The sequence below is a fragment of the Gluconobacter cerevisiae genome, from assembly GCF_015244675.1.
Classification (GTDB): Bacteria; Pseudomonadota; Alphaproteobacteria; order Acetobacterales; family Acetobacteraceae; genus Gluconobacter; species Gluconobacter cerevisiae.
The window spans coordinates 512,716-620,930 of the sequence record NZ_JABCQO010000001.1; the positions used below are offsets into that span (position 1 = coordinate 512,716).

Annotated in this window: 91 protein-coding genes and 3 tRNA genes (1 of these 94 running past the window's edge); 49 read left to right on the plus strand and 45 right to left on the minus strand. The window is 60.2% G+C overall.

From position 1 onward, the window contains the following. Both dnaK and dnaJ read left to right on the plus strand, forming a co-directional pair. Positions 1-494: the final stretch of a molecular chaperone DnaK gene (dnaK, locus tag HKD21_RS02340; RefSeq protein ID WP_194253968.1), read on the plus strand. 1,411 nt of this gene lie to the left of the window's left edge; only the last 494 of its 1,905 coding nucleotides appear in the window; its start codon lies off the left edge, out of view; the stop codon is at positions 492-494. Positions 495-639: 145 nt separating this feature from the next. Further along, a complete protein-coding gene (dnaJ, locus tag HKD21_RS02345; RefSeq protein WP_194253969.1) occupies positions 640-1,782 on the plus strand; it encodes a molecular chaperone DnaJ in 1,143 nt (380 codons plus the stop codon). A 74-nt stretch (positions 1,783-1,856) separates the two neighbouring features. Here the strand turns inward: dnaJ and aroE are convergent, their stop codons facing one another. After that, complete coding sequence (gene aroE, locus HKD21_RS02350) at positions 1,857-2,711, minus strand: shikimate dehydrogenase (RefSeq protein WP_194253970.1); 855 nt, start codon at positions 2,709-2,711, stop codon at positions 1,857-1,859. Positions 2,712-2,888: 177 nt separating this feature from the next. Further along, positions 2,889-3,494: an FMN-dependent NADH-azoreductase gene (locus tag HKD21_RS02355; RefSeq protein WP_194253971.1), complete on the minus strand. Its 606-nt coding sequence runs from the start codon at positions 3,492-3,494 to the stop codon at positions 2,889-2,891. A gap of 91 nt (positions 3,495-3,585) precedes the next feature. Here HKD21_RS02355 and HKD21_RS02360 point away from each other — a divergent pair, with 91 nt between their 5' ends. Together HKD21_RS02360 and dapB are read left to right on the plus strand one after the other, a co-directional pair. Beyond that, the gene (locus HKD21_RS02360) at positions 3,586-4,023 is read left to right on the plus strand and encodes a winged helix-turn-helix transcriptional regulator (protein ID WP_228120740.1); all 438 of its coding nucleotides are present in this window, start codon (positions 3,586-3,588) and stop codon (positions 4,021-4,023) included. 25 nt (positions 4,024-4,048) lie between these two features. After that, positions 4,049-4,795, plus strand: a complete 747-nt coding sequence (gene dapB, locus HKD21_RS02365) for a 4-hydroxy-tetrahydrodipicolinate reductase (protein WP_194253972.1) — start codon at positions 4,049-4,051, stop codon at positions 4,793-4,795. 63 nt (positions 4,796-4,858) lie between these two features. Here the strand turns inward: dapB and HKD21_RS02370 are convergent, their stop codons facing one another. Then, on the minus strand, positions 4,859-5,647 hold the full coding sequence (locus HKD21_RS02370) for an SDR family NAD(P)-dependent oxidoreductase (RefSeq protein ID WP_194253973.1): 789 nt from the start codon (positions 5,645-5,647) through the stop codon (positions 4,859-4,861). 336 nt (positions 5,648-5,983) lie between these two features. Between HKD21_RS02370 and metK the strand changes: the two genes are divergently transcribed. The 7 genes from metK (at position 5,984) to HKD21_RS02405 (ending at position 12,312) form a co-directional block, all read left to right on the plus strand. Further along, the gene (gene metK / locus HKD21_RS02375) at positions 5,984-7,168 is read left to right on the plus strand and encodes a methionine adenosyltransferase (protein ID WP_194253974.1); all 1,185 of its coding nucleotides are present in this window, start codon (positions 5,984-5,986) and stop codon (positions 7,166-7,168) included. 15 nt (positions 7,169-7,183) lie between these two features. Further along, positions 7,184-7,879: a tRNA (guanine(46)-N(7))-methyltransferase TrmB gene (trmB, locus tag HKD21_RS02380; protein ID WP_194254105.1), complete on the plus strand. Its 696-nt coding sequence runs from the start codon at positions 7,184-7,186 to the stop codon at positions 7,877-7,879. A gap of 38 nt (positions 7,880-7,917) precedes the next feature. Continuing rightward, a complete protein-coding gene (locus tag HKD21_RS02385; protein WP_194253975.1) occupies positions 7,918-9,558 on the plus strand; it encodes an electron transfer flavoprotein-ubiquinone oxidoreductase in 1,641 nt (546 codons plus the stop codon). A gap of 118 nt (positions 9,559-9,676) precedes the next feature. Next, complete coding sequence (locus tag HKD21_RS02390; RefSeq protein WP_062031103.1) at positions 9,677-10,426, plus strand: electron transfer flavoprotein subunit beta/FixA family protein; 750 nt, start codon at positions 9,677-9,679, stop codon at positions 10,424-10,426. Beyond that, positions 10,426-11,331, plus strand: a complete 906-nt coding sequence (locus tag HKD21_RS02395; protein WP_194253976.1) for an FAD-binding protein — start codon at positions 10,426-10,428, stop codon at positions 11,329-11,331. Before HKD21_RS02390 ends, HKD21_RS02395 begins: the two co-directional genes overlap by 1 nt. 136 nt (positions 11,332-11,467) lie before the next feature. Further along, positions 11,468-12,175 carry a signal peptidase I gene (gene lepB, locus HKD21_RS02400; protein ID WP_194253977.1) on the plus strand — a complete coding sequence of 236 codons (708 nt, stop codon included), beginning with the start codon at positions 11,468-11,470 and terminating at the stop codon, positions 12,173-12,175. Between the two features lie 60 nt (positions 12,176-12,235). Further along, a tRNA-Pro gene (locus HKD21_RS02405) sits at positions 12,236-12,312 on the plus strand. Positions 12,313-12,454: 142 nt separating this feature from the next. On the opposite strand, the gene HKD21_RS02410 is transcribed toward HKD21_RS02405, so the two are convergent. Both HKD21_RS02410 and hemH read right to left on the minus strand, forming a co-directional pair. Further along, on the minus strand, positions 12,455-13,765 hold the full coding sequence (locus HKD21_RS02410; protein ID WP_194253978.1) for a glycoside hydrolase family 68 protein: 1,311 nt from the start codon (positions 13,763-13,765) through the stop codon (positions 12,455-12,457). A gap of 391 nt (positions 13,766-14,156) precedes the next feature. Further along, the gene (gene hemH, locus HKD21_RS02415) at positions 14,157-15,188 is read right to left on the minus strand and encodes a ferrochelatase (RefSeq protein ID WP_194253979.1); all 1,032 of its coding nucleotides are present in this window, start codon (positions 15,186-15,188) and stop codon (positions 14,157-14,159) included. Positions 15,189-15,646: 458 nt separating this feature from the next. Here hemH and HKD21_RS02420 point away from each other — a divergent pair, with 458 nt between their 5' ends. After that, positions 15,647-16,069: a host attachment protein gene (locus HKD21_RS02420; protein ID WP_194253980.1), complete on the plus strand. Its 423-nt coding sequence runs from the start codon at positions 15,647-15,649 to the stop codon at positions 16,067-16,069. Positions 16,070-16,080: 11 nt separating this feature from the next. On the opposite strand, the gene HKD21_RS02425 is transcribed toward HKD21_RS02420, so the two are convergent. The 5 genes from HKD21_RS02425 to HKD21_RS02445 form a co-directional block, all read right to left on the minus strand. Beyond that, positions 16,081-17,181, minus strand: a complete 1,101-nt coding sequence (locus HKD21_RS02425; protein WP_194254106.1) for an anhydro-N-acetylmuramic acid kinase — start codon at positions 17,179-17,181, stop codon at positions 16,081-16,083. A gap of 29 nt (positions 17,182-17,210) precedes the next feature. Next, positions 17,211-18,098, minus strand: coding sequence for an N-acetylmuramic acid 6-phosphate etherase (locus HKD21_RS02430; protein WP_194253981.1), 888 nt, complete (start codon positions 18,096-18,098; stop codon positions 17,211-17,213). Beyond that, positions 18,095-19,162, minus strand: coding sequence for an aspartate-semialdehyde dehydrogenase (locus HKD21_RS02435; protein WP_194253982.1), 1,068 nt, complete (start codon positions 19,160-19,162; stop codon positions 18,095-18,097). The genes HKD21_RS02430 and HKD21_RS02435 overlap by 4 nt, the downstream gene beginning before the upstream one ends. Positions 19,163-19,185: 23 nt before the next feature. After that, complete coding sequence (locus HKD21_RS02440) at positions 19,186-19,824, minus strand: 2OG-Fe(II) oxygenase family protein (protein WP_194253983.1); 639 nt, start codon at positions 19,822-19,824, stop codon at positions 19,186-19,188. Positions 19,825-19,904: 80 nt separating this feature from the next. Next, a complete protein-coding gene (locus HKD21_RS02445) occupies positions 19,905-20,228 on the minus strand; it encodes a hypothetical protein (RefSeq protein WP_194253984.1) in 324 nt (107 codons plus the stop codon). A gap of 175 nt (positions 20,229-20,403) precedes the next feature. On the opposite strand from HKD21_RS02445, the gene HKD21_RS02450 reads away from it, so the two are divergent. Both HKD21_RS02450 and HKD21_RS02455 read left to right on the plus strand, forming a co-directional pair. After that, the gene (locus HKD21_RS02450) at positions 20,404-21,366 is read left to right on the plus strand and encodes an alpha/beta hydrolase (RefSeq protein WP_194253985.1); all 963 of its coding nucleotides are present in this window, start codon (positions 20,404-20,406) and stop codon (positions 21,364-21,366) included. Positions 21,367-21,439: 73 nt separating this feature from the next. Next, positions 21,440-24,094, plus strand: a complete 2,655-nt coding sequence (locus HKD21_RS02455; protein ID WP_194253986.1) for a 2-oxoglutarate dehydrogenase E1 component — start codon at positions 21,440-21,442, stop codon at positions 24,092-24,094. 22 nt (positions 24,095-24,116) lie between these two features. Here HKD21_RS02455 and HKD21_RS02460 read toward each other — a convergent pair whose 3' ends face one another. Both HKD21_RS02460 and HKD21_RS02465 read right to left on the minus strand, forming a co-directional pair. Then, positions 24,117-24,278 (minus strand): hypothetical protein, encoded by a 162-nt coding sequence (locus tag HKD21_RS02460; protein ID WP_194254111.1) that lies wholly within the window; start codon positions 24,276-24,278, stop codon positions 24,117-24,119. Positions 24,279-24,389: 111 nt separating this feature from the next. Next, positions 24,390-24,465: transfer RNA gene (locus tag HKD21_RS02465), tRNA-Lys, on the minus strand. Between the two features lie 151 nt (positions 24,466-24,616). Here HKD21_RS02465 and arfB point away from each other — a divergent pair. Both arfB and HKD21_RS02475 read left to right on the plus strand, forming a co-directional pair. Next, entirely contained in the window at positions 24,617-25,039 is a 423-nt protein-coding gene (gene arfB, locus HKD21_RS02470) for an alternative ribosome rescue aminoacyl-tRNA hydrolase ArfB (RefSeq protein ID WP_194253987.1), read from the plus strand. 330 nt (positions 25,040-25,369) lie between these two features. Then, on the plus strand, positions 25,370-28,009 hold the full coding sequence (locus HKD21_RS02475) for a TonB-dependent receptor plug domain-containing protein (protein WP_194253988.1): 2,640 nt from the start codon (positions 25,370-25,372) through the stop codon (positions 28,007-28,009). 57 nt (positions 28,010-28,066) lie between these two features. On the opposite strand, the gene HKD21_RS02480 is transcribed toward HKD21_RS02475, so the two are convergent. The 4 genes from HKD21_RS02480 to gyrA all read right to left on the minus strand — a co-directional run bounded on the left by HKD21_RS02480 (position 28,067) and on the right by gyrA (position 32,251). Then, positions 28,067-28,243 (minus strand): hypothetical protein, encoded by a 177-nt coding sequence (locus HKD21_RS02480; protein WP_194253989.1) that lies wholly within the window; start codon positions 28,241-28,243, stop codon positions 28,067-28,069. A 190-nt stretch (positions 28,244-28,433) separates the two neighbouring features. Then, the gene (locus HKD21_RS02485; protein ID WP_194253990.1) at positions 28,434-28,919 is read right to left on the minus strand and encodes a peptidylprolyl isomerase; all 486 of its coding nucleotides are present in this window, start codon (positions 28,917-28,919) and stop codon (positions 28,434-28,436) included. A gap of 31 nt (positions 28,920-28,950) precedes the next feature. Next, positions 28,951-29,481 carry a pantetheine-phosphate adenylyltransferase gene (gene coaD / locus HKD21_RS02490; protein ID WP_194254107.1) on the minus strand — a complete coding sequence of 177 codons (531 nt, stop codon included), beginning with the start codon at positions 29,479-29,481 and terminating at the stop codon, positions 28,951-28,953. Beyond that, on the minus strand, positions 29,462-32,251 hold the full coding sequence (gene gyrA, locus HKD21_RS02495; RefSeq protein ID WP_407646516.1) for a DNA gyrase subunit A: 2,790 nt from the start codon (positions 32,249-32,251) through the stop codon (positions 29,462-29,464). The genes coaD and gyrA overlap by 20 nt, the downstream gene beginning before the upstream one ends. A 284-nt stretch (positions 32,252-32,535) precedes the next feature. Here gyrA and HKD21_RS02500 point away from each other — a divergent pair, with 284 nt between their 5' ends. Further along, complete coding sequence (locus tag HKD21_RS02500; protein WP_228120742.1) at positions 32,536-35,580, plus strand: Hint domain-containing protein; 3,045 nt, start codon at positions 32,536-32,538, stop codon at positions 35,578-35,580. A gap of 139 nt (positions 35,581-35,719) precedes the next feature. Here the strand turns inward: HKD21_RS02500 and ssb are convergent, their stop codons facing one another. After that, on the minus strand, positions 35,720-36,304 hold the full coding sequence (ssb, locus tag HKD21_RS02505; protein WP_194253992.1) for a single-stranded DNA-binding protein: 585 nt from the start codon (positions 36,302-36,304) through the stop codon (positions 35,720-35,722). A gap of 129 nt (positions 36,305-36,433) precedes the next feature. On the opposite strand from ssb, the gene uvrA reads away from it, so the two are divergent. Then, positions 36,434-39,478, plus strand: coding sequence for an excinuclease ABC subunit UvrA (gene uvrA, locus HKD21_RS02510; protein ID WP_194253993.1), 3,045 nt, complete (start codon positions 36,434-36,436; stop codon positions 39,476-39,478). Positions 39,479-39,508: 30 nt separating this feature from the next. Here the strand turns inward: uvrA and HKD21_RS02515 are convergent, their stop codons facing one another. Together HKD21_RS02515 and trhO are read right to left on the minus strand one after the other, a co-directional pair. Further along, the gene (locus HKD21_RS02515; RefSeq protein WP_194253994.1) at positions 39,509-39,940 is read right to left on the minus strand and encodes a hypothetical protein; all 432 of its coding nucleotides are present in this window, start codon (positions 39,938-39,940) and stop codon (positions 39,509-39,511) included. Positions 39,941-39,986: 46 nt separating this feature from the next. Next, positions 39,987-40,928, minus strand: coding sequence for an oxygen-dependent tRNA uridine(34) hydroxylase TrhO (gene trhO / locus HKD21_RS02520; RefSeq protein ID WP_194253995.1), 942 nt, complete (start codon positions 40,926-40,928; stop codon positions 39,987-39,989). Positions 40,929-41,071: 143 nt separating this feature from the next. Here trhO and guaD point away from each other — a divergent pair, with 143 nt between their 5' ends. Both guaD and HKD21_RS02530 read left to right on the plus strand, forming a co-directional pair. Next, positions 41,072-42,388, plus strand: coding sequence for a guanine deaminase (guaD, locus tag HKD21_RS02525; RefSeq protein WP_194253996.1), 1,317 nt, complete (start codon positions 41,072-41,074; stop codon positions 42,386-42,388). 163 nt (positions 42,389-42,551) lie between these two features. Further along, positions 42,552-43,529, plus strand: a complete 978-nt coding sequence (locus tag HKD21_RS02530; protein ID WP_194253997.1) for a DUF3034 family protein — start codon at positions 42,552-42,554, stop codon at positions 43,527-43,529. Positions 43,530-43,648: 119 nt separating this feature from the next. Here the strand turns inward: HKD21_RS02530 and HKD21_RS02535 are convergent, their stop codons facing one another. The 5 genes from HKD21_RS02535 to HKD21_RS02555 are packed head-to-tail and all read right to left on the minus strand — an operon-like array spanning position 43,649 to position 48,286. Next, positions 43,649-45,052 carry a nucleobase:cation symporter-2 family protein gene (locus HKD21_RS02535; RefSeq protein WP_194253998.1) on the minus strand — a complete coding sequence of 468 codons (1,404 nt, stop codon included), beginning with the start codon at positions 45,050-45,052 and terminating at the stop codon, positions 43,649-43,651. A gap of 9 nt (positions 45,053-45,061) precedes the next feature. Next, positions 45,062-45,394: a hydroxyisourate hydrolase gene (gene uraH, locus HKD21_RS02540; protein ID WP_086649290.1), complete on the minus strand. Its 333-nt coding sequence runs from the start codon at positions 45,392-45,394 to the stop codon at positions 45,062-45,064. Next, positions 45,391-45,915: a 2-oxo-4-hydroxy-4-carboxy-5-ureidoimidazoline decarboxylase gene (uraD, locus tag HKD21_RS02545; RefSeq protein ID WP_194253999.1), complete on the minus strand. Its 525-nt coding sequence runs from the start codon at positions 45,913-45,915 to the stop codon at positions 45,391-45,393. The genes uraH and uraD overlap by 4 nt, the downstream gene beginning before the upstream one ends. Next, complete coding sequence (gene puuE / locus HKD21_RS02550) at positions 45,912-46,811, minus strand: allantoinase PuuE (protein ID WP_194254000.1); 900 nt, start codon at positions 46,809-46,811, stop codon at positions 45,912-45,914. The genes uraD and puuE overlap by 4 nt, the downstream gene beginning before the upstream one ends. Positions 46,812-46,825: 14 nt before the next feature. Further along, positions 46,826-48,286: a SidA/IucD/PvdA family monooxygenase gene (locus tag HKD21_RS02555; RefSeq protein WP_194254001.1), complete on the minus strand. Its 1,461-nt coding sequence runs from the start codon at positions 48,284-48,286 to the stop codon at positions 46,826-46,828. A 174-nt stretch (positions 48,287-48,460) separates the two neighbouring features. Between HKD21_RS02555 and HKD21_RS02560 the strand changes: the two genes are divergently transcribed. From HKD21_RS02560 to HKD21_RS02570, 3 genes are all read left to right on the plus strand, one after another. Next, positions 48,461-49,384 carry a LysR family transcriptional regulator gene (locus HKD21_RS02560; protein ID WP_194254002.1) on the plus strand — a complete coding sequence of 308 codons (924 nt, stop codon included), beginning with the start codon at positions 48,461-48,463 and terminating at the stop codon, positions 49,382-49,384. 193 nt (positions 49,385-49,577) lie between these two features. Then, positions 49,578-51,935 (plus strand): TonB-dependent receptor, encoded by a 2,358-nt coding sequence (locus tag HKD21_RS02565; RefSeq protein WP_194254003.1) that lies wholly within the window; start codon positions 49,578-49,580, stop codon positions 51,933-51,935. 100 nt (positions 51,936-52,035) lie between these two features. Beyond that, positions 52,036-52,566, plus strand: coding sequence for a cupin domain-containing protein (locus tag HKD21_RS02570; protein ID WP_194254004.1), 531 nt, complete (start codon positions 52,036-52,038; stop codon positions 52,564-52,566). Between the two features lie 3 nt (positions 52,567-52,569). Here HKD21_RS02570 and HKD21_RS02575 read toward each other — a convergent pair whose 3' ends face one another. Beyond that, a complete protein-coding gene (locus HKD21_RS02575) occupies positions 52,570-52,956 on the minus strand; it encodes a hypothetical protein (protein WP_194254005.1) in 387 nt (128 codons plus the stop codon). A gap of 36 nt (positions 52,957-52,992) precedes the next feature. After that, positions 52,993-55,089, minus strand: a complete 2,097-nt coding sequence (locus tag HKD21_RS02580; protein WP_228120744.1) for a protein-disulfide reductase DsbD family protein — start codon at positions 55,087-55,089, stop codon at positions 52,993-52,995. Positions 55,090-55,570: 481 nt separating this feature from the next. Between HKD21_RS02580 and HKD21_RS02585 the strand changes: the two genes are divergently transcribed. From HKD21_RS02585 to HKD21_RS02600, 4 genes are all read left to right on the plus strand, one after another. After that, complete coding sequence (locus HKD21_RS02585) at positions 55,571-57,985, plus strand: mechanosensitive ion channel family protein (protein WP_194254007.1); 2,415 nt, start codon at positions 55,571-55,573, stop codon at positions 57,983-57,985. Positions 57,986-58,205: 220 nt separating this feature from the next. Beyond that, entirely contained in the window at positions 58,206-58,514 is a 309-nt protein-coding gene (locus HKD21_RS02590; RefSeq protein WP_194254008.1) for a hypothetical protein, read from the plus strand. Positions 58,515-58,529: 15 nt separating this feature from the next. Further along, positions 58,530-58,754, plus strand: a complete 225-nt coding sequence (locus HKD21_RS02595) for a hypothetical protein (protein WP_194254009.1) — start codon at positions 58,530-58,532, stop codon at positions 58,752-58,754. 2 nt (positions 58,755-58,756) lie between these two features. Continuing rightward, positions 58,757-59,497, plus strand: coding sequence for an RNase A-like domain-containing protein (locus HKD21_RS02600; RefSeq protein WP_194254010.1), 741 nt, complete (start codon positions 58,757-58,759; stop codon positions 59,495-59,497). A gap of 40 nt (positions 59,498-59,537) precedes the next feature. Here the strand turns inward: HKD21_RS02600 and HKD21_RS02605 are convergent, their stop codons facing one another. Both HKD21_RS02605 and HKD21_RS02610 read right to left on the minus strand, forming a co-directional pair. Then, entirely contained in the window at positions 59,538-60,758 is a 1,221-nt protein-coding gene (locus tag HKD21_RS02605) for a YncE family protein (protein WP_194254011.1), read from the minus strand. Then, positions 60,755-61,612 (minus strand): creatininase family protein, encoded by an 858-nt coding sequence (locus tag HKD21_RS02610; RefSeq protein ID WP_194254012.1) that lies wholly within the window; start codon positions 61,610-61,612, stop codon positions 60,755-60,757. Before HKD21_RS02610 ends, HKD21_RS02605 begins: the two co-directional genes overlap by 4 nt. 171 nt (positions 61,613-61,783) lie before the next feature. Here HKD21_RS02610 and HKD21_RS02615 point away from each other — a divergent pair, with 171 nt between their 5' ends. Further along, positions 61,784-62,281: a DUF2721 domain-containing protein gene (locus tag HKD21_RS02615; protein WP_194254013.1), complete on the plus strand. Its 498-nt coding sequence runs from the start codon at positions 61,784-61,786 to the stop codon at positions 62,279-62,281. A 283-nt stretch (positions 62,282-62,564) separates the two neighbouring features. After that, complete coding sequence (locus tag HKD21_RS02620; protein WP_156474507.1) at positions 62,565-62,702, plus strand: hypothetical protein; 138 nt, start codon at positions 62,565-62,567, stop codon at positions 62,700-62,702. A 54-nt stretch (positions 62,703-62,756) separates the two neighbouring features. Here the strand turns inward: HKD21_RS02620 and HKD21_RS02625 are convergent, their stop codons facing one another. Beyond that, positions 62,757-64,004, minus strand: coding sequence for a multidrug effflux MFS transporter (locus tag HKD21_RS02625; protein ID WP_194254014.1), 1,248 nt, complete (start codon positions 64,002-64,004; stop codon positions 62,757-62,759). 147 nt (positions 64,005-64,151) lie between these two features. After that, on the minus strand, positions 64,152-65,180 hold the full coding sequence (pstS, locus tag HKD21_RS02630) for a phosphate ABC transporter substrate-binding protein PstS (protein ID WP_194254015.1): 1,029 nt from the start codon (positions 65,178-65,180) through the stop codon (positions 64,152-64,154). A 332-nt stretch (positions 65,181-65,512) separates the two neighbouring features. On the opposite strand from pstS, the gene HKD21_RS02635 reads away from it, so the two are divergent. From HKD21_RS02635 to HKD21_RS02650, 4 genes are all read left to right on the plus strand, one after another. Next, positions 65,513-67,204 (plus strand): OprO/OprP family phosphate-selective porin, encoded by a 1,692-nt coding sequence (locus tag HKD21_RS02635; RefSeq protein ID WP_194254016.1) that lies wholly within the window; start codon positions 65,513-65,515, stop codon positions 67,202-67,204. A gap of 140 nt (positions 67,205-67,344) precedes the next feature. After that, positions 67,345-67,878 (plus strand): GlcG/HbpS family heme-binding protein, encoded by a 534-nt coding sequence (locus tag HKD21_RS02640; RefSeq protein WP_194254017.1) that lies wholly within the window; start codon positions 67,345-67,347, stop codon positions 67,876-67,878. Between the two features lie 162 nt (positions 67,879-68,040). Next, complete coding sequence (locus HKD21_RS02645; RefSeq protein ID WP_194254018.1) at positions 68,041-69,960, plus strand: AsmA family protein; 1,920 nt, start codon at positions 68,041-68,043, stop codon at positions 69,958-69,960. A 66-nt stretch (positions 69,961-70,026) separates the two neighbouring features. Next, positions 70,027-71,352, plus strand: a complete 1,326-nt coding sequence (locus HKD21_RS02650; RefSeq protein ID WP_194254019.1) for a UDP-glucose dehydrogenase family protein — start codon at positions 70,027-70,029, stop codon at positions 71,350-71,352. Positions 71,353-71,376: 24 nt separating this feature from the next. Here the strand turns inward: HKD21_RS02650 and HKD21_RS02655 are convergent, their stop codons facing one another. The 6 genes from HKD21_RS02655 to pspF form a co-directional block, all read right to left on the minus strand. Continuing rightward, complete coding sequence (locus HKD21_RS02655; RefSeq protein ID WP_228120747.1) at positions 71,377-72,762, minus strand: sugar porter family MFS transporter; 1,386 nt, start codon at positions 72,760-72,762, stop codon at positions 71,377-71,379. 234 nt (positions 72,763-72,996) lie between these two features. Beyond that, positions 72,997-74,877, minus strand: coding sequence for an adenylyl-sulfate kinase (cysC, locus tag HKD21_RS02660; protein ID WP_194254020.1), 1,881 nt, complete (start codon positions 74,875-74,877; stop codon positions 72,997-72,999). A 2-nt stretch (positions 74,878-74,879) separates the two neighbouring features. Next, positions 74,880-75,674, minus strand: a complete 795-nt coding sequence (gene cysD / locus HKD21_RS02665; RefSeq protein WP_194254110.1) for a sulfate adenylyltransferase subunit CysD — start codon at positions 75,672-75,674, stop codon at positions 74,880-74,882. Between the two features lie 77 nt (positions 75,675-75,751). Beyond that, positions 75,752-76,432: a phosphoadenylyl-sulfate reductase gene (locus tag HKD21_RS02670; RefSeq protein WP_194254021.1), complete on the minus strand. Its 681-nt coding sequence runs from the start codon at positions 76,430-76,432 to the stop codon at positions 75,752-75,754. Positions 76,433-76,577: 145 nt separating this feature from the next. Continuing rightward, entirely contained in the window at positions 76,578-77,555 is a 978-nt protein-coding gene (locus tag HKD21_RS02675; RefSeq protein WP_194254022.1) for a methyltransferase domain-containing protein, read from the minus strand. Between the two features lie 257 nt (positions 77,556-77,812). Continuing rightward, the gene (gene pspF, locus HKD21_RS02680; RefSeq protein ID WP_194254023.1) at positions 77,813-78,874 is read right to left on the minus strand and encodes a phage shock protein operon transcriptional activator; all 1,062 of its coding nucleotides are present in this window, start codon (positions 78,872-78,874) and stop codon (positions 77,813-77,815) included. A 113-nt stretch (positions 78,875-78,987) separates the two neighbouring features. Here pspF and pspA point away from each other — a divergent pair, with 113 nt between their 5' ends. The 8 genes from pspA to radA all read left to right on the plus strand — a co-directional run bounded on the left by pspA (position 78,988) and on the right by radA (position 86,017). After that, entirely contained in the window at positions 78,988-79,671 is a 684-nt protein-coding gene (gene pspA, locus HKD21_RS02685; RefSeq protein WP_194254024.1) for a phage shock protein PspA, read from the plus strand. 27 nt (positions 79,672-79,698) lie between these two features. Then, positions 79,699-79,938, plus strand: coding sequence for an envelope stress response membrane protein PspB (pspB, locus tag HKD21_RS02690; RefSeq protein ID WP_194254025.1), 240 nt, complete (start codon positions 79,699-79,701; stop codon positions 79,936-79,938). Continuing rightward, positions 79,935-81,239: a hypothetical protein gene (locus HKD21_RS02695; protein ID WP_194254026.1), complete on the plus strand. Its 1,305-nt coding sequence runs from the start codon at positions 79,935-79,937 to the stop codon at positions 81,237-81,239. Before pspB ends, HKD21_RS02695 begins: the two co-directional genes overlap by 4 nt. Before the next feature lie 2 nt (positions 81,240-81,241). Next, on the plus strand, positions 81,242-82,594 hold the full coding sequence (locus tag HKD21_RS02700; protein WP_194254027.1) for a GIN domain-containing protein: 1,353 nt from the start codon (positions 81,242-81,244) through the stop codon (positions 82,592-82,594). Positions 82,595-82,646: 52 nt separating this feature from the next. Continuing rightward, positions 82,647-83,432 carry an MlaE family ABC transporter permease gene (locus HKD21_RS02705; protein ID WP_062029251.1) on the plus strand — a complete coding sequence of 262 codons (786 nt, stop codon included), beginning with the start codon at positions 82,647-82,649 and terminating at the stop codon, positions 83,430-83,432. Then, positions 83,429-84,241 (plus strand): ABC transporter ATP-binding protein, encoded by an 813-nt coding sequence (locus tag HKD21_RS02710; protein WP_194254028.1) that lies wholly within the window; start codon positions 83,429-83,431, stop codon positions 84,239-84,241. The genes HKD21_RS02705 and HKD21_RS02710 overlap by 4 nt, the downstream gene beginning before the upstream one ends. Further along, entirely contained in the window at positions 84,238-84,444 is a 207-nt protein-coding gene (locus HKD21_RS02715; RefSeq protein ID WP_194254029.1) for a hypothetical protein, read from the plus strand. Before HKD21_RS02710 ends, HKD21_RS02715 begins: the two co-directional genes overlap by 4 nt. A gap of 172 nt (positions 84,445-84,616) precedes the next feature. After that, positions 84,617-86,017 (plus strand): DNA repair protein RadA, encoded by a 1,401-nt coding sequence (gene radA, locus HKD21_RS02720; protein ID WP_099285835.1) that lies wholly within the window; start codon positions 84,617-84,619, stop codon positions 86,015-86,017. Positions 86,018-86,026: 9 nt separating this feature from the next. Here radA and HKD21_RS02725 read toward each other — a convergent pair whose 3' ends face one another. Then, on the minus strand, positions 86,027-87,703 hold the full coding sequence (locus HKD21_RS02725) for an alginate export family protein (protein WP_194254030.1): 1,677 nt from the start codon (positions 87,701-87,703) through the stop codon (positions 86,027-86,029). A 99-nt stretch (positions 87,704-87,802) separates the two neighbouring features. After that, on the minus strand, positions 87,803-88,390 hold the full coding sequence (locus HKD21_RS02730) for an IMPACT family protein (protein WP_194254031.1): 588 nt from the start codon (positions 88,388-88,390) through the stop codon (positions 87,803-87,805). Between the two features lie 80 nt (positions 88,391-88,470). Between HKD21_RS02730 and HKD21_RS02735 the strand changes: the two genes are divergently transcribed. The 4 genes from HKD21_RS02735 (at position 88,471) to HKD21_RS02750 (ending at position 96,119) form a co-directional block, all read left to right on the plus strand. Next, entirely contained in the window at positions 88,471-91,059 is a 2,589-nt protein-coding gene (locus tag HKD21_RS02735; protein ID WP_194254032.1) for an MMPL family transporter, read from the plus strand. 104 nt (positions 91,060-91,163) lie between these two features. After that, positions 91,164-91,697 (plus strand): VOC family protein, encoded by a 534-nt coding sequence (locus HKD21_RS02740; protein WP_194254033.1) that lies wholly within the window; start codon positions 91,164-91,166, stop codon positions 91,695-91,697. Between the two features lie 14 nt (positions 91,698-91,711). Beyond that, entirely contained in the window at positions 91,712-92,227 is a 516-nt protein-coding gene (locus HKD21_RS02745; protein WP_194254034.1) for a cupin domain-containing protein, read from the plus strand. A gap of 703 nt (positions 92,228-92,930) precedes the next feature. Next, the gene (locus tag HKD21_RS02750; RefSeq protein WP_228120749.1) at positions 92,931-96,119 is read left to right on the plus strand and encodes a TonB-dependent receptor domain-containing protein; all 3,189 of its coding nucleotides are present in this window, start codon (positions 92,931-92,933) and stop codon (positions 96,117-96,119) included. 129 nt (positions 96,120-96,248) lie between these two features. Here HKD21_RS02750 and HKD21_RS02755 read toward each other — a convergent pair whose 3' ends face one another. Next, positions 96,249-97,217 (minus strand): nucleoside hydrolase, encoded by a 969-nt coding sequence (locus HKD21_RS02755; protein ID WP_194254036.1) that lies wholly within the window; start codon positions 97,215-97,217, stop codon positions 96,249-96,251. Continuing rightward, positions 97,214-97,465: a DUF3297 family protein gene (locus HKD21_RS02760; RefSeq protein ID WP_194254037.1), complete on the minus strand. Its 252-nt coding sequence runs from the start codon at positions 97,463-97,465 to the stop codon at positions 97,214-97,216. Before HKD21_RS02760 ends, HKD21_RS02755 begins: the two co-directional genes overlap by 4 nt. A 177-nt stretch (positions 97,466-97,642) precedes the next feature. On the opposite strand from HKD21_RS02760, the gene HKD21_RS02765 reads away from it, so the two are divergent. The 3 genes from HKD21_RS02765 to HKD21_RS02775 all read left to right on the plus strand — a co-directional run bounded on the left by HKD21_RS02765 (position 97,643) and on the right by HKD21_RS02775 (position 103,100). Continuing rightward, positions 97,643-98,839, plus strand: coding sequence for a lipase family protein (locus tag HKD21_RS02765; RefSeq protein ID WP_194254038.1), 1,197 nt, complete (start codon positions 97,643-97,645; stop codon positions 98,837-98,839). Between the two features lie 71 nt (positions 98,840-98,910). Then, positions 98,911-99,714, plus strand: a complete 804-nt coding sequence (locus tag HKD21_RS02770) for an SDR family NAD(P)-dependent oxidoreductase (protein ID WP_194254039.1) — start codon at positions 98,911-98,913, stop codon at positions 99,712-99,714. An 80-nt stretch (positions 99,715-99,794) separates the two neighbouring features. Next, positions 99,795-103,100: an efflux RND transporter permease subunit gene (locus HKD21_RS02775; RefSeq protein ID WP_194254040.1), complete on the plus strand. Its 3,306-nt coding sequence runs from the start codon at positions 99,795-99,797 to the stop codon at positions 103,098-103,100. A gap of 93 nt (positions 103,101-103,193) precedes the next feature. On the opposite strand, the gene HKD21_RS02780 is transcribed toward HKD21_RS02775, so the two are convergent. Next, a complete protein-coding gene (locus tag HKD21_RS02780) occupies positions 103,194-104,306 on the minus strand; it encodes an FAD-dependent oxidoreductase (RefSeq protein ID WP_194254041.1) in 1,113 nt (370 codons plus the stop codon). Positions 104,307-104,362: 56 nt separating this feature from the next. Here HKD21_RS02780 and HKD21_RS02785 point away from each other — a divergent pair, with 56 nt between their 5' ends. Next, positions 104,363-104,812, plus strand: a complete 450-nt coding sequence (locus HKD21_RS02785) for a MarR family winged helix-turn-helix transcriptional regulator (protein ID WP_194254042.1) — start codon at positions 104,363-104,365, stop codon at positions 104,810-104,812. A gap of 9 nt (positions 104,813-104,821) precedes the next feature. Here HKD21_RS02785 and HKD21_RS02790 read toward each other — a convergent pair whose 3' ends face one another. From HKD21_RS02790 to HKD21_RS02805, 4 genes are all read right to left on the minus strand, one after another. Then, on the minus strand, positions 104,822-106,075 hold the full coding sequence (locus HKD21_RS02790; protein WP_194254043.1) for an arsenic transporter: 1,254 nt from the start codon (positions 106,073-106,075) through the stop codon (positions 104,822-104,824). Continuing rightward, positions 106,072-107,331 carry an MFS transporter gene (locus tag HKD21_RS02795; RefSeq protein WP_194254044.1) on the minus strand — a complete coding sequence of 420 codons (1,260 nt, stop codon included), beginning with the start codon at positions 107,329-107,331 and terminating at the stop codon, positions 106,072-106,074. The genes HKD21_RS02790 and HKD21_RS02795 overlap by 4 nt, the downstream gene beginning before the upstream one ends. A gap of 141 nt (positions 107,332-107,472) precedes the next feature. Beyond that, positions 107,473-108,030, minus strand: a complete 558-nt coding sequence (locus tag HKD21_RS02800) for a GNAT family N-acetyltransferase (RefSeq protein ID WP_194254045.1) — start codon at positions 108,028-108,030, stop codon at positions 107,473-107,475. A gap of 74 nt (positions 108,031-108,104) precedes the next feature. Continuing rightward, positions 108,105-108,181: transfer RNA gene (locus tag HKD21_RS02805), tRNA-Met, on the minus strand. Between the last annotated feature and the right edge of the window lie 34 nt (positions 108,182-108,215).

The window sequence follows — 108,215 nt, forward strand, 5'->3', positions numbered from 1 at the left end:
TCGACATCGACGCCAACGGCATCGTGAACGTGTCCGCCAAGGACAAGGCCACGAACAAGGAACAGCAGATCAAGATCCAGGCTTCTGGCGGTCTGTCTGACTCCGACATCGACCGCATGGTCAAGGACGCGGAAGCCAATGCTTCTGCCGACAAGGCCAAGCGTGAACTGGTCGAGCTGCGCAACAGCACGGAAGGCCTCATTCACCAGACCGAGAAGTCCATCACCGAAGGTGGCGACAAGGTTCCGGCGGCTGACAAATCCGAAGCTGAAGCAGCCATTGCCGAAGCCCGCGAAGCTCTGGGTGGAGACAATCTCGACGCCCTGAAGGCTGCCAGCGAGAAGCTGACGCAGGCTGCCATGAAGGTTGGTCAGGCTGTCTATCAGGCCGGTCAGGGCGCTGAAGGCGCTGCTGCTCCGGAAGCGGAAAAGAAGGACGACAACGTCGTCGATGCCGACTTCGAAGACCTCGAAGACGACCACAAGAAGCACTGATCGGGTGACTTTCCCGGATGGAGCGCAACGCTCCGTCCGGCCCTGTTTTCCGAGGGCGCCCGTTCCCGCAAGGGGGTGGGCGCCATTCTTGTTTTTCCGGCCCATAACAGGGACCGCCTTCCGGAACGCCCCCTAAGGACCGAACATGGCCATCAAAATCGACTATTACGAATCCCTTGAAGTCTCCCGCACAGCCTCGCCGGACGAGCTGAAAAAAGCCTTCCGCAAGCAGGCCATGCGGTACCATCCCGACCGCAATCCGGGTGACGACGCCGCCGAGCAGAAATTCAAGGAAATCAACGAAGCGTATGATGTTCTGAAGGACGGGCAAAAGCGCGCGGCCTATGACCAGTACGGCCATGATGCCTTCGAAGGTGGCATGGGCGGAATGGGCGGCGGCTTCGGCGGTGGTTTTGCCGGTGCGGGTGGTCTGGGCGATATCTTCGACCAGATGTTCGGAGACATGATGGGTGGCCGTCGGGGTGGTGGACGCCGGACCGGGGCCGATGTCCAGGTTCAGGTCGAAATCACGCTGATGGAAGCCTTCACCGGCGTGAAGAAGAATGTCGAGGTCCGCACCCGCGTGGCCTGCGAGTCCTGTCATGGTTCGGGCTCGGCTGATCCCAAGGCGGGCAGCACCACCTGCCCGACCTGTCACGGTGCGGGCAAGGTCCGGGCGCAGCAGGGCTTTTTCCTCGTCGAACGCCCCTGCCCGACCTGTCATGGTTCGGGCCGGACCGTCGCCAATCCGTGCAAGGTCTGTCACGGCACGGGAACGCAGGCAAAGACCGAAACCATCAGCATCGACATTCCGGCTGGTGTCGAGGATGGCACCCGCATCCGCATGGCGGGCAAGGGCGAGGCCGGTGGCGAAGGCGTGCAGCCGGGCGATCTATATGTGCACGTCTCCGTTCTGTCGCATGACATTTTCCAGCGCGACGGGGCGAACATCTATTGCCGCGTTCCGCTGCGCATGACGCAGGCGGCTCTGGGCACGGAAGTGGAAGTTCCGGTCGTGGATGGCGGCCGTACTAAGGTCCGCATCCCTGCCGGAACACAGACCGGCGAGACGTTCCGTCTGCGCGGCAAGGGCTTCTCGGTCCTGCGCTCCTCAGCCCGTGGGGACATGTATATTCAGGTCTCAGTCGAGACGCCGAGCCATCTGACGAAGCGGCAGCGCGAGCTTCTCGAAGAATTCGAGAAGGAAGCCGGGGACGACCATGCCAAGGGCAGCCCCGAAAGCAGCGGCTTCTTCGCCAAGGTCCGCGACTTCTTCGAGGGTCGCTGATCTTTATCAGGCCTACGAAAAACCCCGGTGCCCTTCCTGAAAGCACCGGGGTTTTTTATGTCAGTTTTTTTAGATCAGGCCGCGCCGAAAATATCCTTCAGGGTCTTTTCCATCACCCCGGCATCCAGCGTTTTGCCCAGCCAGTGCTCCACGCCGATCACGCCCTGATTGACCAGCATTCCAAGCCCGTCCAGCGCGGTGCAGCCTTTGCTTTCTGCCTCGCGCAGCAGGCGCGTTCTGGGCGGGTTCGGGATCACATCAGCGACGATCAGACCCTTACGCAGGGTTTCGACCTTCAGCGGCGGCATGGTTTCGGCATCGCCCAGACCGATGGAGGTCGCATTGATCAGAATGTCCACGTCCTGCGGCACGCTGGCGTCACCGTCCCAGGCCTGAACATCCGCCTTGGCCGACGTGTTGTCCCGGACGAGGGCAGCGATGGTTTCGGCTTTTTTCGGGTCGCGGTTCATGACGGTGATATGGGCGGCGGAGGCCAGACCCAGCTCCACGGCAATGGCGCGCGCGGCCCCGCCCGCACCCAGAAGCAGGACCTTCTTTCCGGACGGGTCCGTGACCTTTTTGAGAGAGGCCAGAAAGCCCTTGCCGTCCGTATTGTCGCCGATCAGACGGCCATCGCGGATGGAGACGCAGTTCACGGCCCCGATGATCCGGGCGGATTCGACCACTTCGTCCAGATGCTCGATCACCTTGACCTTGTGCGGCAGGGAACAGTTAAACCCGACCCACTCCATAGCCTTGGCGCCTGCCACGGCGTCCTTCAGACCCTCGGCCTTGACGTCACAGTTGATGTAGCGCGCATCAATGTTGTGGTGCTGGTAGGCGGCCTCGATCATGGCGACAGTGGGGTTGTCGTCGCAGGGTGTCGAGAACGATCCCGTCAGGATGCTGCGGAAATTCTGCTGGCTCATGAGAGGCTCCTCGGATCTGTGCAGTCTTGCTTGCACACGACATGACGCCCGAGAGCGCAGAACGTCCATTCACATTCCGGAAATCTCGATTTTCCGGAGGCTCCTCAGGACCTTCAAAACACCAGAAATCTGACCGATCATCTGCGAAAGAGACGATCGGCCAGATACCAGCGACTTTTAGAGGGCGCTGGCCTTCTGTTCCGCGTCCGAGAGAATACGGGCACGGTCGGCGCCGCCATTGGTGGCGAGACCTTCGGCTTCAATCACGGTGATGTCCGTAATGCCGATCATGGCGAAGACGGATTTCAGGTAGCTGAGCTGATGCTCGAAAGAAGCTGCGGGCGAGCCTTCGCCATACAGGCCGCCACGTGCCAGAGCGAGCACGACTGTCTTGCCTTTGGCCAGACCTTCAATGCCGGACGGACCATAACGGAAGGTCTGACCCGCCACCATGATGCGGTCGATCCAGGATTTGAGCTGGCTGGGAATCGACAGGTTGTACATCGGCACGCCAATGACGACGATATCCGCAGCCTTGAAATCATTCAGAGCCTTGGCGCTGGCGACCAGTTCGGGGCGAGCCGACACATCCGGCGTCAGTTCCTTGCCGAGCCATGACAGGGCTTCGACGTCGAGATGCGGCAGCGGATCGCTGGCGAGATCAAGGGAAATGACCTCCACGGACGGGTCTTTCTTGCGAAGCTGCGCAACAGCGGCGGCACTGACCTGACGGCTGGCGGAGCTGTCACCGAGAATGCTGGAATCGATGTGAAGAAGTTTCATTTTGATCTTTCCGGTTCCTGATCGTAACCAGCACCAGATAAGGAACCTTTGAACCCCGCCGCAAGAAGGCACATTCCGGAGCCATAGGCACATGGATGTTCGCGTCAGTGACACCACCCATCCCCAGAAGCTGTCCGTAAAGCCGGGGGCGGCACCTCTGGACTGCGCACAGGACAGCGGCGCCTGCGCCGTCATCCGCTCCATCCTTGCCCGCACGACGGACAAATGGAGCATCCTGATCGTCAAATCGCTCGGGCGTGGATCGCACCGCTTCAGCGAACTGCGCCGCGCGATTGACGGGATTTCGCAGCGGATGCTGACGCTCACTTTGCGCAATCTGGAACGTGACGGCCTCGTCCTGCGGACTGTCACGCCCACGACTCCGCCGCGCGTGGATTATGAACTCACGACGCTTGGGGAATCGCTCTGGACACTGACAGAAGCCTTCGGTCAGTGGGCGATGTCGAACCGCCCCGAAATCGAATCCGCCCGAGCCCGCTTCGACGCCCGGCTAGACGCCGATCTCTGATCTTTTCGCACGCAAGGCCCCCATCATGACCCTGATTTCCGCCCCTCGTATCGGTATTGCCGGCATCACGGGCCGACTTGGCACCCTCTGCGCCGAGGAAGCCGGAAGCGCCCTCGCAGGCGGCCTGTCCCGCACGGCAGATGCCTCGCGCAACATCACGACCGACCCTGCCACGCTCGCCAAAAGCTGCGATGTCGTGATTGACGTCAGTCATGCCACGACCGTCCCGGCCCATGCGGCGGCCTTCGCGCAGGCCGGATGTGCGTGGGTTCTGGGAACCACGGGTCTCGATCGTGGCGCACAGGATGCCGTGAACGCGGCGGCGCAGCATATTCCCGTCCTTCAGGCCGCCAATTTCTCTCCGGCGCTGACGCTGTTTCTGGAACTGGCCCGGCAGCTTGGCGCGGGACTGCCGGATTATGATGCGGAAATTCTGGAGGTTCATCACCGCCAGAAGCTGGATGCGCCCTCGGGTACGGCGCTGGCGATCGGAAGGGCCGTGGCGGAAGGACGTGGAGTCGCATTCGAGGATGTGGCCCGGACTGACCAGAACGGTCTGCGCCCGGAAGGGGCGATCGGATTCGCGTCTCTGCGCGGTGGGCAGATCGTGGGCGAACACGACCTCGTCCTGATGGCCGCGGACGAACAGATTACCCTATCGCACCGCGCACTGGACCGGCGAGTCTTCGCCAGAGGCGCCCTACTCGCCGCAAAATGGCTCGCCGGACGCCAAGCCGGACTCTACACAATGGCCGACGCGCTCAAGCACTGATTCCGAATCAGGGTGCAGGGATCAAGATCCCTGCCGGGCCCGGGCAGAGCCCGGACTCCCCAATCAACCACCAGCGATCGGCAGATTCACCCCCGTCATAAAGCTGGAATCATCCCCCAGCAAAAACGCGACCACACCGGGGATTTCGTTGATATCGCCATAACGGCGCATCGGGACGCTCCCGATCATCTGTTCGGACACCACCTTGGGATCGGTGGAGAAATACTGGCTTCCCACCTTGGCCTGAAGCTCGACCTGACGCTCCCACATGAAGCCGGGGCCCATATAACCGGGGCTGATGGCGTTCACGCGGATATTGTAGGGGGCAAGATCCAGCGCCGCCGTTTCGGTCAGGGCGATGATGGCCCCCTTGGACGCGCCATAGGCCGCCATATTCGGCGGACCTTTCACGCCCGCCATGCTGGCGGTGTTCACCACACGACCGTAATTCTGCGCGATCATATGCCGCACGACGGCCTTGAGGACATGAAACGCGCCGGTGACATTGATCGTCAGCACGCGCGCGAAATCCTCGGACGGGTAATCCTGCACCGGGGCAAATGCGCCCTGATATCCGGCATTGTTGAACAGGAAGTCGATCTTCCCGAAATCCCGCACCACGGCCTCCACGGTCTCGGTCACGGCCTCTTCGGACGTGACGTTACAGACATAGGACCGGGCTTCGACGCCCTTTTCCCGTACAGCAACTTCCGCCTTCTCCAGAGCCTCCCGGTTCATGTCCAGCAGGGCGATGGCCGTCCCTTCCCCGGCCAGACGGAGGGCGGTCGCAAGACCGATATTGCCACCCGCGCCGGTGACGAGACAGACTTTACCGCTAAAGTGATTCGACATTTCAAATGCCTCAAATTTCCTGTTTTTCCCGGTATCGACCTCGTGCCGCGTCTTTGACGGGCCATGATGGTCACGGGAGCACAAACGCAGCATGGCCGGTGTCGTTGAAAAATGAAACAGGGGCTGGCGCTCTCTTTTTCGTAATATCTGTCCGGTTTTTTTGTAATTTCAGAGCGGTTTTCGGGACTTTTCCGCAGAAAACTGCGTTCAGACCCGCTGCTACCCCTTGACCCTTGCGTCCAATTCCGCCAAGCCGTCCCCTCCCTGAATGCCACAGACCGCCTGCCAAGGCACACTGTGGCCCTTCTCACCACTCATTCCCTGCGAGGTCCCTGAGTGCGCAATCACGGCGATTTCCTTTTCACATCCGAGTCCGTTTCCGAAGGCCATCCCGACAAGGTGGCGGACCGCATTTCCGATACCGTTCTGGACGCCTATCTTCAGGCCGATCCGGAAGCGCGTGTTGCCTGTGAGACGCTGGTCACCACCAACCGCGTCGTCCTGGCTGGTGAAGTCCGCGGCCCCAAAGAGGTCGAGGACACGCTGATCGACCGCGCCCGTGAAGCGATCAAGGACATCGGCTACGACCAGGAAGGTTTCTCCTGGAAGAAAGCCGAAATCACCTCCTACCTGCACGCACAGTCCGCCGACATCGCCCAGGGCGTCGACAGCGCCGGTGATAAGGACGAAGGTGCTGGCGATCAGGGCATCATGTTCGGCTACGCCACGCGCGAAACCGAGCACCTGATGCCTGCGCCGCTGTTTTATGCGCAGACGATCCTCGAGCGCATCCGCGACTACCGCAAGAGCGGCGACGCCCGTGGCGTTGGCCTTCTGCCGGACGCCAAGAGCCAGGTGACGCTGCGTTATGTCGACGGCAAGCCCGTTGGCGTTACGTCCGTCGTGATTTCCACGCAGCATGTCGAAGGCATGAGCCAGCACACGATCCGCGAGACGCTGCGCGACGTCGTCAACGGCATCCTGCCCGAAGGCTGGAACTGCCCGGAAGACGAGTTCTATGTGAACCCGACCGGCAACTTCGTCATCGGCGGACCGGACGGCGACGCAGGCCTCACGGGCCGCAAGATCATCGTCGACACCTATGGTGGCGCAGCCCCGCATGGTGGCGGCGCGTTCTCCGGCAAGGACCCCACGAAGGTGGACCGTTCGGCAGCCTATGCCGCGCGTTACCTCGCCAAAAATGTCGTTGCTGCCGGTCTGGCCGATCGCTGCACGATCCAGCTCAGCTACGCCATCGGCGTGTCCAAGCCGCTCTCGGTCTATGTTGACCTCGACGGCACGGGCAAGGACGTGGACGAAGCCCGTCTGGGTACGATCCTCAACGACGTTGTGGACCTCTCCCCGCGCGGCATCCGCAAGCATCTGCGCCTGAACCGTCCGATCTATGTTCCGACTTCCGCTTATGGCCATTTCGGTCGTGCGCCGGATCCGGTTCTGGACAACTTCACCTGGGAACAGACCGATCTGGTCACCACGCTGCGTGGCGCCCTCAACCGGTAATCTGGCAGAAAACCCCTGGTCGAGTCTCTCAAACCCCAGCCGGAGCGGCTTTACGGCCGTCAACGCGGCCATCCGCTCCGGGCCCGGCAGCAGCATCTTCTTGAGAAGGCGCTGCCCCGGCTCTCCTTTGCCTCACCGGAAAATCCCGCTGCGGGATTCTCCGATGCGGTGTCGCGCGTCTTTCTCGAAATCGGTTTCGGCGGTGGCGAACATGCCATTGGCCAGTCCGAACTGAACCCGGATGTCGGCTATATCGCCTCCGAGGTTTTCGAGAACGGCCTGTGCTCCCTGCTGTCGCGCCTCGTGCCCGAAGGTGAGGAAGACACGGCCACGCCGCCTCCCCATTTCCGTATCTGGGCCGAAGACGCCCGACTGTTGCTCAAGGACATGCCTGACGCATGCCTCGACCAGGCCTATCTGATGTTCCCGGACCCGTGGCCCAAGGCCCGGCACGCCAAGCGCCGCTTCGTGCATCCGGAAAACATCAAACAGATGCACCGCGTCCTGAAACCCGGCGCCATCTGGCGCGTCGCCAGTGACCATCCTGTCTATCAGGAATGGGTCACGGACGTGATGGGCAAGCAGGACCTGTTTGATGCACCGCCCCCGGCCAAGGAACGTCCGGAAGGCTGGTCGCCCACACGCTACGAGGCCAAAGCCTTCCGCGAAGGGCGCGTGCCGTTCTACTGGACTTTCACGCGCCGTCCCTGAAACCCTTATCTCAGTTATTCAGCGAGTTTCCTGACATCATGACCCAGATCGAACGCGAAGAAATGGAATTCGATGTCGTGGTGGTCGGTGGCGGTCCCGCCGGTCTGTCCGCCGCGATCCGCTTGAAACAGTTGATGCCGGATGCGGGCGTCTGCCTGATCGAAAAAGGCAGCGAGATCGGCGCCCATATCGTTTCGGGCGCCGTCATCGAGCCCCGCACACTCGATGAACTTCTGCCGAACTGGCGCGATCTGGACGCCCCGCTGCGGACGCAGGTGACGGAAGAGCGGATGCTGTTCCTCACCGAAACGCGTTCCTTCGCGGTTCCGTATCTGGACCGCGTGATGCCGCAGATGGCCAATCACGGAAATTACGTCGTCTCGCTCGGCGAAGTCTGCCGCTGGCTCGGCGAGCAGGCCGAGGCTCTGGGCGTTGAAATCTATCCGGGCTTCTCGGGTGCGGAACTGTTCATCGAAAATGACCACGTCTCTGGCGTCATCACGGGTGACATGGGCATCGAACGCAACGGCGAGCACGGACCGAACTTCACGCCCGGCATGATCCTACGCGCGAAGCAGACCATCCTGACCGAAGGCGCGCGCGGCTCCCTGACGGGCCATGCCATGAAGCGTTTCGGCCTGCGCAAGGGCGTGGAGCCGCAGACCTATGGCCTCGGCATCAAGGAAGTCTGGGAAATCCCGGCCGAAAAGCACCGTCCGGGCCTCGTGCAGCACAGCTTCGGCTGGCCGCTCGACGACAATACTTATGGCGGGGCGTGGCTCTATCATTTCGGGGAAAATCTGGTCAGCTTCGGCTTCGTGACCGGCCTCGATTACGCCAACACCTATCTGTCCCCCTTCGAGGAAATGCAGCGCACCAAGCTGCACCCGGCTTTCCGGGAGCATTTCGAAGGCGGCAAGCGTCTGATTTACGGCGCACGTGCCCTGTCGGAAGGCGGGTTTCAGTCCATTCCGCGTCTGACTTTCCCCGGCGGCGTGCTGGCTGGCGATTCGGCAGGCTTCCTGAACGTGCCCAAGATCAAGGGCACGCATACGGCCATGAAGTCCGGCATGATCGCGGCTGAGGCCGTGGCCGAGGCTCTGGAAAAGGACAAGAAGGAAGCCGCCAGCATGACAGCGCGCGTCCAGCAGTCCTGGCTGTGGTCCGAACTGCGCGACGTCCGCAACATCCGTCCGGCTTTTGCAAAATGGGGCATGAAGCTCGGCGCGCTCTATTCCGGGATCGACAGCATGATCCTGCGGGGTCGTGCGCCCTGGACGCTACATCACCCGCACGCCGATAACGAAACACTGCGTCCGGCCTCGGTGTGCACGAAAATCGACTATCCCAAGCCGGACGGGAAGATCACCTTTGATCGCGTCAGTTCGGTCTTCCTGAGCAGCACGAATCACGAGGAGAATCAGCCGGTTCACCTCAAACTCCGCAACGAAACCGTCTGGCAGACCGTCAATCACGACGTGTTCGATTCGCCGGAGAGCCGCTACTGCCCCGCTGGCGTGTATGAACAGGAACAGACGGGCGAAAACGCCTGGCAGCTCCGGATCAACGCCCAGAACTGCGTGCACTGCAAAACCTGCGACATCAAGGACCCGACGCAGAATATCGACTGGTGCACGCCCGAAGGTGGCGGCGGTCCGAATTATCCGGTCGGGATGTAATTTTCTTCCCGCAAAAGGGCCCGCAAAACGGCATGACCAGAGCGGAGTGTGACTTTTCCGGTCAGTCCCGCTACGGTGGCGCCCGTTTTTGTGGCGGCGACAGCAGCGAAAGATGACGATGAAAGTTCTGGTCCCAGTCAAACGGGTGGTCGATTACAACGTCAAGGTACGTGTAGCGGCTGATGGCAGCGGTGTCGAAACGCAGGGCGTGAAAATGTCCATGAATCCGTTCGACGAAATCGCGGTCGAAGAAGCAGTGCGCCTGCGTGAAAAAGGTGCGGCCAAGGAAGTCGTGGTCGTGACCGTCGGCGCACAGGCTGCGCAGGATGTGCTGCGTACGGCCATGGCGATGGGCGCGGACCGCGCCATCCTCGTCCGCACGGACGACACGCTTGAGCCGCGCGCCGTGGCCAACGTGCTCAAAGCAATCGCCACGCGCGAAGAGGCTGGCCTGATCTGCATGGGCAAGCAGGCGATCGACGACGACATGAATGCTACGGGCCAGATTCTGGCCGCGAAGCTCGGCTGGCCGCAGGGCACATTCGCCAGCGCTGTGACGGTTGCCGATGGCCGGATCGAAGTCGCCCGCGAAATCGACGGCGGCACGGAAGTCGTGTCCCTCACGCTCCCGGCTGTGGTAACGGCGGATCTGCGCCTCAACGAGCCGCGCTATGCGTCCCTGCCGAACATCATGAAGGCCCGCAAGAAGCCGCTTGAGACGGTCGAGATCGACAGTCTCGGCGTCGATACGGCGTCGCGCCTGACGGTAGTCTCGGTGGCCGAACCCGCCGAGCGCAAGGAAGGCGTGAAGGTAAACAGCGCGGCCGAATTGGTCGAAAAGCTCAAGACAGAAGCGAAGGTGATCTGATGACCGCTCTTGTTCTGGTTGAAGTCGAAAACGGCGCGGTCCGTCAGGCTTCCCGTTCGGCTGTTGCCGCCGCCTCCCGCTTCGGTGCGGTCGATGCCATCGTGTTCGGAGACGGCGCCCAGGCCGCTGCTGCCCTGCCGGGTGTGACGCGCGTTCTCAGCGTGCCGGGTCTGGTCAACGATCTGGCCGAGCCCGCCGCCGATCTGCTGGCCGCCCGTGCGAAGGACTACAGCCATATCGTGGCCGCTGCCTCCGCCACCGGCAAGAACATCCTGCCGCGTCTGGCGGGCCTACTGGACGTGCAGCCTATCCCCGACGTGGTTGAGATCAAGGACGCCGATACGTTCGTGCGCCCGATCTATGCCGGTAACGCGCTGGCAACGGTTCGCTCCGCCGACAGCATCAAGGTGCTGACGATCCGCGGCTCCAATTTCGATCCGGTGGCTGCCGAAGGTGGCTCTGCTGCGGTCGAAACGGTCGAAGCTCCGGCTAGCGAGAAGTCCGTTTTCGTGAAGGTCGAGCTTTCGGCATCCGACCGTCCGGAACTGGAATCCGCCCGCGTGGTGATTTCCGGCGGCAAGGGTTTGAAGGACGCTGCGAACTTCAAGCTGCTCGAACCCATTGCCGACAAGCTGAACGCCGCTATTGGTGCCTCACGTGCGGCCGTGGATTCCGGTTTTGCTCCGAACGAAATGCAGGTCGGCCAGACCGGCAAGATCGTGGCGCCGGAACTCTACATCGCCGTCGGCCTGTCCGGTGCGATCCAGCATCTGGCTGGCATGAAAGACAGCCGCGTCATCGTGGCCATCAACACCGATCCGGAAGCGCCGATTTTCAAGGTCGCCGATTACGGCATCGTGGGTGATCTGTTCGAGGTCCTCCCGACGCTCGAAAAAGCGCTGTAAGGCACCGTTCGCCTGAAACGACAAAAAAGGGGCGTCCCATGACGGGACGCCCCTTTTTTCATGACGGGACCTGACGCAGGTTTAACTGGTTCTTCGCGCCCCATAAGGCACTCTGTCGGGCACGGAGACCCTCATCATGACCCTGCGCAAGTCCATCCGCGACATCCTGTCCTGCCTGCCCGTCCTTCTGGGCTTCCTGACCATTCACAGCGCTCTCGCCGCCGCTTACATCGTGCCATCGGCCTCCATGGAGCCGACACTGCGGATCGGCGACCAGATCGGCGTCATCGTCCCGTCCTATGGTCTCAGCACGGCCAATCTGCCGTTCGGCGATGCCCTGAAGCCTTCTTCCGAAACGAACAGCCGCCTGTTCGGGCATCTGCCCCATCGCGGAGACGTCGTCGTGTTCCGCGCACCCGCCAACCTGCACCAGACCTGGATCAAGCGCGTGATCGGTCTGCCGGGCGACACGGTGGCCCTGATGCACGGTCGAGTCATCCTGAACGGTGCCGAATTGCCGTGGAAAGACATGGGACCAACCCGCGAGGAAAGCCGAAAGAACGTCTGGCGTGCGGCAGAACGCTATGAAGAAACCTTGCCGGGAAACATCCGCCACAACATTCTCAAAATGTCGCAGGATGGAGACCTGGACAACATTGCCCCTTTCACCATTCCCGCCAACCATCTGTTCGTTATGGGCGACAACCGGGATAACTCCGCCGACTCGCGCGTCAGCGTAGCGGACGGGGGCGTCGGGCTTCTTTCCGTCTGGAACCTTCAGGGGCAGGCCCGCGCCGTCCTGTGGTCATGGCGGGATATCGGCAGAACGGCGCTCGTTCTCTGATTTTTCGCCCTAGCCCTCTTGCAGGAAAGCATTAACCCCTGTAGGAGAAGCGCCGTCGGCCGGAGTGTAGCTCAGCCTGGTAGAGCACTGTGTTCGGGACGCAGGGGCCGGAGGTTCGAATCCTCTCACTCCGACCAGCCGATAATTTTTCCAGAAATCGCTAAAACCGTTTCAGGCCCACAGGCCAGAGCATTTCTGCGCCAGAATTTTGCTCCTGACGCTCAAAACCTATAACGCAAAAAAAATGCCCTCCCCCTTTCGGGAGAGGGCAAAACGGCTTCAGGAACGCTTGTCAAACGCCGAAGAAGTCGGCCAGACGCCCTGAGCAAAAACCTGCCCGTAAGCATGGACTTCCGTCAGATAGGTCCGCTCACCTTCGAGGACGATCTTCACGGTCGGGGCAAGGGTGCCACCGATACGATAGGTCGCCGGGCTCTCCGGATCAGCCGAACCCGGCTCCGGCAGGGTGTCGATGAAAGACTGCACGTAACCGGCAGGATCGACGAAGTGCGAATAGGTTTCGTACGGCGCAGAGGACGGGTTACCGAGCACGAGGCCCGAACCGTTCAGCGGCGCATACGGACCGAAAATGCCGTTCCGCGACACGAAACCATACACACCATCCGGGCCGATGCTGTTGCCAGTGAAGGTGGAGTGGTGGGAGATCGTGAACAGATAGGTCAGACCATCCTGGAACACGACATGGGGACGCTCCGTCTGGTCATTGACGCCAAGCGCCGTGACGAGAGCCGGAAGCATTTCCCATTTGGAGAAGTCGCCCTGCGTGGCGTCCGACTTCAGACGGGCGATGCCAATGGCCGCAGCGCCATACTGGGCATTGGCCGGAACCGTCGTGGCAGGCGGAACTGCGCCCATTTCGTCGGAACCAATGGTAAAGTTCCCACGCATGCCCGGAACATTGCCTTCAAACAGGGCATAGATGTGGTTGTCGCCGGGATTGCGGAAAATATGCGGATCGCGGAAATCCCAGTACTGGTCCTCGACGATATTGGCATAATGCACGCCATCGGCTTCGAACATGTCCGTGCAGACATCGAACCCCTCGAACCACACGCCATTTGCGTCGGCAAGGACACGGCCTGTCGTGTAGGACGGAACGGACTGCGGCGGCGTCTGATTGACCGAGGTGTAGAACAGGTCGATCGTGTTGGCGCTGTTCTCGCGCATGACGGCACAGCCGGACCATTCCCAACTGCGGGAATTCGCGCCTTCCTTGATGACACGACCGCCGAACTTCCAGTCTGCGCCATTACCGGTACGGCTATAATAATAACCGATATAGGAAAAATCGTTACGGCGGTGCCAGCCCTCGGCCGTATCGCCCGTGGCGGCGCGATCGGCGACGAGGGCGAACATGATGTACCAGCCCTTGAAAGTCACGGTTTTGCCGTGGATGTCACGCAGCAGCCAGGTGTCCCACTGCCAAACATCGGAATCGATGACGGGAAATGCATAGTCGATGACCGGCATGGTCGTGGTCGGATCATCGGTACGGATCTTCATCGCATCTGCGATCGTCCAGCGTGAACCCGACTGGACTGCGCTCTGCTTGCTGGAAACAGCGTTCATGAATTTTCCTGTAACTGAAAAAGAAAAGAACCAGACGCACGCCAGCATCCGAGCCCCTGTTTCAGGTCCATATGCTGGAGAAACGTCTGAATAAGGAGATCAAGTCCGATACTGAGCCGTAATGTTATAAATAGAAAAAAAAGTATTTTTTCTAAAATGCTCAACAAAAAAGGCTGCTTCTTGTGGAAGCAGCCTTTTCAAAATTCTTTAACCTGAAATTGTGTTTTTAACCATTGATTAATTACGTTTCATGGCTCAGTGCCACAGTTATAGGAAAAAGCTGCGCGCGATGCAAGCAGAAAATTTCTATTTGCTTTTGCAGGCTCCGATTCACAAAAAAACCCACCCGTCACCGGGTGGGTTTCTAAAAAGGATCAGAAAGTCACAGGGCTCAGCGGCGCTGAAAACCAGCCAGAGCAGAGCGCGAAAGCTCTTCCAGAAGATCAATCGCAGCTTTCGAATCGTTCAGACAGGGCACAAGAGCAAACTCCTCTCCTCCCGCTTCCATGAACTCTTCCCGAAGTTCGTTCCCGATTTCATCCAGCGTTTCAATGCAGTCCGTCATGAAGCCGGGCATGATCACGGCAATCTTCGTGATCCCCTGCGCCGGAAGGGCTTTCACAAAAGGCGCCGTGTAAGGCTGGATCCATTCAAGCGGCCCGAAACGGGACTGGAATGTCAGAGGCATCTGCTCCTCGCTCAACCCAAGAGCAACGCGCAGCCCGGCAATCGTCCGCTCGCATTCGTCGCGGTACGTATCGCCCTTTTCGATGCAGGTTTTGGGAAGACCATGAAACGACGCGACGATCTGCTGCGGTTTGAAAGGGAGTTCTGCCAGCCTGTCCTGAACAGAGGTTTCAAGCGCACGTATAAAAGCAGGGTGATCCGGAAAGGATGGAACTGTCAGGACAGCAGGCTGGCGTCGCAGACGCATGAGCGCACGGAAAAGCTGGTCATTGGCCGTTGCGGTCGTGGTCGCGGAATACTGCGGATAAAGCGCGATGCTGACGATCCGGTCACATCCCTGATCCATCAGGCTTTCAAGCGCTTTTGTAACAGAAGGACGACCGTAGCGCATGCCCCATTCCACTGGCACGCCATCAGCCTTCAGCCGTTCGGCCAGCCCTTCAGCCTGCCTGCGGGTATAGACCCGCAACGGTGAGGCGTTTTCTTCCTTATGCCAGATCCGCGCGTAGTTCGCGCCGCTGGCGAAAGGACGTTTTGTCAGGATGATGCCCTGAAGAATGGGCTGCCAGATCAGAGGAGGACTCTCGATGACGCGACGGTCAGAGAGAAACTCGCTGAGATATCTTCTGACTGAGAAATAGCCTGTATCGTCAGGCGTACCCAGATTGATCAGAAGAACACCCGTCCTGCCTTCTGGCGGAGGGGTAATGCGGGGAGGTTTATGTAAGAAAGCCATGGTGCCCTCTACTGTGGAACCGGGCACGCATTCAGGTAAAGAGGGAAAACGTCTGGAGATACGCGTCCCTTACGGGACGCTATCGTCGGTGCCGTACTTTGGCATAGGAAACATCCGGTTTCCGAATCCCTTGCAGGATAGTATAGGCAAATACCGCAACAGCGGCAGCCATCGGACCAACATACGGCAGAAGAGTATTCGTCAGAGCCATACTTGCCTCCTTTGAGCCTTTGGAAAAGATTTTCCGGTAAGCTCAATTCAGAGATTGAGCATATCTCTTCCGCATTTCAAGAAAAAAATCGGAATTCTTCAAAAAACATTCAAAAAAATGAAATATTCCAGTTTTTCCAATACCTTAGACGAATACGACTCTGCATCACCTTGGCAGCTACAGGCAACCATCCCATCTCAGAGCGGTTACAGATACATCATCCGTTTTGAATTAAGGATTTTCAGACATGGCTACACAGGACCCCGTCATTTACGTTGTGGCTGACGGAGAAAAAGCCCGTTTCCTGCGCCTTGAAGGATCGCAGCTCCGCACTATCGAAACCTTCGACCTGCACAAAGGCTCCAGTGCGGAAAAGGACGTCTCGTCCATCAAGGCTCCGCACGAAAACCCACGTGATCAGCTCAAGGTGCATTTCACCCGCGATCTGGCCGCCCATATCAACAAGGCCGCACAGGACCACAACGTCGAAGGCATTCTCCTTGTCGCTCCGCCGCAGGCTTCGCACGAAATCCGCGAACATCTCGACAAGCCGACCACGAAGAAGCTCTTCAAGACGTTGGTCAAGGATCTGGTCAATACGCCGGATCACGACCTGCTGAAGCATCTTGACCGCCCGGAAACAGGCTGGTCCGAACTCGCTTCGGTCTGATCCCGATCAGATCAAGGGGAGGGCCATCCAACGGTCTTCCCCGCCACGCAGGGTTGCCTCACTCCGGTTGTCTCAGGCCAGGATGAGGGCAGCCCTCGCAGGCAGCGTACGGCCAGAAGCCCGAAACATTGCGCTTCCAGAGCATCGCCATCCCATCCTAAAATATCCACCGAGGCTACGTTCCCAAGCCGCCGGTTCAGCCCATCCATCAGAACCGGATTGTGACGCCCGCCTCCTGCGACAAACCACATTCCCGGTCGCACCGGAAACGCTGTTCGGGCGACGGATTCAACCGTAAAAGCCGCCAGAGTCGCGGAACCGTCTTCCGCAGACAGATCCCGCACCAGCGCCATGGCTTCGGGATGAAAACTCAGCCTGTCGAGCGATTTGGGCATAGAGCGCGCAAAATACGGCATCGCCAGAAGCGTTTCCAGAACATCCTGACAGACCATTCCCGCAGCCGCCAGTGTGCCACCGAAATCACAAGGCTGGCCCGTATGCTGGAGCGCCCAGTCATCCAGAAGCGCGTTTCCGGGCCCGGTATCGCAGGCCCATACGCCCCGCTGCCCGTCCGAATCCTTCGGTCCCAGAAGCGTCACGTTGGCGACACCCCCAATATTGAGAACCGCCACGGGACGCTGTTCCTGCTGAAGCAAAGCGGCGTGAAACACTGGCACGAGCGGCGCGCCTTCACCGCCATTTTCCAGATCCCGCGTCCGGAAATCATGCACGACCGGAACGTTGCACCGTTCCTGAAGGAGCCGGGCGTCCCCAATCTGCCAGCTTCGGCCCAGTTCCGGCTGATGCAGGATGGTCTGACCATGAAACCCGATCACCGCAGGTTCCAGATCCGGTGCCTGCTCCCGCAACAGACGCACCGCCTCCACATGCTGCACGGTCAGATCCCGGGCGATCGCCAGAACGTCGGAATCATCCTCCGCCAGACCCGCCGCACGATCCAGCAGAGCCCGCGTCTTGGCTCGGAGTTCGGGGCTGTAGGGCAGCGTCAAAGACGGTCCGGTACGCCCGATTCGCACACCATCCGTTTCGATCAGAGCGGCATCGACCCCGTCCAGAGACGTCCCGCTCATCAGTCCAAGCGCCCAGACCATTCCGGTCGCGCCCGCGTTGACCGCAGCGTTCAAAGCCCGGCGAGCGCCAGATGCAGATTGCCCTGACACTGCTCCAGAAGCGGCTCGATCTCCACCAGAGCCACACCGTGTCGCAGAAGAACGGCCCGTTTCGTGTTCCCCCGCACGAGCTTCAGAGCCTCACGCGCCTCTTCAGCTGTTCCTCCGGCCAGTTCCATGACCATGCGTTCCGCGCGCACCTGAAGCTTGTCGTTGCTGATGCGCATATCCACCATGCGCCCACGATAGACATGCCCCAGACGCGTCATCAGCGCGGTGGAAAACAGGTTCAGCGTCACTTTCTGCGCTGTCCCGGCGGCCATGCGCGTTGAGCCCGCGAGAACTTCAGCCCCCGTCGGAATGCAGATCCCGAACTCCGCTTCCTTCAGCAAGCGCGACTCCGGGTTGCCACTCACGCCGATCGTCAGGGCTCCGACTTCCCGTCCGAGTTGAACAACCGCACAAGTGTAAGGCGTGTTGCCGCTGGCCGCGACGCCGATCACCACGTCCTGCGCAGTCGGGTGATAATCCATCAGATCAAGCCGCGCCTGATCCTCCCGGTCCTCTGCACCTTCCGCGGCCTGGGTCGTCGCCCCGGCGCCACCTGCCAGCAGCAGAACCAGTTTTTCGGGCGCAACACCAAAGGTAGGCGTCAATTCCACGCCGTCTTGCAAGCCGATGCGACCGGATGTCCCGGCCCCCGCATAGACCAGCCGCCCGCCGGCCTGAAGCCGGGGCACAGCCGCCTCGACGGCACGTTCAATGGACGGCAAGGCTTCCCCAACCCGATCCAGCGCAGCCTTCTGCGACGTCAGAAGCCGGTCCAGAAGAGCATCGAGCGCCAAGCGCTCGATATCCTCATTGACCGCAAGAACCGTTTCCGTACGGGACGCCGTCATTCGGCCTCGTCTTCGTCCGGCACTTCGTTACGGCGGAAAAGCTGCCCGTCCTTCAAAAGCCCCTGCTCCACGATGCTTTCCGCAATCTGAACCGCATTGAGCGCCGCGCCCTTACGCAGGTTGTCGGATACACACCACAGCGCCAGACCGTTCTCGACCGACGGATCAATCCGCAGACGGGACACATACGTTGCATCCTCGCCCACACACTCGATCGGCGTGACGTAGCCGCCATCCTCGCGCTCGTCCCGCAGGATCACGCCCGGTGCCTTGCGCAGCGCCTCGCGGGCCTTCTTCAGATCAACCGGCTTTTCGCACTCGATGCTGATGGCTTCAGAATGGCCAATAAAGACCGGAACGCGCACGCAGGTCGCCAGAACCTTGATATCCGGGTCCATGATCTTACGGGTTTCGACGGCCATCTTCCATTCTTCCTTGGTCGCACCGTCGTCCATGAAACGGTCGATATGGGGAATGACGTTGAAGGCGATCTGCTTGGTGAACTGCGCAACCGTCGGCGGATCGTTGACGAACGTGCCCTTGGTCTGGGCGAACAGCTCGTCCATCCCGTCCTTGCCCGCGCCCGAAACGGCCTGATAGGTCGAGACCACGATCCGCTTGATCCGGAACAGGTCATGCAGCGGCTTGAGCGCCACGAGCATCTGTGCGGTAGAGCAGTTCGGGTTGGCGATGATGCCCCGGCTGGCCTTGCCGATGGCGGCGGCGTTCACTTCCGGCACGATCAGCGGGATGCCCGGCTCCATGCGAAAATGGGACGTGTTATCGATGACGACGCATCCGGCGGCCGCAGCCTTGGGCGCATAAACGGCCGAAACCGAACCGCCCGGCGAGAACAGCGCGATATCCCAGCCTTTGAAATCGAACGTCTCGAGATTCTGAACCTTTAGGACCGTCTTGTCCCCGAAGGAAATCTCACGTCCCGTGGAACGCGGAGACGCAAGAGCCACGACCTCATCGACCGGAAACTCCCGCTCCGCCAGAATTCGCAGCAGTTCACGCCCGACCGCACCCGTGGCGCCAACAACCGCAACCCGATAACCCATGATCTTTTCCCGTTCCCTGAAAATCAGCCCGAAAAGGGCAGACGCTTTAAAAGCGCCGACAGACGGTGCCGCCGCAGTTCGTAGCGGGCCTTGCGTCCCGTCGCCATATAGTTGAGCTGGATCGCATATCGCGTTCCGACAAACTGCCGGTGCCCGTGCCAGGTGGCCGGACCGTTCGGAAACACCAGAAGCGTCCCCTCCGCCGGCGTCACCTCGACGTCGAAATCCTCGAGATCATCAGGCCCGTTCAGCAGCCGCAAACAACCATCGCGTGAGGCCCAGTCCTCGCCGCGCGGATTGAGATACAGCAGGATCGTGACCAGCTTGGCCTCCGAATCCCGATGGATCCGCCCGTCCTTTTCCCGCGTGCGTCCGCGCACCGTCAGCATGGTCGGCGCCTCCGCCAGATCCAGCCCGAATTTCTCTGCCACCAACGCCTTGAGCTTCGGCCCCTGCAATTCTGCAATCATGCCCGCAACACGCGGCGTCAGCTTCAGAGCTTCCGGCGGAAAGGAGCCGCCAGACTTCATATCCGGCAGATCAGAGACAACCGCCTTGAGGTCATCATTGCCAATGAAATGCGGCACCACCACATGCGGAAACGGTTTTTCCGCCACGGGCATGCGCTCGAACGCATCATAATCAAGGGAAATCCTGCTCATGGCGCGGAAGGCTAGACGCGGCCCACGTCTGCGACAAGGCCTATTCCACACATGTGAGATCTGCCTTTTACGAAAGAATATTACCCCCGCAGCGGCTTATGCGCCCTCACCATCCGGCTCGTCGCCAGATAGCGGACATATCCTGCTCCCAGACGGTTCGCACCCCCCGTACACACATGCGGTCCCGGAAGGGACGAGATCCGCCCGTCCCACACGGTATGAAGCAGGCGGGGATCTGTCCGGCATTCCAGCGTCCTGTGATCCACCCCGGACTGTCCGACATCATCCGCCAGAACGGAACGCGCGGACAGATCGTCCCGACGCGGCTCCTGCGCTCCCGCTGACGCACCCGTCAGCACAAGACCACTTCCCGTCAGAACTGCAAGAAACAGCAGAGCACGCATCAGCGAAACTCCCATCCCAACAAGGCCGGCTCAGGACCGGTCAGTCACCAAGACGACTCTCGGGCGTTAAAAGTTGCGGCAGCTTTGTGGCAGAATGAACAGATTTTTGCCTTCAAGCAGGTCGACCACTGAAATTTCCCAGGATTTTCCCCTTCCCAGCCCAAGGCACCGCCCCATGAATACCAGATCTCTCATTCTTCCCGAACTGCTTCCCCTCCTTGAAGAATTCCCAACCATCAATCTTTCCCCTGAAACACTGCCGGCCAGCCGCGAGGAGCTGGAACAGGCTGCCGGTCAAGCTTTCCTTCAGGCCGAAGATTACCCAGTCACGCTCGAACGTCTGTCCATTCCTGGCACAGACAACGCATCCCCGATCAGCCTCCTGAGCGTCCGGCCCCGCAAAGAAGCCACGACCCCGCGTCCGGCGCTTCTGCATATTCATGGTGGCGGCTATCTCTCGGGCCAACCTGAGCTCACCACTCCCCAGCTCTGCCAGTTCGCACAGGATCTGGACTGTGTCGTCTTCTCGCCGGACTACCGCCTTGCCCCCGAACATCCGTTTCCCGCGGGGATCGAGGACGCGTACACGACACTGTGCTGGATCACGCGGAACGCCGAAACCCTCGGGATCGACGCTTCCCGCATCGGCCTAACGGGTGAAAGCGCTGGGGGCGGCCTCGCAGCCGGACTGGCCCTTCTAACCCGCGACCGCGAAGGACCGACGCTGCTGTTCCAGAACCTCGTCTATCCCATGCTTGATGACCGCACGATCACGGGCCAGCCTGACGCCTCTCCCGTGGGGGGCGAGTTCGTGTGGACCCGCGTCAGCAACACCTTTGCGTGGACATGCCTCCTGAATCCCCTCGCTCCCGGCTCGGCGGACGTCTCGCCCTACGCCGCGCCCGCCCGCGCCACCGACCTGTCCGATCTGCCGCCGACCTATCTGTCCGTCGGCGCTCTGGACCTGTTCCTGGACGAAAACCTCGCCTATGCGCAGCGCCTGATCCATCAGGGCGTTTCAGTAGAACTGGAAATCGTGCCCGGCGCCTGCCATATCTTCGACCAGACAGACACCCCGGTCGCCACCCGCTCCATCGCACGCCGTATCGACGCCATGAAACGCGGATTCGGTCTCTGAAGAGTACGCGGCCAAAAGACAGACCCCGGTTCCCATCACGTCACAGGAGCCGGGGACACAGGAGAACGAGTTCATGGGCGACCATCGCGATGACCGGGACGCCATCAACGGCGAAAACACCGTCTATCTGGCGGAGCTGCACGCACGCTGGCAGCATGACCCGTCATCCGTGGACACGGCTTTTGCCGCCCTGTTCGAAACCCTCGGCTCCGACCGCCTGCCCACAGACACCGCCGAACAGACCGACGCCAGCGCCGAGAGCCTGAAATTCGCCTATCGCCTGCGTGGACATTCCATCGCCAAGCTGGACCCACTCGGCTTGGCACCTGTTCCCGACATCCCCGAACTGAACCCGCCCGGTGCCGACCGGGACCTGATCGCCCGCCTGCGTTGTGCCTATTGCGGCACCACGGCCGCCGAGTTCATGCATCTTCAGGACCCCGTCCAGCGCCAGTGGTGGATCGACCGTCTTGAAAACCCTGTTCCCGGCCCGTCTCTGGACCAGAAGCGCCTCCTCCTCGCCCTCACCCGCGCCGAAGCCTTCGAGCAGTTCTGCCAGAAGCGCTTCATGGGCATGCGCCGTTTCGGCCTTGAAGGCGGTGAGAGCGTCATTGTCGCCCTGCGCACCCTCATCGACGCCGCCGCACAGGACGACGTACGTTCCGTTTCGCTCGGCATGCCCCATCGCGGCCGCCTGAACGTGATGGCCAACATCCTGCGCAAGCCGTTTGCAGCTATTTTCAGCGAGTTTGCGGGCGCCTCCTTCAAGCCCGACACCATTCAGGGCTCGGGCGATGTGAAATACCATCTCGGCACCGCCACAACACTCGAACATGCGGGCCACACCGTCCGCATCTCGCTCCTGCCCAACCCGTCGCATCTGGAAGCGGTGGACCCCGTCGTACTCGGCCGTGTCCGCGCCGATCAGGACCGCGAAAAGGACCACGACCGCCAGCACCATCTGGGCATTCTGGTCCACGGCGACGCCGCCTTCGCCGGTCAGGGCGTCGTGTACGAAACCCTGAGCCTGTCTAAGCTGGAAGGTTACCGGACGGGCGGCACAGTTCACGTCATCATCAACAACCAGATCGGCTTCACCACCGTCCAGTCCGACGCCCATTCGGGCATCCACAACACCGACATCGCCAAATCCGTTCAGGCCCCGATCCTGCACGTCAATGGTGACGATCCCGAAGCCGTCTCCCGCTGTGCCTTTCTGGCGCATGAATGGCGCCGCACCTTCCAGTCCGACATCGTGCTGGACGTGGTCTGCTATCGCCGTCACGGCCATAACGAAGCAGACGAACCCGCCTTCACACAGCCAGCGATGGTCCACGCCATCCAGTCCCGCGCCACGACACGCAGCCTCTACGCCCAACACCTGATCCGCACGGGCGTCATGACCGAGGCCGAAGTCGAGGAGATGTGGAACCACTTCCAGAACCGTCTGGAAGAACAGTTCGAGACCTCCAGGACCTATCACCCCGACGGCACGGACTGGCTGGACGGCCCAGAAGATCCGACACGCCTGCAGGACGAGCAGGACCGCATCCAGCCCATGACCGGTGTGCCGCTCCGCCGCCTGCGGGATGTCGGAGACGCCATCGGCACGATCCCTGAAGATTTGGCCGTCCACCCCCGTCTGGCCCGCCAGATCACGGCACGCGGCAAGGCGGTCGCCGATGGCGGTCCACTCGACTGGGCCACGGCGGAAGCCCTCGCTTTCGGAACCCTGTCCATGGACGGCCACCCCGTCCGCCTGTCCGGACAGGACAGCCGTCGCGGCACGTTCAGCCAGCGTCACGCCGTGCTGTTCGATCAAGACACAGGCCGTGAAGACACGCCCCTGACCCATATCGCGCCCCATCAGGCCCCGCTGAACATCTGGAATTCACCGCTTTCCGAATATGCCGTCCTCGGCTTCGAATACGGCTATTCCCTCGGCGATCCGGAAGCTCTGGTCCTATGGGAAGCTCAGTTCGGTGACTTCACCAACGGCGCGCAGATCATCCTCGACCAGTTCATTGCTTCAGGCGAAACCAAATGGCTGCGGACCTCTGGCCTGACCCTGCTTCTGCCGCATGGCTATGAAGGCGGCGGCCCGGAACATTCTTCAGCCCGCCCCGAGCGCATTCTTCAGCTCTGCGCCGAAAACAACATGCGCGTGTGCAACATCACGACACCCGCAAACTATTTCCACGCCCTGCGCCGCCAGATCGCGCGACGCTGCCGCAAACCGCTGGTCGTCTTCACGCCCAAATACCTGCTCCGCAACAAGGACGCGGTGTCCATGCTGGACGAGATGGGCCCACACACCCGCTTTCAGCCCGTCATCGCGGACCCGGCCAAGGAAGAAGGCGCACGCCGCGTCATTCTATGCACTGGAAAGGTCTATTACGATCTGGTCGCCGAACGCGCGCGCCAGAACCGTGACGACGTCGCCATCATCCGCATTGAACAGCTCTATCCCTTCCCGCACCATGCACTCATGGAGCATCTCGCCCGCCACCCGGACGCGGAACAGGTCGTGTGGTGTCAGGAAGAGCCCCTCAATAACGGGGCATGGATTTTCGTAGACCGTCGCATCGAACGCGCCCTGCGCGCCTGCGAGCATCGGGTGCAGCGCCCGGACTATGCAGGCCGCGACAGTGCCGCCTCGCCCGCAACCGGACTACCGGGCGTTCATGCCGCCCAACAGGAAAAACTGGTTCAGGACGCCCTGTCCTGAACCATTCCGAACAGGAAAAACCTCAGGTCGGGCCGCCCTGATAGCCATAGCTGCTGCGGCCCGCGCCGACATTGCCATAACTGTCACCACGAAACTGCCGAGACCCCTGCCCGCCATAATCCGGCCCACACGCCGCCAGCGCCGCCAGAAGTCCAAGCGCTATCCCAATCCGAACTCGCATCATCAGCATTTTCCTTGCGTATCAGCCTGTTGCGACATCATAGGCCGCAAAATCCCGACAGACCACCAGCGGATCGCGGTCGGACGTAGGGACATCTGCTCTTCTCAGGAAAAATGGTGAACCGGCTGGGACTCGAACCCAGGACCATTCGATTAAAAGTCGAATGCTCTACCAACTGAGCTACCGGTTCATCCGCACGCTGGCTACCCCACAACCCATAAGGGCGTCAACCTCACAACCGCGAAAAACAGGTCAGATGCTTCTCCAGACATGGTCTCCCCTCGCAAAAGCGGCTATGGGCGCCACACGCTTCGTCTCTCAGCCCCCAAAGGAAGAAACAGATGCCCATCCAGATTCTTCCCGGCCTCACACTCGAAGACGACGAACTGAAAGTGACCTACATTCTGGCGTCAGGCCCCGGTGGTCAGAACGTCAACAAGGTGGCGACGGCCGCGCAGCTCCGCTTCGACGCCGCGCGTTCTCCCGCCCTGCCAGACCGCATCAGAACCCGCCTGATCGAACTGGCGGGCAGCCGGGCCACACAGAACGGTGAAATCATCATCACCGCCCGTCGCTTCCGGACACAGCAACGCAACCGAGAAGACGCAATCGAGCGGCTGGCAGAACTGATCCGGAAAGCGGCTCATCGCCCAGCGTTCCGCGTCGCCACACGCCCTGGAAAAGCCGCCAAACAACGGCGTCTGGACGGGAAATCCCACCGGGCAGGCATCAAGCGCAACCGAACGGTGCGTCTGGACGACTGATCTCAACAGCCGACACAGCTATCCCAGAACAGAAGCGTTCAAATTCTGCACAACTCAATACGATACGATTAAGTAACATAAAAAAACTACCGTTTGCTTTTTTGAGCAGAAAATAGCGCGGAAAAAATATCTTTCGCTGAACCAATCTCGGACGGAATTTAATTTTCCAAAAAATGACCACATAATTTTTTTGTTGCCTTATTGCAACATGAGGAAAATCTGTCGTTGAAATTATTTTTGCTACTTTATCGTAACGAGTTTTTATCGTTACTCTTCCGAACCCCCCTCTGAACCCAAGGGCGGTGTCTTATGGAGGTAAAAAGAGTAATAATGAAATCCCGGCACCGCATCTCCCTGCTCGTGACAACAGCCTTTTCTGTCATGCCGTGTCTGTCCGCTTTCGCTGCGACGACTACTCATCCTGTCCGTCACCACAGCACCCGGACCGGCAGCAGCACGCACGCAACTGCACATCCCACCAATACTCCAGTCGCGAAGACTGCGACTGCCGCACCACGCAAGAAAAAGACCGACGTCAACTTCGCCGGGGAAGCTGAAACGATCAACGTCACCACCGGCACCCACGCGACAAACCGCAAGGCCCGCGAAAGCACGTCTCCCGTCACCGTGGTCTCTGCTGGGACGCTCCGACGCTCCGGTATGCTCAACCTCTCGGACGCCCTGACCCGGACCTATGCTTCCATCAACGTGGTGGCAATGGGCGCAGATTCCGCAGCCCTGACGTCCTCCATCCAGATGCGCGGCCTCGGCCCGAATGAAGTGCTGGTTCTGGTGGACGGCAAGCGCCGCCACAACACGGCGAACATCACCGCCGATGCAGGCCCGCAGTTCGGCTCCACGGGCGCCGACCTGAACACAATCCCCGCAAACGCCATTGACCATATCGAAGTGCTCGAAGACGGCGCGGCTGCGATGTACGGCTCGGATGCGATTGCCGGTGTGGTGAACATCATCACCAAAAAGCAGGCCCACGGCATGCAGACCTCCGTGCAGACCGGCGCAAACGCCTATAACGGCGACGGCTGGCAGTATAAGGTCGGCGCCGATGGTGGCGTGAAATGGGGCAGCGACGGCTATCTGCATCTCAGCGGCGAGGTTTATCACTCGGATCACATGGTCGTCGGCGCACATGATCATCGTCTGATCGGAAGCTGGCCCACCAACGCCACAACGACGGGATACTATAACGGTATCGTTCCGAACGCGATGAACGTACCGACCAATTCCAACAAGATCATGAGCACGCCGGAGGAAACCCGCGAAAGCCTCGCTATCGACTTCGGCAAGACCATTACCGAAGGCGTCAATTTCTACGGCCTGATCACCTATATGCATCGTCATGGCGAGGCGTATGAAAACTACCGCACGCCCGTCATCGCGCCCACCATGTATCCGGCTGGCTTCTCCCCGCTCGAAACATCGGAAGAGAACGACTATGCAGCCACCCTGGGTCTCAAGGGCGATAATTTTCTGGGCTTCGACTGGGATCTGAGTACCACATACGGCGCTGACGGGAACAAAATCGGCAACAAGAACACCGTCAATACCGGTATGCTCGCCAGCACATGCTCCACGGTTCCGGGTTCGGCTTATTATTCCACCGATGGCTGCGGCTGGTCTCCCAATACGACCCGCGCCGAAACCTATCGCATGGCACAGTGGACCAATAATCTGGACTTCCGCCGCCACTTCAATATTGCCAACGTCGTGCCCATGACGCTGGCTTTCGGTGGCGAACACCGTCTCGAAACCTATGAAATCAAGGCTGGCACCCCACCGTCCTATGAACTGGGCGGCACACAGGGATATGCCGGTCTTGGTCCCAACAGCGCCGGCAACTGGAGCCGTGATATCTGGGCTGCCTATGTCGATGGCGACTTCCACCCGCTCCCGCATTGGGATCTCGATTTCGCGGGCCGCTTCGAGCACTACACGGATGTCGGCAACACGGAAAACGGCAAGGTCTCGACCCGCTATGACGTGAGCAAACGCATCGCGATCCGTGGCACGATCAGCACCGGCTTCCGCGCACCCACACTGGCCGAACAGCACTATAGCGCCATGAACGTGGACCCGACCGGCGCCTCCGGCCTGCTGCCCGTCAACTCAACAGCTGCCCGTATTCTCGGCGCCAGCGCCCTGAAGCCGGAACGCTCCGTCAGCGCCAGTGGCGGCATTGTCCTGGAGCCCGTCAAGAACTTCCATGTCGAAACGGACGTCTATCAGATCAATCTGCGTGACCGCATCGTGGGCGGTGGTACCGTCAACGGTCAGCCAGCCGTCGATGCCATCGAAGCCATGGGATACTCCCTACCCCTGAACAGCATCACGCTCGACAACGTCTCAGCCTACTACATGACCAATGGTGCCAGCACTCGCACGCAGGGCCTCGACATCAAGGCGGACTACACGTTCCGCTTCCACAATGCCGGCAACCTGAACCTCAGCATGGCACTGGACCTGAACCGGACGCGTCTGCACCACAACGCAACAGATACCAACGGCAATGCACTGCTGAACGCACAAAACATCGGCTACATCACAACCGCCTATCCGCGCAGCAAGATCATCCTGAACGCGTTCTATACAGTCGGGAAATGGGACTTCAACGTCCGGCAGACCCGCTACGGCGAGACCACGTCCATGCTGACCTATTATGACTGGACAGACAAAACGCTCGGCTGCCCGAGCGGCGGCAAACTGGCTTATTCCAACAGCTGTTTTGCGCAGTTCAAAAACACGCCACGCTGGCTGACAGATCTCGAAGTCGGGTACCGCTTCAACAGCCACTGGCATCTCGCGATTGGTGCGAACAACATCTTCAACGTCCGCCCCCGCCGCGTACAACCCATCAACAGTTCCCGCGGCGCCCAGATCTACGATCAGTTCTCTCTGCAGGTTCCCATCACCGGCGGCTACTATTACGGCCGTATCAACGCCAGCTTTTGAAATCCATTTTCAGATCGTTCCACAGGAAAGGCGCCCCGTTACAGGGCGCCTTTTTCTTTAGAAAATAGCACGGTCTGGAATACTTGTGGCATCTGGCGTCGTGATTGCAACAGTGTTGGCAAAATGACTGCGCGCATCCCCTCCATTAACCAAACCGCTTGAACAGGCAGATAACGCCAAAGCACAGGATAAGAGCATCATATCCAATACCAGCACTGATTTCCTGATCATCATTTTTATTCTTCCTTTTCTGATCATGATGACCATACGAGCAGAAAAGAGACCCGTGAAATCTTATGTTTCTATCTGTTCATAAGCACGATTTATGAATGCACTCATGAGCGCCGCATCCCGCAAAACCCCTAATAAAAAAAGCCGATGCATCACTGCACCGGCTTTTTCAAAATCCGCTTTTACGCAGGATTCAGGCTTCAACATAGGCCTTGACGATGGTGTCAGGGTCCTTGACCACGCCACCTGCGCCGGAACCACGCTTGAGCTGGTCCACATACTCCATGCCTTCCGTAACCTGACCAACGATCGTGTACTGACCGTTCAGATGCGGGCTGGCTGCGAACATGATGAAGAACTGGCTGTTGGCAGAGTTCGGGGCCATCGTACGGGCCATACCAACCGTGCCACGCTCGAACTTGGCGGCATTCGTAAACTCGGCCTTGAGGTCCGGATAGGAGCTGCCGCTCGTGCCGGTTCCGGTCGGATCGCCACCCTGAGCCATGAAGCCTTCGATCACGCGATGGAACGCCACGCCGTTATAGAAGCCTTCGGTGGCCAGCAGCTTGAGACGCTCGGCAGCCAGAGGCGCCAGATCGGGGCGCAACTCGATGACCACCTTGCCAGTCTTGAGCTCGAAAACCAGCTTGTTGCCGTCAGGCACTGCAGTATCGGACATCTTGGAACCTTCCAGAAATCGTTGAAGGTTCCTATGTCGGCCCTCGGCCCAGTTTCGACAAGACGATATGTGCAACATCTTCGCTGACGAAGGGCGAAATATCCCCTCCCAGCCGTGCGATTTCCTTCACAATGCGGCTGGCCGTACTGCGATGCTCTTCTGAAGAGAGCAGGAAAACCGTCTCGATTTCGGGCGCCAGACGACGCAACGCGCCCGAAAGCTGGCTCTCGTAATCGAAGTCCCCACCAGAACGCAGCCCACGCACAACCGTCCCTGCGCCCGCCTGACGGACAGCATCCACAAGCAGCGTATCGAAGCCAACAACCTCGACCCGCTCCCCATGCGGCAGCTTGTCCACCTCACGCCGCAGAGCCGAGAGCCGCGCCTCCAGATCCAGAAGCGGCTGCTTGCCTTCATTGACCGCCACCCCGACCAGCAGCCGGTCGAACAGCGCGGAGGCCCTGTGGATGATGTCCAGATGCCCGAACGTAACCGGATCGAACGTGCCGGGATAAAACCCGACACGCGGATCCGTCCGCGCCTCAGGCGTCAGGTGCAGCATCGTCACCAGCGGCAGGAGCTTCGGAGACCACAGTCTCGTCGGCATCGCCCTCTTCCGTGTCATCTTCCAGAACCGGGAAGACGCAGATGACGGTTTCGCTGTCATTCAGGCGGAACAGTGTCACGCCACTGGCCTGACGCGCCATGACGCGCACCTGCGAGACCGGCAGACGGATCAGACGCCCCGTATCCGTGACCAACATGACATCCGTACCATCAAGCGTCGGCAGCGTGCCCACCACTTCCTTGCCGCGACGGTTCGCAGAGAAGGTCATGTTGGTAATGCCCTGACCGCCACGGCCCGACACACGGTAATCATAAGCCGAGGAGCGGCGGCCAAAGCCACCATCCGTCACGGTCAGAAGAATTTCTTCCTGCTGTTCCAGCTCCTCGAAGCGCTCCTGCGTCAGATCACCGACGATTTCGACAGTTTCTTCATCACCGGAGACGGCCTCGTCCTCGGCGCCATCTTCCAGAACCGCATTTTCAGCACGGCGCTTGGCATTGGCCATCCGCAGATAAGCTGCGCGTTCCTCGACACTGGCGTCGACGTGATTGAGGATACACAGCGAAATCACTGCATCGCCGTCGCCCAGACGGATGCCGCGCACGCCTGTGCTGCCACGACCGGCGAACACGCGCAGCGTCTCATCCGTAATCTGGAAGCGGATGCAGCGCGCGTTCTTCGTGGCCAGGAACACGTCCTGACCCTCACGGCAGGTCGCCACACCGATGAGGGAATCCCCTTCATCCAGCTTCATGGCAATCAGGCCGGACGCACGGATATTGCGGAAATCGCTCAGACGGTTACGACGCACATTGCCGCTGGCCGTGGCGAAGGCGAGGTGCAGGTCGTCCCACAGTTCCTCATCCTGCGGCAGGGGCAGAACAGCCGTGATGGAATCCGTTCCCAACTCCGGCAGCAGGTTGACCAGCGCACGGCCCTTAGCGGTCGGCGCGGCTTCCGGCAGGTGCCAGACCTTCATCCGGTAGGCCTTGCCGCCCGAAGAGAAGAACATCACCCACTGATGCGTATGAGCGTTGAAACTACGGATAATCACGTCATCGCCACGGCGACCCGAGGCCGTGCGGCCGCGACCACCCCGGTTCTGTGATCGGAAAATCTCCAGCGGCGTGCGCTTGATGAAACCGTCGCGCGTGATAGTCACAACCATCTGCCCCGGCTCGATCAGGCTTTCATCCGTCTGGTCACCCAGTGCATCGGAGATTTCCGTCGCACGCGGTGTTGCAACTTCCGCACGGGCCGCCAGAAGCTCCTCGCGCATGACTTCCATCCGGCGCGGACGGCTCTCGATGATCTGAAGCAGCTCGCCGATCTTGACGGCAACGTCACCCAGTTCGCCCTGGATCTTTTCCCGCTCCAGACCCGTCAGGCGTTGCAGGCGAAGCTCCAGAATGCCACGCGCCTGCGCTTCCGTCAGACGGACCTTGCCATCGATGATGACATTGCCTTCATCATGGATCAGTTCGAGCAGCGGAATGACTTCCGAAGCGTCCCATTCCCGCGCCATCAGCGACTCACGGGCCGTGGCAGCATCGGGAGCCGCACGGATCAGCGCGATGACTTCATCGATATTGGCAACAGCCAGAACAAGACCAACCAGCAGATGCCCGCGATCACGGGCCTTGTTCAGATCGAACCGGGCGCGGCGCAGAATGACTTCTTCGCGGAAGCGCAGGAAGGCTTCCAGAATGTCTTTGAGTCCCATCGTCCGCGGCTTGCCGTCGTCCAGCGCCAGCATGTTGGCGCTGAAAGAGGTCTGAAGCTGCGTGAAGCGGTAGAGCTGGTTCAGCACCACATCCGGTGTCGCATCGCGCTTGAGCTCGATGACAACGCGCATCCCGGAGCGATCGGACTCGTCGCGGATGTCGGAAATACCTTCGATTTCCTTGGCCCGGACCAGATCGGCGATCTTTTCCTGCAACGTGGCCTTGTTCACCTGATACGGAATCTCGGTGATGATGATGGCCTGACGGTCCTTGCGGATTTCCTCGATCTCGGCACGTGCCCGCACCGGAATGGACCCACGACCCGTCTCATAGGCGCGACGGATACCGCTCCGTCCCATGATGATGCTGCCCGTCGGGAAATCCGGCCCCGGGATGATCTGCATCAGCTCATCAAGTTCGATGGCCGGATTGGCAATCATCGCCAGCGTAGCATCAATGACTTCGCCCGGATTATGGGGCGGGATATTGGTCGCCATACCGACGGCAATACCGGCCGCACCATTGACGAGCAGATTCGGGAAAACCGCAGGCAGAACCTTCGGCTCGTTCTCGCTCTCGTCATAGTTAGGCTGAAAATCAACGGTATCGCGGTCAATATCGTCCAGCAGGAAGGACGACGCCTTGGCCAGACGCGCCTCGGTATAACGCATGGCAGCCGGGCTATCGCCATCGACCGATCCGAAATTACCCTGACCATCGATCAGCTTGACGCGCATCGACCAGTGCTGCGCCATCCGGACCATGGCGTCATAGATCGAGCTGTCACCATGCGGATGGTATTTACCCATCACATCACCGACAGCACGTGCGGATTTGCGATAGGGCTTGTCAGCCGTAAAGCCACTTTCACGCATGGCATAGAGGATACGGCGATGAACCGGCTTCAGGCCGTCCCGCACATCCGGCAGAGCGCGCGATACGATCACGGACATCGCATAAGCCAGATAGGAGGAGCGCATTTCCTCCTCGATCGTCACAGGAAGACGGCCGGAAGAGGGCAGATCAGTCGGCTCGGTCAGCTCGGTCAAGACAGGTCACCACACTAGAATTCAGTTTCTCCAGCATATCGCATGCGTCGTCATCACGCCACACCCGGTGCTGTGAAGCACATTCACCCTTAGTCGAAATCCCGGCCCAGAAGAGTTCGACAAGTGAAGTCGACAAACGAAAGATTAACGAAGTTCTCCAAAATACAGACGAGCGTTAACATCTTATTAACTTGCGGGTACTAATTGAACACGTTAGCAATTCCCAAACACACTCCGGCGAGTCCGTGCCGGAACTTTTTCGGAAAGATCTCCTCATGGCCGATACAACCACCGACGACACCACGCCCGCCGGCAGTGACAACACCAATTACAACACCACAGAAACCAGCTATCATGAGCACGACTACTCATGGCGCTGGGCAGGCCCGACAACAGGCGGCGACTGGACCGATCCCAGCAACTGGGTTCTGACCGATGCCGGCCGTACGGTTGATACATCTTCCGACGCTTTCAGCGGAACTCCCATTCCCCAGAGCGAGCAGAATGCTGACGTCAACGTCGGATTTTACGGAAACCCGACACCGAACGTCGTCGTCTCCAATGCCGTTCTCTACAATCAGATCCGCAGCCTCAGCGTCTGGCAGAACAGCACCCTGAAAATCACCGCACAGGGTGGAAACGGTAACGTTTTCGCAACGGCCGGTCTTCAGAACAACGGCACCATCATCATCGACACCCCGTCCAAGGTCGAACTCGGCGGCGTGACGTCGGGCAATGGCACCCTGACGATCCTGAACAACAACGGAAATGTGGCGTTTGACGACGGGCAGCTGAACAACGGCACGCTCAACCTCGTCAATTCAAGCCTCGGCACTCTTGCAACGCCCATCAGCGTTTCCGGCGGCACGATCAATCTTCAGCAGAACAGCACGCTCATTGCGAACCTGTATGGCGAAGGCTCCACGATCAACGTCGACCCGGCAACCGTCAACACGCTGTATGTCAACGACCGCTTCTCCAACAGCAGCGGCTCCGTCCAGAACACCGTCATCAATGGTGTCTCCGAGAACACCCATTTCGGCATCCTGAGCGGCTCCTCCAAGCCGATCTCGGCCACGTATGAAGCCAACACCGACGGCTCCTACACGCTGACGATCACTCTCGATAACGGCCACGCCATCACCTATCCTACGGTTCACGTCGCAAACGGCTACACGCCTGCTGCACAGGCCACGATCGTACAGGACGGCTCGAAGGGTTGGCTCATCGAGGACGCCGGCACGACGACAGCCCCGGCTTCTTATGTCACCAGCGACCTGCATCAGCAGCTTGCCGCAACGGCAGCGACAGCAGCAGCGGCCGGTGGTGATCCCTCGCAGTACAGCAACAACGCCATCGGATACCATACGCACGACAACACATGGCGCTGGACCGGTTCTGCCACGGGTGGGGACTGGTACGATCCGAAGAACTGGACGCTGTATGACGGTCGCGGCAACGTCGCTGACACTTCCGGCAGCTCCTTCAGCGGCAATGCCGTTCCGCAGAGCGAACAGAATGCTGACGTCAATGTCGGCTATTACGGCAACACCACGCCGAGCGTCGTCGTCGCCAACGCGCCGTCCTACAACCAGATCCGCAGCCTCAGCGTCTGGCAGAACAGCACGCTGGAAATTACTGCGCAGGGTGGCAGCACCTATAACGGCTACGTCTTCACGACGGCTGGTTTCGAGAACAGCGGCACGATCCTGATCAACACGCCGTCCAAGGTCGAACTCGGCGGCATCGCGATGAACCGTGACGACGGCACCATCACGATCATGAACAACGACAACAACGTCGTGTTCGATACAAACAGCGTCAATAATGGCGGCACGATCAATCTGATCAACGCCACGCTGGGCTCTGCCACCAACGCGCTTTGGGTCAATGGCGGCATCGTCAATCTTTCGCAGAACAGCGGCCTGTTCCTGTATCCGAGCGAGTCCATCAACACCATCAATGTTGATCCGAACACGGTCAACACGGTGTACGTTGAAGCCAACGGCTTCCTGCATAACGATTCATCGAATGCTCAGGGCGTCGTGATCAACGGTGTGTCCTCCAACACACATTTCGGCATCTCCGGTGTGTCTTCCGCCCCGACGGCTGCCACCTACACGCCGAATACAGATGGTTCCTACACGCTTCAGGTCACACTGGCTGACGGCCGCCTGATCACCTTCGGCAACATTCACACGGCAAGCGGCTTCGTCCCCGCCGCCAATGCGTCCATCGTTCAGGACGGCAGCAATGGCTGGATCGTCGAAGACAACGGCAATGCGCCCTGCTTCCTCGCTGGCAGCATGATCCGCACGCCGGAAGGCGATGTGGCCGTCGAGACCCTGCGCCTCGGCAACACGGTTCTGGCCTTCGTGAACGGCGAAACCGTTGAGCGCAAAGTCACCTGGGCTGGCCGCTCCCACATGATCGCCAAGGCCGGTCTGGCCGACGCGGAAGCCGGTTATCCGGTCCGCATCATGCAGGGCGCACTCGCCGAAGGCGTGCCTTACAAGGACATGCTGGTCACTCCGGAACACTGCCTGTTCATCAATGGCGGTTTCATCCCGGCCCGTATGCTCGTGAATGGTCGTTCGGTGGTCTATGACCGCTCCATCGCCGTCTATGACTACTTCCATGTAGAAACGGCCGAACACTCGGTCATCATGGCAGACGGCATGCTGACGGAAAGCTACCTCGACACCGGCAACCGCCAGTCCTTCCGTCAGGATGGCAGCGTTGTTTCGCTGGGTGGCCGCGAGCGCAACTGGAATGACGACGCAGCAGCCCCGCTGTCCGTCAGCCGGGACGTGGTCGAGCCGATCTTCCGCGAAATCGAAGCCCGCGCCATCGCAGCAGGCCTCGAGAACACGGTTGCCGCTCCGGCTCTGACCGAAGACGCCAACCTGTACCTCGTCGCCAGCACGGGCCAGACCATCCATCAGGTCCGCACCGCCAATGGCCGCGCGATGTTCATGATCCCGTCCGACGTGACAGGCGTTCGCATCGTGTCCCGTACCTCCAGCCCGAGCGAAACGGTCGGACCGTTCGTGGACGACCGTCGTCAGCTCGGTGTTCTGGTGGGTGAAGTCACACTGTTCGACTCGGGCAACACGATCCGCATCGATCAGCACCTGACGGACGCAGACCTGAACGGCTGGGATGTTCAAGAAAACACCCCAGTCCGCTGGACGAACGGCAACGCCATGCTGCCGCTGACGGTTCGTCAGCCGAACAGCCTTGGCATGCTCGCCATCCAGATCCTGGCCGCTGGCCCCTATCTGGTGACGTCAGAAGAAAACGCAGCCCTGACCGCCTGAAGCCAGTCAGTCTGAAACGAAAAAACCTCACCCTTTCGAGGGTGAGGTTTTTTTTTGGTCTACACCACAGTCACAAAAAACCCCGGAGGCCTGAGCCTCCGGGGTTTTCAACATTCAAGAGCCGTATGCGACCCTGAACTCAGAACGGAATTTCATCATCCAGATCGTTGTCCGGCGGGGCATCCCAGCCGCCATTGCTGCCACCTGAACGACCGCCGCCAGAAGCTCCGCCGGAATTCCCACGGGAACCACCAAAGCCACCGCCCGAACCGCCAGCGGAGCCACCACGGCTACCACCACCAAAGCCGCCGCTATTGCCACCGCCATAGCCGCCGCCGTTGTCAAAGCCACCATCATCGCCGCCACCGCTGCGATTGCTGTCGATCAGCACCAGATCCCCACGGAACCGGTCGATCACAACTTCAGTCGTGTATTTTTCCTGCCCGGACTGGTCGGTCCACTTCCGGGTGCGGAGTTCACCTTCGATATAGACCTTGCGGCCCTTGCGCAGATAACGCTCGGCGACATCAGCCGTCCGCTCGTTGAAGATCACCACGCGATGCCACTCAGTGCGCTCTTTGCGCTCACCCGACTGCTTGTCGTTCCAGGTGTCGGACGTCGCAACGGTCAGGTTGACGATTTTGCCGCCCGACTGCGTGTTGCGAACTTCCGGGTCTTTCCCCAGATTTCCGACCAGAATCACCTTATTGACGCTGCCTGCCATTCCCGTCCCAACCAATTTTCTCGAATTGTTCTTTTCATCCTATCCTAAACGCCCATCTATAATTGATCCAGCGCCCTTCAAGAGCGTTCCGCTTTCACAATCGCCTTTTCTCCACATTCCGGGGTCTCCGTGAGCTTTCCAGACAATCATTCGATCCGCGTCCGTGGGGCCCGCGCCCATAACCTCAAAAACATTGACGCTACGATCCCGCGGGATTCCCTGACGATCATCACGGGCCTCTCAGGCTCCGGAAAATCCTCGCTGGCTTTCGACACGATCTATGCCGAGGGGCAACGGCGCTATGTGGAAAGCCTTTCCGCCTATGCCCGCCAGTTTCTCGAGCTGATGGGCAAGCCGGACGTGGACTCCATCGAGGGCCTCTCCCCGGCCATCTCGATCGAGCAGAAAACTACGTCCAAGAACCCGCGTTCAACCGTGGGTACGATCACGGAAATCCACGACTACATGCGCCTGCTCTGGGCGCGCGTGGGCATCCCCTACTCTCCAGCGACTGGCCTTCCCATCGAAGCCCAGACCGTCAGCCAGATGGTGGACCGAATCATGGCCATGCCCGATGGCATGCGCCTGATGCTGCTCGCCCCCGTCGTGCGGGACCGTAAGGGTGACTGCAAACGCGAACTCGCCGAACTGACGCGCAAGGGCTTCACCCGCGTGAAGATCGACGGTGAACTTTACGAAATCGCTGAAGCCCCCGAACTGAACCGCAAGACGCGCCATAACGTCGAAGTCGTCGTAGACCGGATCGTGGTCAAGGAAGGCCTCGAATCCCGCCTCGCCGACAGTTTCGAGACCGCCCTCGAACTCTCGGACGGTCTGGCCTACGCCGAGGAAGTCAAACGCGCGGGAGAAAAGGAATCTCCGGCGCATGTCGTTTTCTCGTCGCGCTTCGCCTGCCCCGTCTCCGGCTTCACGATCGAGGAAATCGAGCCGCGCCTGTTCTCCTTCAACGCCCCGATGGGCGCCTGCCCGGTCTGTGACGGCATCGGCACCGAAACCCATTTCGACGAAAACCTGATTGTCCCGGATGATAGCCTGACGCTGGCCGAGGGCGCCATCGCCCCGTGGAAGGGCGCCAGCACGGACTGGTATGACCAGACGCTTGCCGCTCTCGCCCGCCATTGCGGCGATGACATGCACACGCCCTGGTCCGACCTCCAGCCCGCCACGCAAGACCTCATCATCAACGGCTCGAAAGAGCCGATCGACATTCCCTATACCGATGGTGGGAAGGTCCACATCGTCACCAAACCGTTCGAGGGCGTGCTGAAGAACCTGCGCCGCCGCATGGCGCAAACCGACAGCATGTGGGTGCGTGAAGAACTGTCGCGCTATCAGTCTGAAAAACCCTGCCATGCCTGCCACGGCGCACGCCTCAAACCCGAGGCGCTGTGCGTGAAGGTCAAAGACCTCAACATCGCCGAAGCCTCGGACATGCCGATCCGCAAGGCGCTCGACTGGTTCTCCGGCGTGGAAGCGACACTGACGCCCCAGCGCGCCGAAATCGCCCGCCGCATCCTGCGCGAAATCACGGACCGCCTACACTTCCTCGACGATGTGGGGCTGGACTACCTCACCCTCTCGCGCGGTTCCGCAACCCTGTCGGGCGGCGAGAGCCAGCGCATCCGTCTGGCATCGCAGATCGGTTCGGGCCTGACCGGTGTGTTGTATGTGCTGGACGAACCCTCCATCGGCCTGCACCAGCGCGACAATGAACGCCTGCTCGGCACGCTCGAACGCCTCAAGCGCCTCGGCAACACCGTCATCGTCGTCGAACATGATGAGGACGCCATCCGCGCCGCCGATTACCTGATCGACATGGGACCGGGCGCGGGCAAACTAGGCGGACAGGTCATCGCCGTCGGCACCCCGGCAGAAGTCGCCAAGAACCCCAACAGCATCACCGGCGCCTATCTGTCAGGCCGCAAGGTCATTCCCGTCCCGACCGAACGCCGCAAGCCCAGCGGCATGCTCACCCTGCACGGCGCACGCGGCAACAACCTCAAGGATCTGACGGTCGATTTCCCGCTCGGGACCTTCATCGCCGTCACGGGCGTTTCGGGTGGCGGCAAATCCACGCTCGTCATCGATACGCTCTATAAGGCGCTGTCCCGCCAGCTCATGAAATCGAGCCAGACGCCGCTGCCCTATGACCGTCTGGAAGGCGTGGACAATCTCGACAAGATCATCGAGATCGACCAGTCCCCGATCGGCCGCACCCCACGCTCCAACCCCGCAACCTATACGGACCTGTTCGCGCCAATCCGAGACTGGTTCGCCGAACTGCCCGAGTCCAAGGCACGCGGCTACAAGCCGGGCCGCTTCTCCTTCAACGTGAAGGGCGGCCGCTGCGAAGCCTGTCAGGGCGACGGTGTTCTCAAGATCGAAATGCACTTCCTACCGGACGTGTACGTGACCTGCGACACCTGCAAAGGCGCACGCTACAACCGCGAAACGCTGGAAGTGAAGTTCCGCGGCAAATCCATTGCGGACGTCCTGTCCATGACCGTGGACGAGGCCCTGCCATTCTTTCAGGCTGCCCCGAAAATCCGCGACCGTCTCGCCATCCTGCAACAGGTCGGGCTGGGCTATGTCGCCCTCGGCCAGCAGGCCACAACGCTCTCGGGCGGTGAGGCCCAGCGCGTCAAGCTGTCAAAGGAACTGGCCAAACGCGCCACTGGCCGCACAGTCTATATCCTTGATGAGCCCACGACGGGCCTGCATACCGAAGACGTCCGCAAGCTGCTCGAAGTGCTGCACACCCTCGTCGATCAGGGCAACACGGTGCTGGTGATCGAGCACAATCTCGAAGTTATCAAAACAGCCGACTGGCTGATCGATATTGGCCCCGAGGGCGGTGACGGCGGCGGTCAGGTCGTCGCAGCTGGAACACCGGAAAACATCTCCGCGTGCAAAGCCAGCCATACCGGCCGCTTCCTCGCGCCGCTGCTGGACGCACCGGGCGCCAGACAGCCGCGCAAAGTCACGGCCACCAAAATCACACAAGCCATGCTCGCCGCCAGCCTGCCACCGCCAAAAGCCGAACGCACAGCCGCGAAAAAAGCAAAAGTCGCCAAAGAAAAAGCAGCGGAAAAGGCTCACGAAAAGAAGCCCAGAGGCCGCCCCGCCGGGTCCCGCAACAAAACCAAAGCCTGAACCCGGTCGGATCGCCGGACCCAGGCATCGTCACTGGCGATGATGCTTGGGTTGGCACGACATGAGGTTGACACCGGCCGTATCGTCAAAACGGTCCGGGTGCTCTGTCAGAGGTAAGGAGACGACATCGTTGATCCGATGATCATGATAGACGAACCCCCAATGGAAAAACCGGGCATCAAACCAAGGATTGTCATCAAACATCTCATCCCATTCCAGCAGGTCACGCCGCAAGGGCGATCCGACGCCGTTGCTTTGTGTCCAGACCGCCGACTTGCAGATCGAGGCACGCTCAACACGCACAATCAGCCGTCCGTTAAGTGTTGCCTTTCCATCAAGCTCCTCGTTGAGCACGATATTGAGGTTATGGGTTAACTCCTCCAAGGATTCCGGCTTGGCCCCCGCGAAAGCAGTGCCGCCGATAGCAATGGCAAAAATTAGGCCGAGAACAACGCGAATCATTGATTTTATCCCGCCAGAAACAGCATGACCCCGCCCCCATCCACACTTACTTTTGCCGAACACCCAAATGCCCGGCCTTCCGCGTCTGAGCCAGCACTTCCTGCCGCTCACGCTCAGCATAACGATGGCGCTGCTCTTCCGTCCGCTCGTTATGACAATGCGGGCACGACACACCCTGCACGAACAGCGGCGAGGCCTTGTCGTGCGCGTTCAGCGGGCGACGGCAGGCATGGCAGACATCATGCGTCCCGATCTCCAGCCCATGCTTCACTGAAACACGCTGGTCGAACACGAAGCACTCGCCTTCCCACAGGCTCTCTTCCTCGGGCACGGTCTCCAGATATTTCAGGATGCCGCCCTTAAGATGATAGACTTCGTCCACACCCTCCGCCCGCGCAAAGGACGTTGATTTTTCGCAGCGGATGCCCCCCGTGCAGAACATGGCAATCTTCGGCAGACGGCCTTCCGCTTCCAGTTCCTGCCGCCGTTTGCGAAACCATTCCGGGAATTCACGGAAGGATTTCGTTTTCGGGTCTTCCGCGCCTTTGAACGTGCCGATCGCCACTTCATAATCGTTTCGCGTATCAATCAGGATCGTATCCGGATCGGAAATCAGCGCGTTCCAGTCTTCCGGCGCCACATACCGCCCTACGCCCTGAAGCGGGTCGATATCAGGCTCGCCCATCGTGACGATTTCCTTTTTCAGCCGCACCTTCATGCGGCGGAATGGCAGTTCAGGCGCACGGGAGTCCTTGCTCTCCAGGTCCGCACAGCCCGGAAGTGCACGGATATGCGCCATCACGCGCTCCATGCCCTCATCCGTTCCGGCGATCGTGCCGTTGATCCCTTCGCGCGCCAGAAGCAGAATCCCCCGGATTCCCTCACGTTCACACAGTTCCAGCAACGGCTCCCGCAATGCAGCAGGGTCGGCGAACGGCGTGAAATGATACAGCGCGACAATGCGGATCGGTTCGAGAATATCGGACATGAGGCAGGCATCCGGCAACCGGGACCGCAGACACAGCCGCGATCGGATGAAAAAAGACAGCCCCGGAAATATCAGGGCCAAAGCCGGGATGCCAGACCCATATGACGCAGACACAGGCACGATCCCTGCGGTAAAGTGCTCCCATGACCCAGATCAGCGCCATTCGCGGCCCCTTCCTGACCTTCCATGCCGATCCCTTCACCACCGATCCCATGGATGCCCTGCATCACGAGCCCGACGGCCTGATCCTGATCGAGAACGGGCGCATCACCGCTGCCGGTCCCTGGGACAGCCTGCGCGACACAATCCCCACCGAAACGCCCGTCGACCACTACCCCGATATGCTGATTTCCGCTGGCATGATCGATACGCACGTCCATTACCCGCAGCTTCCGGTCATCGCATCCTACGGCGAGCAGCTTCTGGAATGGCTGGAACATTATGTTTTCCCCGCCGAAGCCCGCTACGCCGACCTGACTTATGCCCGCTCCGTCGCCCGACAGTTCCTGAACGAACTCCTGCGCGTCGGAACCACGACAGCCGCCGTGTACTGCACAGTCCATCCCCAATCCGTGGACGCGTTTTTCGAGGAATCCGAACGCCTCAACACCTGCATGATCGCAGGCAAGGTCCTGATGGACCGCAACGCGCCGGAAAACCTGCGCGACACCGCCCAGAGCGGCTACGACCAGTCCGCGGACCTCATCGCACGCTGGCACAATCGCGGACGCCAGCTTTACGCCGTCACCCCCCGCTTCGCCCCCACCAGCACCCCCGAACAACTTGATCTCGCAGGCGCACTTCTCGCCACGAAACCCGACCTGTTCATGCAGACGCATCTGCTCGAAAACCGCTCCGAAATCGCCTGGGTCCGCGAACTGTTCCCCAACCGCAACTCCTATCTGGACGTGTACGACAAGGCCGGTCTCCTGCGTCCCCGCGCCATTCTCGCCCATGCCGTCCACGCCGAAGAAGCCGATTTTCAGCGCTGTCACGACACAGGCTGCTCCATCGCACACTGTCCCGGCTCGAACCAGTTCCTCGGCAGCGGCTCATTCCCACTCTTTAAGGCCCTCAAATCAGAACGCCGAGTACCCGTAGGCATCGGCAGCGACATCGGCGCAGGGCCGTCCCTGTCCCTGCTTCAGGTTCTCTCCGACGCCTACAAGGTCGCACAGGGCCTCCAGACGAACCTCCATCCCGCGCAGGGGCTCTGGCTTGCCACGGCAGGAGGCTCACAGTCTCTTGGCCTTCAGGACAGGATCGGCAGCATCCAACCCGGCCTCTACGCCGATCTCTGCGTCTTCGATCCCGCCGCCACACCTCTGGGCCGGATCCGCGCGCAGACGGCCGAAACCCTCGCTGACTGCCTGTTCGCCCTTACTATGCTGGGCGACGATCGCAGCATCGCCGCCACCTATGTGGCCGGCCAGCGCCGCCATGAGCGCAAGACAACCTGAAACCTGTGACACAGAATGCCATTTTATTTTGACTCTGAATTTTTAAAAGTCTTAGGGTTACATTAACTATTTATCAGCATTTCAGAAACTATACTGGCAAGAGTATTTAACCTGCGAGAGTACTCCGGCTCCCCCTCGGGCTCGCGACCTAAAAGCAGGACCCATGAACCATTCCCTTTCCTCCGCGCAGACTTTCCGCTCCCTGATGTCCCTGACCGCAGCGCTGTCCCTCAGCGCCCTTCTTCCAGAGCGCGCCGCGCGCGCCGCAGACACTACAGAGAGCGCACCGCAGGTCACTCTGGGCAATGACGGCAACAGCAAATCCCTGTTCCGCACACTCTTTGACGGACAGCGTGCGATCGGCACCGGTGGCATGACGTCTCTTGAAGGCTCAAGCGGCGGCGGCCTCGCAACCTGGGCCACCATCAGCGGCTATGGCAGCAACAAGAGCGCAGGCATGGCCCTTCACTACAGCTATGTGAACGTCACCAATTACTGGGACCAGAACGTCGGCGCCTCGATTGGCCTTTTTGACCGCGTGGAGCTTTCCTACACCCATAATTTCTTCCAGACCCGCGCCACAGGCGCCAAGCTCGGCATCGGCAACGGCTACCAGTTCGATCTCGACGTCGCAGGTGCGAAAGTCCGCCTTTTCGGCCATGTCGCCGACAATAGCCTGATCCCACAGGTCGCCATCGGCGCCATGTACAAACATGACAGTGACAGCCGCATCATTCACATGATCGGCTCAAAACACACCGACGGCGCAGACGCCTATCTCGCCGTCACCAAGCTGTTTCCGAAAGTCGGAATCCTGATCGACACCACCGTCCGCTTCACCAAGGCCAACCAGTGGGGCATCATCGGTTTCGGTGGCGACCTCGATAACAATTACCACGCGCAGTTCGAAGGCTCCCTCGGCTATCTGCCGCCCTTCCTGCCTGGCCTCATCGTCGGCGTGGAATACCGCACCAAGCCCCGAAACCAGCGCTTCACCGACGAAAGCAACTGGTTCGATGTGTACACCAGCTATTTCATCAACAAGCACCTGAACATCACACTCGCTTACGTGTCACTTGGCACGATTGCGACGTTCAAAAACCAGACAGGATTCTATTTTTCCGGCCAGACGGGATTCTGACGTGACAATCCGGGCTCTGCCCGGACCCGGCAGGGATCTCGATCCCTGCACCCTATTTTGTAAATCGGTTTCCAAGGAGCCCCGGTCTTTGGCGGGTTTCAGGGCAAAGCCCTGATCCTTCACCCTTCGCGGATACGCTCGTCAATCAACGACTCACGCGGCACATCCGTCGCATGCGTCGCCTCGTGAATCGTCCGCTTCACATTGAAGATCAGATGCAGCGAAATCGCCGACAGCGACCCAAGCGTAATCCCGCTTCCGAAAACGATCTTCGCCCACATCGGAAACGTGTCGGAAATATGCGGTTGAGCCGTCGCCAGCATACTCAGCCCGATACTGGTCCCAACGATGATGACGTTACTCTGCCGGTTGAAATCCACCCGTGAGAGAGTCTGCACACCAACCACAGCCACGGTTGCGAACATCGCCAGCGCCGCACCGCCCAGAACCGGCAGCGGCACCGCAGCCACCAGCGCGCCCAGACGCGGCAGGCAGCCCAGCATCATCATAATCACCGCGGCAGCCGCCACGACCCAGCGGCTCTTCACCGCCGTCATCCGCACCAGACCAACATTTTCGGCAAAGCACGTATAGGGAAACGAGTTGAGTACCCCGCCGAGTATGGTGGCGATTCCATCAGCCCGAAGCGTGCGAGCGATGTCTTCGGACGTGATCGGCTTATCGACGATTTCACCCGTCGCATAGACGTTCCCGATCGTCTCGATCATGGAAATCGTCATGACGATCACCATCGAGAGGATCGAGACCGGATGAAATGTCGGCATCCCGAAATAGAACGGATGCGTGATGGACAGGAGCGGCGCGGACGACACCTCCCCGAAATTCGCATCGCCCAGAACCCACGCCACCAACGTTCCCAGAACCAGTCCGATCAGCACGGCAATGGTGGCAATAAACCCGCGAAACAGCCGCTGGATTACCAGAATGGACGCCAGAGTCCCCAGTCCGTACCAGATACTCCGTAACGGAACATGGTCTTGCATCACGGACGGGCTAGCCCCCGAGACAATATCATTCGCCGCAACCGGCAGCAGCGCCAAACCTATGATGAGAATGATGGACCCGGTCACGACCGGCGGGAAAAACCGCACCAGCCCAGCGAAATGCCGCGCCATCAGCAACGTCACGAACCCCGCCACGATGACGGACCCGTAAATGGACAACAACCCCGGCGTCCCGCCCCCCACGGCAGAGCCAATAGCGATCATCGGCCCCACGGCAGTAAACGTCACGCCCTGCAACAGCGGCAGCCGAACCCCGACCGGCCCGAACCCTACTGCTTGAAGCAGCGAGGCAATCCCGCAGGTGAACAGATCTGCATCAATCAGATGGATCAGCGTCTCGCGCGGCAGATGCAGCGCTCCCGCCACAAGGATCGGGACGATGACCGCTGCCGAATAGAACGCCAGCACATGCTGCAACCCGTAGGCTCCAAGCCGCCAGACCGGCAGTTTCTCGTCAACGGGATGCAGACCGGTCGTCGCGGCATTCTCGGCAGTCATCAAAAGCCCTCAGCTTCCGCGATAGGTGGAATATCCGAACGGCGCCGCCAGCAGGGGCACATGCGCATGGGCCTCCGCCGCCAGCCCGAACACGATCGGCACCACATCCAGAAACGGCGGATCAGACAGAACCTGCCCCCCTTTTCGGAAGTAATCGCCAATCCGGAATTCCAGACAATACGTCCCTTTCGAAACCGCAACATCCCGCAGTTCCGGGCAACGCCCGTCCGCATTCGTCTGGCCTTCAAACAGAACCCGATCTCCCTGCAACAGACGCAGGCTCACACCCGCAGCAGGCTTTCCGGACACCGTATCGAGAACATGCGTGGACAGAGAACTCATGCCGTCACCAGATCTTTCAGACGAAGCCCTGCAATCGCATCAATCTGCGTCAGCGCCTCGGTCAGTTCCTGTTCGGGAGTGCCAGCCAGACGGCGCTCCATTTCATCCATAATCACGGTCTTCGCCGCTTTTCCGGGTGCAGCGACCTTGCGCACGCAGATCACGAACGGCATGGCAAACCGCGCGCGATACGCGTCATTCAGCCCCCGAAACCGCTCATATTCCGCAGGCGTCAGACGATCCAGCCCGACCGAAGCCTGTTCCGAGGCGGAATGTTCCGTCAGATCCGGATCAATCCCCGCCCGGTGCCCAAGCTCCGGATGCGCCCGCACCAGCGCAAGCTGCGCCTCCACGCCCGCAGACCGCACAACCTCCGCAAACGCGGACAACATCGCGTCCACATCTGCAAAAGGCCGTGCCTTCAGCACCCCTACCGCCACCCACGGCGAATGTTCGTAAAGCCCACCGAACTGCGCAACGAACGCCTCGGCCGACAGTGCATTGACGTCTGAAATCTTCATGCCGGATGCACAGACTGCCAGTGCCGCGCGATATCCAGCCGCGTCGCCACCCACACATCTTCACGCTTCTGGATATGCTCCAGAAACTTCAGCAGCCCCAGCGCCCGCGCCGGCTTGCCCGCCAGACGGCAATGCAGGCCGATCGACATCATCCGGCCGCCCTCGCGATACAGCATATCGAACGCATCGCGCAGATAAGTGAAGAACTGCTCGCCTTCCGTAAACCCGTTCAGCGCCGCAAACTTCATGTCATTCGCGTCCAGCGTATAGGGCACGATCAACTGCGCCCGACCATGCGTCCGGTCATAATACGGCAGGTCATCCGCATAGGAATCGGCGTCATAAACAAACCCGCCTTCCTCCGCGACCAAACGCGCCGTGTTCGGGCTCGTGCGCCCCTGATACCAGCCCAGCGGCCGCTCTCCCGTCACTTCGGTATGCAGCGCAATGGCCTCGCGAATATGCGCCCGCTCCACGTCTTCGGGGAAATCCTGATAATCAATCCAGCGCAGACCGTGAGACGCAATTTCCCAACCACTCTCCTTCATGGCCGCCACAGCATCCGGATTGCGGGCCAGCGCCTTCGCCACACCAAACACCGTCACCGGCATCCCGGCGTCATCGAACAGACGCCGCAGCCGCCAGAACCCGGCCCGGCTGCCATATTCGTACAAGCTCTCCATCTGCGCACAGCGCGCCCCAATGATGGATTTCGTGCCCACCATTTCGGACAGAAACGCTTCGGACCCCGCATCCCCATGCAGAACCGAATTCTCCGCCCCTTCCTCATAATTGATGACGAACTGCACGGCGATACGCGCGCCATTCGGCCATTTCGGATCAGGCGGTGTGCGGCCATAACCGATCATGTCCCGCGGATAGCTGTCCTGCGTCATGGGCGTTTCCTTTCTCAAAGCACCGGCGGATCGAGGCTAACGAGTTCTTCCGTGTCATAGGCCAGCAGGCTCGCCAGATGCCTGTCGCCATCCTCGACGAACAGATCGCGCGCAATACCCCGCGCCAGCTTTTCCACGCCAAAACGCATCCCGCTGATGGACGCGCCAGAAAGCCCCATGCTCGGCATGGCCCCGAACGTGAAATTGTAGATCTTCGCCAGCATCGACGCCTTGGGATCGGCCTTGTCTTTCGGCAGGAATTGGAACCGCGCGCCCAAGTAAGGATGGCTCCCCAGAAGCGCGCTGTCTTCCATGGCAGGGGGCGTGAAATGATCGCGCCACAGCAGAACAGACGACGCGAAATCCCGCGTTTCCGGACGCTGCGACAGGTCGATCGTGAACCCCGTCCCGATAATCAGGAAATCGAAGCGCATCTCGCCCTGCGGCGTCGTCACCACGATCTCGTCGCCGTCCATCCGCGTCGCCGTCCATGGCGTTCCGGGATGAAAAACAAAATTCTCATGACGGCGGCAACGCCAGAACGTGTCCTGCGGCGGCGGCTGGTTCAGGCTGTAGATCTGCCGCATGAAGCGCCAGCGCGTCAGATCCGGCAGTTCCGAGAAATGCGCCAGAAAGCCCGCGTTTTCCATCCAGCGATACGGATTGATGGCCGGGATTTTCGCCCGACGCAGGCACAGATCCACCCGCCCCACGCCCTTTTCCAGCGCCGTCGCCGCATTGTCGAACGCGGAGGCCCCGGCCCCCAGAACACCGATCCGCTTGCCCTTCAGAGCTTCAAAATCAATGTCTTCATGCGTATGGGCATAAACGGATTTCGGCAGCGTCTCGGAAATGAAGGAGGGCACATGCCACGCTCCGCCGCCGTCGATGCCCGTCGCCAGAACCATCCGCCGCGCCAGACGCACCGTTTCCTGACCGGCCGCATTGCGGAATGTCAGCCGCAGCAACCCCTCGTCCCAGCCGACATGCACCAGTTCCTGATCGTTTACGACCGGGATGTCGAGCGTCTGGCGCACCCAGTCCAGATAAGCCTGCCAGTCATGGCGGGAAATCTTGTCCAGATCCTCCCAGGCCTGCGCACCATAACGCGCCTCGAACCAGGATTGCGGCGTAAGGCTGGGAATTCCCAGATCCGGCCCCGTGACATGCCGGGGCGTGCGCAGCGTGATCATGCGCGCAAACGTCACCCACGGCCCCTCGCCGCCTTTCTCTGCTTTTTCAAAGACCTGCACATTGGTCACACCCTGCCGCCGCAGCCCGAAGCATGACGTAATGCCCCCCTGCCCCGCGCCGATGATCGCCACATCCAGAACCGCTTCCCCGTCCCGGTCCTGCGTCAGGCTCCATTTGCCCGTCGCGTAACGGATTTTCGCCAGATCCTCCCGCACACGCTCCGAAAGCGCAGCCAAAGCCTCCAGAACCGGAGTTTCGACGGGAGAAACGGTGGATGTCATGAGGTCAAATCCCAAAGAACCGGCACGGACAGGGCAGTCTCCGGTGGGTGCCGGAGCGTCTTTCCGCATCAAAAACGACAGGTCACCTGTCAGGCGGGATAGTTTCACACCACCTCAAGGTCGTATACTCCATAAAAACGCTCCTCCCGTTCGCAAAAAGAGAGCAGTTCTTCGATGCCTGTCTTCTCACGCTTCCTGCGCTACTTCCTCGCCGTTGCCCAGCACGGCTCCATCCGTCGCGCCTCCGAACATCTGCGCATTGCCGCCTCCGCCATCGACCGGCAGATCCTTCAGGGTGAGGAATCCCTCGGTACGCCCCTGTTTGAACGCCTGCCAACCGGCCTACGCCTGACCGCCACAGGCGAGCTTCTCTATGCGCATGGCAAACAGTGGTCGCGGGACCTGACCAATATGTGCGTTCAGATCGAAGACATGCGCGGCCTGCGCCGGGGGCAGGTGGATATCGCCGTCCCCGACGCCCTGACCCGTGGCTTCCTGCCGCGCCTGCTCCGCGCCATGCGCACGACCCATCCGGGCATCACGATCTGCACCCATGTGCTGGACAACAGCCGCATCCAGAGCACCCTAATCGACGGTTCGGTCGATGTCGCGCTGCTGCTCAACCCGACCCATGCCCGCGGCCTTCTGGTCCGCGCGCACAAGGACTTTCCGCTCGGCTTCGTCTGCCTGCCGAACCATCCCGTCGCCGAACGCAAAAGCGCCCGTTTCAGTCTCGCGATGAATTATCCCATGATCATGCCAGAGCCCCCGCTCGCCCTGCACCGCCAGATCGAAATTCTGGAAATTGACAGCAACCTCGACATCCACGCCGCCGCATCCTCCGACAATATCCAGATGATCAAGTCTCTGGTTCGCGAAGGCATCGGCATCGGCATTCTCAGCGCGCTCGACGTCATGGAAGAGGTCGCACGCGACGAACTGGCCTTCATTCCAATTTCCAACCATGACCTCGCCCCTCTGACACTCGCCCTGTGCGTGGACCATTCCCGCCAGCTTTCCGGCGCGGCCCGACTGGTGATTTCCGAACTCGAAAAAGAATTCCTCTCCCCCACCACACAGCCCCAGCCCACGACCTGATTTCTCTTCCCGAAAAACCACGTCATACGGGAGACATAGACTGTCACATTTTTGCACCAACCTAAAAACGGCAATGCCCCGGCCTGCATTTTATCTTTGATGGAAATAGGCCATCCGTTTTACATCCACGTTTCGAATAAATACCGTTCCCAAAGTGAACCTTTTGGTGCGACAGACGCAGGAGCCCGGCAGCATGAAAGACAACCATCAGTCCCGCGGCTCCGGATCACGCTCCGGCTCACTGGGCTACAGACGTCAGCTTCTCGCCGTCACCTGTCTCGCCGGCAGCGTGCTCGCCGCGTTTGCGACGCCAGCACGTGCCGCACAGCCTGCGAAACACCATACTCCGCGCCATCAGACCTCCAGCCGTAACGTTCCAAAAACAGCCCGGACAGCATCGCGCGCGACCGTCACGCCGCACGTCGCGCATGAGCTTGATGCGTCCGCTGCCGAAACGGTTTCCGTCACGTCCTCGCGCCGCGCCCTGAATGGCGGCGGTGGTATGATGCGCGTCGAAACCGCCCCCCATGCCGTGCAGACCGTCACCAAGGAATTCATCAACATGCGCGCGCCGACCAGCACGGCGCTCGATCTGATCCAGAACCTGCCAAGCCTCAATGTGACAATGCCAGATTCGTCGGGCATGCAAGGCGGACAGATCCAGTCCCGCGGTCTGACAGACCTCGACATGGGCCTTCTGGTGGACGGCGCGCCTGCGGCGGCTGCGAAATATCTGAGCGAAAACGTCGATTCCGAAAACCTCGAAAGCGTCAGCGTCACGCCCGGCTCCTCCGCGACAGATCTGCCCGTCATGTCGGCGGCCGGTGGCATCATGTCCGAAGAAACGCGCACGCCATCAAAAAAGCGCGGCGGCCTGATCGACTTTTCCTACGGCACCAACAACCTGTCGCGCGAGTTCCTCCGTCTGGAATCCGGCGAAATCGGCCATAGCGGCGTGCGCGGGTATTTCTCGTTCTCCAACACCCATGCCCGCTCTTGGATGGGTGCCGGAACCAACCAGCGCAAACACATCGATTTCGGCCTCCAGAAAGACTGGCATAATGGCTCCAACGCCAAGTTCTTTCTGTCCTGGAACTCCGCCGACTTCGTCATCGACAACTACCCCACCTCCGACCAGTTCTTCCGCTACAAACACACCGGACAGGGCTATGGCCGGACGGATGATCGCAAGAGCAACAACTACTGGGGCAACAACAACGATCACTGGAACCAGATTTTCATCTCGGCTCCGGTTCATATCGTGCTCCCCTCGCGCCTGTCGCTCGACATCCACCCGTATTTCAGCTTCGGGCAGGGCTGGGACGCCTCTCCGGGCGGCACGACGACCGATGCCGCAGGCGCAACGCGCGGCCTGACGAACTACTTCCTGCAGAACGAATACCGCTCGGTCGGAACGGTTGCGAAACTCAACTGGGAAATCGACCGGCACAACACATTTTCGGTCGGCTACTGGTATGAAAACACCCAGACGATCCAGTCCTACCCCACCAGCTACCAGATGGCAGACGGCAATGCGCCAAGTCCCAACTGGGACGCGTACCAGATTTCCGCTGGCGACAAACAGACGGCCGGTTACGAAATCCAGTCCCTGTTCGTGCATGACACGGCCAAATATCTCAACGATCACCTGACGGTGGACGCCGGGTTCAAGTTCGTCATGACGAACATCTGGAACAAAGACTATTACGGCCGCCAGGAAGCCAACCGCACAGCCCCGCTGCCGCAGCTTTCAATCGGCTACCGCATCAACAACCACCATCAGGTCTACCTGAACGTGGAAGGCGACTACCGCCAGCCCAGCGCGGTCGATCTCGGCTGGCTCTACACCAGCGTCGCCATTCCCAAGAACCAGTATTCCATCAAGGAAGAACTCGGCTACCGCTACCATGACGATTACATCGTCGCCGATGTTGCGTTCTTCAACTACAACCTTACAAACCGTATCGTGGACCAGTATGTTGGTATGAACAGCTACAAGCCGTTCAATATCGGCAGCCAGCAGATGCGCGGCTTTGACGTCATGATCGCCGGACGCCCGATCCACGGCTTCAGCCCCTACGCCTCCGTCGAGTATCTGCACGCCTCACAGGACAGCAACGTCTTCGATCCGTATCTGAACACGATGCTGCATTCCAAAGGCACGCAGGCCGTCATGGCCCCGCATGTCATCGCGAATTTCGGCCTGACCTATACTTATAAAGGCTTCTTCGCGAACGGCACCGTCCACTATACCGGCCCGCAATCCGTCAGCATCGCAGGCGACCAGCGCATTCCGGGCTACGTCACAGACACGCTCTCGATGGGCTATCACTTCAAGCCCTTCATGTTCGCGCAGTCCCCGACTTTCCGCCTGAACTTCACCAACCTCACCGGCTCGATCGTCCGCACCGGCGCCATGGGCGCGGTCTATAGCGCCAAGGACCCGAGCACGGTCCACAGCGGCAATATGGCGCCCTATACCGGCTACGGAAACTCTTTCATGGTCTCTCCGCGTTTTTCCATGACCGGAACGATCTCCACCGCGTTCTGACGGGAAGCGGCAGGGAGCATTCCCTGCGCCAAAACCACGTCTCCTCCGATGCGTTTCCGCAACACGCCCCCACATCCCTGTGGAACGGAGGAGACCCCCAATGCCCTTCGGCATAATTTCCAGAAAACAGTCCGCCGGTTCAGCCCTGCTTCTCGGCACAGCGCTTACGCTCTTTTCAGTCGCACATGCTGCCGCAATTCCGACTGAAACGCCACAGGATCATTCTGGCGTAACGATCCTCCAGAATTCGGACGCCGTAAAATGGCAACCCGCACCCCCCATGTTCCCACACGGAACGAAAATCGCCATCCTGACCGGCGACACCACAAAACCCGGCCCTTTCACCCTGCGCGTCATGATGCCAGCCGGATCATTCATCCCACCCCACACCCATAATCTGGACGAAATGCTGACCGTCATCAGCGGCAACATCCAGCATTTCGTGGGACAGAATATCGACACAACGCAGCAGCGCGCGCTCGGCCCGGGCGGCTTCGTCCATCTGCCGGTCAACGTACCCCACGCCATCAAGGCCGGACGTCAGGGCGCAGTCCTTCAGGTTTCAGGAACAGGACCGTTCAGCATGGCCTACGTCAATCCGCAGGACGACCCGCGCAACACGGGCCGCTGATCCCTATCGCGGCAACAAAGGCGAGGACGTGGCATAGGCCTCGCCAAACCGCGACGTATTAGTGCCTGTGACTGGATCATGATCCAGATCCCGCCCAAATTTCAGATGAGCCGTCATCCCCTTCCACAGGGTGACCCGGCTTTCCGTATGACCGTCTTCAAAATAGCGCGTCACAATCGGGGAAGCGAAGAAAACCGACGGCGCACGGCGATGTCCCATGACGCAAATTTCTTCACCCGTTCCCGAACCTGTCGCGCCTTGAGTCCCGATCAGGTTTCCCGGCAGGATTTTCACAGCATTGAACGGATTTGTCGGAGGAGTCTGCGCCACACAAAAGACGGGCATCAGCGCAATCAGAAACAGTCCCGGAAAAAACACCCATGCTTTCATGGCCATTCCTCCCGAGCGTGTCTCATTGCCCTGACATCATTTCCCGATTGTCGACAGCACGATGCCCGGCGTCAGGATCTGCGGTAGCACGACGCCCTCCTGATGCGGCGGATAATAAATATAGAACGGCACACCATCGCGCCCATGCGCCTTGAGGAACGCGCCGATCGCCGCGTTGCGGTTCGTCCAGTCCCCTTTAAGGAACACGATCCTTCGGTCCCGGAACGCCTGCTGAACGGATGGCACATCCAGCGCCACACGCTCATTGACCATGCAGGTGATGCACCATGACGCCGTCATGTCGATGAACACCGGCTTGCCCTGCGCCCGAAGCTCGGCGAGACGTGCTTCCGAGAATGGCTCGATCCCGGACTCCGAGGTGCCTGTGACCACAGGAGCAGGTGCGGCCCGCAGCCCCTGCGCCAGCGCGACCCCACAGACCACAACACACAGCACAGCCACGATCCGGCAGAACGCCACCGTCCCACGACCGCCTTCCAGCATAGACCGACGCTGCCCAACGCCATAAATCCAGCCTGCAAAGCCCAAAAGCACAACGCCCCCAGCCGTCAGCGCCACAAACGTCACGCCCCGCTGGATTGCCGCCACCCACAGCAGCCACACGCAGGTCGCAAACAGCGGAAACGCCAGAACCTGCTTGAGAATGCCCATCCAGGCCCCCGGCTTCGGCATCCGCGACGCCACACCCGGAACCCCGGCCACGAGAATGTACGGAAAGGCCAGCCCAAGCCCCATCGACAGGAACACCAGAACCCCCATCACCGGCGGCCCACCCAGAGCGCCTGCAATGGCAACGCCCATGAACGGCGCCGTGCAGGGCGTTGCCACAATAACCGCCAACAGGCCCGTCATCATGTCCCCGCTCCGACCGCCGCCTGTCTGAACCTGTCCCAGACGCCCGGCGCTGACTTCAAACACACCCAGCAGGTTGAGCCCCATCAGGAACAGCAGCCAGCACACGCCGACCACAAATCCCGGCGACTGGAACTGAAAGCCCCATCCCGCCGCAGACCCGGCCAGACGCAACCCGATCATGACAATGCCCAGCGCCGCAAAAGCCCCGGTCACGCCCAGCGTATAGAACAGCGCGCTCTGAAGCTGCACGCCCCGTCCGGCACCGCCCATTTTCGCAAGGGACAGCGCCTTCATCGCCAGAACCGGAAACACACACGGCATCAGGTTCAGGATCAGCCCGCCCACAAAAGCAAACAGCAGAACCCGCAGCCAACCCGCCCCGGTTGGCACATCAGAAGCCGGGGTCGCATCCGCCTGCACAGGAGCCGCAGTAGAAGCGCCACCAACCGGACGCGCCTCAATCTGCAACGGACTTTCCTGCCCCGCTGCATCCTTGAGCACGACCACACCCAGCAGCGGCTTGTCCCGATGCGCGGATTTCAGGAATTTCAGCCCGAGCGTGAGCTGACCATCCGACACATGCAGAGGCTGTTCAGCGACCTGATCGATTACGCCCCCATCCTGCGGCAGGAACCATGCCTGCGACACAGACGTCGCAGACAATCCCTTGCCCGAAAGCATCAGGACGCCATCGGCGGACACACTGGCCGCAAATGGCGATGCCACCGGCATGGCAGCCTCGGCCTTGCGGAACAGGTCCGCCTGCGCCCCACCTTCCGGCACATTGGCCGCCGAAGCCGGAAGCGTCAGCGTGAAATCACCACTCTCGGGAATACAGACCTGCGCACAGGCGAGCCATTCCGCATGGGCATGAAGCGTTGCGCCTCCCGAACCTTTGAGAACCAGATCCTCCGGCAGCGTCACTTCATTGATGTACGCGTAGGACATAAGGCCGCCCTCGCTGATCCGAACCGGCACTGGCCAGTGGATCGGGCCGCCCTTGCCCGTTGCCCCGCCATCCGCAGTCACATCCAGCGTCGGCGTGTCTCCAGCATCGCCCGGATTGATCCAGTAAGTGTGCCAGTCCGGCTTGAGCTGAAGCCGCAGCCCAACTCGCAGATGCTGGTCCGGCCCGACCGCATCACGGTCCGTGACAAGCGTCGCGGTGTCGTTCGCGGACGCAACCGGCGCACTCTCCGCCGCCCGCGCGGACACAGACCCCAGACCCAGAACCCCTGCCACGAGCAGGGCCGACATGCTGAACATTCGATGCAAGACAGGCTCATTCCACTTTTTCAGAAGACAGCCTTCACCATATCACTGACTGAAACGAAAAGCAGGACCTTTCCGGTCGTGAAACTACGAAGGCCCTGCAAATCGCCTTCACGAAATAGGCCTCTTCTAAAGCGATCCTGTCAGATTTTGAGAGTTTTTAACGGGAGATCGGAACACGGGCTCTGACGGATCTGGGGCAAGCCTCTGGGAAGTCTCTTAAGCCACTCTCTTTCTGGGCCACCAGAAATGCCGATGCCCTCCGGTCGGCCCGTACCCCGCAACATCCCCCCATCCCTAATAAAACACTCACAGGAAGAGGGTAGGACAGAACCGCCACCCTGTGCCATGTTCGCACGCAACAACCGCCCTCGGCGGACCACCCGGTGCGACTTCCAGATCCCGCCCAAGACAACGTAATTCCATCGCGTAATTCACCGCGCAGTTTCAAGGACCCAACAGAACGATGCCGTTGATCCCCCGTCCCGATCCGTCCGCCTCCCACCGCTCGCGAACCGGACGCGCCGTCTTCGGCATCCTCCTCTTTCTGCTCCTCGGCTTTCTGGCCCCCCTTCTCCCGGCAAAAGCCGCCGACAGCGCCCATCCCCTCAGCCAGCAGGAAGCCCAGCAGCTCCTCAACGTCCTGAACAACCCCAAGGAACGGGACGCCTTCACCCATACTCTCGACCTGATGGCCCGCGGCCTTCCGGTCGAAGCCGCTGCCGCATCCCCTGCCGCAGCCCCCGCGAAAGCCACGCCCCCCAAAACCGTCGCTGACGTGCCGCCCGATATCCATACCGGTCTGAGCAGCATCCGCCTGCAGGCACTGGGCTACCTGCACAACTTCCTTGGCCTGTTCAGCGATCTCGGACTTGTCGGCCACTGGGCCCACACGACTCTCGCTTCGGTTGATACCCGCACCACAATCCTTCACGCCTTCGCGGGCGGCATCGTGGTCATGCTTTGTGGCGTAGCTCTGGAGCGGATCGTCGCGCTGAGCCTGCACAAGCCACTGGTCCAACTTACGCAAAACGCTGAAAACCGGGAGCGGCGCAACACCGTCGCGGACCAGGACGCCACCTCGCACGACCCTATCGTTGACGGCTCCAGCGAAACGCGAGCCGCCGACCAGCGGCGTCAGGTTGAAACCCTACGCTTCCTGTCCCGCGTCCCCTACGCGCTGGGGCACTTTGCGCTGAAAGCCATCCCGGTTCTCGCCTTTTTAGCCGTCGCCTATCTGGCCGTTCTGGTCCTGCCCTGGAGCGCCAAAACTGACAACGTCATCATGACGCTCGCCAACTGCTACGCAGCAGCCCGGATTCTCTATCTTTTCGTCGAGACCGGATTTGCACCCCGCTCCCCCACAATCCGCCTCCTGCCTGCCACGGACGCAACAGCCTTCCTGCTGACCCGCTGGTGGAACGTGCTCGTCGCCGCCCCCGCCATCGTCTTCTGCCTCTCCACGCTGGGCGGACAGTTCAATCTCTCCCCACGCGGCACGAATGCGATGATCCGCGGTGTGATCCTGATCGAACATATCCTGATTGCCATTTTCATCTGGCGAATCCGGCACCTCGTCAGCCGCGCACTCCAGCCACGCGCCGTCCCCAACACCGCGATGTGGACCTTCATCGTTGCCGTCACGCGGCTGTGGTGGGTGCCAGCCATGTTCCTCGACGCTTCTCTCTGGATCGTCTGGGCCGCCCATCTGCCGGGTGGCTATCGCTGGATTCTCGACACCACCGGCATCACCATCGGCATTCTCGTCGCATCTCGCCTGATCGCCGTACTCGCCTACGGCCTTCAGGACCGCTTCTTCCGCATCAACCCCGTCCTGACCGAACGCTTCCCTGATATTCAGAAGCGCGCCGATCGCTACTATCCCTTCGCCCGGCGCATCCTGACCGGCGCGATCCTCTTCCTGACCCTGATCGCCATGACCGAAGCCTGGGGCCTGCCCACGTTCGGCTTCTTCATGAAAAACGCCGTCGGCCGCCATTTGCTCGACGCCGTCCTGACCATGCTGGTCGCCCTGAGCATTGCGGTCACGATCTGGGAAATCATCAACGCCTTCCTCAGCCAGCAGCTCACCCGTTTCGAAAATTCGGACCAGTTCGCCCGCGCAACCCGCCTGCGCACGGTGCTGCCCATTATCCGTACCGTCCTGCTGGCCATCATCATCATCATCGTCGCGGTCACGACACTCTCGCAGATCGGCATCAACGTCACCCCGCTGCTCACCGGCGCAGGCATCATGGGTGCCGCCATCGCTTTCGGTTCGCAGAGCCTGGTCAAGGACTTCATCACGGGCTTCTTCATGCTCGTCGAGGATGCCATCCAGGTTGGTGACTGGGTCACGACCGGCGGCGTTTCGGGAACGGTGGAAAACCTCTCGATCCGCACCGTGAAGGTCCGCGACATCAACGGCGACCTTCACATCATCCCGTTCTCATCCGTCTCCTCAATCGCCAACACGGCCCGCGGCTACAATCAGGTCATCGTCAAACAGCAGCTCGACCTGTCCGAAGACCTGCCGCGCGTGACCGCCATCATGACAAAAACCCTCAAGGAAATGCGCGACGATCCGGTCTTCGGTCCCATGATCCTGTCGGATTATAACGATCTGGGCGTGGACAACAGCGACAGCGGCGGCGCCACCCTCCTCGGCAGCTTCCGCACGACGCCGATGATGAAATGGAAGGTCAAACGCGAGTTCTACCGCCGCATCACCAACCAGCTCGCCGCCGCCAGCATCAAGTTCTACACCGGCACATCCTACTTCACGACGCCGCCCGGCAGCGCCATGCGCATCACCACGGACGGCCCACTGCCCATCCCGGCCAACGACGCACCCGGCAACAACGCCCCCGGTCAGGCCTGATTTCGAACCGGCTCCTGTCAGGAGCCGGTTTTTTATTGCCAAGAGGCACAACCCTTAATCATTTAAATAAAGTCTTGCATTGCCGTGCAGACAGGCTCATTCTGCCCACACATTATCGAGAACCCTCCTCCCGGTTCCCCGCAGACGATTTCCCGGCCCGACCTTCCCGCGGCCCCGCATCGCCCGCCGATCGGCGAGGATCATGCCAAGGAATTCAGCGATGTCTCTTGTCCTGGTCTCACCAGAGCCGTCAGCCCCCGATCAAACCAACGCCACGGCCACCACCGAAACACCGATGGCCCGCCCCGATCCTGCCGCTCTCGCTGCAAAGAACCGTCAGGAAGAGCAGGTTCTGAAAAAGCGCTTCATCGGCATGGTGCTCGGCCTCGTCTTCGCACATGTCTATGTCGCGCTCGCGCTGGCCTATTCCTACATGGACAACCACAACCACCTGCACACCTGCTGGCTGCCACTGTTCGGCGCCTTCATCTGCGGGATGATCTTCGTCTTTCACGTCTCGATCTCGTAAGCCGGAGAGACCCGCATGTCCCGCACAGTCCGCCACGCCTGGCTCCAGCCCTTCCTGTCCACGACATTATGGACCCTCGTCCTGATCGACATCGCCGTCATGACCTATCTGGAAAATCAGGATTTCTTCAAGGACTACGCCGGCTGGGCCTGGCCCTCCGTCCTCATCACCGGGATCATCGGCTACTTCATCGGCCCTGCGATTGATCGCCTGTTCACCAAAAAATCCCCGAGCCAATAGGAATGACCGTCCCATCAGACCTGTCGGATCAGGAATACCGTCGTCTCTTTCCACAACTGGCCAGCTACGGTGCTGGTCCATTCGGGGAGGATGTCGATACATTCGGCGAAACCCTGATGGATGTCATTCAGGACGTGACGGAAACCCGGACTTTCCTCACCCGGGCCGCCGCCATCCGGGAACTCGAAACCCTGATGGCCTGCAACGATATCGATCTGGCCCGGATCACCTGGGCTCTGATCGCTTTCGATCCGGTTGCGCGGTTCAATGACCAGACTGCCTGGCTCCCGGAACACTCGGCTCCGTTTCCCAGCCTCCGCGACTTCTGGACAGCCCTGTTACAGAGTCTCCAAATAGGACCTCCTCCTTGGCCGGACACGTCAGCCCGCCAGCTCGGAGGCTGCGTTATGGAGCGGCATATCGCCCTGGCAGACTCGGATATCGAAGAACGGTTTACCTCCGAAAAACTCCGCTCCGTTTCCTTCTTCCACACAAAGGAAGACGCAGAACGTGCCATTCTCCAGACGCTTCAGAGCAACGCGGACGCAATCGACGCATGGCTTGCTGAAACGCCTGACGGTATGCGCGAGAGCTTCGAACAGGATTTTCCCGAAGGCGTCGGCATTGTCATCATGGAACAGGATCGCCGCCCGACACCCGGCAAAACACTGTCCGTCACCCTGACCAAGCGCGAACTCCGCGGAATGGCCTATTATATCGAGACCATCAGGATCTACGCCTGACAAAAAAAGGGGGGAGCAGACCGCTCCCCCTTTTCAGACCTTACCGCAGAATCCCCGTATGCCCGACGCTGTAGCGTCCCGGCTGGGGCCAGACCGTCAGACCATGTGGCTCCGCGCCGACCGGGATCTTGCGCATCGCCCCCGTATCGGTGTCGATCGCATAAACCACATCGTCGAACCGGCCAGACAGCCAGAGCAGCTTGCCGTCCGCGCTGACATTGCCCATGTCCGGGCTACCGCCACCGGGGATCATCCAGGTCTTGATGACCTTGTCCGTCGCAAAATCAATGATCGACACGCCACCCGGCCCATGCTTCGGACCATGAATGCGATGCGAACCACGATTGGCGACATACATCATCTTACCATCACGGCTCGGATACAGACCATGAGTGCCGATACCCGTCGGGATGAAGCCGGTTTCCTTGAAGGAATCCCCGTCCACAACGAACACGCCGTCTGCCATCATGTCCGCGACATAGAACTTGTGACCGTCCGGCGCCGTCAGAATGTCCTGCGGCATCCCGCCTTTGGACAGCTTCAGCATTCCGATCATCTTCAGATTCACCGTATCGACCTTGGCGACATAACCGCCGAACTCGCAGGTGAAGATCGCGTATTTGCCGTCAATCGAGAAATCGGCGTGATTGACGCCCTTGCATTCCGGCGTCTCGACCGAACCCTTCAGCTCCATCGTATGCGGATCGCGGAAGTCCAGACGCTTGTGCGCCTCAGCGACCGTGATCGCGTATTTCCCGTCCGGCGTGAAATACATGTTGTACGGATCATCCACGGCAATAGACGGACCCGGCTTGGCCGTCGCCGGATTAATCGGCGTGAGCGACCCGTCGGGACGACCTTCGCTGTTATTCGTCACCCACAGCGTGCGCAGGTCCCATGACGGCACCACATGCTGCGGCGAATGTCCGACCGGGAACGTGTCCACAACCTGAAACGACACCGGATCGATGACGGAAACACTGTCCCCGCGCAGGTTCGGCACATAGACACGCGCGGGGTCCTGCGCGATCGCTGGCGAAATATGGGACGGGGTCGTCTCGCTGTAGATGTTTTTCGGATCGATCACCGGCGGCATGCCCGGAATCGTCTGAATGCCGGACGCCGCAACGGGGGCCGCCACCGCAGCGGACGCCTCGGCCGGAACCGACACCATCGGCGCACTCGGGGAATATTCCTGCGCATGAGCCGCGGCAACTCCCAGCAGCGTCACCGCCACCAGAAGAGGAGTCTTGAAGGTCATGGATGGCTCCTTTGGAAAGACTGAATTGCCGCAACCGCAGCCCGGATCTGCATGTCAGTACCAATCCGGCCGAGTCCGGCCGATGCACGCCGCGGATCGCCACCATAGACGCCCTCGGCCACACCCGGTTTCGGAGCCTTGCGCAACGCCTCCTGACGCACAAGCGACGGATCGACCGCCAGCATCAGCGACGTATCGCTCAGCTCCGCATGAAGCCCCACTTCCGCACCATAACCCTGCGCACGCAGGGCATCAGCATATTGATGGGGCACAACTTCATAATAATCCCGCACATAAAGCACGGCGGCCTGACCTTTCCAGGCCCGGTTCAGCTCCTGCGCCACCTGCGCCATGAAGGACTGGTAGCCTCCGTGGTCGCCCAGTAGCACGATCCGCTTAAATCCCTGAACGCGGAAACTCTCCGCTGCCCCCTTGAGCAAGCCCTCGAACACGGCGGGCGGCACGGAAATCGTACCGGGAAATTTCATGTGAGACGTGCGCGGGCTCGTAGACCCTTCCGGCACATAGGCCACAACAGGCGCCACCAGCGTATGCCCGGCCTGAACCGCAATCCTGTCCGCCAGAACCTGCGCCCGCACATTATGCTTGCCGACCGCAATATACGGTCCGCTCTGCTCGGTCCCGCCGACAGGGATAATGACGGTATCGGTCCCCGCCTTTACATCCTGCGCCACCTCGGTCCAGCTTCGGCACGCAAACTCGGCCTGAAGCGCCACCCCACTACAATGCGCCGTGTCGTCGTTGACATCCTGTGCCTGTACGAGGCCCGCAGACAGCCCCATCCCCGCGCAGAACAGGACGGAACGACAGGACAGGCGAAGCAGATTGAACATCAGGGCCGGAACACCTCTGGCAATGGCTGCACTTCCCTACCCCATCTTCCCCTCTCTTTTCCAGAGGGGCTTTTCCAGAGGCTGCTTTTCCAGAAGCGCCTTTTCCCCGGCCGTGCTTTCAGATCAGAACGGCCGGTCTTTTCGCAAACGCATCCTGCAGTATAAGACAGCATGCCTTTTCCAATTTCCTACGATCCCGATCCCGTCGACAGCGCAGCCCATCTGATTCAGGTCGCGCTCACCCCCGTTTTCATGCTGTCCGGCATCGGCACCCTCATCAACGTCTTCAACACACGTCTGGCCCGCGTCACGGACCACCTTGAAGATGTCCGCAAGAAACTCGGCACCCCAAAGACGGACGATACTCCGGTCGACCCCATCGACACACCCGCCCGTCTGAAAAACCAACAGGCACGCCTGCACCGCCGCGTCTTTGTGCTGGACGCCGCGATTCTTCTCAACGCCATCGGCGGCGCCTCAACCTGTGGCGCGGCCATGGCGCTGTTTGTCGGCTCGATCCGTGATGCTTCGACTTCGGCATGGCTGCTGGCGTTTTTTGGCATAGCTCTCGTCTGTACCGTCGGATCGCTCATGTTCTTCCTCGCCGACACGCTCCTGAGCTGGCACGGACTGCGGCACGACAGCGACCTGAGCCTCAACGCGGAATAAGCTGCCGCGCAATTTTATTTCAAACCCACGGGAAACATTAGTGTTTCCCGAAAGAAATACGGGCATTGTTCCCTATCGGGCTTTACTTTGCCTGTGATGGAATAATCGCCTCTGCGCAACAGAAGCCCCTCCTTTCACAAACAAGGCGAAAGTTTAAAAAGCATTTATGCAGGAAATGCAGGTCTGACCCTGCATCTGTATTTGTTGCTTTGCATACCGATTCTGGAGTTCCTCCCGCTGCACGCCGCAAAACGGCCCACAGAACCATACGGAGATTTTCCAGATGACGTCCATGACCCTGATCCACCTGATCGGCCTTCCCACCAGCCTGCTCGCACAGTTCTCGATGGTTGCCTTCGTTCCGATGATCGGCGCCCTCATGATTGCCACGGTTGCTGCCGACCGCGTTTCCGAGAGCTGATCACAGTCTTCTCGGGACAAGCCCGGCCTCGCGCCGGGCGTCCCGCTCCGGCCCCTACTGCCGGACGGACAGATAGGATTGCGGATCAAGCCGACGGCGCCACAGATCGCACAGCCAGCAGAAACTAATCCCAACAAACATTCCGACCGATGTCGACCCAACCCAGTGCGTTGGCAGAAACGACATCATTACCCCCGCCAGACCGGCAATCGTCCAGTTCAGCGTCCCCATCAGCGCCGCAGCCGCACCCGCCTGATGCCCGTGATGCGTCAGCGCCAGAATGCCCGCATTCGGTCCGATAAAGCCCAGCGAAAATGTTGTGCACCAGATCAGCGCGCACAGGATCCACGGATTCTGCGGCCCCGCAAATCCCCCCAGACACACCACCACTGCCAGCGCACAGAACAGCAGAACCGCCAGCATCGCGATCTCCATGACCCGCGTGAACAGGAAACGGTTTGCCAGCTTGGCATTCACCTGCGAGCCAATAATGAAGCCGATCCCGTTCAGCCCGAAGAAAATGGCGAACAGATGCGGCGAGAAATGCAGGATATTCTCAAACAGCGCAGGCGCATTCGACAGATAGGCAAACATCGTGAAGGTCGCAAAACTCACGACCATCACAGCAGAACAGAACAGCGGCTCGCGCAGCAGATCCCGGTAACGCGCCACCATCCCGCTGACCGGCAACGCAAAACGACGATCCATTGGCAGCGTCTCGGGCAGCAGAAACAGCGTGCAGAAGAACATCACAACGCCAAAGACCACATTCGCCCAGAAAATCAGCCGCCAGCTTCCCCAGTCCAGCAAAAAACTTCCGATCGACGGCGCCAGCAAAGGCCCCAGACCGAAAATCAGCATCAGTTGGGACATGAGCTTCACACCCGCCGACCCGGTCGCGACATCGCGCACCATCGCACGGGGTGCCACGGAACTGATCGCCCCGCCCAGAGCCGCTACAAAGCGCAGCGCACAGAACATGTGAAAACTGGCCGTCAACGCCAACCCGACCGAGGCAAGCGCATACACCACCAACCCGAACAGGAGCGGCAGCTTGCGTCCATACCGGTCGCAGAGCGGGCCCAGCGTGAACTGTCCGATTGCCAGTCCTGCCAGCCACGCCGTCAGCGTAAGCTGCGCCGAACCGGCCCCATGCCCCAGATCGTGCTCTAGTACCGGAAACGCCGGGAGATACATATCCGTCGAGACAGGCCCCAGAATGAAGATCACACCGATCAGCACACGGGTCAGGCCATTCATCCCCTGCGGGGACGTCTGTTCGGAAAGTGACGTAACGGACACGCAGGCACCACGACTCAACAGAGCAAAAAACAGAAAACGGGCCTCTCCCGTACAGGAGAAGCCCGTTCCATACTCAACGCCTTTTTATCCTGACTGACCAGCCCCGAATTCAGGTCCGGCCCGTCATTTCGGATACAGACGCAGGACTTACTTCGGCCAGTTGGCCAGAATGTCCGTCCGTACGCTCTGCGGCAGACCGACATAGTCGAGGCGAGCATTGTCCGCATCGCCATGCTGGAAACCCCAGGTAAAGAAGTCCCGAACTGCCTTGCCGGCATCCTTCTGAACCGCATCGACCGGCACCAGAACGAACGTCGCCGTCACGATCGGCCAGGAAGACGCACCATCCGTGTCCAGCAGGTTCACGGCATAATGATCGGCATGGACCCAGTCGGCAGCCTTGGCGGCTTCCGTGAAGCTGGCCAGCGTCGGCGCGACGAACGCACCGCTGTGGTTCTTCATCTTGGCAATGTTCAGGTGGTTCTGCGCGGCATAGGCGTACTCGACGTAACCCAGACCACCTTCCGTCTGACGCACCAGAGCGGCCACACCGTCATTGCCACGCGCACCCGAACCGCCCGGCCAGGCGATGGACGTGCCAGCACCGAGCTTCTGCTTCCAGGTCGGGGAAACCTGCGACAGATAGGACGTGAAGACAAAGCTCGTGCCCGAACCATCGGCACGGTGAATCGGAGCTACATCCGTATCCGGCAGCTTCAGACCCGGGTTCAGGGCCTTGATGCGGTCGTCATCCCAGGTCGTGATCTCACCGTCATACAGCGCAGCCAGCGTCGGGCCATCCAGGCGGAGCTGGCCCGGAGCCAGACCCGGCACATTCGCCACAACCACGATACCGCTCATGACGGTCGGGAACTGGTACAGTTTTTCCTTGGCCAGACGCTCACCGTTCATCGGCTTGTCGGACGCACCGAAATCGACCGTACGGGCGATAACCTGATCCTGACCGGCGCTGGAACCCACGCTCTGGTAGTTCACGGAAATGCCGGCCTGGCTCTTGGCGGCCGTGCCCCATGCACCATAGATCGGTGCGGCGAAGCTGGACCCTGCACCAGTGATGTCCGCAGCCTGCGCCGACGACACGAACGGGGTCATGGCAACAGTGCCAAGGGCCGTGGCGACGAGAAGACCGAATAGCGGAGCTCTGCTCTTGATCATGGGAATCCCTTATGGGGCGTGAAAACTGCCCCTTAGTAACGCTGGGACGGAGACAGAAACAGTAGGACCTGCGTGATAGTTTCATGACAGCCTCCGGACAGCACCGAAGTGCCGAAATGTCACACCCCTCCTGCCCCAGCCCCCCAGCCAGCGCGCCCTTCGCAACAAAACTGACATATGAAATCCGGAACTCCCTGTTTTCCGGGGCTTTTCGCGTCTTTCGTCATGGAACTGTCATATCTTCGTCACGAAACCTTCCCATTATTTCAAAATGCGAATCAGATACCTGAACTGCGGAACACACGCCCTCCCCAGAAGGACGCACCGCAGCAATGGCTTTTTCTTTCCGTCGGACCACGGGTCTTTTGGCAACAACGACCCTGGTTTCCCTCCTCCCGCTTTGTGGCCACGCCCGGGCCGCCGACCAGATGCAGATCATGGAACGGCAGATCCAGGCCATGCAGGCCCAGCTCACCAGCATGAAGAAAGAACATGCTGAAGAAGTGAAGCGCGCCCGCGCCGTCCTGGCCCACCAGCGGGAAGAAGCCGAAAATAACCCCTACGCCCAGCGTGGCCGCTATATCGGACAGCCGCGCACAGCCGCACAGCCGTTTATCAGCGTCCGTCCTGCCAAGGCTGGTGCTGATGAAGGCCGTCCGCCATCAGACCGCGCAGACGTCTCCTCCTGGGCCGACTTCCAGCGCGCCACCTCGCAGGACGAAGAAGTCAGCGTCGGCGGCATCAAGGTCGGCTTCCCGAACGGCCGCCCGACGATCCAGTCCTCGGACGGTGCCTATGCCCTCTCGATCGGCCTCGCCTATCATGAAGACTTCGGCGGCTTCTTCAATTCCGGCCCTCGCCCCGGCGAAGCACGCGGTGCCTTCAACGGCTTCACGACCAACCAGCGCCGCCTGCGTATTCCGTTCATGTTCCGCTACAAGAACTGGGTCGCAGCCGTTACGCCTGACTTTGGTGCCAACCATAACGACGGTTATGTCGGTCTCTATGAAGGCAACCTGAACTACACCGGTCTTCACAACACCATCCTGACCGTCGGTTATTTCCAGCCGCGCGTGACGGAAGAAGATTCCGAAAGCTCCAACGACTTCTTCACGCTCGAGCGTCCGAGCATCACCGACATGGTGCGTAACATCGCCGCAGGCGATGCCCGCTTCAGCGTCGGCGGCCTGCATTACGAGAAGCGCTGGTGGATCGCCGGTTACTTCACGGGCCAGGAATGGGGCCATCGCAACGCGTCTGACATGAACTCCACCTATTACGGTGGCGGCAGCGGCACGACGGTCGACAGCCAGACGGGCGCCACCCTGCGCGTCGCCGGCCGTCCGATCGTCACCAAGGACGTGGACCTGCATGTCGGCGCCTCGGCGATTTCCGCCTTCAAGGTGGCCTGCAACACGGGTGCCGACCCCAACCACTGCACGCGTTCCACATCCTTCGGCCAGCGTCCGGAGTTTGACATCGGCGAAGCCAACCTCGCCGCAACAGGCGCCATCAGCAACGCCGCAGAAGTCTGGGCCGCCGGTCCGGAACTCGGGCTGCGCTGGCGCCGCTTGCTCGTCAAGGGCGAGTACTATCACGTTGGCGTCCAACGCTCGGGTCCGGGCCTGAAATCCGCTGGCTTCCAGGGCTGGTACGGCTCCGCAGCCTACACCCTGTTCGGCAACCCGCGCATGTACAACATCAAGGAAGGCGCATTCGGTGCTCCGGGCGTGAAGGCTTCCGAGGAATTCAATCCGGCCCTCAACCAGTGGGGCGCGCTTGAAGTCGTCGGCCATTACAGCGTCATCGACCTCAACAGCGGCCTCAACGATGCGAACGCCAAGAACGTCATCCGCGGCGGCCAGCAGACCGTCTGGACCGGCGGCATGAACTGGTACCCGAACCGTCATTTCGCCATTAAGGTGGACTACAGCCACTTCATCGTCTCCCGCAGCAACCAGGCCACCAACACGGCCGGTCGCACGGGCAACTCCGTCGCAGCCCGTATTCAGGCTGCGTTCTAAAACAGACCTGTTTCCCTCTCCCGGACCCCGGTCCGGGAGAGGCCTTTACCCAACACCATTGCGTGCACTCCCGCATTCCCGATTGCGACCCACGCCCCGCAGACAGCATGCTTCCCGTTCCACAACGAGAGAACCGGCTGATGCTCCCCAACGCAAAAACAGTTCTGTCCGCAGCAGCGCTCATCGCGGCCTTTCTGAACCCCATCGCTCGCGCGCAAACGCCCTCCCATATCGTCACCAGTCAGAAACTCGACTGGGCAACCGCCGCAGCCCTCGCCGCCGAAGCCGTGCGCCTCTGCGCCGCACAGGGCTATTCCGTCACCGCTACCGTCGTGGACACAACCGGCCATGAACAGGCCGTTGTCAAAGGCGATACGGTCCCCCTGCAATCGCTCTCCGTCTCCTATCGCAAAGCCTACACGGCCTATGCCTACGGTCTGGCTTTCCATAAAAACACGACCAGCGAACTCATCGCCGCAGGCGTCACCGGCCCCGCAAACGGCGCCCTAAACACCATTCCCGAAGTCCTGTTCGTCCCCGGCGGCGTCACCCTGCGCAGCGCAACCGACCACACCATTCTCGGCGGACTGGGCGTCTCCGGCGCCCCCGGCGGTGACAAGGACGAGGCCTGCGCCCTGCACGCCGTCGAAAAGTTCCGCAGCACCTTCCAGTAACACCCCCGCCCATCCCGAAATCAAAAAACAATGGCCTTTTTTATTCCATCCGCATTTTCCGGGATCTTTTCTGTATCCTTCGGTTTTTACCGTAGAGTTTCCCTTTACAGAACTTCCCGGTATTGTCCGGCCTCACTGAAGACGTCCTGAAAGACTTGCCTCTTGCTGCGCTGGTTTCTGGTTTCCATCCTGTCCCTCACCGTTCTCCTTCTGGCCCTGTTCGGAGCGGGATGGATCTGGATCGACCATCGGGACCTCGCCATTTTCGCCATGCCACGGCTGGAGAAAAAGCTCGGCCGCACCGTCCATATCGGCGCCCTGCACGTCCATCCGGGAACATGGCTGACCATTGAAGCCGACGACATTTCCGTCGCCAATATCGCCAGCGGCACCCGACCGCAGATGATGACGCTCGGCCATTTCACCGCACAGATCCGCCTGACCTCCCTGATCTGGGGTCCGCCCGAAGCCCGCAATATCGTCATTTCGAAATTCTCCGGCCTGTTCGAGCGCACACCCGCCCATCTACCCAACTGGCGCTTCGGACCCCATCAGAACGAACCTCGCGCGCCCTTCACCCCCGAAGAGCAGGCCAAAGCTGACGCTCCGCCCGATCTGGGCAACGCGCCGGGCCTGCGCAACGCCACGATCCTCGACAGCGACGTCACCTATCGCTCGGCCAATGGCGCGTCTTACAAAACCACACTTGAAAAGGTCGCCTTCGCGTCCATGAGCGACAGCACCCCGTTCACCATGACCCTGACCGGCGCCTATAATGACACTCCCGTCAGTATTTCCGCCGAAATGGAGCCTATCAACGACCTGCGCAAAACGCCTGAACGCCCCTACGCCACCACCGCGCATGTCACCTCTGGCGACATGACTTCGGACTTCACAGGCACCCTCACGGACCCAATGAATTTCGAAGGCGTGGAAGGCCACACCACCGTCGCGACCCTCACATCCGACACATTGTTCAGCGTCGCCGGGATCACGGGCGATCATGCTCCCGTCAACGTCAGCCTCTCCGGCGATTTCAGCCATTCCGGCGATGACTGGCACTTCACCAAGGCGCGCGGCACCATCCAGACCAGCACAATGGAAAGCGGCGACTTCACCCTGATCGAAGGCAGCCACGGCAAACCCGATGACGTCACGGCAAAGACCGGTTTCGACCGCCTCGACATCAACGGCCTGATGCCCATTCTCGCCCCCTCGGGCTCGAAAGGCAGCAAAAAAGGCACGTCCACCCTGCACGCCGATCTTCTGCTCATCACTCCACCCGATCCAGACCCGCTGGTCCATTTCAACCTGACCGCCCGCCAGCTCCTCTACAACAAACTCAGTTTCACAAACCTCAGAATCCAGGCTGCCCAGACCCCCAACCGGATCGAAGTTCCGCTCCTGCGTCTGGACTATATCGGCGCGTCCCTCAGCGCCGATGGCCGGATCGAAGCCGACGGAAAATCATCGCGCGTCTCAGCCGATGTCGCCCTGACCCATGGCGATATTGACCGTCTGCGTCGCGTCGCCGGTCTGGCCCCCGTTCCGGTCAAAGGGAGTCTGAGCCTGCGCATCACTGCCAGTTCCAAAAACGTCCATACCCTCAACGAAGCCATGAGCAGGGCCGACATGACGGCAGCCGTCAGCATGGAAAAAGGTGAAATCGCAAAAGAAATCGTCGAGGCTGCTTCGATGGACCTGCGCCTGCTGTTCCGACACGCCAAGGGCACTACCCCCATCACCTGCCTGCTCGGCGTCCTCCAGATGCATCAGGGCATCGGCACCGTCATCCCGCTCCGTCTGCGGACAGGCGCTGGTACGATCACGGCCAAGGCAAATTTCGACCTTCCGCGCAAATGGCTTGATCTCGTCTTTGCAAGCCGCCCCTTCTCCACGAGCTTCTTCGCGCTCGACGTTCCCGTCCGCGTCAGCGGCTCCTTCGACGCTCCAACCCTTTCCCTTGCCAAATGGTCGAAGGCAGGACGCAACATGCTCGCGGACTCAAACGCAGTCACAAACCTGCCTCCCGCTCTCCAGGGTTTCGCGGCTTCGAACGCCTGCGCCCGCCCCACGCGTTAAGGCCCGATTTGCACCCCATCCTGCCCCCGGCTATGCACATCGGACCGTAAAAGAGAGGGTCCAGAGATGCGTATTGCAATGGTCGGTGGCGGATATGTCGGTCTCGTCTCGGGGGCCTGCTTCGCCGAGTTCGGAGCAGACGTCGCCATCGTGGAACGGGACCCGAAAAAGCTCGCAGCCCTCCATGACGGGCGCATCCCCATCTACGAACCCGGACTGGACGCCCTCGTCAGCAGCAACGTCGCCTCAGGTCGCCTGACCTTCGGAGACGACCTCGGCGCAGCCATGGAAAACGCCGATGCCGTGTTCATCGCGGTCGGCACTCCCACCCGACGCGGCGACGGCCATGCGGACCTCACCTATGTCTATGCAGCCGCCGAAGAAATCGCCCGCGCCGCCCGGACGGACCTTCTGGTCGTCACGAAATCGACCGTCCCCGTCGGCACGGGCCGCGAAGTCGCCCGCATCCTGCGCCAGACTCGCCCGGACCTGACCTTCGACGTCGCCTCCAACCCTGAATTCCTGCGCGAAGGCAATGCGATCGACGATTTCATGCGCCCGGACCGGGTCATCGTCGGAATCGACCGCTCTGGCCCGGATGGCGGCAGTCGCGCGCAGAGCCTGATTGAACAGCTCTACCGCCCACTCACCGCCATTCAGGCCCCGATCGTCCTGACGGATCTGGAAACAGCGGAACTGACCAAATACGCCGCCAATGCCTTCCTCGCGATGAAAGTCACCTTCATCAACGAAATGGCCGATCTGTGCGAAAAGGTCGGCGGCAACATTCATGACGTCGCCCGCGGTATGGGCCTCGACCAGCGGATCGGCAGCCGCTTCCTCAGCCCCGGACCGGGCTATGGCGGCTCCTGCTTCCCCAAGGACACCCGCGCCCTGACCGCCATCGCACAGGACGCAGGCGCCCCAACACAACTGGTGGAAGCCACGGTCGCTATCAACGAAGCCCGCAAAACCGGCATGGCCGAACGCATCATCACACAGGCGGGCGGAACCCTTGAGGGCAAAACGGTCGGCATTCTCGGCCTGACCTTCAAACCCGATACGGACGACATGCGCGAAGCCGCGTCCCTGCCCATCCTCGCCCGTTTGCACGACGCGGGCGCAACCCTTCAGGTTTTCGACCCTGAAGGCATGGACGCCGCTCGCTCACTCCTGCCGGACGGCGTGCGCTACTGCGAAGACGCCCTCTCAGCCGCGCAAGACGCCGATCTCGTGGTGGTCCTGACAGAATGGAACATGTTCCGCGCCCTCGACCCGCTCCGCCTTCGTGACGCCATGCGCGGCAACGTCATAGCGGATCTGCGGAATATCTGGAGCCCCGACCTCATGCGCGAGGCCGGATTCAATTACCAATCCATTGGCCGCCCCTGAGGGACGGCCACTACAGAGACTGCCTTAGCGGGCCTGGGCTTCAGCCCGGGCCGCAGCGCGATCCACAGGCGCAAATGTCCCGTTCTTCAGACGCCGCTCCAGTTCTTCAAGCGACTGCCCCTTGGTCTCGGGCACATAACGCAGCACGAACCAGAACGCAAAGGCATTGACGGCGGCAAACAGCCAGAACGTCCACCCCGCACCCAGAACCTGCACCAAAGACAGCGTCGTCAGCGAAATCACCAGATCCGCGCCCCAGTGCCCACCCGCCACAAGGCTCATGCCCTTGCTACGGCAGGACAGCGGATAGACTTCCGCGCCCACCAGCCAGATCGCGACCGACAGACTGCCCGTATTGAAAATGGTGTAGGCCATTACAGCAGCTACCGTGATCCACGCCCCGACACCGCCCGTCAGATGCATCGCAAACGCCGTGCCCAGAACGACCAGCGCCACCACAGCTCCCGGCAGCAGCCGTAAAAGCAGCGTACGGCGTCCCCATGTATCAACGGCCCAGCCGCCAAATACCGTCGCGAACACCATGCCAACACCTACGGCCACGGATGTCAGCAACGCCGAATCCTGTCCGAAACCCGCATCGGCAAAAATAGTCGGCGCGTAATACATGACTGCATTGATGCCCGTGAACTGGCACAGAAGCGCAATGCCCACAGAGGCCGTCAGCGCAGGCCGCACCCAAGGCTTCGCCAGTTCGGACCAGGGCGCCTGCACATCGTGGTTTTCGAGGATGCCGTCCAGTTCCCGATCCGCAATCTCATCGGTCGCACGCACCCGACGCAGAACCATGCGGGCTTCTTCGGTCTGGCCGTTCAGAGCCAGCCAGCGCGGACTATTGGGCAGAAACGCCATGCCGACAAACAGGATTAACGCAGGAAGCATCCCGATGCCGAACATCATGCGCCAGCTCGAATCCCGCAGAAGATAGCCGGTGATGAAGGAGATCGTTACGCCGGACACCACCGCAAGCTGAAAGCCCACGACAAGCCGTCCACGACGCTCGGGAGGGGAGATTTCAGCAATATAGATCGGCACGATCTGCGACGCACCGCCAATCGCCAGCCCCAGAATGAGACGGGCAAGGATCAGAACGGCCACGCTTTGTGCCGAGGCCACGATGATTGTTCCAACAAGGAACAGCGCCGCCGCAATCATCACCGTCCGCCGGCGTCCGAGCCGATCGGAAATACCGCCCGCCACCAGACACCCGATCAGAGCGCCCAGAATGATGGCCGACGTCACGACTTCCGCACCCAGCGTATCCAGATGGAAGTCGTTGCGGAGTTGGAGCAGCGCGGAGGAAATGATGCCGGTATCATACCCGAACAGCAGCCCGCCCGTTGCCGAAATCGTTGCAATGAAATTCGTCAGAGCATTCCCGCTCAACCTCATGGACCCGTTCCTGCCCTGCATCATAAAACCTTCCGCCGCGAAGCCGCAGACCACTATTGTGTAAACAATCCGTCCTCTTTAACGCTCCATATCGAGGAAGTAACATCACAAAAGTGATGGTTTTCGTTTTTTGCGTGAAATTTTTCGTGTCCTCTCCTGCTTACCCCAGACACGAAAAAACCCCCTTCCCGAACGGAAAGGGGGTCTGATGTCACGTTCACCAAGAACACTGCCTTACGGCTGGACAATCCGCAGAATGAACGCCGTCAGGGTATTGACCGCATCGTGCTCTGGACGGTCCGCCGCCAGACGCAGCTCCGGCGATACCGGCGCCTCGTAAGGCGCGGAAACGCCCGTAAACTCCAGAATTTTTCCCGAACGCGCCGCCGCATACAGTCCCTTGGGGTCCCGCTTTTCGCAGGTTTCCAGCGGTGTATCGACAAAGACTTCATGGAAGTTCTCGCCCACGATCTGCCGCGCCTGCGCCCGGTCCGCCTCAAGCGGAGACACCAGTGCCACGATCACAACCTGTCCGCTTTCGGCCAGGATCTTCGCCACATGCGCCGCACGGCGGATGTTTTCGCGGCGGTCTTCTGGCGAGAACCCAAGATCGCTGCACAGACCGGCCCGCAACGTGTCCCCATCCAAAACAGTCGCATTGATCGCCTGTTCCGAAAGCGCCAGTTCTGCCGCCCGAGCCACCGTGCTCTTGCCCGACCCCGGCAGCCCCGTCAGCCAGAACACGCCGCTCTTGTGGCCGCGCGTCTGGACCTGACGGGCCGCGGACACACGGCTGGCTGTTGGATGAATGGCATGTTCGCCGTCCGCCAGTTCAGCCGGACCAATCAGCGGCGCGCCACCAACAATGCGCTGGTAACGATCCACCAGAACACCACGTCCATCGCCAAAGCCCGGCGCGAACGGATCGAACAGCACAGCATGGGACGCCGCCAGCGTGATTTCTGCAAACCCATCCGGCGGCACACTGTCGCCTTCACGCAGGGTCAGATCTTCCAGATCGACCACGGCATCAATGGACGCCACCGTCACGTCATGCTCGGCGGTCGCCAGACGCAGCGTGAAGCTCTCGCCCACCCGCAGCGGCTCGCCGCGCAGCCAGAACAGGCGCGTGCGAATCCGGGCTGAACGCTCCGGCGCCGCAGCCTTGTCATCCGCCGGGAATAGCAGATCTCCCCGATCCGGAACCAGATCCGGCTCCAGACGCAGCGCGATGGACTCGCCTGCACCCGCAACCGGAAGCTCCGGCGCATGCCAGCGGCAGACTTCCGCAACCGTCGCAACCTGCCCCTGCGCCCCGATCGTCAGACGATCGCCCGCGCGAACGGTTCCGCGTTCGATCCGCCCCGCCACATAGCGCACGCCGTCAAAACGATAGACGTCCTGCACCGGCATCCGGAACGGCAACGCAGCCCGCGAGGCCGGCGGCGGCACATTGGCCAGCGCCTCCACCAGCGTCGGCCCCTTGTACCAGAGCGAACGTTCGGAACGGCTGGCGATGTTATCACCATCGCGCGCTGATGCCGGAACAACAGCTTCAACCTCGATTTCCAGACGGCCCAGAAGCTGGCGCACGTCGGACTCGACCTGCACAATCTTTGCTTCTTCAAAGCCCAGCAGATCGGACTTGTTGAGCAGCACGATCACATGACGAATGCCGATCAGACGCAGCAGCATGGCATGACGCCGCGTCTGCTCCTGCGCGCCTTCCTTGGCATCCACGACCAGAACGGCGGCCTCCGCATCGGCGGCCCCGGTAATCATGTTACGCAGGAACTGACGATGGCCCGGCGCATCGACAATCACAAAATCTCGCGATCCCAGACGGAACGGAATCCGCGTCGAATCAACCGTCACACCCTGATCGCGCTCGATCTGAAGGGAATCGAGCAGGAAGCTCCACTCCACCGCCAGCCCACGCTTGCGGCTGCTCTCGACGATCTGCGCCAGCTTGCCGTCCTGAAGGCTGTCCGTGTCATACAGCAGACGCCCGATCAGGGACGACTTGCCATGATCGACATGCCCGACAATGACGATGGGCGTCGCCGCAGCACGATGGGTCTCGGAATACTGTCCGGTCACGATATTGTCGCCCATTGTCACAGATACCCCGCCACACGCAGACGCTCGAACACGTCTTCGGATTCATGATCCATCGCACGCCCCGCACGCTCAGACGTCCGGCTGGTTTCCAGTTCGGCAATCACTTCCGCCACGGTGGAGGCATTGCTTTCGATCGGATTGGTGATGTCCTGATCGCCCAGCGAGCGATACCGCTTGCCGTCCTTTGCGAAATACAGATCCACAAGCGGGATGTTCTCGCGCTCGATGTAGCGCCAGATGTCGATCTCGCGCCATGACAGCAACGGATGGACACGGATATGCATGCCGTCTTCATACGGTGTCGCATACTGGTCCCAGAACTCGGGCGGCTGGTTGCGTACGTCCCAGCGATGCCCGGCACCGCGCGGGCTGAACACGCGCTCTTTCGCCCGCGTCGCCTGCTCATCACGACGGATACCTGCAATAACGCCACGCAGCTTGTTCTTCTCGATCATCGCGGCCAGACCAGCCGTCTTGCGCGCGGCAGACCGGGCAGCAGGCGGAAGCGACGGGTCGATGTCCTCAACCGGCGGGCAGTAGCCCAGCAGCAGGTCGAGATCCCATTTCTTCGTATATTCGTCGCGAAACGCATACATTTCGGGGAATTTCTTCTCGGTATCAACATGCATGACCGGGAACGGCACGCGCCCCATGAACGCCTTGCGCGCCAGCCACACCATCACATTGCTGTCCTTGCCCAGCGACCACAGCAGGGACAGGGGCTTCAGCTTGCGATAGGCCTCGCGCAGAATGAAAATGCTCTGGGCCTCAAGCTGATCCAGATCATCCATGATACGCGGTTGTGCCAAGCTTGTGGTGGACTGATCCCGCGACAGGATCGGTGTCTGCGTCATTATCCGCTCCGTAGTCATGCTGGCCTGTGAATGCCGCATTCCGTCTTGGCCAGACCGGCCCACCGGCCCGCCCGTCCATCTTCACCATCCTTGACCGCCCTTGTGCATGGAGCACAACCGATCGAGGTGTAACCTTTTGCAACCAGTGGATGCCGCGGCAGATCCCGGCGCTGCATCTGCGCCTCGATCTGCGCCGGCCCCCAGCTTGCCAACGGGTTGAGCTTCACGCTGCCATCAGGCTGCGGGTCCAGAACAGGCAGTGCCGTGCGGGTAGTGGACTGGCTGCGCTTGCGCCCCGTAATCCAGACATCGAAATCAGGCAGCACCAGATCCAGCGGCTCGACTTTGCGCAGCGCACAGCACGCATCCGGATCGAACGCAGCCAACTGGTCCTGCGGATCACGGTCATGCAACGCTTTGAACGTAGGCGAGAGACTACGCACGTCGGACAGACCCAGACTGCGGACAAGCCCGTCGCGATACTCCAGCGTCTCTGGAAAATGCCGCTTCGTATCCAGAAAGAACACCGGCACGGATGGATCGACCTGCGCCACCAGATCCAGCAGAACCGCCGACTCCGCCCCGAAAGACGAGACAACAGCCACACGCCCGTGCAGCCGTGTCAGCGTCTCCTGCAAAATCCGGTCTTCCGGGACCTGCCGAAGATGATCCAGTTCCGTTCGTGAAAGAGACATGTGTCGCACCTGCCTGTGTCCAGATCAGTCCGACCGCTCAGGCGGCCTGCCCAGAGAGATAGGCGCACACACCCCAAAAATAAACTATTTTATTTGATATAACTTTTTTATTTTGTATTAATAGGCCGTCGTTAAAGCCATTTCCTCAGTTCAGAACCCGCTGCTTCACAGAGCGTCCAAGCCTTGCCATACCCGGCAACGCCATCAGGCGATTTCGCCAGCCCTGTGGGGCTTCGATGTGTGAAGCAACTTCTTCCATTTGTCGTGCCGCAGCCGACCCCGGCAGCGGATCAGCCGCCTGCTGCGCCATACGCTCCCAGCTTTCCACGCGCCGCTCCACATCCGGCTCAACCCTGAAAAACACCCCGAATTCGAAGCCCGGAGGCGCTGTATCCTCAAATCCTGCGCAGGCCAGCTCCAGAATACCTTCCCGCACCAGAGGAACCATCAGCGTCGCAAAATGCCGGGGCGTCAGAACCCAGCAATGCACATCCACATAATGTGAAGGATCGGACAACGCAGGCCGTACCCAATCCAGAGCCTCCTCCAGAGAATACTGGGCCTTCATCTCGCCCGGCAGCGCCAGACCATCATGAAAATCCTGACAGCGCACATCGGAATCGCGCACCTTGTTCAACGCAAAATCAAGAATATCGCGCGGATCAGGCGTCCGCCGTTTCTGCATCCACGCCACCAGCAGATCCGACGGCCGGGTCAGTTCCCGCAGCGCATCGAACGAAAAGCGGGCATCCGGCAGCATCAGACGGATCTCGCCGCCTTCCGCAAGAACCTCGGACGCTTCGCGCAGCCAGCCGATCAGATCTGGAACATGTTCTCCCACATGCGACGCAACAACCAGATCAAACAGCCCGTCCACGCAGTCCTTCAAGGGACGATCCAGCCAGACCACATCCACGGGAACCAGATTGTCACGACTCACACCGGGGTCCCAGGCGAACTGACGCAACAGCCCTTCCGTATCCACCCGATCTGCGTAAAGAACGTCGCTGTCCCCACGCGTGAGGACAGGCGTCGTCAGGGCGCCGATTTCCAGACAGCGCGCCTGACTGAAATCAATACCACGCCGTAGAGAGGCCTGACGTTTCAGGAAAATATCTGACACGGAACCTCATCTATACGTCGGGACAGAGCGCAGCCCTGACCATCCAAGAACCGAAAACGACCAAAAAGCTATAGAAATCCCCAAAAATCTGTCAATGCCAGGAACAACTCACCCCACAACAGAAACTGGCCCACAACCTCACAAAATGGCTCATTATGCCATTTTTAAAAACTCCAAAAGCCAAACACACATCATATAAAGCCTCCTTCACATCATCTGGCACGGTTCATGCATGATAGACTTTCATGGATACGCCCTCACTCTTTCACGCCAAGCGCCTTCCGCGCCTCTTTGTCGGCCAGCCCGTGCAGCCGCAGATGATGGCGGAACTGATAGTAGGTCAGACCCAGCAATTCTGCCGCGCGCCGCTGGCTAAACTGCGCCTCGCGCAAAGCAGCTTCCAGCAGACTGCGCTCATGCGTCCTGACATCCGCCCCGAAATCACGCGGGAACGTCAGCGCCCCTCCCTCAGCCGACGCAACCGCAGGCACCGCCGGCACGACGCGCTGAACCTGCACGCCCTTCCAGTCCGGCACGACGAACGGGTCCAGCACGATCTCATCCAGCGTCTTTTCCGGCCGGTCCATCCTGTAAACGCTGCGCTCCACCACGTTGCGCAACTCGCGGACGTTGCCGGGCCAGTCATAGGCCTGCAACCGCTCCAGCGCACGCTCCGTGAACCCCGCAAACACCTTCCACCCAAGCTCCGCACTCATGCGGGTAGCAAAATGCTCGGCCAGCAGGGAAATATCCTCCGGACGCGCCCGCAACGGCGGAATGTTCACAACATCGAAGGCCAACCGGTCCAGCAGATCCGCCCGGAAACGCCCTTCCCGCGCCATGGCGGGCAGATCCGCATTGGTCGCCCCGATCAGCCGCACATCCACCCGGATGGTCTCGCTACCACCCACACGCTCGAAGCTGCCATATTCAATCACGCGCAACAGCTTTTCCTGTACAGCCTGAGACGCAGTGCCGATCTCATCCAGAAACATCGTGCCCCCGTCCGCCCGCTCAAAGCGCGACAGACGCCGCTTCTGCGCGCCGGTGAACGCCCCCGCCTCATGGCCGAACAGTTCGCTGTCCAGAAGCGCCTCGGGCAGCGCCGCGCAGTTAAGCTTCACCAGCGGCCGGTCCCACCGGTCAGACAGCAGAGCCAGACGCGCCGCCACCAGTTCCTTGCCGGTCCCGCGCTCTCCGATCACCAGAACCGGACGCCGCAGGGGCGCCAGACGGGAGACCTGATCCAGCATCCCCAGAAATGCCGGAGCCCGCCCGATCGGGGTCGGCACCTCGTCGATATCGGTGCTTCTCGCCATTTTATGGTCTCTCACGCCCCCGTTCAGGTCTTCAGTTCATAACACCCCCAAAACAGCATCACTGACAAGAGCAGGGATCTGTCCTAAGTCTCTTCAACAGGAAGGAAAGCATCATGGGTATTTTTTCTCGCCTCGCCGATATCGTGAACTCCAATCTGAATGCGATTCTCGCCAATGCCGAGGACCCGCAGAAAATGATCCGTCTGGTCATTCAGGAAATGGAAGACACGCTGGTCGAGGTCCGCAGTCAGGCCGTCCGCACGATCGCCGAACGCAAACAGCTCGAACGCCGCGTGCGCACCATGATGCACGAAGAAGACGAATGGCACCGCAAGGCCGGTCTCGCCATCGAACGGGACCGCGACGATCTCGCCCGCGCAGCCCTCGCCGCCCGCCACAGCGTGGAACAGTCGCGCGAAGCACTGGAACAGCAGATCGCCCAGATCTCGGACGGGCTGGACCAGCAGAACGACGACATCTCCAAACTTCAGGCCAAGATCGCCGATGCCAAATCCCGCGAAAAGGCACTCTCCATCCGCGCCCGCACCGCACAGGGCCGCCTGAAAACCCGCGAAAAACTCTACGACACCCGCATCGACGATACACTGAACCGCTTCGATCAGGTCGAACGCGCTCTTGATGAGCTGGAAGGCAAGGCAGAGGCGTATGATCTGGGCCGCCGCACCGGCCATCCAACACTTCAGGAGGAACTCGCGGCCCTTGAAACCGATGCCGTCGTGGAAAACGAGTTCGAAGCCCTCAAGCGCCGTGTGGCCGCAAAGAAAAGCGCAGGCTGAGAAAAGGCTGACCGAAAGGCTCAAGGCATGAATTCGTCCATCTTCCCCTTCCTTGTTCCCATCACAGCCATCATCTGCTGGTCTGTCGTCAGCATGGTCAAACATGCCAACAGCTCACCAAAAGGCACACCCCAGCAGGACCCCATGCTTCAGGCTGCCCTGACACAGGCCGAAGCCCATGCTACGCGTCTGGAAGAAAGGATCGACCAGCTCGAACGCATCCTCGACGAGGATATCCCGGGCTGGAGAGCAAGGAACGCACGATGACACGCCGCCCCGTCCTCTTTTCCGGCCGCCGCCCGGCGCTTCTGGCCCTGCTGGCGGGTACCGTCCTGCTGTCGCCCGCAGCCCACGCCGCGCGCATGACCCTCTCCGGAGAAGATCTGGACCTGTCCATCCCCTGCACCGGACAGGTCAGGGTCGTGGTCGATCCCAACATGAAGGACGGGGCAACGCTTGATTCGAGCAGCCTCGGGCAGGTCGCCATGCATACCGGCAAGGAAGAAGCGCAAAGCCGCATCTCCATCGCCACAAAGTCCTGCGCGCCCAACGGAAAGCTGACAATCAGCATCTCCCCCAGCACCGGCCTGACAATCCACGACAGCCACGACACGCATTTCGTCATCGCCGGAAAGCTCGCCTCCCTGGACGCCAACCTCGATTCCACCACCATGGACATCGAAAACACCCAGTCCCTCGACTTGGACATGCAGGGCGCCTCCAGCGTTCACATCCACTCTCTCGAACGTGCGGCCCAGATCGTGGCCTCCGGCACCTCGACGCTGACGGCTGACACGGCGCAGCTCGCGGCGCTTTCGGTTCAGTTGACGCAGAATGCGGGCATGACGCTTTCGGGGGGCACCATCGACGCCCTGACGCTGATTACAGCCGATCAGGCCAGCGCCACCATTCTGGCTCACGCCACGGTGGCGACGGTCGCGGCCAACGGAACGGGTGACGTCAATATTGAGGCGGTTACAGGGCCAATGGTGCGCTCGGGCAAAGGCACCGTCCGCGTCGGCGCGGAGAATGGCGTGATTTATCGCCCCACACCGCCGCCACCGGCCACCGCACCAACACCTCCTCCCGCAGTCCAGCAGCCGTCCCTTCCTGTGCAGACGCCCCCCGCCAGTGCGGCCCCGACCGTTCCGGCACCGGTGGTCCCACCCCCGCCTGTTTCAGCTCCCACTGTTCAGACGCCTGTGGTTCAGGCACCTCTGACGCAGGCCCCAGCGACACCATCCGTGGTTCAGGCTCCCGTACGTGCCCCCCAGCCTTCCGCGTCTGAAAGCCCGGCTATCCCGCACGCTCCCAGCGTCCCAGCTCCGTCAAAAGACGCCGCGTCGAATGCCCAGCAAACGGCGCAGGCACCTGCGAGCCTTCCCATTATCAACACGCCAGTCCCGTCCGCACCACAGACAACGCTTCCGGCCAGCAACCCAGCACCCACAGTGACAAACCCGGCACCCGGAATCCCTACCGCAACCAATCCGACAACGGGCAATCCGGCCACGACTGCTCCTTCGACGACCGCAAAGAGCGCTCAGAACGGCGCACAAGGGGAATAGGGATGCGCTATCATCTGCACGCGCGTCTGGCCTTGATCGCGCTTCTGAGCTGCGGCGCCGCCCCCGCACCGCCAGCACCCCCGGCAGCGCCAACAGCCCCCACGCCTCCGGCCCCACCGACCGATGACGCCTCCTCGATGAGCAGTCCCGGCACGCTCGTGATCCCGGCGACATGTCTTGAGACCCTGTCGGTCGTGAGCGGCCCGGATGCGCATATCGTCTCCGGCAGCGGCAGTCTGAAGAAGCATGGAGAACGCCTGACCTTCACGACCACACCACAGGACTGCGCGGCTCAGGACAGTGCGGTGGTCATGGTTCCGACCCGGACCAGTCTCGATATCCAGTCCTCCCACAACCATACGACGCTCTATCGCATCACCGGCGTCAACGGCGACGTCACAGCGGAAAGCGGACACGGCGATCTCGACATTGATCAGGCCAGCGGCCTGAACCTGACGATGACAGGCCCCGGAAACGTCTCGGTCGGACGGCTGACGGGACGGATGACCGTGCAAAGCCTGTCCAGCGGCGACCTGCAAATCGGCGATCTCGCAGCTTCAAGCGCCAGCATCACGGCTATGTCTTCGGGCGATATCCGGGTCGAACGGGGGAGCGCGGATGTTCTGACGGTCCGGGATTATGGCTCGGCCGATATTACGCTGAACGCCACCGCCCGCGATGCGGATCTGACTCTTCTCGGCAGCGGCGACATCACGCTTCAGAAGGTGAGCGAAACGCTGAAGAAGCGTCCGATCGGGTCCGGCACGCTCTCCGTGGAGGACACAGCCGGTGCGCGGATCACGACCGTGACCACACCGGACGGTTCTGCCATCCTGTCCGATGCGACACGCAAGGTTCTGGATCATCTCGATATCCATATGGATACGCCTGAGATCACTTTCGGCAACACATCCACTGTCCATCATTCCAGCGGTCATGGGGTGATTGGGCTGCTGCTGAAAATCTTTCTGATCATCTGGGCCGTGCGTCTTTTCCGACGCTATCGCCGGACAGGCGTTATTCCGTTCCGGGGAACGCTGGACAAGGCCGCCACAGGATATGCGGAGGGTGTGCGGAGCTGGTCCCGGCATCGCGCGGCATGGCAGGAAACACCCGCTGCCAGCGCGACAGCGGTGGTCAGGGATGCCGTGCTCGGCTTCCGGCGTCCGCAGGCCGAAACCACGGAAGATTTCTCCCGCTCCGTCCCGCCTGGCCATCCGCTGGCCCGGCTTCAGGATCGACTGGCGCGCATGGAGCGCAGGCTCGGCCTGATCGAACGCTGCGTTACATCCTCCGATTTCAGTCTGGAGCGGCAGTTCCGGGATCTGGAGCGAACCGATGGCCGACGCGCCTGAATGCAGGACGGAAACTTTGACGTCCGGATGCAGGCAGGGTAGGGGCTGAAGGGTGAATGCCGTTCTTGACCCCATAGCGGCCCTTGGCCGCGCCGCTCTCGGCCTTATCAAGCAGGCAGGTGCTCTGGCCCTGTTCGCGCTGGAGGCTCTGTCGCATCTGGTGCGACCGCCCTTTTACTGGCGGATTTTCTTCTCCAGCCTGATCGAGACGGGGTTCTTCTCCCTGCCCGTCGTGGCGCTGACGGCCCTGTTTTCAGGAGCCGTGATCGCGCTTCAGTCCTATGTGGGCTTCGGGCAGTATCATGTGCAGAGCGCGATTGCCGGGATCGTCGTCCTCGCCGTGACCCGTGAGCTTGGCCCTGTTCTGGCCGGCTTGATGGTCGCCGGACGCGTGGGCGCGGCCATGTCGGCCCAGATCGGCACCATGCGCGTGACCGACCAGATCGACGCGCTCACCACGCTGTCCACCGATCCGATGAAATATCTCGTGACGCCGCGCCTTCTGGCCGGGACGCTCGCGCTGCCCTGTCTCGTACTGGTGGCGGATATTCTGGGCGTGATGGGCGGTTTCACGGTTTCGGTCGCCAAACTCGGCTTTTCACCCTCGACCTACATCACGGCCACGCTGGATTCGCTCAAGACGATGGATGTGGTCGTCGGCCTCGTCAAAGCAGCGGTGTTCGGGTTCCTGATCGCGCTTCTGGGCTGCTATAACGGCTATAACAGCCGCGGCGGCGCAGAGGGCGTGGGCTCGGCTACGACAGCCGCCGTCGTGGGTGCGTCCATCCTGCTCCTGCTGTTCGATTATCTCCTGACAGATCTGTTCTTCTCACAATGAGCACTTCCCCGGGCACTCCCTTAAGCACCCCAAAGATCCGCATCCGGGGTCTGCACAAGGCTTTCGGCTCCAAGATCGTGCTTGATGGTGTGGACCTTGATGTCGAAGCTGGCACGTCCATGGTCATCATCGGCGGCTCCGGCTCCGGCAAGTCCGTCCTGCTACGCTGCATCCTCGGTCTGATTGAACCCGATGCGGGGACGATCGAGATCGACGGTGAAAATCTTCTCACGGCCCCCCGTTCCCGGCAGGATGCCCTGCGTCGGCAGATCGGGATGCTGTTTCAGAACGGTGCCCTGTTCGACAGCATGAGCGTTGGCGAGAACGTGGCGTTCGGCGTTCGCGCCAAACATTCCGACCGCAACGGCGCTACCCCATCCCGCACGCAGGCACTGCAAATAGCCGGGGGTCTGCTCGAACAGGTCGGGCTGGACCCGTCCGTTGGCGAACTCAGCCCGTCCGAACTTTCGGGTGGTATGCAGAAGCGCGTCGGTCTGGCGCGCGCCATTGCGGGCAATCCCAACATTATGTTCTTCGACGAACCCACGACCGGGCTGGACCCCATCATGGGTGCCGTCATCGACGGGCTGATCGTGGATTGCGTGCAGAAACTCGGCTCCACCGCCATTGCCATCACTCACGATATGGCCTCGGCCCAGCGGATCGGAAACCGCGCGGCGATGCTCTATCGCGGGAAACTGATCTGGCAGGGCGAAGCGTCCGACCTCATGAATTCCGGCAATGCCATGGTGGATCAGTTCACCCATGGCCGACGCGAAGGCCCCATCACCATGGAACTGCGCAAATGAGCCTCCTGTCCCGTTTCTCGAAAACCGACCCCATTACCTGGAAGCGCATTGGGCTGAGCTATCTGATCGCCCTGCCGTTCATATTGATCATGGGCAACCACAAGCCAGCCCATCCGAACGTGCTGCTCCAGTTGCTTGGATTCCTGCTGATCCTGACCATCTCTCGGCGGGTAGCACAACTGATCCTGCGAACGCGGGAGTAAGGATTTCGGGCTCTGCCCGAACCCGGCAGGGATCTCGATCCCTGCACCCTGAATATGGCTTCCAAAGATCAAGACCTTTGGTGGGGTTCGGGGCAAAGCCCCTGCTGGATCAGTAAAAGAACGCTCCCTATATGTAGAGACGTAGCGTTCCCCGAACCTGAAAGACCCAGCCTTGGCCAAAAAGCCGACCACCCGTTACGTCTGCCAGAACTGCGGCGCCACCTATCCGAAATGGAACGGGAAGTGCGAGGCCTGCGGCGAATGGAATACGCTGGTTGAAGAGACGGTCGAGCCGACGGCCCGCAAGACCGGAAAGCTGAGTTCCGGTCGTCTCCAGACCGTCCGGCTGGATGGCGAAACGCGGCCGCCTCCGCGCATTACGACCAGCATTGCCGAGTTGGACCGCGTTCTGGGTGGTGGACTTGTCCCGGCGTCCGTGGTGCTGGTCGGCGGTGATCCGGGCATCGGCAAATCCACGCTCATGCTTCAGACGACCTGCGCACTCGCTCGGTCAGGGCATCGCGTCCTGTATGTATCAGGCGAAGAATCGGTAGACCAGATCCGTATCCGCGCCCAGAGGCTGGGTCTGGACCGCGATCCCAAAATGCTGGACTCGCTGGATCTTGCAGCCTCCATCAATGTCGGGGAAATCGTGGGCTCGCTGGAGCAGGACCGGGCGCATACGGTCGTGGTCATCGATTCCATCCAGACGATGTGGCTGGAAAGCGTGGAAAGCTCGCCGGGCTCCGTCTCACAGGTGCGGGCGAGTGCGTTTGAGCTGATCCGGCTGGCCAAGACGCTCGGTTTCGCGCTGATCCTGATCGGACATGTCACGAAAGAAGGCTCGCTGGCCGGGCCGCGCGTGTTGGAACACATGGTCGATGCGGTCATGTATTTCGAGGGGGATCGCGGGCATCAGTTCCGCATCCTCCGTGCCGCCAAAAACCGCTTTGGCGCGACCGACGAGATCGGCGTTTTCGCCATGACCGATATCGGGCTGACCGAAGTGCCCAATCCTTCCGCGCTGTTTCTGGCGGAGCGGCGGGGCAATATCGCGGGCTCGGCCGTTTTTGCGGGGCTGGAGGGCACGCGCCCGGTCCTGCTGGAGATTCAGGCGTTACTGTCTCCCAAGGCCGGGGACGGTGCGCCGCGCCGGGCTGTTGTGGGCTGGGACACGTCGCGGCTGAATATGCTGCTGGCGGTGCTGGATTCGCGTTGTGGCCTCAAGCTTGCGAATATGGATGTCTATCTGAACATCGCAGGCGGCCTGCGCGTGAACGAACCGGCTGCTGATATGGCAGTGGCCGCGGCCCTTGTTTCCGCCGCGACGGGCCATCCGACCTCCCCCAGTGCGGCCTATTTCGGCGAGGTTGGGCTTTCGGGCGAAATCCGACAGGTTAGTCAGGCCGATCTGCGTCTCAAGGAAGTCGCCAAGCTGGGCTTTGGCGAGGCCATCCTGCCCCGGCGCGTCTCGGCGGCGTCCGCGCGGGTCAAGCCGCCCGCAGGCCTGAAACTGCGCGAAATCGGGCATCTGACGGATCTGGTCGGGCTGTTTTCCGACAAGGACGAATAACAGAAGCTCTCAGAAGCGGAAGACGACATTGGATTGGGCGTAGCTTCCGCTTTTGCCGCCCGCCGCATGCAGACCGTTCGAGGCCATAAACCGCGCGCCATAGATCTGCCAGGTCAGGTGCCGATTGAGCTGGAGCTTGAGGGACGCCTGCGGCACCACGCCGATATAGCCGCCATGATAGGTTTTCGAGAATGTATAAGGGCCTGATGAGTTCCAGATCACGCCGTCCGCGTTCTCCCGCCACATGAACGGCACCTTGAACTGGATGCTCGCAAAGCCTTTCCACGGCGTGACGCTGAAAACCGGGGAGAGGCTGACGAGGTTGGAGGGCTGAATATAGGTCGTGGTGTCCAGATAATTCGTCTGCGGATTGAAAGGCGCCATATAGGTGCGGACCGACCCGTCCGTTCCGTTGGCGCCGCCGGAATACAGATCCGCCTGAACGCCGATGAACGGGTGCAGGGGCGAGGGCGTATGGCGATATCCCACGATCGTATTGACCGAATAAGCCTGCACATCGCTCTTCTTCGCGCTGCCGGATTTCTGGAACGTCCCGTCCTGATAGAGGCCGCCGAACGAATATTCGAAAGAGGCGGCGGTGCCGTACCAGCGGAAGCCGACATTCCCACGTGAGGACGTGCCTTTCAGGGCACCGGATGCGAGCGGGACGACGGACAGGCTGCCGCCATAGCGATAGCCGTAATAGAAAATATCCAGAAAGGAATGGACGGCCTCGCTGCCAATGGAAAACTGCGGCATGAGTGCCGTAATATCTCCGCCATACAGGCGGGTGCCGTAATCTTCCGTATCATGGAACATCAGGGTCGCGTCCGTTTTGGTCTGAACGAAATCGAAGGCATCCACGCGGATATTGGGCCAGATTGCATAGATGCGCCCGCCATTCCACGATAGCGGCACATTGGGCGTTTCGCGATTGTACAAAACGTAAGACGGTGCATCGAGGAACTGCTGACGACCGAACATGAAGCCGGTTTGCGCGCCTGCAAACTTGCCCTTGAACTCGATGAAAGCCTGCTGGAGATCCAGCCGCTTGCGGTACGTCGTATTATAACCAAAGCCTTTCCCCCCCCCCGCATCGGCATTGATGAGCTGTCCGAACAGCCGGACGTGTTCGCCTAAATGCAGGTCCGCGCCGTAGAGGTTCCGCACACCGAACCGGCCGGAATTGCTGTTGCCCTTTTTTCCCAGAAAAGGCGCCTCCTCATACCAGTTCCGCAAACGCGTCTCGCCGGAGACGGACAGCCAGATCGTTCTCGCATCGTTTAATGCGATGAATTTGAGCGGATCGAATGGATCGTCCCGGCGCTTTTTATCGCGCAGAAAGCTCCAGTCTTCCGCCCAGGGGGCCACACCGTAACGACCGACCGGCCCGAAGCCTGCTGATTCGCCGTTGCCATAACTGAACGCCCCCCACGGTCCCTGACGTCCCTGCGGCGCATGGTTCTGACTGGCCACGACACGACGCGGCTGCCCGACAACACCGGCATGCGGATAGTTCTGGATGGGCGGTCGTTCCGTGGAGGGAACGTGGATCCATTCTTCCAAATGTGTCGTGGGGGCTGTGGGCGAGGACGGATCGGCTGCCATTGCCAATGTTGGTGCACAGAGTTCGAGCGTCATCAGGGCCAGAAGAGACCGGTTCCGATATGAACGACGACGCGACATGCCCTGGAAACTCCAGACGGGGTTTTCAGAACCTTATGCTGCGCGGAAAAAACATCAATCCTGATAGTTTTAAATAAAAATAACTATTTTATTTAGGGTTTAATTCAACCGGGCAATGTCCATCTGTCCGCGCGTCAGATCCCGCAGCCAGTCCGTGATGGACTCAGCCTCCTCGACCGGCACGGCCAGCGTCATCCAAGCGCCTTCGGCGTCGAACTCGCATTCCGTCCGGCTTGCCCGCCAATTTTCGATCTTGGACTCTACCATCGCATAGCTGGAGAACGGGCAGTGAAAGCGCAGCGGCACGGTTTCGATCCGCTCAATCCGCTCCGCTTCACGCAAACAGGCCGAAGCCGCGCCGCCATAAGCGCGCACGAGCCCCCCAGCCCCGAGCTGAACACCACCATACCAGCGCGTGACGACGATCATGACATTGTCGAAATCCTGCCCTTCGATGGCAGACAGGATGGGCCGCCCGGCCGTGCCGCCGGGTTCGCCGTCATCGCTGCACCGGAAGCGCTGACCGGTTTTGAAGGCCCAGCAGTTATGGGTCGCATCCAGCACGGCAACATCACGGAAGAAGGCCATGGCGGCCGCTTCGTCTTCCACAGGGGCTGCGGAAGCCCGGAAAACGCTGTTGCGAATCACACTTTCATAGGTCGCGGGGCCGGGCAGAGTCCATGTCATGGCTTTCCTTCTGCATCAGGATCGCCGAAATGTCAGGATGGGGTAGGGAAACGCTACCTGTTCTGTTAAGGGTAGCCCCCATGTTTTCGGATCTGACTGGTCGGCTGAATGCCGTCTGCGCGCGTCGTGCGCCCCTCGTTCTGGCGCTGTTCGCACTGCTCTGTGCCGCCAGTGTTGCCCTGAGTGTTACGCGCATCAGCGTGACCACAGACACGAGCAAGATGTTTGCCAACAGTCTGCCGTGGAAAAAGCGGAGCATGGAGCTGACGCGCCTGTTCCCGCAGGACAGCAACCAGCTCGTCGCCATCCTCGACAGCCGCATCCCCGAACAGGGACGCATCGCGGCACGGGAGCTTGCGGCCACGCTTTCGCAGGACCACACGCATTTCAAGACGGTCAGCCTGCCCGGCGACAACCCGTTCTATAACAGTCACGGCTTCCTGTTCCTTGATACGAAGGATCTGGAGCCGCTGCTGGATTCGATCGTCTCCGCCCAGCCCTTCCTCGGCACGCTGGCCGCTGATCCGTCCGCGCGCGGGCTGTTCGGCGCTCTTGGCCTGATCGGTGAAGGCATCAAGGCCGGACAGGGTATCCCCAGTGGCTTCAACGGCGCGCTGGACGGTTTCGCCACCTCCCTGACACAGGCCGCGGACGGCCATCCGCAGGACATGTCCTGGCAGAACCTGCTGATCGGCAAGCTGGCGGAACTGGGCTCGCGATACGAGTTCGTCGTCACGCAGCCCAAGCTCGATTACAGCTCCTTCCAGCCCGGCGAGGGTGCCACGACCGCCATGCGTCAGGCGATCAACAACCTTGAATTCGTGAAGACGAAACAGGCCACAGGCATCATCACCGGTGAAGTGAAGCTGTCGGACGAAGAGTTCTCTACCGTCGCTCACGGCATGGTGCTGGGGCTCATCATTTCGCTGGTTCTGGTTGCAGTCTGGCTGATTCTTGCGGTCCATTCCCCGCGCGTCATTATTCCCATCCTGCTGACCCTCATCAGCGGCCTGCTGCTAACGACCGGCTTTGCTGCGCTGGCTGTGGGTGAGCTGAACCTGATCTCGGTGGCGTTCGCTATCCTGTTCGTCGGTATCGCGGTCGATTTCGCCATTCAGTACACCGTGCGCCTGCGCGGACAGCGTAATGCGAACGGCTCGTATCCCTCCCTGCATGACGCCATCGTCCTGACGGGTCAGGAGAGCGGTGCACAGATCCTTGTCGCAGCCCTCGCCACGGCGGCGGGCTTCCTCGCTTTCTATCCCACGAGCTTCATTGGCGTGGCGCAGCTCGGGCTGATTGCAGGTTTCGGCATGCTGATCGCCTTTTTCTGCACCATGACGCTTCTGCCAGCCCTGCTGTCCGTCTTTCGTGCGAAACTGGGTCGTGGAGAGCCAGGCTTTGCGTTCATGGCGCCTGCCGACGAGTTCCTGCGACACAAGCGCCGCAAGGTCGTCGGTGTTTTCGCACTTCTCGGAATCGTGGGGCTGGCTCTCATGCCGCTCCTGAAGTTCGACGCCGATCCGCTGCATACCAAAGACCCCAATACCGAAGGCATGCGGGCGCTGCACCTGCTGGAAGCCAATCCGCTCACCACCCCTTACAGCGCGCAGGCCCTGGCCCCGAACCTGACCGATGCAGCGAAACAGGCCGCGGCGTTCTCGAAACTCCCCAGCGTGCATGACGTGCTGTGGCTCGGCGCACTCGTTCCTGATGACCAGAAAACCAAGCTGGCCATGATCGAGGATACTGCCTCCATCCTCCTGCCGACCATTACGGTAGCCAACCCCGAACCCGCACCGGACGCAGCAGCCATTCGCGCCGCCGCCGTCGATGCCGTCCAGAAGCTGGACGCTGTAAAAGACCAGCTTCCCACCCCGCTGGAGAAGATCCGTCAGGCGCTGCACACACTCTCCACGGCACCAGACAATACGCTGCTTCAGGCCAGCACGGCCCTGACGCGCTTCCTGCCGGACGAACTCTCAATGCTGAAGATGGCACTTCAGCCAACCGCCGTCACGATGGAGAACATTCCGCAAGATGTCCGCCGCGACTACGTCCTGCCCGATGGCCGTGCGCGTCTGACGATCCATCCCAACGGCCAGATGTCCGAAACGCCGGTGCTGCACCGCTTCGTCAGTGAGCTGCGTTCGGTCAATCCGGATGTTGCTGGTCCCGCGATGGAAATCACGGAAAGCGCCAATACGATCGTCCATGCCTTCAAGGTGGCGGCCATCTGCGCGCTTATCATGATCGCCATCATCCTGCTGGTCGTGTTGCGCCGCCTGCTGGATGCGGCGCTTGTCATGGCCCCCCTACTGATGTCGACCCTCCTGACCGTCATCCTGATCGTCACGGTGCCGGAGACGCTGAACTACGCCAACATCATCGCCCTGCCGCTGCTGCTGGGCGTGGGCGTGTCGTTCAACATCTATTTCGTGATGAACTGGCGCGAGGGCGTGAAAGGCCCATTGACGTCTCCTACGGCGCGCGCCGTCCTGTTCTCTGCCCTGACGACCGCGACGGCCTTTGGCTCCCTTGCGCGTTCCGGTCATCCGGGGACCGCGAGCATGGGACGCCTGCTTCTGATGTCGCTTGGCTGCACGCTGATCTGCACGATGGTGTTCGTCCCGGCCCTGCTCCCCAAACGGCCCACCGACGAGGCCTGATTACAGAAACCCTCTACTGACGTGGTTTGCCGGAATGTGACGGACATTCTGGCAACCGTGCGTTTCCTCGGGGGTTGAGATCTTCTGCAACGGAGGATCTCCCCTTGACCACAGAACAGTCAGGTCTGCCGCGTGGCATCGACCATGTCGGCGTCACCGTCCCGGACATCAACGCCGCCATCTGCTTTCTTGAAGCAGCGTTCGGCGCAGTTGCCCTCTACCGGAACGTTACCCGCACTGCACCGCAGAAAGGCCCGGAGACGGAAAAAATTCTCGGCCTTCCGGGCGGCACCGTCGTCATTGAAATGTGCATGATGGCACTCGGTCATGGACCCGGCATCGAGCTGTTCGAAATGAAAGGCCCCGACCAGCGCGAGGCCGCCCGTCCGTGCGACTGGGGGCTTCAGCATTTCGCGGTCTATGTCGATGACATTCACGCGGCCTGCCACCGTTTCCGGGAAGCGGGTGGCACACTTCTGACCGAACCGCAGGGCCAGCCCTCTCTCGAAGCCGCGCCGGGCAACATGTTCTGCTATGGCCGCACGCCTTGGGGCATGATCGTGGAACTGGTCTGTACGCCGCATCAGGAACGCTTCAACGATATCGCCCCTATGAACCGATATCAGCCACCTCCGTGAAAGGAGTCGAACGCATGATCCGCTTTCTCCCCCCGATCGCAGCACTCGTTGCAGCAACAGCTTTCGGTTCCGCGCACGCTGCCGATCCTGCGCCGCCAACGGCCTGGTACTGGCATAACTGGACGGACCATGACGGGATCAGTCACATGACCCACTGCCCATTCCATAATTACGATCTGAAAACCATGTCCAAACCTGCAGGGCCGCAATGGCAGGATCATGTGCATGAAGGCAATTCCCGGATCATTTCCACCGTGCAGCCCGCGCACTGGGACGGAAGCTGGCACCCCGATCCGAAGGTTCAGTGGATCATCCCGCTGAAAGGCTCCTGGTACGTTACGGCCATGGACGGAAAAAAGGTTGTCATGGGTCCGGGCGACATCTCTCTCGGCGAAGACCAGATGAGCCGCAAGGATACGAAAGGACATATCGGTCATTTCGCTGGCAACGTAGGAGACGGGCCAGTCACACTGATGGTCATCCAGACGGACGAACAGCCGACCACAGATCACCCCTGTCGTTTTCATTAAGGTTCAGGAATGGTCGCACATTCTATCGTCAGAACACGCGATCACTCCCCAAAAGAGAGCAAACGCAAAAAACACTAATAACTTTTATATTTAGTTGTTAGTAACTCAAAAGCTGCGTCCGAATCGTTTTCCCTTTGTTTTTCATGGGGTGGCGACCAATGACAATTTCCAATATAAACTATTTTAAATCGCTACTAAGTTTCGGTTATGATTTTGCACAACATGATTCATGACAATGAGAAATCAAAAAATAATTTCGTAGATACATAGAGGTTATTTTATAATATCAAAATACAAAATACATATTGATGAAATATTTTTAATTTAAGTGGTATTGAGATTTTTGCCACACAAATAGAGAAATATCATTGTGTTTTTTTATTTATTTAATTCAAATCAGATTTTATGCCTGTTTTTATATTTATATTTACTTTATTCTTTCTGAATTTCTTTGAAATAAAACCACCAAATACGAGAATGTGACATAAGCGCAACGCCTTTCATGACATGTGACAGACATGTTGCATTTTCGTAGCAGGAGCATTGCACACCGTTTCGATTTCCGATGAACATGTCGCCAGAGATACAAAAATTTTCTTGCGACCTTATTCGAGAAGGGACAGCGGCCGCGATGAACACCTCTGTGCAACACTCACTCAAAAGACGCACTCCTGCGCCCCGGACAGTTGTCCGGATGTTCCTGATGGCTGGCATTTCATACAGCGTTCTGCCCAGCGTCAGCGCTCATGCACAGACCAGCGCGACAGCTCCCACCAAGCATGCTGCCGTTCATAAAAATGCTGCCAAGAAAAAGGCACACACAACGAACGCTCCGACAGCGGCAGCTCCGGCTGTCGCTCCCGTCAAAACGACGGCTGCGGCAACCCACACCAACAGCAAGGCCGTGCAGGAAGCCGAAGCCTCTGCTGAAGCTGAAAGCCTGAAGGTCGCTGAAACAGTAACGGTTACCGGTACGCGTCTATCCCAAACGCGCCTGACAAATGTCATGGCCGGATCATCGCTGTCTGCAGACCAGATCAAGAAGCGCGGCTATACCGATATCGGCATCGCTCTGATGCGTGAAAACCCTGCTTTTGGCGTCGGCGATAATACGCCGATCGGTAGCCAGGGCAGCTTCGGCGCCGGTCAGTCCTTCACGTCCCTGTTCAACCTCGGCAGCCAGCGGACCCTGACTCTGATCGACGGCATGCGCATGGTGGGTGGCTCAACCGCCTCTCTGTACGGTGCCGGTTCGGGCTCACAGGTCGATATCAGCGCCATTCCGACGTCACTGCTGAAGGGCGTAGATACCAAATTCGGCGGTGCGGGCGCGGCTTATGGTGCAGACGCCGTTGCAGGTGTGGTTAACTACCAGCTTGACGATCACTTCACCGGCGTGGACTTCAACGCACAAGGCAACTGGAGCCAGAAGCTCGATGCCCCCGGCGAGAAGATCACTTTCAAGGCTGGCCATGATTTCGATCACGGCAAGGGCGGCATAGTCTTCGATGTGGAATACCGCAATCAGGGCGGCATGCTTGACAATGATCGCATCAATCTGACTGGAAGGAACGCGACAACCTACGTTCGCGCACCTTACAGCAGCACGAATTCGCCTTATATTTATAACTTCGACCGAGGTGCGCGTAATATCATTGCTACGGTCACTGGCGTTCCAGAACTGACCGGCGGGAAGGTTCCCATTTCCTACGGCAAGGTTGTGGACGGCATTGCCGCTCCCGGTGGCCAGCCGCTGATGTTCAGCAACAACGGGCAGTCGCTCGTTCCCATAAACTGGAACTATGCCACCAAAAGCGCCACGACCGTTGTCGGTGGCAATGCGACCGCACTTCAGGATTACGGACAGCTTTACACCCCGACCAACAAGCTCAACCTGACGCTGCTTGGCCATTACGATATCACCGACCACATCCATGCGACGTGGCAGGGATGGTATGCCCGTGGCACAGCGTCCAGTGAAGTCGGACAGGGTACGTGGAGCACTCCGCAGTTCAATGAACCGCTGACGATGGAAAACTATCATAACGATGGCGCAGTCAACGGCGCCTATCAGCTCAGCACGAACAACCCGTATCTTTCATCGGCCGCACGTTCGACGATCATGAATGCGCTTGCTGCCAAGGGCCTGCCGACCGACACGTTCTACATGTCGCGTCTGAACCAGGATCTCGACGGCGGGATGTTCCAAACGACAATGCAGATGTTCCGCTTCCAGGGTGGTCTGAACGGTGATTTTGATGCCGTGGGCCGTCACTTCGACTGGAAAGTCCGGGGCGAATACAGCCGCTACATGAACGACACGTGGCAGCCGTCCATCGTTGCGCAGAACCTTATCAATTCGCTCAACTCCACAACCGATGCCAGCGGCAACATCGTCTGCTCGCCCGGCTACACCAGCGCGCCTATCAAGACCCGCAGCTCCAACTGCGCGGCGTTCAATCCGTTCGGCACCGGTCAGGCCACGCCTGCAGCTGTGAACTACATCACAGCGGACGCGCATCAGAAGAATACCAACGCACAGCGTGACCTTCAGGCCGAAATCTCCAGCACGGTCATGCGTCTTCCCGCAGGCGACGTGAAGTGGGACATCGGTTACGAGCATCGCCGCGAAGGCTATCGCTTCAACCCGGGCGCGTTCTCCCGCGGCTGGGAGCAGAGCGATGGGTCGTATCTGCAGTACGGCAATTCGACCGCGCTTCCGCCCACAGGTGGCGCGTACCACACGCATGAAGTCTTCGGCGAACTTGACGTTCCGCTGGTATCGCCCAGCATGCACGTTCCGGGTGTCTACAGCCTGTCCGGCACCGCGAACGGCCGTTACATCAACAACAGCATGACCGGCGGCTACTGGACTTACATGTTCGGTGGTGCCTGGTGGCCCACACAGGATTTCGGCCTGAGCGGCAACTATGCGCGTTCGATTCGTAATCCGTCCGTCACCGAACTGTTCGCGCCCCAGAGTACGGATTATGAACTAGGCATCGATCCCTGCTCGACAGCGGGCATTGGTGCGGGTCCCAACCCGGCACTGCGTGCAGCAAACTGCGCCAAAGCAGGCATCACGCAGCCGTTCGAATCCAACTTCAACAATTTTACGATTGAAGGTCAGTCTGGCGGTAACAACAAGCTGAAGAACGAAGTCTCGACCAGCTATACCGGCACACTGGAACTGCGCCCGCACTTCATCCGCGGTCTCGACTTCCGTGGCTCGTTCATTGATATCAAAATCAATAACGCCATCACGTCTCTCAGCCCGGAAAACCTGATGGATGCATGCTATGATTCAGCGTCCTACGGTCCCAGCAACGCCTATTGCAACTCCTTCCAGCGTGGAGCGGACGGGCAGCTTCAGTCGTTCACGGCCGGTTACTACAATATCGCCAACTATGAGACCCAGGCGCTGCAGGCCAACCTCACCTATGATACGCCACTGTCGCGCTTCGGCCTGTCCCAGTCCGCAGGTTCTGTCGGTCTGAGCGGTATTTATGTGCACTACCTGAAGAGCCAGCAGACCTACCTGGGCAGCACCTATCTGCTGAGCGGTACGACGAGCGCGCCCAACGACAACTTCACGTTGAACGCGAACTACATGCGGGGTCCGTTCAGCCTTCAGTGGCAGGCACTTTGGTATGGCCCGTCCAATTACGCAGTTCAGGTTCCTGACAACTACTATGCTGCCAACAAGCGTCCTTCCTGGGCGTACTTCAACCTGACACTCGGCTATGACATCACCAAGAACTTCAGCGCCAACTTCATGGTGAACAACATCACCAACGCGCTGCCGAAATATCCCGGTACGGTCAGCCTGAATCGCTACTACGATGCGATCATCGGTCGTTCGTTCCAGATGAACCTCGGCGTTCATTTCTAATCGTCTGATCAGACGGAACACTGAAAAAAGGGGGGCTTCGGCCCCCCTTTTTGTTTCTGAGCAGTATTTAAGACAACGCCGATAAGAATCCAGTCCGGCGCTAGAGATGTGTCATGGACAGCGAAGCACCTAGCCCAGAAGGGCAAGTCTTTCCGTCAGCAAAGAATAAAAAGCGTCTGCATCAACATCATTGATCCATAACGCGTTCGGAACGCGATTGGTGACGTTCCACAGATCCACAACACTCTGACCCACGCACAGAGGCGCGTCGACCTCGATCTCCACATTGCAACGCAGCCCCGAGAAAAGCTGCGGCCACAGCAGGAAGCCGATGGTGAGTGGGTCATGCAGCGCACCGCCCTCCCAGCCATATTTCTGTTTTTCAAAGCGGTCTTCCGCCCCCAGCATCCGTACCACCATCTCCGTCACGGGCGAGCCAACAGCCGCAATCGGCTTCAGACGGGCTGGCGTGGCGATGGCGCGATGCGTCACATCCAGCGGCAGGAGTGTAATGGGGATGCCGGCGCGCATGACAATGCGGGCAGCGTGAGGGTCCACGAAGAAATTGAATTCGGCAGTCGGCGTGATGTTACCGCCCTCGCGCTGGGCACCGCCCATGGCCACGATCCCCGCGATCCGCGAGGCAATATCCGGCGCATGGGTCAGGGCCAGAGCCAGATTCGTCATCGGGCCGAGGCAGACAAGCGTGATCGTGCCCTCAGGCTCACGGCGCAGCAGGTCCACGAGATGCGTTGCAGCATCAATCGCCTGTGGACGCAGCGTCGGTTCCGGCAGATTGGCACCCGCCATGCCCGTTTCGCCATGCACATGCTCGGCACTGATGGGCGCGCGATGCAGCGGACGGGCCGCGCCCGCGAACACCGGGATATCGGTCCGGCCTGTCAGTTCAAGCAGGGCGCAGGCATTTTTCGTCGTCAAGGCGACGGGAACATTGCCGGCGACGGTCATGATGGCCTCGACCGCCAGTTCCGGCGAGGCCAGCGCCAACAGGATGGCCACGGCATCGTCCTGACCCGGATCGGTATCGATGACGATGCGGCGGGGTGCGGTCCCGGTGGAGCTGGCCTGTGTCATCATGCGTCTTCTTCGGAATCCTTGATCCAGACCTCAACCGGTCCCGTGACCTTGATCGTCATCGGACGGCCACGACGGTCCGTGGACTTGCCGACGGCCAGACGAACCCAACCTTCGCTGATGCAGTATTCCTCAACAGTGGTGCGTTCTTCGCCCTTGAAGCGGACGCCGATGCCGCGCGACAGCAGCTCTTCGTTATAATACGGGCTGTCCGGGCTGGCGGAGAGACGATCGGGAATGGTGTCGGTCATGGCTATCCTCATTGTATCAGATCCGATCAGGTCGGACCGGCGCGTCAGAGGTCTTCTCTGTAGCGCCGGATGGTCGGCTCTCCAAGTCCGACACCCAACACAACGCCGGATATGGCCGCTCCCACAGGACGCAGAGCACTGCTATGAGAGACGCTCCTTGTCGGAGACAGACCGCCCATGCCGTATCGCTCTTTTCGCCATAAACCGCTGACCGCCCTGACATCGCTCGTCATGCTTCTGACAGCCGGAGCCGCCCTGTCCGGCTGCGCCTCGGATGACGATGGCGACAACTGGTCCGTCAGCGCACCCGTCTCGGCGGGGCAGGCGATCCGGCTGGATTCCGTACCGTCTCATGAGCCGGCTTCCGTCTATCGCCTGACCTATCGCAGCACGGATGCACGCGACCCGCATCAGCTCGTCCGTGTGTCGGCGCAGGTTCTGGTCCCGCGCGGTCCGGCTCCGGCGGGGGGCTGGCCTGTTCTGGCCTGGGCGCATGGAGAGAGCGGCCTGCACCTGACCTGCGCGCCGTCCGTGATGGGAATCGGCACCGTTCAGGCCCGTTTCTATGACGGATGGCTGCGTCAGGGCTTTGCGATCGTCGCGACCGACTATCCCGGCATGGGCGAGCCGGGCGCACCGCTTCTGCTGAATGCGCGTTCGGAAGGCATGAGCGTGCTGGATTCCGTACGCGCGGCCCGCGAACGCCTCCCGGACCTGTCGGACAATGTGGTGCTGAACGGCCATGCACAGGGTGGACAAGCGGCTCTGGCGGCTGCGGCCATGGCTTCGACCTATGCGCCGCATCTGCATATTCTGGGCACGATCGCCGCCGCCCCGCCCTATCTGGACGAACAGGCAGCGCAGGAGCTTCTGCATCCCGCCAATCCGCACAGCTTCTCCCCCGCCGTGCCGGAACTCCTGACACTCGGACAGTCGCTGGTCGAGGCTGATCCGTCCACCGACATCAACGAGGCCTTCACGCCCCGGGGGCAGCGCCTTTTGCATGATGCGGGCTCCATGTGCGCTTCGGATTTCTTCCCGATCGCCAAACGCTCCGGCCTGACGCCAGCAACCCTGCTCGAACCCGAAGCGGGCCGCGTGCTGGCCCCGGCATTTGACTGGGCGAAATATCCGGGCTTTTCCCTCCCGTCGCCTGTTCTGATCGAATCCGGCGCGCAGGATCTGCACACCTCCACCAGCCAGCAGAAACGCCTTGTCGCGCGCCTCTGTGCCGCCGGGACGCCCGTAACACACCGGATTCATGACGCCAGCCATAACGGCACACTCGCCGCCATGGTCACGGAAGCCCACAGCTTCGCCGGGCAGCTTCTTGCGGGCACCAAACCCCGTTCGGACTGTAACTCCGCGAACTAACCTGACAGAGAAGAGATGTTTTCGCTCCTTCGGGGGTCGCTTCGCGGAAACACTCTGTTAAAATCGGCCCTATGAATATCCTGATTACAGGGGCTGCATCCGGGATCGGACGCGGTCTTGCCCTGAAACTGGCCCGTCCGGGCGTTTCCCTGCATCTGTGCGATCACGCTAAAGACGGCCTGATGGAAACGGCCCGGCGCTGCAATGAGCAGGGCGCAACATCGGCGCCGGTCGTACTAGACACGCGCGATCGACAGGGCATGGCGGAGTGGATCGCCGCTGCGTCGCAAAAGCGACTCGACATGGCGTTTCTCTGTGCGGGCATTACTGGCGGACTGCCTCATACGGCCAGCGACGGTCTGCTTCTGGAACGTGAAGAACGCGTCCGCAACATGCTGGACATTAACCTGACGGGAACGCTGAACACGTTCTTTCCGGTTGTCGCAGCCATGCGCGGGCAGGAGCGAAACGGCGAAAACCTGCGCGGGCGTATCTGCGTGATGGCGTCCGTCGCGGGGTTCGTCTGCTACCCCGGCACACCGTCCTATTCCGCATCCAAGGCCGCTCTGGACCGTTTCATCGTGGCCAATGCGGCGCGGCTGGGCGGTTTCGGCATCAGCCTGACCAGCGTTTGTTGTGGGTTTGTCGATACGGCCATGGTGAAGGGAAATCGCTTCCCGATGCCGGGTCTGGTGTCCACGGAAGAGGCCGTGCGCCGAATCCTGCGCGGAACGCTGCGCCAGACGCGCCGGGTAATCTTTCCGGCATGGCTAGTCATGGGGTCCCGCCTGATGGATCTGCTGCCGCCCCGTCTGGCGGAACGCTATTATGTCACCCAGCCTTCCGCACAGCCGGCAGGCATGCCGGACTTCTGACGGCCCGCACACTGCAGAACTGACATTTTGTGTCCTATCAGTAATGACCTGAAATGCGGTTTTGTGGATAAACTGACCGCATGAATTTCTGCCGCCTGTTCATAGACCGCCCGGTCGCGACGACACTGATGTCCATTGCCATCTTCATGGCGGGACTGATCTGCTATCCGCTCCTGCCCGTCGCCACGATGCCGGACATGACCACGACATCCATCATGGTCGTGGCAACCCAGCCGGGCGCTGACCCGCAGCAGATGGCAACCTCCGTCACAACGCCTCTGGAACGCAGGCTCGGCTCCATCGCGGATCTGGAAAGCATCGAATCCGACACCAGTGCCGGACAGGCCCAGATTTTTCTGGAGTTCTCGTCGTCGCGGAACATCGACGGCGCCCTGCGTGACACACAGGCAGCCCTTCGCGCCGCGCGCGCCGACCTGCCGACGGGGACCATGGACGCGGACCCGCAGGCCTTCAAAATGGATGGCGGCGGCTTCCCGGTCTATCTGATGAGTCTGACCGGTGACCAGAAAACACAGGCCGAACTCTACGATATCGCCAATATCCGCATCAAACCGCTGCTGGCCGAGGTCAAGGGCGTGGGACGTGTGGAAGTCGTGGGATCGACAAATCCCGCCGTACGCATCGAACTCAACCCCAACCCGCTCTATAAATGGGGCATCGGGCTGGAAGACATCCGTACGGCACTCGCCTCGGCCAATGCCTTCACCCCCAAGGGATTCATCGACAGCCACGGCCAGCGGATGATGCTGTCCACCAACGATCAGGCCATCAATGCGGCCCAGTACCGGGACCTGATCATCGCATACCGCAACGACTTCTATCCCGTCCGGCTGAGCGACATCGCCACCGTCACCGACAGCGTTCAGGACGTCTATCAGACCAGCTACATCAACGGACACCGTGCCGTCACGCTCGTCGTCACCGCCCAGCCACATGCCAATACCGTGGCCATCGTGGACGGCATCAACGCCAATCTGACGCATCTGCGCGACGCCTTGCCTGGGGACGTTAATCTGGTCGTGGGCCTCGACACGTCCCGCTCCATCCGCGCGTCACTGGCGGATGCGCGACTGACGCTGATCCTGTCCGTCGTGCTGGTCGTGCTTGTGATTCTGCTGTTCTTCCGCAGATTCGTCACGACGCTCATTCCCGCCGTAACGGTCCCCATCGCGCTCTCCGGCACGCTGGCGGCAATGGCGGCGTTCAACTTCACGCTCGATGTTCTGTCGCTCATGTCCCTGACCATCGCGGTCGGTTTCGTGGTCGATGACGCCATTGTCGTGCTGGAAAACATTGCCCGGCACATGGAGGAAGGAAAAGACCGTTACACGGCCAGTCTGGTCGGCTCTTCGGAGATCGGCTTTACGGTTCTGTCCATCAGCGCTTCTCTGGTCGCCGTCTTCATCCCGCTGCTGTTTTTGCCGGGCGGAGCGGGTTCGATCATGTTCGAGTTCTGCATGACGATGATTTCCGCCATCGTCATCTCCATGTGGCTCTCCCTCACGCTGACGCCGATGATGTGCGCGCGGATGCTGGAAATCGACCATGGCGACCAGCCCCGCAAAGGCTTAATCGGCTCTATCGCTTTCATTACGGAAACCTCGCTGGACTGGACACTGAAGCAGTATGGCCGCTCCATGCACTGGTGTCTGCGTCATCCAATTCTGATGGGTATGACCCTCCCGCTGAGCTTCGTGGTGCTGATCGGTTCCGTCATGCTGATGCCCAAGGAATTCATCCCGTCACAGGACATGTCGCTGCTGGCGGGGCGCATCAAGGGCGACCCCACAATGTCCTTTCAGGAAATCGATCGACGCCTGAGGGAAATCGGTGCCATCGTCCAGACGGACCCCGATGTCACGTCCACCACCATTTTCAGCGACGATAAAAACAGCGGCGAGCTTTATATCCATCTGAAGGAAAAGGACGAGCGCGCCTCCGCCGAAACCATTCTGGACCGCATCCGCAAACGCGTGCCCAATGAGCCCGGAGCGGACGTGTCGTTCTGGAGTGTGGGCGGCAGCAGTCAGGGCGGCAGCAGTTCCAAAAATACAGGCAGCTATCGTTACGTCCTGCGTGGAGACAACGTCTCGGACCTGTTCGGCTATATCCCGATCCTGCTGAACGCCCTGCGTGCCTCGGGAAAGCTGGTCAACATTTCATCCACGACCGAGGGGCAGTCCGCCGCCGCCTACATCACCGTCCAGCGCGATACGGAAGCGCGCTATGGCGTTACGCCGCAGTTGATCCAGAACGTCCTGTACGATTCCTACGGTCAGGCCATCGTCTCCACGATCCACCTACCCACGACCGAACACCGCGTGGTCATGGTACTGGCGCCGAAATACCGGATGGACCCCGAGACACTCCGTCAGGTCTGGATTTCCACCTCCGCCGGTACGGCTGCCGGTGGCGTGGCCTCCAACCTGATCCGCGCCCGCAGTGACTCCAGCACCTCCGCCAGCAGTTTCACATCTCTCGCAACGGCCTCAATCCAGAACTCGCTGGCCAACCAGCTTTCCGGCAACACGTCCAGCGGTTCCGCCGTCTCATCCTCGATCGAAACCATGATCCCGCTGATGAATGTCGCGTCCATCCTGTGGAAACCGCAACCCCTCGATATCACCCATCGCGGCAACTACTATTCGGCCAACATCTCGTTCGATCTGGCAACGGGTGTGAGCTACAATGATGCGGTCGCGCTGATCAAACAGACCATGCAGAACACGCACGCCCCCGATGGCGTGCTGGGTGACTTCACCGGAACAGCTGGCGATACGCGCAAGCTCATGGTCAACGGCGCGCTGGCGTTCCTCGCTGCCATTGCCGTGATGTATATCGTTCTGGGCATTCTGTATGAGAGCCTGATCCATCCCATCACAATCCTCTCGACCCTGCCCTCCGCCGGGATCGGCGCGGTTCTGGGGCTGTGGATTGCGGGAGAATCGTTCAGCATCATCGCCATGATCGGCATCATCCTGCTGACGGGCATCGTCAAGAAAAACGCCATTCTCGTCATCGACTTCGCCATCCATGCCGAGCGCGTCGAAAAGCTTTCTCCGAAGGATGCCATCTTCAAGGCGTCCATCACCCGTTTCCGCCCCATCCTGATGACATCCCTCGCCGCCGCACTCGGTGCGGTCCCACTCATCATCAGCAATGGTTATGGTGCGGAAATGCGCCGCCCGCTGGGTGTCTCCATCCTCGGTGGCATGGTCGTCAGCCAGCTTTTGACGCTTTACACCACACCAATCGTCTATCTGTGGATGGATGCCATCGGCGCAAAAACGAAGCGTCTGTGCCACTGGCTGCTCGGCCTGCTTCGCAGACACAACGCCTCCACCCCTTCCGCCAGACGGACCTAGAGGGATGGAGGAGACGTTGAAAATAACAAATATCGGTCCACATCAACGTCCGTGCGGCATGATCCAACGCAGAATGCGATGTCAGGCAGCTTTTCAATCATGGATGCGAGCACGATAGTGCTCAAGAACATGCTCCACGCCTGCAGATGAAAAAACGCTTTTCAAGCCCTGCGCGGCGCCTTCGGCTGCTACGGTCGCACGTGCGCACATGGAGCGCTCATACCGGCTCACCGAGGACCAGTCTCCGGTCGAAGTCAGAGCTTCCGCAAGCTCTACGGCGTCAGCCAGCGCAAGATTAACTCCTTCGCCCGAGAACGGAGACATAAGATGCGCCGCGTCCCCCAGAAGTGTCAGGCCGTTTTGACTTTTCCAGGAATGTCCCACGGGCAAGGCGTAAAGCGGCCTTACACCGATGAATTCTCCCGTTTCAATCACGTCCCGTAATTCCGGCGCCCACTCGGCAAAAACATTCTGCAGTGCCTGTCGCACGCTTTCGCCGGACCAGCTTGCCCATTCTTTGGCCGAACTCTCCGCCAGCCTGACGCCAGCATACCCGCGAATATGACCATCACCGTTTCTTTGGGTAATCAATGCACGGTTGTCGCCTACCGCGAGCATCTTGCCGTTACCGGTCAGTCTACTGACGCGAGGATGACGGGTCGTATCGAACCCCAGTTCCACCAGCGTAACACCTTCATAAAGCGGCACGGCATCGCTCAGCAGGGGGCGAACACAGGACCACGCACCATCCGCACCTATGACAACATCAAACTGTTCGGACCACCCATCGCCCCCCACCACGAAACCGTCCTTTTCGGGAGCAATTCGGGTAATCCGGTGCCCCCAGCGTACAGTTCCGGGCACGAGAGAGTTCAGCAAAATTCGGCGCAGCACGGATCGATCGATTTCAGGGCGGTCGTCCGTAGGCTCGTTGCGATCAAACAGGAGCTCACCCTCGGCATTATAAAGGCGATCTCCCTGATCTTCCGGACGGGCTGCCGCAAGAAATGCTTCCCGCAGACCGGCCTGCTCCATCGCATACTGACCAGTCTCCCCATGCATATCGAGGGACCCTCCCTGAGGGCGCTCCTCTGCATGCCGGTCCCGCTCCAGCACCACAGGGTATTTTCCCTGACGTTGAAGGAGACGGGCCAGCATCAAACCGCCCGGGCCACCCCCTACGATCGCAATTCGCTGCGTTGCCATATCTCTGCACTCCTATTATATAGGAACCTATATAATTAAACATAGGACCCTATTCAATGGAGAATTCTGACGACTGGGACCCTCTTCGTCACCCCGGTCATTATTTCAGCCGGATCGCCCGTGGACTAACCCGCGCTGGCGACGCACGATTACGGGATCTGGGATTTGCGACAGCGCAACTCCCGGTTCTGACAGCTCTCAAGGACGGGGCAGAGTTATCGCAAAAAGAACTGGCAAAGTGGGCCAAGGTCGAGCAACCGACCATGGCCCAGATGCTGTCCCGTATGGAGCGGGATGGACTTGTACAACGTGCGCCAGACCCCGAGGACAAACGCTCAAGCCTGATTTCATTAACAGACGCGACGCTGGAAAAACTTCCGGCAGGACGCGCCATCCTCCGTCAGGGCAATTCTGACATGACGAAGGGTCTGACCGAAGATGAAATAGAGACGCTCGTTTCGCTCCTCAGGCGCGTGCTTGAAAATGTTGATTCCATGGAACCGTGAGTAAAAATCTCACCCCATCAGCAATCGCGCACCCAGAGCCGTAAACAACGCCACAGGCATTGCGACGGCACCTACCTTGAGAAACTGCAAAAACCCAACCTCCTCCCCACCCCGGCGAATCACCTGAAGCCACAGGATCGTGGCCAGCGATCCCGTGACCGAGAGGTTGGGGCCGAGATCCACGCCGATCAGAAGATTATCGATAACCAGACGTGGCGGATGCGCCTGCGCTACAGCTTCGCTCGCAATCAACCCGGCTGGCAGATTGTTCATAAGGTTTGAGACAAAAGCCAGCAGAGCGCCGGAACCGAAAGCCGCTCCTGTGGGATCAGACTGGACTGCACTCCGAAGTAACAGTGCGATTTCTCCAATCAGTCCGGTGCTGTCGATGGCTTCCACCAGAACGAATAACCCCGCCACGAGCGGCAGAACCCCCCATGAAATCTCTCGCACCAATGTGAGCGGGGAACGTCGTGCCAGTGCAGACACTCCCAGAGCTGTTGCGATACCGGCCAACGCTGTGGGCGGACCCAGAGGACAATCAAAAGCGGAAATTGTCACAAGCAGAATTGCCGTCAGCACGATTCCAGCGAGAGCCGCTCTGCCGCCCACAGTCAGGCTCATTGGCTCCACCTGAGATGCACACTCCTGCCTGAGATGTTTGCGCTCCATCAGGCGAAGAACCAGATAGGTCGTCACGATTGCCATCAACGACGGCAGTGCGAAAGATGCCATCCATGATCCCAGAGCCGGAAGAGCCCCAGCGTAAAGCACCAGATTGGCGGGATTGGAAACCGGCAGAACAAAACTGGCAGCATTGGCGATAAGCGCACAGGCGAACAGCAAAGGAAGAGGATCTGCTTTTGCTTTTGTCGCCACGGCAAGCACCGCAGGTGTCAGCACCACAGCTGTCGCATCATTGGACATGAATGTCGTCACCACGACACCTGCCAGATAAACCAGCGTGAACAGTCTGGGCGTTGAACCTGCGGCATGGTTGACTGCCCATGTCGCAATCCAGTCGAACAGACCGTTCGCCCGCGCTGTCTCACTAAGAAGCATCATACCCGTCAGGAAGAGATAGACATCTCCTCCTTTCAGGATGCCTGTGCCCGCCATGGAAACAGGGATTAGACCTGTCACGACGAGAAGCACTGCTCCTATTACAGCCCATACCCACTCGGCAATCCGAAATGGCTGGATCATGACCCCGGCAGTTGTCAGCGCTGCGATCGCCCAGATCGCCTCATGATGGAACATCATGCTGGTATACGCTCAGCAGAACGCATGACTGACACCGAGCAGACCCACAGTCCCAGCGACAGGATTGCAAAACAGCCCAGAGTGTAAAATGCCGTCGAGTAGCCCAAGTCTTCGGCAAGCCAGCCTCCCAACGCCGGCGAAAGACTTGCTCCGATGCCTTGTGCAGTCATGACGACGCCCTGCCCCACATTGACCCGTCCTGTGCCATTAAGGAGCTTCGCTACCAATCCCGGGACGGCAACACTCTGAAGCCCAGCACCTATACCGTCCAGAAACTGCACGGGCCACACGCCCCAATGCTGGATGAACGTCCCCGCGATCACGCCGCGGAGCGGCAAGGCGGCAAATGAAATCAGCAACACGATCCAGTATCCACGGCTTGCCACAAAACGCATGGCCAGAAGACTGACGCCGATCATCACAGCCTGGGCCACCACCACAGTCATCGCCGTGAACATCGCGGGATTACCCTTCCCCGCACTGACGACGGCCATACCGTAAAGCGGCAACATCGCAGCGTTGCCGAGATGAAAGAAACACAGACAGGTCGCGAGGATCAGGAGCGGTTTGTGCCGAAGAAACGCTCCTATGCCTTCCGCTTTCCCGGTATCATGACTGTCACCATCCTCCAGCCCTCGCGCTGCCTGATGGTCGATAGATTTCTCAGGAATCAGGAGCACGGCAGCGATAGCCAGCAGACCAAATGTGACTTCAAGAAAGAAAATTGCGGACAAACCAAACGTCCAACCGAGCCAGCCAGACAATCCGGCTCCCACCATATTGCCCGCGTGGTTCCAGGCCTGATTCCGGCCAATCTGCGCGTTGAAACCTTTCTGACGAACAATCCCGAGCGTCATGCCAGCCATTAGAGGGCCAATCCCTGCCCCAGCCAACGCCGTGGCAAGCTGACTAATAGTCACAACAAGTGTTGATTGTGAACTCAGTAACAGAAGCGAAGCAGAAATAGTGCAGAGTGCCGCGGCAATGACAAACAGGCGTTTTTTAGTCGTCTGATCAATCAGTGCACCAGCAGGAATAGTGGCCATCATGCCCGCGATACCACCAGCCGTCATGACAGTACCGATCGGCCCCGTCTGCCAGCCATGACGCTGGAGAAACACGCCCAGAAAAGGACCAATACCCGCCTGCACGTCAGCCATAAAAAAATTCAAGGCGCATAATGAAACCAAAGCGCGATTTGACAGGATGCTTTGCGGCTTCCCTGCCTTCAGACCAGCCACAAAAGCGTGCGTCATAAAGCTACTTTCTCCAGATCGGAGAGCCTAACTACAGAACGAACAATAAGTTACATAGAGATTTATAAAAAATAAGAATCAGAGAATTTATAGCTGATATGCTTGCTGTTCCAAAATTACACTATACAGATATAACATACGTTATTCTGTTTTTAATACAGACCCTGCTTGAAAAGTACTCCATTCACGTCGCAAAAGCGCATACTGCATGGTATTTTCATAAACCGGCTGGCCGTACTCGTTCTTCATGAAAGAGACAAACTCCACGAATGTCCCTTCCAAACGCATGCCTAGCTTTTGACAGAGGCGCTGCGACGGCTGATTGGTGTCTTCGACATAAGCATAGAGACGACGTGCATGTCGTTCATCAAACAGGTAAGTGAACAAAGCGTGCGCAGCTTCGAATGCATATCCCTGACCAGCAAAGTTGGGGTTGAAATTCCACCCTACCGAAAGGGCGTCTTCTTCTGGCATAGCAAATAGGTCGCCTATCAGCTCGTCATTCGCTTTGAGGCAAACCGCTATGTAATTATTGTCTGTGCTACGCTTCTTTGCTTCAGCTGAAGCGGCGACTTCATCAGAAAGCCTGAGCGAAAAAAAACAGCTGGATCGTGGATTATGCAGATAGGAATATAAGGCCGGACCATCCGTTTCGCGAAAATTGCGGAGAATAAGTCGTTCTGTTCTTATATTCAGCATTTACGCTTTATACACATCTTGTGCACAAAAAAGAAACACTCCCGGAGCTGTGCTCACGGGAGTGTCGGTATTCATGGTTGCGGGGGTAGGATTTGAACCTACGGCCTTCAGGTTATGAGCCTGACGAGCTACCGGGCTGCTCCACCCCGCGGTGGTGTGAATGATGTTGGTTTTTTGGGTTATGT

Excerpts from the sequence above, each read along its gene's own strand:
- dnaJ (WP_194253969.1), top strand. The coding sequence starts at position 640 with ATGGCCATCAAAATCGACTATTACGAATCCCTTGAAGTCTCCCGCACA.
- aroE (WP_194253970.1), bottom strand. The coding sequence starts at position 2,711 with ATGAGCCAGCAGAATTTCCGCAGCATCCTGACGGGATCGTTCTCGACA.
- HKD21_RS02355 (WP_194253971.1), bottom strand. The coding sequence starts at position 3,494 with ATGAAACTTCTTCACATCGATTCCAGCATTCTCGGTGACAGCTCCGCC.
- HKD21_RS02360 (WP_228120740.1), top strand. The coding sequence starts at position 3,586 with ATGGATGTTCGCGTCAGTGACACCACCCATCCCCAGAAGCTGTCCGTA.
- dapB (WP_194253972.1), top strand. The coding sequence starts at position 4,049 with ATGACCCTGATTTCCGCCCCTCGTATCGGTATTGCCGGCATCACGGGC.
- HKD21_RS02370 (WP_194253973.1), bottom strand. The coding sequence starts at position 5,647 with ATGTCGAATCACTTTAGCGGTAAAGTCTGTCTCGTCACCGGCGCGGGT.
- HKD21_RS02385 (WP_194253975.1), top strand. The coding sequence starts at position 7,918 with ATGACCCAGATCGAACGCGAAGAAATGGAATTCGATGTCGTGGTGGTC.
- HKD21_RS02390 (WP_062031103.1), top strand. The coding sequence starts at position 9,677 with ATGAAAGTTCTGGTCCCAGTCAAACGGGTGGTCGATTACAACGTCAAG.
- HKD21_RS02395 (WP_194253976.1), top strand. The coding sequence starts at position 10,426 with ATGACCGCTCTTGTTCTGGTTGAAGTCGAAAACGGCGCGGTCCGTCAG.
- lepB (WP_194253977.1), top strand. The coding sequence starts at position 11,468 with ATGACCCTGCGCAAGTCCATCCGCGACATCCTGTCCTGCCTGCCCGTC.
- HKD21_RS02410 (WP_194253978.1), bottom strand. The coding sequence starts at position 13,765 with ATGAACGCTGTTTCCAGCAAGCAGAGCGCAGTCCAGTCGGGTTCACGC.
- hemH (WP_194253979.1), bottom strand. The coding sequence starts at position 15,188 with ATGGCTTTCTTACATAAACCTCCCCGCATTACCCCTCCGCCAGAAGGC.
- HKD21_RS02420 (WP_194253980.1), top strand. The coding sequence starts at position 15,647 with ATGGCTACACAGGACCCCGTCATTTACGTTGTGGCTGACGGAGAAAAA.
- HKD21_RS02425 (WP_194254106.1), bottom strand. The coding sequence starts at position 17,181 with ATGGTCTGGGCGCTTGGACTGATGAGCGGGACGTCTCTGGACGGGGTC.
- HKD21_RS02430 (WP_194253981.1), bottom strand. The coding sequence starts at position 18,098 with ATGACGGCGTCCCGTACGGAAACGGTTCTTGCGGTCAATGAGGATATC.
- HKD21_RS02435 (WP_194253982.1), bottom strand. The coding sequence starts at position 19,162 with ATGGGTTATCGGGTTGCGGTTGTTGGCGCCACGGGTGCGGTCGGGCGT.
- HKD21_RS02440 (WP_194253983.1), bottom strand. The coding sequence starts at position 19,824 with ATGAGCAGGATTTCCCTTGATTATGATGCGTTCGAGCGCATGCCCGTG.
- HKD21_RS02445 (WP_194253984.1), bottom strand. The coding sequence starts at position 20,228 with ATGCGTGCTCTGCTGTTTCTTGCAGTTCTGACGGGAAGTGGTCTTGTG.
- HKD21_RS02450 (WP_194253985.1), top strand. The coding sequence starts at position 20,404 with ATGAATACCAGATCTCTCATTCTTCCCGAACTGCTTCCCCTCCTTGAA.
- HKD21_RS02455 (WP_194253986.1), top strand. The coding sequence starts at position 21,440 with ATGGGCGACCATCGCGATGACCGGGACGCCATCAACGGCGAAAACACC.
- HKD21_RS02460 (WP_194254111.1), bottom strand. The coding sequence starts at position 24,278 with ATGATGCGAGTTCGGATTGGGATAGCGCTTGGACTTCTGGCGGCGCTG.
- arfB (WP_194253987.1), top strand. The coding sequence starts at position 24,617 with ATGCCCATCCAGATTCTTCCCGGCCTCACACTCGAAGACGACGAACTG.
- HKD21_RS02475 (WP_194253988.1), top strand. The coding sequence starts at position 25,370 with ATGAAATCCCGGCACCGCATCTCCCTGCTCGTGACAACAGCCTTTTCT.
- HKD21_RS02480 (WP_194253989.1), bottom strand. The coding sequence starts at position 28,243 with ATGATGATCAGGAAATCAGTGCTGGTATTGGATATGATGCTCTTATCC.
- HKD21_RS02485 (WP_194253990.1), bottom strand. The coding sequence starts at position 28,919 with ATGTCCGATACTGCAGTGCCTGACGGCAACAAGCTGGTTTTCGAGCTC.
- coaD (WP_194254107.1), bottom strand. The coding sequence starts at position 29,481 with ATGCTGCACCTGACGCCTGAGGCGCGGACGGATCCGCGTGTCGGGTTT.
- HKD21_RS02500 (WP_228120742.1), top strand. The coding sequence starts at position 32,536 with ATGGCCGATACAACCACCGACGACACCACGCCCGCCGGCAGTGACAAC.
- ssb (WP_194253992.1), bottom strand. The coding sequence starts at position 36,304 with ATGGCAGGCAGCGTCAATAAGGTGATTCTGGTCGGAAATCTGGGGAAA.
- HKD21_RS02515 (WP_194253994.1), bottom strand. The coding sequence starts at position 39,940 with ATGATTCGCGTTGTTCTCGGCCTAATTTTTGCCATTGCTATCGGCGGC.
- trhO (WP_194253995.1), bottom strand. The coding sequence starts at position 40,928 with ATGTCCGATATTCTCGAACCGATCCGCATTGTCGCGCTGTATCATTTC.
- guaD (WP_194253996.1), top strand. The coding sequence starts at position 41,072 with ATGACCCAGATCAGCGCCATTCGCGGCCCCTTCCTGACCTTCCATGCC.
- HKD21_RS02530 (WP_194253997.1), top strand. The coding sequence starts at position 42,552 with ATGAACCATTCCCTTTCCTCCGCGCAGACTTTCCGCTCCCTGATGTCC.
- HKD21_RS02535 (WP_194253998.1), bottom strand. The coding sequence starts at position 45,052 with ATGACTGCCGAGAATGCCGCGACGACCGGTCTGCATCCCGTTGACGAG.
- uraH (WP_086649290.1), bottom strand. The coding sequence starts at position 45,394 with ATGAGTTCTCTGTCCACGCATGTTCTCGATACGGTGTCCGGAAAGCCT.
- uraD (WP_194253999.1), bottom strand. The coding sequence starts at position 45,915 with ATGAAGATTTCAGACGTCAATGCACTGTCGGCCGAGGCGTTCGTTGCG.
- puuE (WP_194254000.1), bottom strand. The coding sequence starts at position 46,811 with ATGACGCAGGACAGCTATCCGCGGGACATGATCGGTTATGGCCGCACA.
- HKD21_RS02555 (WP_194254001.1), bottom strand. The coding sequence starts at position 48,286 with ATGACATCCACCGTTTCTCCCGTCGAAACTCCGGTTCTGGAGGCTTTG.
- HKD21_RS02560 (WP_194254002.1), top strand. The coding sequence starts at position 48,461 with ATGCCTGTCTTCTCACGCTTCCTGCGCTACTTCCTCGCCGTTGCCCAG.
- HKD21_RS02565 (WP_194254003.1), top strand. The coding sequence starts at position 49,578 with ATGAAAGACAACCATCAGTCCCGCGGCTCCGGATCACGCTCCGGCTCA.
- HKD21_RS02570 (WP_194254004.1), top strand. The coding sequence starts at position 52,036 with ATGCCCTTCGGCATAATTTCCAGAAAACAGTCCGCCGGTTCAGCCCTG.
- HKD21_RS02575 (WP_194254005.1), bottom strand. The coding sequence starts at position 52,956 with ATGAAAGCATGGGTGTTTTTTCCGGGACTGTTTCTGATTGCGCTGATG.
- HKD21_RS02580 (WP_228120744.1), bottom strand. The coding sequence starts at position 55,089 with ATGTCGGCCCTGCTCGTGGCAGGGGTTCTGGGTCTGGGGTCTGTGTCC.
- HKD21_RS02585 (WP_194254007.1), top strand. The coding sequence starts at position 55,571 with ATGCCGTTGATCCCCCGTCCCGATCCGTCCGCCTCCCACCGCTCGCGA.
- HKD21_RS02590 (WP_194254008.1), top strand. The coding sequence starts at position 58,206 with ATGTCTCTTGTCCTGGTCTCACCAGAGCCGTCAGCCCCCGATCAAACC.
- HKD21_RS02595 (WP_194254009.1), top strand. The coding sequence starts at position 58,530 with ATGTCCCGCACAGTCCGCCACGCCTGGCTCCAGCCCTTCCTGTCCACG.
- HKD21_RS02600 (WP_194254010.1), top strand. The coding sequence starts at position 58,757 with ATGACCGTCCCATCAGACCTGTCGGATCAGGAATACCGTCGTCTCTTT.
- HKD21_RS02605 (WP_194254011.1), bottom strand. The coding sequence starts at position 60,758 with ATGACCTTCAAGACTCCTCTTCTGGTGGCGGTGACGCTGCTGGGAGTT.
- HKD21_RS02610 (WP_194254012.1), bottom strand. The coding sequence starts at position 61,612 with ATGTTCAATCTGCTTCGCCTGTCCTGTCGTTCCGTCCTGTTCTGCGCG.
- HKD21_RS02615 (WP_194254013.1), top strand. The coding sequence starts at position 61,784 with ATGCCTTTTCCAATTTCCTACGATCCCGATCCCGTCGACAGCGCAGCC.
- HKD21_RS02620 (WP_156474507.1), top strand. The coding sequence starts at position 62,565 with ATGACGTCCATGACCCTGATCCACCTGATCGGCCTTCCCACCAGCCTG.
- pstS (WP_194254015.1), bottom strand. The coding sequence starts at position 65,180 with ATGATCAAGAGCAGAGCTCCGCTATTCGGTCTTCTCGTCGCCACGGCC.
- HKD21_RS02635 (WP_194254016.1), top strand. The coding sequence starts at position 65,513 with ATGGCTTTTTCTTTCCGTCGGACCACGGGTCTTTTGGCAACAACGACC.
- HKD21_RS02640 (WP_194254017.1), top strand. The coding sequence starts at position 67,345 with ATGCTCCCCAACGCAAAAACAGTTCTGTCCGCAGCAGCGCTCATCGCG.
- HKD21_RS02650 (WP_194254019.1), top strand. The coding sequence starts at position 70,027 with ATGCGTATTGCAATGGTCGGTGGCGGATATGTCGGTCTCGTCTCGGGG.
- HKD21_RS02655 (WP_228120747.1), bottom strand. The coding sequence starts at position 72,762 with ATGAGGTTGAGCGGGAATGCTCTGACGAATTTCATTGCAACGATTTCG.
- cysC (WP_194254020.1), bottom strand. The coding sequence starts at position 74,877 with ATGGGCGACAATATCGTGACCGGACAGTATTCCGAGACCCATCGTGCT.
- cysD (WP_194254110.1), bottom strand. The coding sequence starts at position 75,674 with ATGGATGATCTGGATCAGCTTGAGGCCCAGAGCATTTTCATTCTGCGC.
- HKD21_RS02670 (WP_194254021.1), bottom strand. The coding sequence starts at position 76,432 with ATGTCTCTTTCACGAACGGAACTGGATCATCTTCGGCAGGTCCCGGAA.
- pspF (WP_194254023.1), bottom strand. The coding sequence starts at position 78,874 with ATGGCGAGAAGCACCGATATCGACGAGGTGCCGACCCCGATCGGGCGG.
- pspA (WP_194254024.1), top strand. The coding sequence starts at position 78,988 with ATGGGTATTTTTTCTCGCCTCGCCGATATCGTGAACTCCAATCTGAAT.
- pspB (WP_194254025.1), top strand. The coding sequence starts at position 79,699 with ATGAATTCGTCCATCTTCCCCTTCCTTGTTCCCATCACAGCCATCATC.
- HKD21_RS02695 (WP_194254026.1), top strand. The coding sequence starts at position 79,935 with ATGACACGCCGCCCCGTCCTCTTTTCCGGCCGCCGCCCGGCGCTTCTG.
- HKD21_RS02700 (WP_194254027.1), top strand. The coding sequence starts at position 81,242 with ATGCGCTATCATCTGCACGCGCGTCTGGCCTTGATCGCGCTTCTGAGC.
- HKD21_RS02710 (WP_194254028.1), top strand. The coding sequence starts at position 83,429 with ATGAGCACTTCCCCGGGCACTCCCTTAAGCACCCCAAAGATCCGCATC.
- HKD21_RS02715 (WP_194254029.1), top strand. The coding sequence starts at position 84,238 with ATGAGCCTCCTGTCCCGTTTCTCGAAAACCGACCCCATTACCTGGAAG.
- HKD21_RS02725 (WP_194254030.1), bottom strand. The coding sequence starts at position 87,703 with ATGTCGCGTCGTCGTTCATATCGGAACCGGTCTCTTCTGGCCCTGATG.
- HKD21_RS02730 (WP_194254031.1), bottom strand. The coding sequence starts at position 88,390 with ATGACATGGACTCTGCCCGGCCCCGCGACCTATGAAAGTGTGATTCGC.
- HKD21_RS02735 (WP_194254032.1), top strand. The coding sequence starts at position 88,471 with ATGTTTTCGGATCTGACTGGTCGGCTGAATGCCGTCTGCGCGCGTCGT.
- HKD21_RS02745 (WP_194254034.1), top strand. The coding sequence starts at position 91,712 with ATGATCCGCTTTCTCCCCCCGATCGCAGCACTCGTTGCAGCAACAGCT.
- HKD21_RS02750 (WP_228120749.1), top strand. The coding sequence starts at position 92,931 with ATGGCTGGCATTTCATACAGCGTTCTGCCCAGCGTCAGCGCTCATGCA.
- HKD21_RS02755 (WP_194254036.1), bottom strand. The coding sequence starts at position 97,217 with ATGATGACACAGGCCAGCTCCACCGGGACCGCACCCCGCCGCATCGTC.
- HKD21_RS02760 (WP_194254037.1), bottom strand. The coding sequence starts at position 97,465 with ATGACCGACACCATTCCCGATCGTCTCTCCGCCAGCCCGGACAGCCCG.
- HKD21_RS02765 (WP_194254038.1), top strand. The coding sequence starts at position 97,643 with ATGCCGTATCGCTCTTTTCGCCATAAACCGCTGACCGCCCTGACATCG.
- HKD21_RS02770 (WP_194254039.1), top strand. The coding sequence starts at position 98,911 with ATGAATATCCTGATTACAGGGGCTGCATCCGGGATCGGACGCGGTCTT.
- HKD21_RS02775 (WP_194254040.1), top strand. The coding sequence starts at position 99,795 with ATGAATTTCTGCCGCCTGTTCATAGACCGCCCGGTCGCGACGACACTG.
- HKD21_RS02780 (WP_194254041.1), bottom strand. The coding sequence starts at position 104,306 with ATGGCAACGCAGCGAATTGCGATCGTAGGGGGTGGCCCGGGCGGTTTG.
- HKD21_RS02785 (WP_194254042.1), top strand. The coding sequence starts at position 104,363 with ATGGAGAATTCTGACGACTGGGACCCTCTTCGTCACCCCGGTCATTAT.
- HKD21_RS02790 (WP_194254043.1), bottom strand. The coding sequence starts at position 106,075 with ATGATGTTCCATCATGAGGCGATCTGGGCGATCGCAGCGCTGACAACT.
- HKD21_RS02795 (WP_194254044.1), bottom strand. The coding sequence starts at position 107,331 with ATGACGCACGCTTTTGTGGCTGGTCTGAAGGCAGGGAAGCCGCAAAGC.
- HKD21_RS02800 (WP_194254045.1), bottom strand. The coding sequence starts at position 108,030 with ATGCTGAATATAAGAACAGAACGACTTATTCTCCGCAATTTTCGCGAA.